Origin of the sequence: Pantoea pleuroti (genome assembly GCF_014156615.1) — a bacterium.
Classification (GTDB): Bacteria; Pseudomonadota; Gammaproteobacteria; order Enterobacterales; family Enterobacteriaceae; genus Pantoea; species Pantoea agglomerans.
Genome location: NZ_SBFD01000002.1, coordinates 631,305 through 720,078, shown reverse-complemented (window position 1 = coordinate 720,078; position 88,774 = coordinate 631,305). Strand labels below are relative to the sequence as shown.

87 protein-coding genes and 1 other RNA gene (1 of these 88 running past the window's edge) are annotated in these 88,774 nt (G+C 55.7%); 49 read left to right on the top strand and 39 right to left on the bottom strand.

What is annotated here, in order from left to right; all coding sequences use genetic code 11:
• Nucleotides 1-355 precede the first annotated feature (355 nt).
• Nucleotides 356-1,267, bottom strand: a complete 912-nt coding sequence (rdgC, locus tag EPG66_RS07425) for a recombination-associated protein RdgC (protein ID WP_060679557.1) — start codon at nucleotides 1,265-1,267, stop codon at nucleotides 356-358.
• Nucleotides 1,268-1,413: 146 nt separating this feature from the next.
• Here rdgC and mak point away from each other — a divergent pair, with 146 nt between their 5' ends.
• Nucleotides 1,414-2,325: a fructokinase gene (gene mak / locus EPG66_RS07420; RefSeq protein ID WP_031593982.1), complete on the top strand. Its 912-nt coding sequence runs from the start codon at nucleotides 1,414-1,416 to the stop codon at nucleotides 2,323-2,325.
• Nucleotides 2,326-2,411: 86 nt separating this feature from the next.
• On the opposite strand, the gene eat is transcribed toward mak, so the two are convergent.
• Entirely contained in the window at nucleotides 2,412-3,776 is a 1,365-nt protein-coding gene (gene eat, locus EPG66_RS07415; protein ID WP_182686359.1) for an ethanolamine permease, read from the bottom strand.
• Between the two features lie 249 nt (nucleotides 3,777-4,025).
• Between eat and EPG66_RS07410 the strand changes: the two genes are divergently transcribed.
• Both EPG66_RS07410 and qhpR read left to right on the top strand, forming a co-directional pair.
• Complete coding sequence (locus EPG66_RS07410; protein ID WP_039388258.1) at nucleotides 4,026-5,030, top strand: phosphotransferase enzyme family protein; 1,005 nt, start codon at nucleotides 4,026-4,028, stop codon at nucleotides 5,028-5,030.
• 162 nt (nucleotides 5,031-5,192) lie between these two features.
• Nucleotides 5,193-6,260 carry an AraC-like transcriptional regulator QhpR gene (gene qhpR / locus EPG66_RS07405; protein ID WP_182686357.1) on the top strand — a complete coding sequence of 356 codons (1,068 nt, stop codon included), beginning with the start codon at nucleotides 5,193-5,195 and terminating at the stop codon, nucleotides 6,258-6,260.
• On the opposite strand, the gene EPG66_RS22975 is transcribed toward qhpR, so the two are convergent.
• Nucleotides 6,257-6,487, bottom strand: a complete 231-nt coding sequence (locus tag EPG66_RS22975) for a cell envelope integrity TolA C-terminal domain-containing protein (protein ID WP_230873576.1) — start codon at nucleotides 6,485-6,487, stop codon at nucleotides 6,257-6,259. The two genes, qhpR and EPG66_RS22975, sit on opposite strands and share 4 nt — an antisense overlap.
• 315 nt (nucleotides 6,488-6,802) lie before the next feature.
• Between EPG66_RS22975 and EPG66_RS07395 the strand changes: the two genes are divergently transcribed.
• From EPG66_RS07395 to EPG66_RS07385, 3 genes are read left to right on the top strand one after another with little or no spacing between them, the layout of a single operon-like run.
• Entirely contained in the window at nucleotides 6,803-7,480 is a 678-nt protein-coding gene (locus tag EPG66_RS07395; RefSeq protein WP_033756751.1) for a CsgG/HfaB family protein, read from the top strand.
• A gap of 11 nt (nucleotides 7,481-7,491) precedes the next feature.
• Nucleotides 7,492-7,851 (top strand): DUF4810 domain-containing protein, encoded by a 360-nt coding sequence (locus EPG66_RS07390; RefSeq protein ID WP_031593976.1) that lies wholly within the window; start codon nucleotides 7,492-7,494, stop codon nucleotides 7,849-7,851.
• On the top strand, nucleotides 7,848-8,501 hold the full coding sequence (locus EPG66_RS07385) for a DUF799 domain-containing protein (protein WP_080760121.1): 654 nt from the start codon (nucleotides 7,848-7,850) through the stop codon (nucleotides 8,499-8,501). The genes EPG66_RS07390 and EPG66_RS07385 overlap by 4 nt, the downstream gene beginning before the upstream one ends.
• 29 nt (nucleotides 8,502-8,530) lie before the next feature.
• On the opposite strand, the gene EPG66_RS07380 is transcribed toward EPG66_RS07385, so the two are convergent.
• Both EPG66_RS07380 and sbcD read right to left on the bottom strand, forming a co-directional pair.
• Complete coding sequence (locus EPG66_RS07380) at nucleotides 8,531-12,205, bottom strand: AAA family ATPase (protein ID WP_182686355.1); 3,675 nt, start codon at nucleotides 12,203-12,205, stop codon at nucleotides 8,531-8,533.
• Nucleotides 12,202-13,401, bottom strand: coding sequence for an exonuclease subunit SbcD (gene sbcD, locus EPG66_RS07375; protein ID WP_182686353.1), 1,200 nt, complete (start codon nucleotides 13,399-13,401; stop codon nucleotides 12,202-12,204). Before sbcD ends, EPG66_RS07380 begins: the two co-directional genes overlap by 4 nt.
• Nucleotides 13,402-13,598: 197 nt before the next feature.
• Between sbcD and phoB the strand changes: the two genes are divergently transcribed.
• The 6 genes from phoB (at nucleotide 13,599) to proY (ending at nucleotide 20,962) form a co-directional block, all read left to right on the top strand.
• Entirely contained in the window at nucleotides 13,599-14,288 is a 690-nt protein-coding gene (gene phoB / locus EPG66_RS07370) for a phosphate response regulator transcription factor PhoB (RefSeq protein ID WP_003852491.1), read from the top strand.
• Nucleotides 14,289-14,302: 14 nt separating this feature from the next.
• Entirely contained in the window at nucleotides 14,303-15,616 is a 1,314-nt protein-coding gene (phoR, locus tag EPG66_RS07365; RefSeq protein ID WP_010255313.1) for a phosphate regulon sensor histidine kinase PhoR, read from the top strand.
• Nucleotides 15,617-15,635: 19 nt separating this feature from the next.
• Nucleotides 15,636-16,556, top strand: coding sequence for a PstS family phosphate ABC transporter substrate-binding protein (locus EPG66_RS07360; protein ID WP_115758949.1), 921 nt, complete (start codon nucleotides 15,636-15,638; stop codon nucleotides 16,554-16,556).
• A 165-nt stretch (nucleotides 16,557-16,721) separates the two neighbouring features.
• Nucleotides 16,722-17,828 carry a cobalamin-independent methionine synthase II family protein gene (locus tag EPG66_RS07355; RefSeq protein WP_182686351.1) on the top strand — a complete coding sequence of 369 codons (1,107 nt, stop codon included), beginning with the start codon at nucleotides 16,722-16,724 and terminating at the stop codon, nucleotides 17,826-17,828.
• 391 nt (nucleotides 17,829-18,219) lie between these two features.
• Entirely contained in the window at nucleotides 18,220-19,539 is a 1,320-nt protein-coding gene (brnQ, locus tag EPG66_RS07350; RefSeq protein WP_031593970.1) for a branched-chain amino acid transporter carrier protein BrnQ, read from the top strand.
• A gap of 70 nt (nucleotides 19,540-19,609) precedes the next feature.
• Nucleotides 19,610-20,962, top strand: a complete 1,353-nt coding sequence (gene proY, locus EPG66_RS07345; protein WP_115758944.1) for a proline-specific permease ProY — start codon at nucleotides 19,610-19,612, stop codon at nucleotides 20,960-20,962.
• A gap of 525 nt (nucleotides 20,963-21,487) precedes the next feature.
• Here proY and EPG66_RS07340 read toward each other — a convergent pair.
• From EPG66_RS07340 to EPG66_RS07330, 3 genes are all read right to left on the bottom strand, one after another.
• Nucleotides 21,488-22,744, bottom strand: a complete 1,257-nt coding sequence (locus EPG66_RS07340; RefSeq protein WP_182686349.1) for a histidine-type phosphatase — start codon at nucleotides 22,742-22,744, stop codon at nucleotides 21,488-21,490.
• Nucleotides 22,745-23,557 (bottom strand): inositol monophosphatase family protein, encoded by an 813-nt coding sequence (locus EPG66_RS07335; protein WP_022626128.1) that lies wholly within the window; start codon nucleotides 23,555-23,557, stop codon nucleotides 22,745-22,747.
• Between the two features lie 206 nt (nucleotides 23,558-23,763).
• Complete coding sequence (locus tag EPG66_RS07330; RefSeq protein ID WP_182686347.1) at nucleotides 23,764-24,345, bottom strand: ACP phosphodiesterase; 582 nt, start codon at nucleotides 24,343-24,345, stop codon at nucleotides 23,764-23,766.
• A 103-nt stretch (nucleotides 24,346-24,448) separates the two neighbouring features.
• On the opposite strand from EPG66_RS07330, the gene queA reads away from it, so the two are divergent.
• The 5 genes from queA (at nucleotide 24,449) to secF (ending at nucleotide 29,930) form a co-directional block, all read left to right on the top strand.
• Nucleotides 24,449-25,519: a tRNA preQ1(34) S-adenosylmethionine ribosyltransferase-isomerase QueA gene (gene queA / locus EPG66_RS07325; RefSeq protein ID WP_031592197.1), complete on the top strand. Its 1,071-nt coding sequence runs from the start codon at nucleotides 24,449-24,451 to the stop codon at nucleotides 25,517-25,519.
• 78 nt (nucleotides 25,520-25,597) lie between these two features.
• Nucleotides 25,598-26,746 (top strand): tRNA guanosine(34) transglycosylase Tgt, encoded by a 1,149-nt coding sequence (gene tgt, locus EPG66_RS07320; protein ID WP_010255351.1) that lies wholly within the window; start codon nucleotides 25,598-25,600, stop codon nucleotides 26,744-26,746.
• Nucleotides 26,746-27,078 carry a preprotein translocase subunit YajC gene (gene yajC / locus EPG66_RS07315; RefSeq protein WP_010255353.1) on the top strand — a complete coding sequence of 111 codons (333 nt, stop codon included), beginning with the start codon at nucleotides 26,746-26,748 and terminating at the stop codon, nucleotides 27,076-27,078. The genes tgt and yajC overlap by 1 nt, the downstream gene beginning before the upstream one ends.
• 25 nt (nucleotides 27,079-27,103) lie before the next feature.
• Nucleotides 27,104-28,951 (top strand): protein translocase subunit SecD, encoded by a 1,848-nt coding sequence (secD, locus tag EPG66_RS07310; protein WP_010671195.1) that lies wholly within the window; start codon nucleotides 27,104-27,106, stop codon nucleotides 28,949-28,951.
• 10 nt (nucleotides 28,952-28,961) lie between these two features.
• A complete protein-coding gene (secF, locus tag EPG66_RS07305; protein ID WP_010255357.1) occupies nucleotides 28,962-29,930 on the top strand; it encodes a protein translocase subunit SecF in 969 nt (322 codons plus the stop codon).
• A 60-nt stretch (nucleotides 29,931-29,990) separates the two neighbouring features.
• On the opposite strand, the gene EPG66_RS07300 is transcribed toward secF, so the two are convergent.
• Nucleotides 29,991-30,560, bottom strand: coding sequence for a SadB/YajI family lipoprotein (locus EPG66_RS07300; RefSeq protein ID WP_182686345.1), 570 nt, complete (start codon nucleotides 30,558-30,560; stop codon nucleotides 29,991-29,993).
• Nucleotides 30,561-30,576: 16 nt separating this feature from the next.
• Nucleotides 30,577-31,014, bottom strand: a complete 438-nt coding sequence (lysM, locus tag EPG66_RS07295; protein ID WP_010671197.1) for a peptidoglycan-binding protein LysM — start codon at nucleotides 31,012-31,014, stop codon at nucleotides 30,577-30,579.
• A 188-nt stretch (nucleotides 31,015-31,202) separates the two neighbouring features.
• Here lysM and nrdR point away from each other — a divergent pair, with 188 nt between their 5' ends.
• The 6 genes from nrdR (at nucleotide 31,203) to pgpA (ending at nucleotide 35,273) form a co-directional block, all read left to right on the top strand.
• Nucleotides 31,203-31,652 (top strand): transcriptional regulator NrdR, encoded by a 450-nt coding sequence (gene nrdR / locus EPG66_RS07290; RefSeq protein ID WP_009091750.1) that lies wholly within the window; start codon nucleotides 31,203-31,205, stop codon nucleotides 31,650-31,652.
• A 3-nt stretch (nucleotides 31,653-31,655) separates the two neighbouring features.
• Nucleotides 31,656-32,756 carry a bifunctional diaminohydroxyphosphoribosylaminopyrimidine deaminase/5-amino-6-(5-phosphoribosylamino)uracil reductase RibD gene (ribD, locus tag EPG66_RS07285; protein ID WP_031592195.1) on the top strand — a complete coding sequence of 367 codons (1,101 nt, stop codon included), beginning with the start codon at nucleotides 31,656-31,658 and terminating at the stop codon, nucleotides 32,754-32,756.
• Nucleotides 32,757-32,846: 90 nt separating this feature from the next.
• Nucleotides 32,847-33,317, top strand: coding sequence for a 6,7-dimethyl-8-ribityllumazine synthase (gene ribH, locus EPG66_RS07280; RefSeq protein ID WP_010255369.1), 471 nt, complete (start codon nucleotides 32,847-32,849; stop codon nucleotides 33,315-33,317).
• Nucleotides 33,318-33,336: 19 nt separating this feature from the next.
• Complete coding sequence (gene nusB / locus EPG66_RS07275) at nucleotides 33,337-33,756, top strand: transcription antitermination factor NusB (RefSeq protein WP_010255372.1); 420 nt, start codon at nucleotides 33,337-33,339, stop codon at nucleotides 33,754-33,756.
• Between the two features lie 55 nt (nucleotides 33,757-33,811).
• Nucleotides 33,812-34,789, top strand: a complete 978-nt coding sequence (gene thiL / locus EPG66_RS07270) for a thiamine-phosphate kinase (protein WP_010255374.1) — start codon at nucleotides 33,812-33,814, stop codon at nucleotides 34,787-34,789.
• On the top strand, nucleotides 34,779-35,273 hold the full coding sequence (gene pgpA, locus EPG66_RS07265) for a phosphatidylglycerophosphatase A (protein ID WP_031293112.1): 495 nt from the start codon (nucleotides 34,779-34,781) through the stop codon (nucleotides 35,271-35,273). Before thiL ends, pgpA begins: the two co-directional genes overlap by 11 nt.
• Nucleotides 35,274-35,338: 65 nt before the next feature.
• Here pgpA and EPG66_RS07260 read toward each other — a convergent pair whose 3' ends face one another.
• From EPG66_RS07260 to xseB, 4 genes are all read right to left on the bottom strand, one after another.
• Nucleotides 35,339-36,313: an aldo/keto reductase gene (locus tag EPG66_RS07260; protein ID WP_083070685.1), complete on the bottom strand. Its 975-nt coding sequence runs from the start codon at nucleotides 36,311-36,313 to the stop codon at nucleotides 35,339-35,341.
• A gap of 82 nt (nucleotides 36,314-36,395) precedes the next feature.
• Entirely contained in the window at nucleotides 36,396-38,261 is a 1,866-nt protein-coding gene (dxs, locus tag EPG66_RS07255; RefSeq protein ID WP_010671199.1) for a 1-deoxy-D-xylulose-5-phosphate synthase, read from the bottom strand.
• A gap of 19 nt (nucleotides 38,262-38,280) precedes the next feature.
• The gene (gene ispA, locus EPG66_RS07250) at nucleotides 38,281-39,180 is read right to left on the bottom strand and encodes a (2E,6E)-farnesyl diphosphate synthase (RefSeq protein WP_031592192.1); all 900 of its coding nucleotides are present in this window, start codon (nucleotides 39,178-39,180) and stop codon (nucleotides 38,281-38,283) included.
• Complete coding sequence (gene xseB, locus EPG66_RS07245; RefSeq protein ID WP_182686343.1) at nucleotides 39,180-39,422, bottom strand: exodeoxyribonuclease VII small subunit; 243 nt, start codon at nucleotides 39,420-39,422, stop codon at nucleotides 39,180-39,182. Before xseB ends, ispA begins: the two co-directional genes overlap by 1 nt.
• 235 nt (nucleotides 39,423-39,657) lie before the next feature.
• Here xseB and thiI point away from each other — a divergent pair, with 235 nt between their 5' ends.
• Nucleotides 39,658-41,106 carry a tRNA uracil 4-sulfurtransferase ThiI gene (gene thiI / locus EPG66_RS07240; protein WP_143990496.1) on the top strand — a complete coding sequence of 483 codons (1,449 nt, stop codon included), beginning with the start codon at nucleotides 39,658-39,660 and terminating at the stop codon, nucleotides 41,104-41,106.
• A gap of 80 nt (nucleotides 41,107-41,186) precedes the next feature.
• On the opposite strand, the gene yajL is transcribed toward thiI, so the two are convergent.
• Both yajL and panE read right to left on the bottom strand, forming a co-directional pair.
• A complete protein-coding gene (gene yajL, locus EPG66_RS07235) occupies nucleotides 41,187-41,783 on the bottom strand; it encodes a protein deglycase YajL (protein ID WP_031592188.1) in 597 nt (198 codons plus the stop codon).
• Nucleotides 41,737-42,657, bottom strand: a complete 921-nt coding sequence (panE, locus tag EPG66_RS07230) for a 2-dehydropantoate 2-reductase (RefSeq protein ID WP_033756769.1) — start codon at nucleotides 42,655-42,657, stop codon at nucleotides 41,737-41,739. The genes yajL and panE overlap by 47 nt, the downstream gene beginning before the upstream one ends.
• Before the next feature lie 135 nt (nucleotides 42,658-42,792).
• On the opposite strand from panE, the gene EPG66_RS07225 reads away from it, so the two are divergent.
• The gene (locus EPG66_RS07225; protein WP_003852530.1) at nucleotides 42,793-43,284 is read left to right on the top strand and encodes a YajQ family cyclic di-GMP-binding protein; all 492 of its coding nucleotides are present in this window, start codon (nucleotides 42,793-42,795) and stop codon (nucleotides 43,282-43,284) included.
• Between the two features lie 684 nt (nucleotides 43,285-43,968).
• Here the strand turns inward: EPG66_RS07225 and EPG66_RS07220 are convergent.
• The 8 genes from EPG66_RS07220 to EPG66_RS07185 form a co-directional block, all read right to left on the bottom strand.
• On the bottom strand, nucleotides 43,969-45,333 hold the full coding sequence (locus tag EPG66_RS07220; protein ID WP_010255391.1) for an MFS transporter: 1,365 nt from the start codon (nucleotides 45,331-45,333) through the stop codon (nucleotides 43,969-43,971).
• A gap of 132 nt (nucleotides 45,334-45,465) precedes the next feature.
• On the bottom strand, nucleotides 45,466-46,353 hold the full coding sequence (cyoE, locus tag EPG66_RS07215; protein ID WP_010255394.1) for a heme o synthase: 888 nt from the start codon (nucleotides 46,351-46,353) through the stop codon (nucleotides 45,466-45,468).
• Between the two features lie 13 nt (nucleotides 46,354-46,366).
• Nucleotides 46,367-46,696, bottom strand: coding sequence for a cytochrome o ubiquinol oxidase subunit IV (locus tag EPG66_RS07210; protein WP_008924889.1), 330 nt, complete (start codon nucleotides 46,694-46,696; stop codon nucleotides 46,367-46,369).
• Entirely contained in the window at nucleotides 46,696-47,313 is a 618-nt protein-coding gene (locus tag EPG66_RS07205) for a cytochrome o ubiquinol oxidase subunit III (protein WP_009091720.1), read from the bottom strand. Before EPG66_RS07205 ends, EPG66_RS07210 begins: the two co-directional genes overlap by 1 nt.
• Nucleotides 47,313-49,295 carry a cytochrome o ubiquinol oxidase subunit I gene (gene cyoB, locus EPG66_RS07200; RefSeq protein ID WP_010255400.1) on the bottom strand — a complete coding sequence of 661 codons (1,983 nt, stop codon included), beginning with the start codon at nucleotides 49,293-49,295 and terminating at the stop codon, nucleotides 47,313-47,315. The genes EPG66_RS07205 and cyoB overlap by 1 nt, the downstream gene beginning before the upstream one ends.
• A 4-nt stretch (nucleotides 49,296-49,299) precedes the next feature.
• On the bottom strand, nucleotides 49,300-50,226 hold the full coding sequence (gene cyoA, locus EPG66_RS07195; RefSeq protein ID WP_010255402.1) for a cytochrome o ubiquinol oxidase subunit II: 927 nt from the start codon (nucleotides 50,224-50,226) through the stop codon (nucleotides 49,300-49,302).
• Nucleotides 50,227-50,670: 444 nt separating this feature from the next.
• A complete protein-coding gene (ampG, locus tag EPG66_RS07190; RefSeq protein WP_083068806.1) occupies nucleotides 50,671-52,161 on the bottom strand; it encodes a muropeptide MFS transporter AmpG in 1,491 nt (496 codons plus the stop codon).
• Between the two features lie 57 nt (nucleotides 52,162-52,218).
• The gene (locus EPG66_RS07185; protein WP_010255406.1) at nucleotides 52,219-52,797 is read right to left on the bottom strand and encodes a lipoprotein; all 579 of its coding nucleotides are present in this window, start codon (nucleotides 52,795-52,797) and stop codon (nucleotides 52,219-52,221) included.
• Between the two features lie 286 nt (nucleotides 52,798-53,083).
• On the opposite strand from EPG66_RS07185, the gene bolA reads away from it, so the two are divergent.
• The 9 genes from bolA (at nucleotide 53,084) to EPG66_RS07140 (ending at nucleotide 63,499) form a co-directional block, all read left to right on the top strand.
• Nucleotides 53,084-53,398, top strand: coding sequence for a transcriptional regulator BolA (gene bolA / locus EPG66_RS07180; protein WP_008924895.1), 315 nt, complete (start codon nucleotides 53,084-53,086; stop codon nucleotides 53,396-53,398).
• A gap of 293 nt (nucleotides 53,399-53,691) precedes the next feature.
• Nucleotides 53,692-54,996 carry a trigger factor gene (gene tig / locus EPG66_RS07175; RefSeq protein WP_010255408.1) on the top strand — a complete coding sequence of 435 codons (1,305 nt, stop codon included), beginning with the start codon at nucleotides 53,692-53,694 and terminating at the stop codon, nucleotides 54,994-54,996.
• 336 nt (nucleotides 54,997-55,332) lie between these two features.
• Entirely contained in the window at nucleotides 55,333-55,956 is a 624-nt protein-coding gene (gene clpP, locus EPG66_RS07170; RefSeq protein ID WP_010255410.1) for an ATP-dependent Clp endopeptidase proteolytic subunit ClpP, read from the top strand.
• A 134-nt stretch (nucleotides 55,957-56,090) separates the two neighbouring features.
• On the top strand, nucleotides 56,091-57,362 hold the full coding sequence (clpX, locus tag EPG66_RS07165) for an ATP-dependent protease ATP-binding subunit ClpX (protein WP_010671205.1): 1,272 nt from the start codon (nucleotides 56,091-56,093) through the stop codon (nucleotides 57,360-57,362).
• Between the two features lie 186 nt (nucleotides 57,363-57,548).
• Nucleotides 57,549-59,903: an endopeptidase La gene (lon, locus tag EPG66_RS07160; protein ID WP_010255415.1), complete on the top strand. Its 2,355-nt coding sequence runs from the start codon at nucleotides 57,549-57,551 to the stop codon at nucleotides 59,901-59,903.
• A gap of 214 nt (nucleotides 59,904-60,117) precedes the next feature.
• Complete coding sequence (gene hupB, locus EPG66_RS07155) at nucleotides 60,118-60,390, top strand: nucleoid-associated protein HU-beta (protein WP_009091701.1); 273 nt, start codon at nucleotides 60,118-60,120, stop codon at nucleotides 60,388-60,390.
• Between the two features lie 247 nt (nucleotides 60,391-60,637).
• On the top strand, nucleotides 60,638-62,506 hold the full coding sequence (gene ppiD, locus EPG66_RS07150; protein WP_182686341.1) for a peptidylprolyl isomerase: 1,869 nt from the start codon (nucleotides 60,638-60,640) through the stop codon (nucleotides 62,504-62,506).
• A 140-nt stretch (nucleotides 62,507-62,646) separates the two neighbouring features.
• Nucleotides 62,647-63,000 carry a ComEA family DNA-binding protein gene (locus tag EPG66_RS07145; RefSeq protein WP_010255849.1) on the top strand — a complete coding sequence of 118 codons (354 nt, stop codon included), beginning with the start codon at nucleotides 62,647-62,649 and terminating at the stop codon, nucleotides 62,998-63,000.
• Nucleotides 63,001-63,100: 100 nt separating this feature from the next.
• Nucleotides 63,101-63,499 (top strand): YbgC/FadM family acyl-CoA thioesterase, encoded by a 399-nt coding sequence (locus EPG66_RS07140; protein WP_010671209.1) that lies wholly within the window; start codon nucleotides 63,101-63,103, stop codon nucleotides 63,497-63,499.
• A 50-nt stretch (nucleotides 63,500-63,549) separates the two neighbouring features.
• Here EPG66_RS07140 and queC read toward each other — a convergent pair whose 3' ends face one another.
• Nucleotides 63,550-64,245 (bottom strand): 7-cyano-7-deazaguanine synthase QueC, encoded by a 696-nt coding sequence (gene queC / locus EPG66_RS07135; RefSeq protein WP_031592184.1) that lies wholly within the window; start codon nucleotides 64,243-64,245, stop codon nucleotides 63,550-63,552.
• A gap of 41 nt (nucleotides 64,246-64,286) precedes the next feature.
• Nucleotides 64,287-66,005: an SgrR family transcriptional regulator gene (locus EPG66_RS07130; protein WP_182686339.1), complete on the bottom strand. Its 1,719-nt coding sequence runs from the start codon at nucleotides 66,003-66,005 to the stop codon at nucleotides 64,287-64,289.
• 91 nt (nucleotides 66,006-66,096) lie between these two features.
• Here EPG66_RS07130 and cof point away from each other — a divergent pair, with 91 nt between their 5' ends.
• Nucleotides 66,097-66,918, top strand: coding sequence for an HMP-PP phosphatase (gene cof / locus EPG66_RS07125; protein WP_182686336.1), 822 nt, complete (start codon nucleotides 66,097-66,099; stop codon nucleotides 66,916-66,918).
• 34 nt (nucleotides 66,919-66,952) lie between these two features.
• Here the strand turns inward: cof and EPG66_RS07120 are convergent, their stop codons facing one another.
• Nucleotides 66,953-67,987, bottom strand: coding sequence for a PLP-dependent cysteine synthase family protein (locus EPG66_RS07120; protein ID WP_039388323.1), 1,035 nt, complete (start codon nucleotides 67,985-67,987; stop codon nucleotides 66,953-66,955).
• 117 nt (nucleotides 67,988-68,104) lie between these two features.
• Here EPG66_RS07120 and EPG66_RS07115 point away from each other — a divergent pair, with 117 nt between their 5' ends.
• From EPG66_RS07115 to amtB, 5 genes are all read left to right on the top strand, one after another.
• Nucleotides 68,105-68,566: an Lrp/AsnC family transcriptional regulator gene (locus EPG66_RS07115; protein ID WP_031592177.1), complete on the top strand. Its 462-nt coding sequence runs from the start codon at nucleotides 68,105-68,107 to the stop codon at nucleotides 68,564-68,566.
• 24 nt (nucleotides 68,567-68,590) lie between these two features.
• Complete coding sequence (locus tag EPG66_RS07110; RefSeq protein ID WP_064704601.1) at nucleotides 68,591-70,360, top strand: SmdA family multidrug ABC transporter permease/ATP-binding protein; 1,770 nt, start codon at nucleotides 68,591-68,593, stop codon at nucleotides 70,358-70,360.
• Entirely contained in the window at nucleotides 70,353-72,128 is a 1,776-nt protein-coding gene (locus tag EPG66_RS07105; RefSeq protein WP_182686334.1) for a SmdB family multidrug efflux ABC transporter permease/ATP-binding protein, read from the top strand. The genes EPG66_RS07110 and EPG66_RS07105 overlap by 8 nt, the downstream gene beginning before the upstream one ends.
• Nucleotides 72,129-72,385: 257 nt before the next feature.
• Nucleotides 72,386-72,724 (top strand): P-II family nitrogen regulator, encoded by a 339-nt coding sequence (gene glnK / locus EPG66_RS07100; protein WP_003850469.1) that lies wholly within the window; start codon nucleotides 72,386-72,388, stop codon nucleotides 72,722-72,724.
• A gap of 34 nt (nucleotides 72,725-72,758) precedes the next feature.
• On the top strand, nucleotides 72,759-74,045 hold the full coding sequence (gene amtB, locus EPG66_RS07095; RefSeq protein WP_010255877.1) for an ammonium transporter AmtB: 1,287 nt from the start codon (nucleotides 72,759-72,761) through the stop codon (nucleotides 74,043-74,045).
• Between the two features lie 50 nt (nucleotides 74,046-74,095).
• On the opposite strand, the gene tesB is transcribed toward amtB, so the two are convergent.
• The gene (gene tesB, locus EPG66_RS07090) at nucleotides 74,096-74,959 is read right to left on the bottom strand and encodes an acyl-CoA thioesterase II (RefSeq protein WP_010255880.1); all 864 of its coding nucleotides are present in this window, start codon (nucleotides 74,957-74,959) and stop codon (nucleotides 74,096-74,098) included.
• 190 nt (nucleotides 74,960-75,149) lie between these two features.
• On the opposite strand from tesB, the gene EPG66_RS07085 reads away from it, so the two are divergent.
• On the top strand, nucleotides 75,150-75,707 hold the full coding sequence (locus EPG66_RS07085) for a YbaY family lipoprotein (RefSeq protein ID WP_010255881.1): 558 nt from the start codon (nucleotides 75,150-75,152) through the stop codon (nucleotides 75,705-75,707).
• Between the two features lie 39 nt (nucleotides 75,708-75,746).
• Here the strand turns inward: EPG66_RS07085 and EPG66_RS07080 are convergent, their stop codons facing one another.
• Entirely contained in the window at nucleotides 75,747-76,058 is a 312-nt protein-coding gene (locus tag EPG66_RS07080; protein WP_031592174.1) for an MGMT family protein, read from the bottom strand.
• Nucleotides 76,059-76,233: 175 nt separating this feature from the next.
• On the opposite strand from EPG66_RS07080, the gene ffs reads away from it, so the two are divergent.
• Nucleotides 76,234-76,330: signal recognition particle sRNA small type (gene ffs / locus EPG66_RS07075), an RNA gene on the top strand.
• Nucleotides 76,331-76,464: 134 nt separating this feature from the next.
• On the opposite strand, the gene EPG66_RS07070 is transcribed toward ffs, so the two are convergent.
• The 3 genes from EPG66_RS07070 to EPG66_RS07060 form a co-directional block, all read right to left on the bottom strand.
• Nucleotides 76,465-76,680, bottom strand: coding sequence for an HHA domain-containing protein (locus tag EPG66_RS07070; protein WP_003850458.1), 216 nt, complete (start codon nucleotides 76,678-76,680; stop codon nucleotides 76,465-76,467).
• Nucleotides 76,681-76,704: 24 nt separating this feature from the next.
• Complete coding sequence (gene tomB, locus EPG66_RS07065; protein ID WP_003850455.1) at nucleotides 76,705-77,082, bottom strand: Hha toxicity modulator TomB; 378 nt, start codon at nucleotides 77,080-77,082, stop codon at nucleotides 76,705-76,707.
• Between the two features lie 147 nt (nucleotides 77,083-77,229).
• Nucleotides 77,230-77,583 (bottom strand): hypothetical protein, encoded by a 354-nt coding sequence (locus EPG66_RS07060; RefSeq protein ID WP_031592173.1) that lies wholly within the window; start codon nucleotides 77,581-77,583, stop codon nucleotides 77,230-77,232.
• Nucleotides 77,584-77,924: 341 nt separating this feature from the next.
• Between EPG66_RS07060 and EPG66_RS07055 the strand changes: the two genes are divergently transcribed.
• From EPG66_RS07055 to EPG66_RS07045, 3 genes are read left to right on the top strand one after another with little or no spacing between them, the layout of a single operon-like run.
• Nucleotides 77,925-78,593 carry a metal ABC transporter ATP-binding protein gene (locus EPG66_RS07055; RefSeq protein ID WP_069026576.1) on the top strand — a complete coding sequence of 223 codons (669 nt, stop codon included), beginning with the start codon at nucleotides 77,925-77,927 and terminating at the stop codon, nucleotides 78,591-78,593.
• The gene (locus EPG66_RS07050) at nucleotides 78,590-79,429 is read left to right on the top strand and encodes a metal ABC transporter permease (RefSeq protein ID WP_010255890.1); all 840 of its coding nucleotides are present in this window, start codon (nucleotides 78,590-78,592) and stop codon (nucleotides 79,427-79,429) included. The genes EPG66_RS07055 and EPG66_RS07050 overlap by 4 nt, the downstream gene beginning before the upstream one ends.
• Nucleotides 79,430-79,444: 15 nt before the next feature.
• On the top strand, nucleotides 79,445-80,323 hold the full coding sequence (locus EPG66_RS07045; RefSeq protein WP_031592168.1) for a metal ABC transporter substrate-binding protein: 879 nt from the start codon (nucleotides 79,445-79,447) through the stop codon (nucleotides 80,321-80,323).
• Nucleotides 80,324-80,368: 45 nt separating this feature from the next.
• Here EPG66_RS07045 and ykgO read toward each other — a convergent pair whose 3' ends face one another.
• From ykgO to EPG66_RS07025, 4 genes are all read right to left on the bottom strand, one after another.
• A complete protein-coding gene (gene ykgO, locus EPG66_RS07040; RefSeq protein WP_010255896.1) occupies nucleotides 80,369-80,509 on the bottom strand; it encodes a type B 50S ribosomal protein L36 in 141 nt (46 codons plus the stop codon).
• Nucleotides 80,510-80,520: 11 nt separating this feature from the next.
• Nucleotides 80,521-80,775: a type B 50S ribosomal protein L31 gene (locus EPG66_RS07035; RefSeq protein WP_010671219.1), complete on the bottom strand. Its 255-nt coding sequence runs from the start codon at nucleotides 80,773-80,775 to the stop codon at nucleotides 80,521-80,523.
• A 162-nt stretch (nucleotides 80,776-80,937) separates the two neighbouring features.
• Nucleotides 80,938-84,093, bottom strand: coding sequence for a multidrug efflux RND transporter permease subunit AcrB (locus EPG66_RS07030; protein ID WP_031592166.1), 3,156 nt, complete (start codon nucleotides 84,091-84,093; stop codon nucleotides 80,938-80,940).
• Nucleotides 84,094-84,109: 16 nt separating this feature from the next.
• Nucleotides 84,110-85,303, bottom strand: coding sequence for an efflux RND transporter periplasmic adaptor subunit (locus EPG66_RS07025; protein WP_182686332.1), 1,194 nt, complete (start codon nucleotides 85,301-85,303; stop codon nucleotides 84,110-84,112).
• 142 nt (nucleotides 85,304-85,445) lie between these two features.
• Between EPG66_RS07025 and acrR the strand changes: the two genes are divergently transcribed.
• Complete coding sequence (gene acrR, locus EPG66_RS07020; RefSeq protein WP_069025897.1) at nucleotides 85,446-86,090, top strand: multidrug efflux transporter transcriptional repressor AcrR; 645 nt, start codon at nucleotides 85,446-85,448, stop codon at nucleotides 86,088-86,090.
• On the opposite strand, the gene rsmS is transcribed toward acrR, so the two are convergent.
• The 3 genes from rsmS to priC are packed head-to-tail and all read right to left on the bottom strand — an operon-like array spanning nucleotide 86,087 to nucleotide 87,072.
• Nucleotides 86,087-86,239, bottom strand: coding sequence for a pleiotropic regulatory protein RsmS (rsmS, locus tag EPG66_RS07015; RefSeq protein WP_010255907.1), 153 nt, complete (start codon nucleotides 86,237-86,239; stop codon nucleotides 86,087-86,089). The genes acrR and rsmS overlap by 4 nt on opposite strands.
• A gap of 8 nt (nucleotides 86,240-86,247) precedes the next feature.
• Nucleotides 86,248-86,493, bottom strand: coding sequence for a GlsB/YeaQ/YmgE family stress response membrane protein (locus EPG66_RS07010; protein ID WP_039388332.1), 246 nt, complete (start codon nucleotides 86,491-86,493; stop codon nucleotides 86,248-86,250).
• Between the two features lie 57 nt (nucleotides 86,494-86,550).
• A complete protein-coding gene (gene priC, locus EPG66_RS07005) occupies nucleotides 86,551-87,072 on the bottom strand; it encodes a primosomal replication protein PriC (RefSeq protein ID WP_182686330.1) in 522 nt (173 codons plus the stop codon).
• A 57-nt stretch (nucleotides 87,073-87,129) separates the two neighbouring features.
• Here priC and EPG66_RS07000 point away from each other — a divergent pair, with 57 nt between their 5' ends.
• From EPG66_RS07000 to dnaX, 3 genes are all read left to right on the top strand, one after another.
• Entirely contained in the window at nucleotides 87,130-87,519 is a 390-nt protein-coding gene (locus EPG66_RS07000) for a DUF454 family protein (protein ID WP_069025898.1), read from the top strand.
• 144 nt (nucleotides 87,520-87,663) lie between these two features.
• Nucleotides 87,664-88,215 (top strand): adenine phosphoribosyltransferase, encoded by a 552-nt coding sequence (gene apt / locus EPG66_RS06995; RefSeq protein WP_031592164.1) that lies wholly within the window; start codon nucleotides 87,664-87,666, stop codon nucleotides 88,213-88,215.
• Between the two features lie 158 nt (nucleotides 88,216-88,373).
• Nucleotides 88,374-88,774, top strand: the 5' portion of a protein-coding gene (gene dnaX / locus EPG66_RS06990) for a DNA polymerase III subunit gamma/tau (protein WP_182686328.1). Its footprint extends 1,684 nt past the window's final position; the window shows 401 of its 2,085 coding nt (coding positions 1-401); the start codon lies at nucleotides 88,374-88,376; the stop codon falls past the right edge of the window.

The window sequence follows — 88,774 nt, the reverse complement described above, 5'->3', positions numbered from 1 at the left end:
AGCAGCAGAGGCGCTCAGGCCTTCACTCTCGTGCCCTTTCTGACAATACACACTGAAGTTTCAAAGCAGGCTGGGGCCGGGCAGGGGCAGGCAATCCGCAGCGCTGAACAGAATGAGTCTGCCAGGAGAGCCCGCAGGACGCGGGCGAAAGGCGGGGCGGCACAGGATGTGCCATCCCCGACGGTCCGTCAGGCAGGCGAATGAAGTGAAGGAACCGCGCAGCGGCGCGAGGACCGCCAGCCCCTGCCCGTCACCAGACTGCGTTATCCCCTGTCGCTTAACTGACGGGCATTACCGCTAAGCGGCCATTTTTTTGACGAATATCGTTTGTCAGGATGATTCTGCCGGTGACTGATTAACGCTGGGCTTCGCCGCCCAACGCTTCTACCAGATTGCTGGTCAGTGCGGCCAGTTCGCTGGTCATCAGAATAAAGTCCGCATCAAAGCGCTGTGCAAAATCTTCGCGGTCGATATCGTCGTTCTGGTCGCGCAGCGTGTCGCTGAACTTCAGGCGTTTGATTGAACCGTCATCGGCCAGCATAAACTGAATGCGCTCCTGCCAGTCGAGCGCCAGTTTGGTTACCAGCTTGCCCGCTTCGATGTGGTTGGCGATCTCATCGCACACCAGATCCTGTTTCTTGCAGCGGATAACGCCGCCATCTTCCAGCAGCGCTTTCAGCTCCGCTTCATCCATCAGGGCGAAACCGGCTGGAACGTCACCCGAACGCACCCATTCGGTCAGGGTCAGTTCAATCGGGCTTTCCAGCGTCAGCGGCACCACCGGCAGTGAGCCCAGGCTTTTACGCAGTAGCGCCAGGGTATCTTCCGCTTTTTTTGCGCTGGCACAGTCAACCATAATGAGGTTGTTGACTGTGTCGATCCAGAGGTAGGTCTGGCTGAAACGGCTGAAGGCGCGCGGCAGCAGGCTGTGCAGCACTTCATCTTTCAGCGAATCTTTTTCGGTCTTCTTGAGCTTGCGGCTCTGCTCAGATTCCAGCTTGTCGATTTTCGCTTCCAGCGCCTGTTTCACCACCGGCGAAGGCAGGATTTTCTCCTCTTTGCGGGCGCAAATCACAATCTGGCCTTTGTTTTCATGGGTCAGCGCATCGCTGCGGTTGCCCATCGGCGAGACCCAGCCGGTCTTGCTCATATCCTGACTGCCACACGGTGAAAACGTGAAGGCGTCGAGCTGCTTTTCCATCTCATCTGCGGACAGCGGAATGTCACGATTCAGACGATAAACCATCATATTTTTAAACCACAACATCGGGATTCCTTACCGTGGCGCGATCGGGCGCACAAGTCTGCGAGAGTCAGCGCGCATGATAGCGAAACATCGGAGTGGTTTCATTGCCTTTCCGGCAGACGCCTTTTACTGTATCTCTCACCTGAACGAATAACGAGGACGTAATCTTGCGCATAGGCATAGATCTGGGTGGCACCAAGACAGAAGTGATCGCATTGTCGGATAAGGGAGAGGAGCTGTTCCGCCACCGGGTGAATACCCCGCGTGATGACTATCAGGCAACGGTACAGGCGATTGTCGATCTGGTCACGCTGGCGGAGCAGAAAACCGGCGAAACCGGCACGGTGGGTCTCGGTATTCCCGGCACGCTTTCGCCCTACAGTAAGCGGGTAAAAAATGCCAACTCCACCTGGCTCAACGGCCAGCCGCTGGATAAAGATCTGGCGCAGGCGCTGAACCGGGAAGTGCGTATCGCCAACGACGCCAACTGCCTGGCGGTGTCGGAAGCGATCGACGGTGCCGGTGCCGGAAAGTCGCTGGTGTTTGCCGTGATCATCGGCACCGGATCGGGCGCCGGTGTCGCGATCAACGGTGAGTCGCGTATCGGCGGCAACGGCAATGCCGGTGAGTGGGGCCACAATCCGCTGCCGTGGATGGATGAGGATGAGCTGCGCTACCGTCAGGAAGTGCCCTGTTATTGCGGTCAGCAGGGCTGCATAGAGACCTTTGTTTCAGGCACCGGTTTTGGTATCGACTATCAGCGGCTGAGCGGCGTGCATCGCAAAGGTGCGGAGATCGTCTCGCTGCTGGCGCAGCAGGATCCGATCGCCGAACTGGCGATGAGCCGCTATGAGCTGCGGCTGGCAAAATCGCTGGCGCAGGTGGTGAACCTGATCGATCCCGATGTCATTGTACTGGGTGGTGGGATGAGCAATGTGGATCGTCTCTATCAGACCGTGCCGGTGCTGATGAAGAAGTGGGTATTTGGCGGGGAGTGTGAAACGCCGGTGCTGAAGGCGCAGCATGGCGACTCCAGCGGCGTTCGCGGTGCAGCGTGGCTCTGGCCGCTTAACGGCTGATGCCGCAGGCACGCTCCCGCTGACGATTCAGCGCCGGGTATCGCTGGCGCTGAATCGTTAACCCACGGCACTCACCCGCGCCGGTGTTATTCGCCGACCAGCATACTGTCCTGCGGCGCCCGATCGCGCTGGGCTTTGGTGACGAGGAAGTAGAGATAGCCTGCCAGCATGATGGCGAAAAACAGCGCGCCAATCACCGGATTAAACCACAGCATCGCCAGCAGACAGACCACCGACAGCAGCAGGGCGATGCCCGGAACAATCGGATAGCCCGGCGCGCGGAAACTGCGGACCATCTCCGGCGCGCTACGGCGCAGTTTAAACAGGCTCAGCATACTCATGATGTACATCACTATCGCGCCAAACACCGCCATGGTGATCATCGCCGCCGTCAGCGTCATCCCCTGCAGATTAATCACGCCATCGCTGTAAATCGCCGCGATACCCAGCACGCCGCCGAGAATAATCGCCCGATGCGGGGTCTGGAAACGCGACAGCTTCGCCAGGGCAGGTGGCAGATAGCCCGCGCGTGCCAGGGCAAAAAACTGCCGTGAATAGCCGAGAATGATGCCGTGGAAACTGGCAATCAGGCCAAACAGTCCGATCCACACCAGCATATGCATCCAGTTAGAGTGTTCGCCGACAATCATTTTCATCGCCTGCGGCAGTGGATCGTTAATGTCGGCGAGTTTGCGCCAGTCGCCCGCGCCGCCCGCCATCAGCATCACGCCAATCGCCAGCACCACCAGCGTCAGAATCCCGCTGATGTAGGCGCGGGGAATAGTCCGGGTCGGATCTTTCGCCTCTTCGGCCGCCATCGCCGCGCCTTCAATGGCAAGGAAAAACCAGATGGCAAAAGGAATGGCGGCGAAAATGCCGGAGAAGGCGGGCAGTCCGAAGCTGTCACTGCCTGCCCAGCCGTGCGCGGCGAAGTTCGCCAGGCTGAAGCCGGGTGAAACCACACCCATAAACACCAGCAGTTCAATCACCGCCAGCACCGTCACAACCAGTTCAAACATCGCCGCCAGTTTTACGCCGAGAATATTCAGCGTCATAAACAGCAGGTAGGCACCAACCGCCGCAGTTTTCGGGTTCAGTTCGGGATACTGCACGTTGAGATAGGCCCCTATCGCCATGGCAATCGCCGGTGGCGCAAAGACAAACTCAATCAGCGTCGCCAGACCGGCAATCAGTCCGCCGGTTTCGCCAAAGGCGCGGCGACTATAGGCAAATGGCCCGCCTGCATGGGGGATCGCGGTGGTAAGTTCGGTGAAGCTAAAGATAAAACAGGTATAGAGTGTGGCGATCAACGCGGTGGTAACCAGAAATCCCAGCGTGCCCGCCACGGCCCAGCCGTAACTCCAGCCAAAATATTCGCCTGAAATAACCAGGCCAACCGCAATCCCCCACAGATGCAGGGTGCCCAGAGTGGGCTTGAGTCTGTTTGTCATTCTGTTATCCCCGTCGTTGTTGGTCTCACGCGGCGTTACACCGCCATTACGCTACAGTAAGGGGATAATGCCGTTGCATTACTCGCCACGACTTGACGCGGGCGCAGTGACTTCTGTCCTCCACGGTCAACTCACGGGCAACAACCGGGCCAGCTGCACGCTGCGGTCAACTTTGTCTCTTCCGGAGTCAAGCAGCTCACCTTCTGGCAACGCATGCTGAGATAACGCAAGTGACAAGGAGCCGGACTGATGAGCGCTAAACAATATGACAACCTGACTGATTCCCAACTCACCCTGATGGCGCAGCAGGCGCTGGCCTGTTATCCCGCCGCGCTGCAGGGCCAGCTCAGCCTGCTGTGCCGCTCAGAGAACGCCACGTTTCTGCTGCAGGCGGCAGGCCGGCGTTATGCGCTGCGACTGCATCGCGGCGATTATCATCAAAAAGCCGACATCGTCAGCGAACTGCTGTGGCTCGATGCACTGCGCGAAACCGGCATTATGGTGCCGGAAGCGGTGCCGGACAAAGAGGGCGAAACCGTGCTGACGCTGCGGCTGCCGGAGGGCGGTGAACGCTACGTGGTGCTGTTTCACTGGATCGACGGAGAGATGCCGACCACCGACGTCGATCCCCGCGCCTTTCAGCAGCTCGGCCAGATCACCGCGCGGCTGCATCAGCACAGTAAACAGTGGCAGCCGCCTGCGGGTTTCCAGCGCATCATCTGGGATCACCACACCATGACCAGCAGTGAGAGTCACTGGGGACGCTGGCAGGATGCGCCGAATCTGAATCCTGCCGATCATGGCGTGGTAGAGCAGGCGATAAGCCAGGTCGGCGCGGCGATGGCGCAGTTTGGTAAAGGATCGGATCGCTATGGCCTGATCCATGCCGATCTGCGGCTGACCAATTTGCTGCTGCACAAGGGCGAAACACGGGTGATCGACTTCGATGACTGCGGGCTCGGCTGGTATCTGCACGATCTGGCGGCGGCGATCAGTTTTGTTGAGCATCATCCGCGCGCGCCAGAGTGGATCGATCACTGGATCCGTGGCTATGAGCAGGTGGCGCATATCAGCGATGCGGAGATGGCCATGCTGCCCGCGCTGTTGATCCAGCGTCGTATCCAGCTCACCGCGTGGGTGGGATCGCATGCCGAGACCGAAATGGCGCACAGCCTGGGATCGGCGTGGGCCAGCCACTCGGTCCGCCTCTGCCGCCGCTATCTGGAAGGTGAGCAGCTGCCGGTCGGCGTCTGATGCACCAGCGGCGGGCGTCGCTGCGCCGCCGCAGTGCCCAGCGCGCAACCTGCACGCCGCCCGGACTGCCCGCAGGCGGCGCGTCGGGCATCAGGGACCTGGTATGGAAATTGCTCGGATAGAAGTGACGGGTGATCCACCTGAATTCTGACTGAGGCGACCATGAATCCGACACTGATAAAGCCCGATGCGTTTGCGGCCTGCTCGGCAGCGGCGGGGGCAGGCAATCACGGCGTGCTGGCAGCGGCGGCGACTGGCTTAAGCGACTTTATTCATACCCAGGGCGGTGATGTTGATCGCATCTTCGGCATCAGCGGCATCGATCCGGAGCGCCTGGCCAGCCCGACGCTCAGCCTGGGGCTGGTTAACTACTGTCGGGTGCTGGAAGAGGCAGCGCGTCACTCCGGTTTTGATAACTTCGGTTTGCACTACGGCAGGCAGTTTAAACCGCAGTCATTAGGCCTGATCGGCTACATCGGTCTGTGCTCCGCCACGCTGGAACAGGCGCTGCATAATGTGGTCAACGCGTTTCCCTGGCATCAGCATGACACCTTAACCCGGCTGGTGGATAAGGGAGAGTGCTGGCGACTCGACTATCAGGTGCGACATGGCGCGATCCTGTCGCGCCGTCAGGATGCGGAGCTGACGCTGGGGATGTTTATGAATCTGATCCGCCACGTGGCGGGCAGACACTGGGCACCGCGCGAAGTCCACTTTGAACATCCGCGTCCCGGCCAGTGGCACGATCACTGCAAAGTGTTTGATGCCCCGGTCTGGTTCGATCAGCCGTTTAATTCACTGGTGATCCCAAAACGCGATCTGCTGCGCGCCATGCCGGAGAGCGATCCGATCCTGTTAATGGTGATGCAGGATGCGATCCGACGGCTTAACCGTGTGACGTCACAGCAGAGCATGATTGAGCAGGCGCGTTCGCAGGTTAATTTATCGCTGATGCAGTGTGAGCCGGTACTGGAAGAGGTGGCGGATAAGCTCGGACTGTCGAGCTGGTCACTGCAGCGGCGACTGCGTGAAGAGGGCAGCAGCTTTACCGCGCTGGTGGATCAGGTGCGCTGCGAAATGGCGACATACTATCTGCAGCAGAAGCAGCTGCCGATCTCAGAGATGGCGCTGCTGCTGGGCTACTCGGAAGTCAGTGCGTTTTCACGCGCCTTTCGTCGCTGGTTTGGCATCAGTCCGCGCCAGTGGCGTCAGGAAGGTCTGGCCAGCTAACCGCGCGGCGCAAAGCCGAACCACGCCGGTTGTCCAGGCTCCGGCGGCGGCGGCAGATCACGGGTCTGCGCCACCAGCTGCCAGGCGCGCAGGCAGAGCGCTTCATCCCCCTGCGTCTGGGTCACCGCATAACGTCTGCTGTATTCCTGCCACTCCATTCGTACCAGACATTGCTGCCCGGCGTAACGCGCCGCATCGCTGAACTGCCGGTTCAGTACTGGCTGCATTTGATAAGTCCAGTGACAGGATTGACTGTCAGGATCTTTCGACGGCTGACAGAGGTTTGCCACGCTATCCCGTTGCTTTGTCACAGGTTGCTGACAGGCGCTGAGCGATATTGCAATAATCACCCCCGGCAATATTCTCATCGTTATATTAATTAAATTCATTTAACTGGCCAACTTTCCTTAAAGATCTTCCGGTCTGCTGCCGACAGTCTACAGACCGGCATCATGAATGCTATGGCATTACTCCGACTGTCGACAGAACCAGAATTTACCGCCCTTGCGCGGGTTACGTCTCTTTCACTTCATGGATTAGAAATGCAGAAAAAATATGCCTTTGCGGCACTCTCCCTGTTAACGGCCTCGCTCATCAGCGGCTGCGCCACCGAATCTTCCCGCGCTATTCAGGCCCCGCAGGTTCGCGCGGCCAGCCAGCCGGTTTATCAGGGCGTGCGCAGCCCGATTGCGGTGGGTCAGTTTGATAACCGCTCCTCCTATATGAACGGCATTTTCTCTGATGGTGTCGATCGGCTGGGCAATCAGTCAAAAACCATTCTTATTACCCATCTGCAGCAGACCAACCGGTTCAGCGTGCTGGATCGCAGCAACCTGAAAGAGCTGCAGCAGGAGTCGGACTTCAAACGCAGCCAGCAGAATATCAAAGGCGCGAACTTCATCATCACCGGTGATATCACCGAGTTTGGCCGCAAAGAAGTGGGCGATCAGCAGCTGTGGGGCATTCTGGGCCGCGGCAAAACGCAGATCGCCTATGCCAAAGTGAATCTGAACGTAGTGGATGTCACTACCTCAGAGGTGGTCTACAGCACCCAGGGCGCGGGCGAGTATCAGCTCTCCGCACGTGAGGTCATCGGCTTTGGTGGCACCAGCAGCTATGACTCTACGCTGAACGGCAAAGTGATGGATCTGGCGATTCGCGAAGCGGTCGATCATTTAGTGGATGGAATCAACAACGGCGCATGGCGTCCGGCTAAATAAGGAAGCAGTAAATGAAGATGATGACACTGAGCAGCCTGCTGATTGCAGCGGCGTTGCTGGCAGGCTGTGCGTCAAAAGCGCCGAAAACGATCTACTACTGGGGCGATTATCAGCAGCAGGTCTATAGCTACTATCAGCCGGGCAGCGATCCGCTGAAGCAGATTGATGCGCTGAATCTGGACATTGAAAAAGCCCGTGCCGTTAACCAGCCGGTTGCGCCTGGTCTGCATGCCCAGCTTGGCCTGCTCTATGCCAAAACCGGCGATACCAATAAAGCCTTTGGTCAGTTTGCCACCGAGAAGCAGCTGTTTCCCGAATCGGCACCTTACATGGATTTTCTGATGAGTAAAAAACAAGGAGTGGTACGGTGAAAAAACTGATTGCCCTCGGCGGCGTGCTGATGATGCTGCTGCTGACCGGTTGTGCGACGAAAAAACCGTATGACTACAGTGCGTTCCGTGCCAGCAAGCCCGCCTCGATTCTGGTGCTGCCGGCCGATAACACCTCGCCGGATATCAATGCCGCTCACAGTCTGACCTCGCTGGTGACGCGCCCGCTGGCCGAAGCCGGTTACTACGTCTTCCCGGTGGCAGTGGTTGAAGAGACCTTTCAGCAGAATGGCCTGACCAGCGCCAGTGACGTCCAGGCCGTCAGCGCGAAGCGTCTGAATGAGATTTTCCACGCCGACAGCGCGCTCTATATCTCGATCAGCGAATATGGCAGCAGCTATCGGGTCATTGACAGCGTGACGACCGTGACGGCCAAAGCACGGCTGGTGGATCTGCGCAGCGGCAAAGAGATCTGGCAGGGTAAGGCCAGTGCCAGCGACAGTGAAGATGGCAACAACAACAACGGTGGGCTGGTCGGTATGCTGGTCAGTGCGGCAATCAAACAGATTGCCAGCAATGTGACTGACAAAGCGCACACCGTGGCCGGACTGACCAGCAATCGTCTGCTGGCACAGAACGAGCAGGGCGGGTTACTCACCGGCCCTCGCTACAAGCTCGTCAGCGCCCGCTGATCAGACTCAGACGGGCGCTCTGGCGCCCGTTATCCCTGAGGCAGTTCCAGCTGGCTGTAACCCAGCCCATTCATCTTGCGTACTTTAATCTGAACCGGAATGCGCTCCTTCATCGCTTCAACATGGCTGATGACCCCAATGGTTTTGCCGCTGGCGTTGAGTGCATCGAGGGCATCCAGCGCGGTGTCGAGCGTCTGCGCATCCAGCGTGCCAAATCCCTCATCCAGAAACAGCGATTCGATGCGCGTTTTGTGGCTGACCAGATCCGATAACGCCAGCGCCAGCGCCAGACTCACCAGGAAGCTCTCACCACCGGAGAGCGTGCGGGTATCGCGCGCCGCATCGGCCTGCCAGGTATCGACCACATCCAGCTCCAGCAGATCCTGCGCCCGTCGCTGCAGCAGATAGCGGCCATGCAGCCGATCGAGCTGACGGTTAGCCAGGGCCACCAGGTGATCCAGCGTTAAGCCCTGGGCGAAGCGCCGGAATTTATCGCCGCTGGCGGAGCCAATCAGATCGTTGAGCAGGCTCCACTGCGCCAGCGTCACACTATCCTGTTCAATCTGTGTCATCAGGCTTTGCTGGCGCACACGAAGGCTGGCATCGCTCTGCAGCTGCTGCTGAATCTGACCCTGCTGGCTGGCGTTGTCGCGCAGTGCCAGCCGTAACTGCTCCAGCTGCTGCGCCAGCGCCTCGGCGGATTCCGGCATCGCAGCGGGTTTCGCCTGCTGATGGGCGCTGAGCCGCTGACGCAGATCTGCCAGTCGCGCCTGCTGCTGCTGGCATTGCTGATCAAGTTGCTGCAGCTGCTGACGCAGTTGCAGAGCGGTTTGCTCATCCAGCAGCGCCGCGCGCAGGCTGGCTTCATCCGCGAATCCGGCACTCTCCAGTGCCTGCTGCAGCGCGCTTTCCGCCTCTGCCAGTCTGCTGTTGAGAGTCTGTCGCTGATTTTCCAGCCCAGAAAGCTCACCCTGCAGGCGACTGACCTCGGCCTGCGCCTGTTGCAGGGCCGTGAGCTGCTGTGCCAGTTGTTCATCAGCCTGCTGAACGCGGGCCTGCATCTGCTGACGGGCGAGGGTGACCTCGCGATCACCAAACAGCGCCAGACGGGCACGGCGCATCTCGCTGAGCTGCGTCTGGCTCTGGTTTTGTTGCTGCTGACGGGTAGTGAGCTGCTGCTGCTCCAGTTCTGCCTGCTGTTGCAGGGCAGTGAGCTGGGTTTCCCCCTTTAACAGCTGCGGTTGCAGGTTAGCGAGCAACCGCTCACTTTCCTGCCAGCGCTCCCAGCGCCGCTGCTGCTCTGTCAGCCACGCATCGCGATGGGCAGCGTCGGGCAGGGCAAGGTTGTGCGCACTGAACTGCTGCTCCAGACGACTCTGCAATTGCGCCGTGGCCTGCTGTTCCTGCTGCTGACGCTGTTGCAGCGCATCCAGCGCCTGCTGCAGGCTGGACAGAGACTGCTGCGCCAGCTGTTCAGCCTGCAAATGCTGCTGCCAGGCCTGCGACTGCTGAAGATGGTAATCCTTTGCGGCCTGACGCGCCTGTTCGGCGGCTTCCTGCGCCTGTCGCTGCTGCTCAAGCTGGCTTTCACGTTCGCTTTGCTGCTGCTCCCACGCGGCTAAGGCATCCCGATCGGCGAGCGGGAAGGTAAGTGCCAGCTCACTGCTCAGCGCCTGCCATTGCTGCTCAAGCCGATCGAGCTGTTGCTGCATCTCCGCGATTTCATCGCGCAGGGTCTGCTGCTGCACGGCTGACTGTTTCAGCTGTTCGCTTTTTGCCGTGCCCGCTTCGCGCAATGCCTCGGTTTGTTGCTGCAGTGCAGCCCGGCGCTGCTGGTTAGCACTTACTTCCAGCGTGCTGTAGGCCTCAACGGCGGGATGCGTGCAGGAGCCGCACAGCGGACAGGGCTGATCGGCGGCGAGCCGGGCGCGGTAATCACTGAGATCGACAATCTGCTGCTCCAGCGCGCAGATTTTTTCGACATCATCCAGCTGCTGTTTTTCGCGTTTCCACGTCTCGCGCAGCGCCTGGAGTTCGGCTTCACTCTGCTGATGCGCTTTTGCAAGCGTAGCCAGCCGCTGCTGGCGCTGGCCCAGCTGCTGATGCAGCGGCTGCCACTGGGTTGAAAGCAGCAGCAGTTGCTGACGAGCCGGACGGCTGTTCTGCAACTGGCTTAATGCCTGACGCAGTGCGGCAGGCGGATGCTGTTCCTGTAGCGAAGTTAGTACTTGCTCCGCCTGCGACAGCGCCTGGCGGGCCTGTTGCTCCGCCTGCTGGCGCGGCAGCGCCTGTTCTGCCTGCTGCTGCTGTTCCGCCTGCTGGGTGGAGATCTGTCTCTGCTGCTGCTCGCGCTGTTGCGCCAGTCCGGCCAGGGTCGCTTCACGCTGCGCCAGCAGGGCAAAATTCTCCTGCCACACCGGCAGCGAAGCGCCCCATTGGGCGAGATCGGCAAGCTGCTGGCGTAACTGATGCTGTTCAGCAATCGCCTGCTGCCATGTATCAACCTGGCGCTTCTGCTCTGCCAGGCTGGCCTGTGTCTGGTCGGCATGCTGCTGCTGCCGGGCATTTTCCTGCTGCTGCTCCGCAAGCTGCTGCTGCAGTGTGCTGATCCGCTGATCCAGCGGCAGCACCTGTTCTGTCAGCAGGCTCTCCTGCTGCTGCTGTTCCTGCAGCGCCTGCTGGCGGGCACGCTGGGTGGCCGCGTAGTGCTGCTGATGCTGTTGCTGTTGGCTCTGCGCCTGCTGCTGTGCCGCCGTGAGTTGCTGACAGCGGCTCACGACCTGCTGCTGTTCGGTACGTAACGCGTCGCGCTGCTGCAGTTTTACCCGCAGCTTTTCAGCCGGTTCGCTGCGTGCCAGCCGCTGACGATCGGCTTCTGCCGCCTGGGATGCGGCCTGGGCCTGCTGCAGCGCGATGTCAGCCTGCGCATTTTCCTGCTGTAACTGCTGCGCCTGCTGTTGCCACTGCTGCTGTTGCTGCGCCTGCTGATAGTGCACGCTGAGCCGCTGTTCCGCATCGGTCAGCTCGGTGAGCTGCTGTTGCAGCGCGTCGCGTGCGTCGCTATCCAGCAGCGCCATCGCTCCCGCCTGGCTGCGCAGCAGATCCAGCTGGGTTTTTGCCTCTTTGTGGCGCTCGTAGATGGCGGCGGAAATCAGACCGTAAATTTCGGTGCCGGTCAGCTCCTCAAGCAGTTCCGCGCGCTCACTGGCTTTGGCGTTGAGAAAGGCGGCGAACTGGCCCTGTGACAGCATCATCGAGCGGGTAAACCTTTCGAAATCGAGCCCGGAGAGGGTTTCGATCAGCTTCAGCTTGTCACCGACTTTGTCGGCAACAATGATGTTGTCGGCGCAGCGTGCCAGCTCAACGCGCGGTGCCTGTAGCTTGCCGTCGGCAGTGCCGCGCGCGCGGTTCTGGCTCCAGAAGGCGCGCCAGGCTTCTCCTTTGATCTCAAACTCCACCTCGGCCAGACATTCGGCGCAGTCGCGAGTCATCAGCGCATTCTGGCTCTGGGAAATCGCGCCCAGGCGCGGCGTCTGGTGATAGAGCGCCAGGCAGATGGCATCCAGCAGGGTGGTTTTACCGGCGCCGGTGGCACCGGTAATGGCGAACAGGCCGTTGCTGGCAAAAGGTTCGGCGCGGAAGTCGATGAACCATTCACCGCGCAGGGCATTGAGGTTTTTGAACCGTAGCGTGAGGATTTTCATTGGGTCTCTTCCATGGCGGCCAGCGTCTGGCGGAACAGGGTGGTCATCTCGGCGATTTGCGCCGGTTGCAGCTCCTCATCCAGCGCCAGCCGGCGGGCAAAGACCTCCTCCACCTTCAGCTCACTCAGGGTTTCGTTGTCGAGCCGCGCCAGGCTCTGTTGCCGCTGTTCACGGCTGCGGCGGAGCAACAGGACTTCGACCGGCAGCGTGGCGGTCAGGGTTTCTACCTGACGCTGCAGATCGCTGAGGTACTCCTGGGTGGTGACTTCGATGTCGAGCCAGGTCGGCTTCTCCTGCTCTGCCGTGCTGAAGGCGTTTAACTGCTCTGCAATCTGCGCCAGCGATCCTTTCAGCACCTGCATCGGCTGCGCCTGTGGCACCACCAGCGGCGTGACTGATTGCAGGCCGCTGGTGGTGAGCTCCAGCAGGAAGACGCTTTTTTCTGTGCCCAGCTCATCAAAGCTCAGCGGAATTGGCGAGCCGCTGTAGCGGATATGTTCGCTGCCCGCGACGCGCTGGGCGCGATGAATATGCCCCAGTGCGATATAGTCAGCTGCGGGAAACGCGCTGGCCGGGAAGGAATCCAGCGTGCCGATATAGATGTCGCGCACCGAATCGCTCTGGCTGACGCCGACGGTGGTGAGATGGCCGGTGGCGATAATCGGCAGTGCATGGCCCAGCGCCTGGGCGGCAGTGAAACGCTGCTGATAGTGGTGGGCGATCGCTTCCAGCAGCGAGGTCTGCTTGTCGCGTCCCGACTGACCCGCCCGGCTGCGCAGAATATCGCGCGGCCGCAGATAGGGAATCGCACACAGCAGCGCGCCCGGCTCTCCCTGGCGGGTGTTGAGCAGCAGCACATCATCCTTCTCCTGCGGGGTGGCGATCACCCGGGTATTGAGGCAGGCGAGCAGCTCACGCGACTCATTCAGCGTAGCAACGGAATCGTGGTTGCCCGCCAGCACAATCAGCTGACAGCCGCTGGGCTGCAGCGCCACCACAAAGCGGTTGAACATCTCGCGGGCGTAGCTGGGCGGTGTACCGGTATCAAACAGATCGCCTGCGATGATCAACGCATCCACCTGATGCTGTTCAATCTGGATCAACAGCCAGTCGAGAAACGCCTGATGTTCGGCTGCCCGACTTTTGTTGTAGAAGAACTGCCCCAGATGCCAGTCCGCAGTATGAATGATGCGCATGATGAGTCCCTGCCGTTGTGATTCGCCCGGCGATTATACTGGCTCTGCGCCCAAAGCAAAAAATTGTCGCTGTGCTGTCATAAATGATTACCAGTGAGGTTACAGGCAGGTTATGTTTTTCATAAAAGTGTCACAAATCTGACGCATAATGGCGCCGCGAATCTCAGTGACATCCGTCATAATCAGCAGGAGTAATAATGGCTAAGCGCATTTTGGTTGTGGAGGATGAAGCCCCCATCCGTGAAATGTTGTGTTTTGTTCTGGAGCAGAACGACTATCAGCCAATCGAGGCGGAAGATTATGACAGCGCCGTTGGCAAGCTGATTGAACCCTGGCCCGATCTGATTTTGCTGGACTGGATGTTACCCGGTGGCAGCGGTATTCAGTTTATCAAGCACCTGAAACGCGAGGCGATGACCCGCGATATCCCGGTGATGATGCTCACCGCGCGCGGCGAAGAGGAGGATCGGGTGCGCGGCCTGGAAGTGGGTGCCGATGATTACATTACCAAGCCCTTTTCACCTAAAGAGCTGATGGCGAGAATCAAAGCGGTGATGCGCCGTATTTCGCCGATGGCCGTGGAAGAGGTGATTGAGATGCAGGGGCTGAGTCTGGATCCCTCCTCACATCGCGTGATGTCCGAAACCACGCCGCTGGAGATGGGTCCCACCGAATATAAGCTGCTGCACTTCTTTATGACCCACCCGGAACGCGTTTACAGCCGCGAACAGTTGCTGAACCACGTCTGGGGCACCAATGTGTATGTGGAAGATCGTACTGTCGATGTTCACATCCGCCGTTTACGTAAAGCGCTGGAAGTGTCCGGCCACGATCGCATGGTACAAACCGTTCGCGGAACAGGGTATCGTTTCTCTGCCCGCTACTAAACGGAGCCTTAACCGTGCTGGAACGCCTCTCCTGGAAGAGATTACTGACAGAACTGCTGCTGGTCTGTCTGCCCGCAGTGCTGCTGGGCCTGCTGTTCGGCGGGCTGCCCTGGTGGCTGCTACTGAGCGTGCTGACGGTACTGTTGTGGCATTTTCACAATCTGATGCGGCTGTCGCACTGGCTGTGGCTCGACCGCACCATGACGCCACCAGCCGGGCGTGCCAGCTGGGAACCGCTGTTTTATGGTCTTTACCAGATGCAGCTCCGCAACCGGCGGCGACGGCGTGAACTGGGCAATCTGATTAAGCGTTTCCGCAGCGGTGCCGAGTCGCTGCCGGATGCGGTGATCCTGACCACCGAAGAGGGCACCATTTTCTGGTGTAACGGCCTGGCGCAGCAGCACCTGGGTCTGCGCTGGCCGGAAGATAATGGTCAGAACATCCTCAATCTGCTCCGTTATCCGGAGTTCTCCCGCTATCTTCGCCAGCGCGATTTCGACAAGCCGCTGACGCTGGTGCTGAACAACAAACTTCACATGGAGTTCCGCGTCATGCCCTACAGTGAAGGGCAGTGGCTGCTGGTGGCGCGTGATGTCACGCAGATGCATCAGCTGGAAGGGGCGCGCCGCAACTTCTTTGCCAACGTCAGCCATGAATTGCGCACACCGCTCACGGTGCTGCAGGGCTACCTGGAGATGATGAACGACTCGGTGATGAGCGAGCCTTCGCGCAGCAAAGCGCTGCACACTATGTCGGAGCAGACGCGCCGCATGGACAGCCTGGTCAAACAGCTGCTGACGCTTTCGCGCATTGAAGCCGCGCCCGCAATCGATCTGAAAGAGAAGGTCGATGTGCCGGTGATGCTGAAACTGCTGCAGCATGAGGCGGCAACGCTGAGTGGCGGCCGTCACGACATCCATTTCCATACCGATCCCCATCTGAAAGTGTTCGGCAACGATGAACAGCTGCGCAGCGCCATCTCCAATCTGGTTTACAACGCGGTAAACCACACACCGGATGGCACGCGAATTGATATCAGCTGGCTGCGCGGCAAACAGGGGGCGATCTTCCGGGTGTGCGATAACGGGCCGGGCATCGCCTCAGAACATATTCCGCGTCTTACCGAGCGTTTCTACCGGGTCGATAAAGCCCGTTCGCGTGCGACCGGGGGCAGCGGGCTGGGGCTGGCGATAGTGAAACATGCTCTGAGCCACCATAACGCCCGGCTCGATATCACCAGCGTGCCGCACAAGGAGACCTGTTTTACCTTTACGCTGCCAGCGAGGTTGATTGTCAGCAGCGTGATGCAGGAGAATGCCGTTCATTAATTGCTGCCGGATCTCCCTGATGCGCATCCTTCTTTTGTTGATCATTACTCTGCTGCCGGGCCTGGCACTGGCCCAGCCCGGCGCGCTCTCCGGCAATCTCAGCAGCGTCGGATCGGATACGCTGGGCTATCTGATGACGCTGTGGGGCGAAGATTTCAGTCGCCAGGCGCCGGGCGTCAATGTCCAGGTTCAGGCCTCCGGCTCTTCTACTGCGCCGACCGCGCTGGCGGCAGGGGCAGCACAACTCGGTCCGATGAGCCGCCCGATGCAGGCAGATGAACGCCAGGCCTTTGAGGCGCGCTACGGCTATCCGCCGCTGGCGGTTCCGGTGGCTATGGATGCGCTGGTGGTAGTGGTGAATCAGCGCAATCCGCTGCAGCAGATTGAACCGCGTCAGCTCGACGCCATCTTCTCGATTACCCGTCTGTGTGGCGCACACAGCGTGCCGCTGCGCTGGGGCGATCTCGGCTTAACCGGCGCGCAGTGGAGCAAACGGCCGATTCAGCGCTATGGACGTAACTCCGCCTCCGGCACCTGGGGTTTCTTCAAGCAGCAGGCGCTGTGCAAAGGTGATTTTCGCAGCGACGTGGCGGAGTTTCCCGGTTCGGCCGCAGTAGTACAGGCGGTGGCCGGTAATTCACGCAGCATCGGCTACGCCAGTTTTGGCTTTCATCTCAGCGGCGTAAAAATGCTGGCGGTGATGAATGATCAGGGGCAGGCGATTACCCCGGATGCCGATGCCATCCGCAGTGGCCGCTATCCCTGGGCGCGCCCGCTCTATCTCTATGTGAATAAAGCGCCCGGCAAACCTTTGCCGCCGCTGGTGGCCGCGTTTCTGCAGCAGGTACTTTCAGCACAGGGACAGCGGCGGGTCAGCGAAGCGGGCTATCTGCCGCTCTCTGACAGTCAGATGACGCAGGCGCGCGCCGCGCTGCGTTAACCCCCCGAACGTGAATTTTTTTCAACATCACTGAATTTTCTTCAGTTGCAGAAGAAAGCCGCTCATGCCACTCTGTATTCAGACATGTAGCCATCCAGATGGCTATTTATATCAGGATGCAACTATTTCCTGCCGTCATTACCGGCAGGGGAGACAGGAGTGATCATGCAAAGAGAAACCGCCCCGTTCCGTGCCGATACCGTTGGCAGCTTTCTGCGTCCCGCCGCCATTAAGCAGGCGCGCGAACAGTTTGCAGCCGGAGAGATTGATGCGGCTGCCCTGCGCCAGATTGAAGATGAGGCGATTCGCGATGTGGTGGCGAAACAGCGGGAAAACGGCCTGAAAGTGGTCACTGATGGCGAGTTTCGTCGCGGCTGGTGGCACTTCGACTTCTTCTATGGCCTGAATGGCGTAGAGCGCTATGAAGCGGAGCAGGGCATTCAGTTTAATGGCGTGCAGACCAAAGCGCATGGCGTGAAAGTGGTAAGTAAACTCGGTTTCCCGGCGGATCATCCGATGCTGGCGCATTTCCGCTTCCTGCAGAGTATTGCCGGTGATGCGGTGCCGAAGATGACCATTCCCAGCCCCAGCGTGCTGCACTTCCGTGGTGGCCGCAAGGTGATCGACGCGGAAGTCTATCCCGATCTGGCAGACTACTTCGACGATCTGGCGCAGACCTACAAAGCAGCTATTCAGGCGTTTTATGACGCGGGCTGCCGCTATCTGCAACTGGATGATACCGTCTGGGCTTACCTCTGTTCTGAAGATCAGAAGCGCGATATCCGGGCGCGTGGCGACGATCCTGACCAGCTGGCACAGACTTATGCTCAGGTGTTGAATAAAGCGCTGGAAGGTAAACCTGCCGATCTGACCGTGGGTCTGCATGTCTGTCGCGGCAACTTCCGTTCAACCTGGATCTCTGAAGGCGGCTATGGGCCGGTCGCAGAAATCCTGTTCGGCAGCGTCAACGTGGATGCCTTCTTCCTGGAGTATGACAACGCCCGTTCCGGCGGCTTTGAGCCACTGCGTTATATCAGGCCGGGCCATCAGCAGGTAGTGCTGGGTCTGATTACGACCAAAATAGGAGAGCTGGAGGATCCGGTGCAGGTAAAAACCCGGCTTGAAGAGGCGGCGCAGTATGTCAGTCTGGATCAGATCTGCCTCAGTCCGCAGTGTGGTTTTGCCTCAACCGAAGAGGGCAACAGCCTGACCGAGGCGCAGCAGTGGCAGAAGATTCGCTTAGTGGTCGATATCGCGAATCAGGTCTGGTAGTGCTGTAACGTTGTGCAGACAGGCGCGTAAAACGCGCCTTTTGTGTATCTTCAGGCCCGTTTATGCGGGGATTTCTCACGCTCTGTCTATTATTTAGGCACATCATCTTGTGTGCCTGCTGCAAAAATTAACGCTATCCACTGCCTTTTGAAAAAATGGCGGCATAACCTTCTGGTTTTCCGATCCCGTATTGCCTTTCACCGCTATAAACGTTTTACTTAGCGCCGTTGTCGATCCATCCCTCTGTGAACAGAATAAAAGCAGCTCAAATCACCTGTGCTTTACCCTGCGACGAGCATAATGCGCTGACATTGTCAGCCTGGTCGCGGTTTACACGCAGCGAGGGGACAACACTAACCCAACTTCCACCGCAACATCAGTGACAGGCCGTATGACACATCGTTTAACTTCGAAGGACATTCTCGCGCTGGGCTTTATGACATTCGCCCTGTTTGTTGGCGCGGGCAACATCATTTTCCCGCCCATGGTCGGTATTCAGTCTGGCGAACACGTCTGGACTGCCGCGATTGGTTTTCTGATTACCGCAGTCGGTCTGCCCGTGATGACCGTGATCGCGCTGGCCCGCGTCGGCGGCGGCGTGGATGCGCTCAGCACCCCGATTGGCAAGGTCGCTGGCATCGTGCTGGCCACCGTTTGCTATCTGGCTGTCGGGCCGCTGTTTGCCACACCGCGTACGGCCACGGTCTCGTTTGAGATGGGTATTGCCCCGCTGACCGGTGATGGCGCGCTGCCGCTGTTTATCTATAGCCTGATTTACTTCACGCTGGTGATTGGCGTGTCGCTCTATCCCGGCAAGCTACTCGACACGGTAGGGCACTTCCTTGCGCCATTAAAAATTATTGCGCTGACCGTGCTGGGCGTTGCTGCCCTGGTGTGGCCCGCCGGCGGCACGGTTCCGGCTACCGCTGATTATCAGCGTGCGGCCTTCTCCAGCGGTTTCGTCAATGGCTATCTGACCATGGATACGCTGGGCGCGCTGGTATTTGGCATCGTAATTGTCAACGCCGCCCGTTCGCGTGGCGTCGATAATGCCGCGCTGCTGACCCGTTACACCGTGCTGGCAGGGTTAATCGCCGGTCTGGGCCTGACGCTGGTCTACCTCTGCCTGTTTAAGCTGGGCGCGGGCAGCGGTGCGCTGGTGGATCAAAACGCTAACGGCGCAGCGATTCTGCACGCGTATGTTCAGCATACCTTTGGCAACATGGGCAGCTTCTTCCTTGCCGCGCTGATCTTCGTCGCCTGTATGGTGACTGCCGTAGGCCTGACCTGTGCCTGTGCGGAATTTTTTGCGCAATACCTGCCGTTATCGTATAAAACGCTGGTGTTTATTCTGGGTCTGTTCTCCATGGTGGTGTCGAATCTCGGCCTGAGCCACCTGATTCAGATCTCCATCCCGGTACTGACGGCGATTTATCCGCCCTGTATCGTGCTGGTGGTGCTGAGTTTCACCCTCAACTGGTGGAATAAGAGCAGCCGGATTATCGCGCCTGCGATGCTGGTAAGCCTGCTGTTTGGTATTGTTGATGCGATTAAAACCACCGGGTTTAAAGATTTGCTGCCCGCTTTCAGTCAGCATCTGCCGCTGGCCGACCAGGGTCTCGCCTGGTTGCCGCCGTCGCTGGTGATGCTGCTGATTGCCGCTGTTGTTGATCGGGTGAAAGGGCCGGAACAGGTGACCGTTCACTCGTAGCAGAGAGCACTGATTTTTCTTTAACCACGGGCCTGCCCGTGGTTTTTTCATTTCACAGGTACAGGTTGTTATGCAAGAAACCAACAAGCTCAAACGCGGACTGAGCACGCGCCACATCCGCTTTATGGCGCTGGGATCGGCGATTGGCACCGGGCTGTTCTACGGTTCCGCTGACGCGATAAAAATGGCCGGACCGAGCGTGCTGCTCGCCTATATCATCGGCGGGGCAGTGGCTTACATCATCATGCGCGCGCTGGGTGAGATGTCCGTTAATAATCCTCAGGCCAGCTCCTTCTCACGCTATGCGCAGGACTATCTTGGGCCGATGGCCGGCTACATCACCGGCTGGACGTACTGTTTTGAAATCCTGATCGTGGCGATTGCGGATGTCACCGCGTTCGGCATCTATATGGGCGTCTGGTTCCCTGAGGTGCCGCACTGGATTTGGGTGCTGAGCGTGGTGCTGATCATCGGTGCCGTCAATCTGATGAGCGTGAAGGTGTTCGGCGAAGTGGAGTTCTGGTTCTCCTTCTTCAAAGTCGCCACCATTATCGTGATGATTCTGGCTGGTTTCGGCATGATCATCTGGGGGCTCGGCAACGGCGGCCAGCCGACCGGCATCCACAATCTGTGGACTAACGGCGGCTTCTTTGCGCACGGCGTGGTCGGTATGCTGCTGTCGCTGCAGATGGTGATGTTTGCCTATGGCGGTATCGAAATCATCGGTATTACCGCCGGTGAAGCGAAAGATCCGGAGAAGTCGATTCCGCGCGCCATCAACTCGGTGCCGTGGCGCATTCTGGTGTTCTACGTCGGCACGCTGTTTGTGATTATGTCGATCTACCCGTGGAATCAGGTAGGCACCTCGGGCAGCCCGTTTGTGCTGACCTTCCAGCATCTGGGCATTGCGGCGGCCGCCTCTATCCTCAATTTCGTGGTGCTGACCGCGTCACTCTCGGCGATTAACAGCGATGTGTTTGGCGTGGGCCGCATGCTGCACGGGATGGCGCAGCAGGGACATGCGCCGAAGGTCTTTATGAAGGTCTCTTCGCGCGGGATTCCGTGGGTGACGGTGGTGGTGATGATGTTCGCCATGCTGATTGCGGTTTATCTCAACTACCTGATGCCGGAAAAAGTCTTCCTGGTCATCGCCTCGCTGGCGACCTTTGCAACGGTGTGGGTCTGGATCATGATTTTGCTGTCGCAGATCGCGTTCCGTCGCAAAATTGGTAAAGAGGCCGCCAGTAAGCTGCAGTTTGCGCTGCCAGGCGGCAGCTGGACTGCTGGCCTCGGCGTAGCCTTCCTCTGCTTTATTATCGGTCTGATTGGTTATTTCCCCGATACCCGCATTTCCCTCTATGTCGGTATGGTGTGGATAGTGGTGCTGCTGCTGGGCTATAAGCTGGTTCGTAAAGTCCGCTAATCTCCTGTTCTGCTCTCTCATTCGTGGGGGAGCAGAACACGCTATTTCCCGCGTTTCTATATTCCTGCTCATCCGATTATTTATGTGACCCAATCCACAATATGGAATCCTGTTATCAGGAGCAAAACGCCTGCCTGAGAAATAAGATTATGCCCCGGTTTATTTCCCCTCATGCATCAGCAAATAATTATTTTAATTGGCAGTGAATGTGGCCGATAGTGATAACCGGACAGGGGCGATAAGGGAGCTTCAGAGGAGTGAGCGTGCAGTCACACAGGCGCTGGCGGGCAGCAGTAGCGGGGCGTGTAAGAAATAAAAAACGGCGAAACCAGTCGCCGAAATACTCAAGAATTACAGGAAAATAGTTAATAAAGGGATGATTGACGGGTCTATCGTAAAACAAAACGAGTAGCGCTGATAGTCAGGCGATTTAAATAAGAAAAGGTCGGAATGGCGTTAATTAACAGCGGTTAACATTATTCAGGCCGCATGGCTGCTGCGGCCTGAATTTCATTAGCCAGGGACTCAGGGCAATATAACCGAAACCGGCAGCACAGCGCTGTTATCCAGCTTTTTCCGTAGCTGAGTCAGCGTGGATTGATAAGGGCAGAGCACGCCGACATCGGTGATTCTGCAGTCAGGCTGATGCCACTCCTGACGTAATAATGGATGTTTATCATCAATCGGTTGTAACTGACGAATCCCATCCAGACTCTGCGCCTGGAAATAGAGCCGCAAAAAACGTTCGCCGCTGCGGGTGTCGCGCCAGCGCTCCAGCACCAGACTACTGCCCGGTGGAATGTTGCCGCGTGAATAGCCTGGCAACTGCCAGCTAAAGCCCATCAGGGTGCGCACCATCGCAATATTGGTGTCATGTGCCACCAGAATCAGCCAGCGGCCCGGCGCGCTATTGGAAGCGATCGCCTCCAGCAGGGCGTTGAGCAATATCGAGCCACGGCGCTGTGCCTGATAGAGCACGTCGTTGCTGAGATCGTAGTTTGCGGTCAGCAGCGGCAGCAGCGTGGTGATCTGCGCGGCCGACGTGATGTGCCCCCATGCGAGCTGTTCCCACGGCAGGTTTTCGCTGTAGCCCAGTCGCAGCGTCTCCACCATGCTCGCCATCACACTCAGCCCGTAAACGTATGTGTTGCCGTTGCGGGTTTGCCGGAACGACCAGGGCGCATCGAATAAGGGGCACTTTGTTGCTGCCGGGCAGACGGCGGCTTTCAGTTGCCGAATGGCAGGTTGCATCTGCTGTTGCAGCCGCGCCAGATCGCCCGCTTTCTGCTGTTTCGCGGCCAGCTCCTGAGCGGGATCGCTCTGGGTGACCGTCAGCTTTTCACTCTGGAACAGCGGATCGACATCGCCCGCTACGTGATGCACCGGCACGCCACAGCCGGGAAAGGCCCCGTCAGTCAGCGCCGCAGCCGTCGCGCGGGTGCGCTGCAGCGGACTGGCGCGCACGTAGACCTGAGCCGCATCAGGACAGCCCGCGCCCAGCAGGCCGAGCTGGCGATAGTGCTCGCCTTCCCAGCGTCCTTTATTGACCACCGCGCTGTAGCCATGACCGGTCAGCTCGCCATCGGCGGTGGTCCACTGCGTCCAGGGTTGCTGGCTGGCGGCTTCAATCTCTTTACGATTGCCGGGAGTGGGCGGACGCACACCGTGACGGCTCAGTTCGACCACCTTCTCCAGCTGGTAATCCGCCGCCTGTGACGCCGGACTTAACAGCCAGAGAGAACAGAGGATCAGCGCGCAGCGGTACAGGCCTGGCAGCCTCATTTACTCCTCCAGTGCGCGATTACCGGTCAGCGCTTTAATTTTTGGATAAAGGGTCGCATTGGCCAGCAACACCGGGTTGCCGTTTTTGAGTCCTTCGTTGCGCAGATAATCATTAGTAACGCCGCCCGCTTCGCGCATCAGGACGATGCCCGGCAGACTATCCCAGGGATGCATATGCGCTTCATAGTAGCCAATCAGTCGCCCGGCGGCCGCCCAGGCGCTGGTCAGCGCGCCAGAACCGATACGAATAAACATGCCGCCCTGTTCAGTTAAACCGCTAATCAGGCGCGAGACGCTTTCGGCAGGGGTGCGACTGGAGTTGCTGATGCCGAGCAAACCTTCGTTGAGATGCGTCGCGCCATGAACCTGGAGACGGCTCTCATTAACCCACGCACCCTGACCTGCTCGTGCGTGAAACAGCTCCTGATGATTGGGATCGCAGACCACGCCGATTACCGGTTCGCCGTCACAGACCACCGCCAGCGAGACGCACCAGTTAGGCAGGCCGTTGACGAAGCAGGCGGTGCCATCGATGGGATCGACCACCCAGATAAAGGGCGCGCCCTGAACTTCACCGCCGCTCTCTTCGCCATAGACAGCATCGTCAGGAAAGCGCTCAGCGATTAATGTCTTAATCAATGCCTCAACGTTACGATCAGCCTCGCTGACCACGTCCTGCAAATCCCTTTTGTGTTCCACCACCAGTGTCTGACGCTGCTGATACCACGAATAAGCCCGGCTGGCCGCCGCACGGGCGATGTCGCAGGCGTAACGGTAACGCGCGTCAATTTCAGAATGCGAAGCGGATGACATCTTTTCCTCTTATGTCTTTTGGTCAAAACGAACGGAAGGCACGCCTGAACAGGCGGTCTGGCTGTGATATTTACTTAACTATTGTTAAGAAAGGCTTCATTAAGCCGCAGATAGGCAGCAATGGCAAGATGGTGCAGGGCCGGGTGAGGCGCTTTCCCTGCGGACGAAAGCTGGCGTCCGCCAGCCCCGCAGCAGAGGATCGGGTTTTACAGGGTTCTGCTGGTCGCCAGCGCCATTAAACGCGGATAAAAAACAAAAAACAGCGCTTCCAGCTGATCATAGTGTTGCGTGAAATCGTGGAAAGAGTCGCGCAGGGCTGCCAGGCGTGGACGGCGGCTGGCCATGCCGTGCAGCACCCGCTCCAGCCGCGCGGGCTGGGCATAATGCTCAAACCAGCGCTCGCGCCACATCACCGCGTTGAGTTCCTGAAACTCGATGGGGGTATCTGCCAGTTGCGGCATGATTTCGCGCTCGGCGGCGGCAGAAAAGTGCACCAGCGTCTGGCCAGGCGTGAAGTGCTGCCAGTGCCGGGCCAGAAAATGGTCCCAGATGACGTCCAGCGTAATGGGTGCCACGCGATAGGTTTCAGCACGGAACAGCTGACGGGCGCTGCGCACTTCCGGCAACGCATCGGTCATCACATCCAGACGACGGTGCATCAGAATGCCGTCCGCGACGGGCGCAGACCAGTGCTGGTGCGGGTTGCCACGCACAAAATCGGCCATTAAATTGCCGAGTAAGGAGCTGTCGGCCAGCTTGGCCAGATGGAGATGAGCAAGAAAGTTCATGCCGCATTATAGGCTGAACTGCCTTTGCGCAGCCAGTTGTTCAGAATTGGTCGATTTTCCGCTAAACTGTGCCGCCTGTTTTTGCCTGAGAAAGAACTCTTTCATGCGTGTCGCCGATTTTGCTTTTGAACTGCCCGAATCCCTGATTGCTCACTATCCCCAGGCGCAGCGCAGCGGCTGTCGTCTGCTGTCGCTCGAGGGTCCCAGCGGGACGCTGTCGCACGGTGTGTTCACCGACGTGCTGGATAAGCTGAATCCGGGCGATCTGCTGGTGTTCAACAACACCCGTGTGATTCCGGCGCGCGTCTTTGGCCGCAAAGCCAGTGGCGGCAAAATCGAGATGCTGGTGGAGCGGATGCTTGACGACAAGCGTGTGCTGGCCCATGTGCGCGCCTCGAAAGCGCCGAAGCCGGGAGCAGAACTGCTGCTGGGCGAAGATGAGAGCGTGAAAGCGACGATGGTGGCGCGTCACGATGCGCTGTTTGAGATTGTGTTTGATGATGAGCGCGCGGTGCTCGACATCCTCAACAGCGTCGGCCATATGCCTCTGCCGCCTTATATCGACCGTCCGGATGAAGAGGCGGATCGCGAGTTGTATCAGACGGTTTACAGCGCCCGTCCGGGTGCCGTTGCGGCACCGACAGCCGGTCTGCATTTTGATGAACCGCTGCTGCAGGCGCTGAAAGAGAAGGGCATTGAGATGGCGTTTGTGACGCTGCATGTCGGTGCGGGAACCTTCCAGCCGGTGCGCGTCGACACCATCGAAGAGCATCACATGCATGCTGAATATGCCGAAGTGCCGCAGGAGGTTGTTGATGCGGTGCTGGCCTGTAAAGCACGCGGCAATAAAGTAGTCGCTGTCGGCACTACCTCTGTCCGTTCGCTGGAGAGCGCCGCTAAAGCGAGTCAGGATGCCCTGATTGCGCCGTTCTTCGACGATACCCAGATTTTTATCTATCCGGGCTATGAGTATCAGGTGATTGATGCGCTGATCACCAACTTCCATCTGCCCGAATCGACTCTGATTATGCTGGTCTCGGCGTTTGCCGGTTATCAGCACACCATGGCCGCGTACCGCGCAGCCGTGGCTGAGCAATATCGTTTCTTCAGTTATGGTGACGCGATGTTTATCAGCAAAAATCCGCAGGCGCCGCTGGAAAAAGTGGGCGACTGATTTATTAACCGATAGCCGGAATCGACTGAGAGCGACTGAAGGTTATCTGCATCGGACTGTTTCTCCGATGGAGGCTTTGTGAAATTTGAACTTGATACCACAGACGGGCGCGCACGCCGTGGCCGTCTGATTTTTGATCGCGGTGTGGTGGAAACCCCTGCATTTATGCCCGTTGGCACCTATGGCACCGTTAAAGGCATGACGCCGGAAGAAGTGCAGGAGACCGGCGCGCAGATCATTCTGGGCAATACCTTCCATCTCTGGCTGCGTCCGGGTCAGGAGATCATGAAACTGCATGGCGATCTGCATGACTTTATGCAGTGGAAAGGGCCGATCCTGACCGACTCCGGCGGCTTCCAGGTCTTCAGCCTGGGTGACATCCGTAAAATCACCGAAGCGGGCGTGCATTTCCGTAACCCGATCAACGGCGACCCGATCTTCCTCGATCCGGAAAAATCGATGGAGATTCAGTACGACCTCGGTTCCGACATCGTAATGATTTTCGATGAATGTACGCCCTATCCGGCGGACTGGGACTACGCCAAACGCTCGATGGAGATGTCGCTGCGCTGGGCGCAACGCAGTCGTGACCGTTTTGACAGCCTGGGCAATAAAAATGCGCTATTTGGCATTATTCAGGGCTCGGTTTACGAAGATTTACGAGATGTCTCGGTGAAAGGTCTGGTAGAGATTGGCTTTGATGGGTACGCTGTGGGCGGCCTGGCGGTGGGTGAGCCTAAGCAGGACATGCACCGTATTCTTGAGCACGTCTGTCCGCAGCTTCCGCAGGATAAACCGCGTTATCTGATGGGTGTCGGCAAGCCAGAAGATCTGGTTGAGGGCGTCCGTCGCGGCGTCGATATGTTTGACTGCGTGATGCCGACCCGTAATGCCCGAAATGGTCATCTGTTTGTGACTGAGGGTGTGGTGAAAATCCGCAACGCCAGATACAAAGATGACACTGCGCCACTGGATGCGGAGTGTGATTGTTACACCTGTCGCAATTATAGCCGCGCCTACTTGTATCATCTCGACCGTTGTAACGAAATACTGGGCGCGCGTCTGAACACTATCCACAATTTGCGCTATTACCAGCGCCTGATGGCAGGTTTACGCCAGGCCATCGAAGAGGGTAAATTAGAGCGCTTTGTAAACGAGTTCTACCAACGGACGGGCAAAGAAGTTCCGCCTTTAACGTCTGATAATTCATCAATGAGGGAAATTTAATGAGCTTTTTCATTTCTGACGCCGTGGCCGCAGCAGGCGCACCGTCTCAGGGAAGTCCGTATTCTCTGGTGATCATGCTGGTGGTGTTTGGTCTGATTTTCTATTTCATGATCCTGCGTCCGCAGCAGAAACGTGCGAAAGAGCACAAGAAGCTGATGGATTCTATCTCTAAGGGTGATGAAGTGCTGACCAGCGGTGGCCTTGTAGGCCGCGTAACAAAAGTCTCTGACACGGGCTACGTAGCTATCGCGCTGAATGACACCAATGAAGTCGTCATTAAACGTGATTTCGTCGCCGCCGTGCTGCCTAAAGGCACTATCAAGGCGCTGTAATTCTTTCTTCCCTAAGGGAACTGCCGTGTTAAATCGTTATCCTTTGTGGAAGTACGTGATGCTGGTCGTCGTGATTCTCGTCGGCCTGCTCTATGCGCTTCCCAACCTGTATGGTGAGGATCCGGCCGTTCAAATCACTGGTGCGCGCGGAAGCGCCGCCAGTGAGCAGACGTTGGATCAAATTCAGTCCGCATTAAAACAAGACAATATCCAGAGCAAATCTGTTGCGCTGGAAAATGGTGCGATTACCGCGCGCTTCAATAATACGGATGTGCAGTTACGCGCCCGTGAAGCGATCATGAAGGCGCTGGGTGAAAACTACGTTGTTGCGCTAAACCTCGCGCCAGCCACGCCTCGCTGGCTGTCGATGCTGTCAGCAGAACCGATGAAACTCGGTCTCGATCTGCGTGGTGGTGTGCACTTCCTGATGGAAGTGGACATGGACACCGCACTCGGCAAACTGCAGGAGCAGAATGCTGACTCGCTGCGTAGCGACCTGCGCACCAAAAGTATCCCTTACACCACCGTCAACAAAATCGCGAACTACGGCGTGGAAATTCGTTTCCGTGACGCAGCCAGCCGCGATGCGGCGATCTCCTGGCTGACCTCGCGTCATCAGGATCTGGTGATCAACAGCAGCGGCAGCGATGCCCTGCGTGCCACCATGAGCGATGCTCGTCTCAGCGAAGCGCGTGAATATGCGGTTCAGCAGAACATTACTATTCTGCGTAACCGTGTGAACCAGCTGGGCGTGGCCGAACCGCTGGTACAGCGTCAGGGTTCCGATCGCATCGTAGTTGAGTTGCCGGGTATTCAGGATACGGCACGCGCTAAAGAGATTCTGGGTGCAACGGCGACGCTGGAATTCCGTCTGGTAAACACCAGCGTGGATCCAACCGCAGCGGCCAGTGGTCGTGTACCGGGTGACTCTGAAGTTAAAGACATGCGTGATGGCCAGCCGGTGGTGCTCTACAAGCGGGTGATCCTGACCGGTGACCATATCACCGACTCGACTTCCAGCATGGATGAGTACAACCAGCCACAGGTGAACATTTCACTGGATGGCGCAGGCGGTAACATCATGTCGAACTTCACCAAGGACAACATCGGCAAGCCGATGGCGACCCTGTTTGTGGAGTACAAAGACAGCGGTAAAAAAGATGCCAATGGTCGTTCAATTCTGGTGAAACAGGAAGAGGTGATTAACGTCGCTAATATCCAGTCTCGTCTGGGGAACAGCTTCCGCATCACCGGTATCAACAACCCGAACGAAGCGCGTCAGCTCTCGCTGCTGCTACGTGCCGGTGCGTTGATTGCGCCTATCCAGATTGTGGAAGAGCGTACTATCGGGCCGACCATGGGTCAGCAGAATATTACTCAGGGTCTGGAAGCCTGCCTGTGGGGTCTGCTTGCGTCGATCCTGTTTATGGTGGTGTTTTACAAGAAGTTTGGTCTGATAGCGACCAGCGCGCTGCTGGTTAACCTGGTGCTGATTGTCGGCATTATGTCGCTGTTGCCGGGTGCGACCCTGACCATGCCGGGTATTGCCGGTATCGTGTTAACGCTGGCGGTGGCGGTGGATGCCAACGTGCTGATTAACGAACGTATTAAAGAAGAGCTGCGTAACGGGCGCTCGGTTCAGCAGGCAATTCATGAGGGCTATAAAGGCGCCTTCTCCAGTATTGTCGATGCGAACGTGACCACCCTGATCAAAGTTATCATTCTTTATGCAGTCGGCACCGGTTCGATCAAAGGCTTTGCTATTACCACCGCAATTGGTATCGCAACCTCAATGTTCACCGCGATTGTCGGTACCCGTGCCATTGTTAACCTGGTTTACGGTGGCAAACGCATCAACAAGCTGTCTATCTGAGGAGTGCGTTGTGGCACAGGAATATAACATTGAGCAGTTGAACCACGGGCGTAAAGTCGTCGACTTTATGCGCTGGGATAAGCTGGCCTTCATCATTTCGGGACTGCTGATTCTCGCCGCGATTGCTATCGTGGGTGTGCGTGGTTTTAACTGGGGCCTCGATTTCACCGGTGGTACGGTGATTGAGATCGCGCTGGAAAAACCGGCCGATCTTGAAGTCCTGCGTGGCGATCTGGTGAAAGCGGGCTTTGACGAGCCGCTGGTGCAGAACTTTGGCAGCAGCCGTGACGTCATGGTGCGTATGGCACCGGTTACCGGCCCGGCGGGCACCGAGTTAGGCAATAAAGTGGTGTCGGTGATTAACCAGACCACCCAGCAGAATGCTACCGTTAAGCGTATTGAGTTCGTGGGGCCGAGTGTGGGCAGCGACCTGGCGCAGGCGGGTGCGATGGCGCTGTTGTCCGCGCTGATTGCGATTCTGATCTACATCGGTTTTCGCTTTGAGTGGCGTCTGGCGCTGGGTACCGTGCTGGCGCTGGCGCATGACGTGATCATCACCTGCGGCCTGCTGGCGCTGTTCCGCATTGAAATCGACCTGACGATTGTTGCCTCACTGATGTCGGTGATTGGCTACTCGCTTAACGATAAAATCGTGGTATCGGACCGTATTCGTGAAAACTTCCGCAAGATCCGTCGCGGCAGCTCTTACGATATTACTAACGTGTCACTGACCCAGACGTTAAGCCGTACGCTGATTACCTCGCTGACCACGCTGGCGATGATCCTCATCCTCTTCGTGTTTGGTGGTGCGCTGCTGAAAGGCTTCTCACTGACCATGCTGATTGGTGTGACGATTGGTACGATTTCATCGATTTATGTCTCTTCGGCGCTGGCGCTGAAGCTGGGCATGAAGCGTGAACATATGCTGGTGCAGAAAGTCGAGAAAGAGGGCGCCGATCAGCCTTCTATCCTGCCTTAATCGCCGCAGAGAAATAAAAACGGGCAGCCATGTGGCTGCCCGTTTTTATTGCACCTGTGATCAGGGTGCAGCAGGGGAGGTCTGGGCAGGTGCGTCGCCGGTGACGTTATGCACGCGGACATAACCTGATTGATCCGGTGCAAGACCGCTGAGTCGCAGCGGTATGCTCACCGAATGCTGGGGCAACAGCGAGGCAGGCACCGCTATCGTCTGACTCAGACTGCCGTTACTCAGTGGTTTACCGGTTGCCGGATCGAGTTCGCCCCAGTTCACCGTAGCGTGCAGGGCGGGCAAGGGGCGATCGTCCATTGACCGTACCGTCAGGGTTGTCCGCGAGCCGCTGGCTTCAGCGGTGACAGGTGAGAGCGTCAGTCGCAGCGTGCCGAGCTGGGTTTGCAGCGCCACCGGCGTGTTCGCCTGCGGGATCAGCCAGGCGCCTTGCTGCGAATGGCTGTTTAGCTGCCCCTGAATCTCCAGCGCGCTCGCCTGCGTGGTCAGGTGCTGCATCTGCTGAGTAAGCTGACTCACTTCCTGATGCAACTCTCTGACCTGCGGGTTGCTGGCGCTACTGCTGCAACCGCTCAGCGTCACCAGAGAGAGCGCCATCGGAACCCAAACCATCCTGCTCATAAGTTATCCTTGTCCGTTATTTTGGAATACGTAAAACCTGGCCAGGATAGATCTTATCAGGATGAGAGAGCATTGGCTTATTCGCTTCGAAAATCTTGTTGTATTCGTTGGCATTTCCATAAACCTGTTTGGAAATTGCGCTCAGCGTGTCGCCTTTTTTCACGGTGTAAAGTTCTGACTCGGCCGCGCTGTCTGTCACGGTCACCTTATCTTCCACTTTGGTGATGCCTGCAACGTTACCGGCTGCGATCAGAATCTTCTCTTTCAGCTCCTGGGAAAGGCCATCGCCCGTCACGGTCACGGTATCGCCATTGACCTTCACATCCACTTTGTCGCTGTCGGGTAAACCGAGCTTGTTGATGTGATCCTGCAGCTTTTTATTCTGGTCATCGCCGCCATTTACGGCATCCCATAATTTTTCACCGGCTTCTTTCACAAAATTAAACAGACCCATACAACCTCCAGTGTGTTAGTGGAACTACGCCGTCTTTCGGCTCTATAAGCGTAGACCCTTTTGCCGTCGCTGATATTTAACATCATTTATGCTGTGCGTGGTGGCACAGGAAAGGCACGGAAGAGATTTTGTTGATTCGCAGTTCGCGCTACACTGTCTGGCCCATCTCTCTCGCGTCAGGAAACGTCATGCATTGCCCATTCTGCTCCGCTGTGGACACCAAAGTGATTGATTCTCGTCTGGTTAGTGAAGGCTCTTCGGTGCGCCGCCGCCGCCAGTGTCTGATGTGTCATGAGCGTTTTACCACCTTCGAGGTGGCGGAACTGGTGATGCCACGCGTGGTGAAAAGCAATGACGTGCGCGAACCCTTTAATGAAGACAAAATGGCCAGCGGGATGATGAAAGCGCTTGAGAAGCGCCCGGTCAGTGCCGATGCGGTTGAAAGCGCCGTAAACCATATTAAAACCCAGCTGCGTGCCACCGGTGAACGTGAGATCCCCAGTAAGCTGATTGGCAATCTGGTGATGGATGAGCTGAAGAAGCTCGATAAAGTCGCCTACATCCGCTTTGCCTCGGTTTACCGCAGCTTTGAAGACATTCGTGATTTTGGCGAAGAGATCGCCCGGTTACAGGATTAAACCATGGATGAACTTTACATGGCGCGTGCGCTGGAACTGGCGCGACGCGGCCGCTTTACGACGATGCCGAACCCCAATGTGGGCTGCGTGATTGTGCGCGATGGCGAGGTGGTCGGTGAGGGCTGGCATCAGCGCGCCGGTGAGCCGCATGCTGAAGTCCACGCGCTGCGCATGGCGGGCGAGAAAGCGCGTGGCGCAACCGCCTATGTCACGCTGGAGCCCTGCAGCCATCATGGCCGTACGCCACCCTGCTGTGATGCGCTGATCGCCGCTGGCGTTACCCGTGTCGTGGCCGCCATGCAGGATCCGAATCCGCAGGTGGCGGGTCGCGGACTGCACCGTCTGCATCAGGCGGGCATTGAAGTCAGCCACGGTCTGATGATGCCGGAAGCGGAGGCGCTGAATCGCGGTTTCCTCAAACGCATGCGCACTGGCTTCCCCTGGATCCAGCTCAAGCTGGGTGCGTCACTGGATGGCAGAACGGCAATGGCCAGCGGCGAAAGTCAGTGGATAACCTCGCCGGCAGCCCGTCGTGATGTGCAGCGCCTGCGTGCGCAGAGCGCCGCCATTCTCAGCAGCAGCGCCACGGTGCTGGCGGACGATCCTTCCCTGACGGTACGCTGGTCTGAACTCAATGCGGAGAGCCAGGCACTGCTTGATGAACAGCAACTGCGTCAGCCGGTGCGGGTGATTATCGACAGCCAGAATCGCGTGACGCCGCAGCATCGGCTCATTGAGCAGCCAGGCGAAACCTGGCTGATGCGTCATCAGCCCGATCAGCAGAGCTGGCCCGCTGACGTAACGCAAATCGCAGTTCCGCTGCGCGAACAGCAGCTGGACCTGGTGGCGATGATGATGCTGCTGGGACAGCGACAGATTAACAGCGTCTGGGTTGAAGCGGGCGCCACGCTGGCCGGTGCCCTGTTGCAGGCCGGACTGGTCGATGAACTGATTGTTTATCTGGCGCCTAAGCTATTAGGTCATGAAGGACGCGGGCTGTGTCAGCTGCCGGGGCTGAGCCAGCTGGCTGACGCACCTGCCTTTCGTTTCAGTGATGTCCGCCAGGTCGGTGACGATTTACGCCTGACCCTGACACCACAATAACACGGTCGGAAAAGCGAGAGCACGCCGCCCAAGAGTATGATAGAATCCGCCCCCCTGCGCGGGGCCAACCAAACCCCTGAAAGGATAAGTATGAAAGTTATCGAAGCTGCTGTTGCAACGCCTGAGGCCAATGTTGCCATCGTTATCGCGCGTTTTAACAACTTCATTAATGACAGCCTGCTGGATGGCGCAGTTGATGCCCTGAAACGTATCGGCCAGGTCAAAGATGACAATATCACCGTAGTCTGGGTGCCTGGTGCATACGAACTGCCTCTGGCAGCACGTGCGCTGGCCAACACCGGCAAATATGATGCGATTATCGCACTCGGTACGGTTATTCGGGGTGGCACTGCGCACTTCGAATATGTGGCGGGTGAAGCCAGCTCCGGTATCGCCAGCGTTGCCATGAACAGCGAGATTCCTGTCGCGTTTGGCGTGCTGACCACTGAAAGCATCGAGCAGGCCATTGAGCGTGCCGGCACCAAAGCGGGTAACAAAGGTGCTGAAGCGGCTCTGACTGCGCTCGAAATGATCAACGTATTGAAAGCCATTAAAGCCTGATTTTTGTAAGGGGAATTTTGTGAAACCTGCTGCTCGTCGTCGCGCCCGTGAGTGCGCTGTTCAGGCGCTTTACTCCTGGCAGTTGTCGAATAACGACATTGCCGATGTGGAATACCAGTTTCTGGCGGAACAGGACGTCAAAGACGTCGACATTACCTACTTCCGCGAACTGCTGTCCGGTGTGGCGACCAACAGTGCGTATCTGGATGGACTGATGAAGCCCTATCTGTCGCGTCAGCTCGAAGAGCTGGGCCAGGTGGAAAAAGCTATCCTGCGCATCTCGCTGTATGAGCTGAGCAAACGTAATGATGTGCCTTATAAAGTGGCCATCAACGAAGGGATTGAGCTGGCGAAAGTCTTCGGTGCCGAAGACAGTCATAAATTTGTTAACGGCGTGCTCGATAAAGCCGGTCCACAAATTCGACCCAATCGCAAATAAACAAAAAGGCCGGCTTGCCGGCCTTTTTTCATGAAGGGTTAAGCGGAACGCAATTATGTCTTGTGGTGAATTTGAACTCATCGCACGCTACTTCAACCGCAGAACACGCAGCCGCCGTGATGTCGAACTCGGCATCGGTGACGATTGTGCGTTACTTAGCGTGCCGGAAAAACAGACGCTGGCGATCAGCACCGATACCCTGGTCGCGGGTGTGCACTTCTTACGGGATATCCATCCTGCCGATCTGGGTTACAAAGCCCTGGCTGTGAATCTCAGCGACCTTGCTGCCATGGGCGCCGATCCCGCATGGCTGACGCTGGCCTTAACGCTGCCGCAGGTCGATGAGAGCTGGCTCTCTGCCTTCAGCGAAAGCCTGTTTGAACTGCTGGAATATTACGACATGCAGCTGGTGGGCGGCGATACCACCCGTGGCCCGCTGAGCCTGACGCTGGCGATTCACGGTCTGGTGCCGCAGGGCCGCGCCCTGAAACGTTCAGGCGCGAAGCCGGGTGACTGGATTTACGTGACCGGTACGCTGGGTGACAGCGCGGCGGGCCTGGCGCTGCTGCAGCATCACTGCCGCATCAGCGATCCGGCGGTGCATGAAGCGCTGATTAAACGTCATCTGCGTCCTATGCCGCGCATTCTGCAGGGCCAGGCGCTGCGTTCGCTGGCCTCCTCAGCGGTGGATCTTTCCGACGGCCTGATTTCCGATCTCGGCCACGTGCTGAAAGCCAGCGGCTGTGGCGCACGGCTTAATCTGGATGCGTTGCCCCTTTCGGCTGCGCTGCGCGATCATTTCGACCCTGAGCAGGTCCTGCGCTGGGCGCTGAGTGGCGGAGAAGATTACGAACTCTGCTTCACGGTGCCCGAGGTCAATCGCGGTGCGCTGGATGTGGCGCTGGGTCACCTGGGCGTGCCCTATACCTGCATCGGACAGATGGCACCGGAGTCGGAAGGCTTAACGCTGCTGGATAATGGCAAGCCCGCCACATTCCGTCATAAAGGGTTTGATCACTTTGATGCTAAATAACGACGTGGCGAAGAGTCGCCTGCGGATGAGCAATCCCTGGCATCTGCTGGCGACCGGTTTCGGCAGCGGATTAAGCCCGGTCGTGCCTGGCACCATGGGATCGCTGGCGGCGATTCCGTTCTGGTGGCTGATGACCTATCTGCCGCAGGATCTCTATTCGCTGGTGGTGCTGGTCGGTATCTGCGTTGGCGTCTATCTCTGCCATCGCACTGCCAAAGATATGGGCGTACACGATCACGGCAGCATTGTCTGGGATGAGTTTATCGGCATGTGGATTACGCTGATGGCGATTCCGGTTAACAGCTGGCAGTGGGTTCTGGGTGGCTTTGTGCTGTTCCGTATTCTTGATATGTGGAAGCCGTGGCCGATTCGCTGGTTTGATCGCAATGTGCATGGCGGCATGGGCATTATGGTGGATGACATTATTGCTGGCGTGATTTCCGCTGCCATGCTGTATGGCTTTGGGGTCTGGCTGGCGGGTTAACTGCCGGGGCTCCTCATACAGCGACAGAAGGAGACGCCCGGGCAGGGCGTCTCCTTTCTCTGATTTTATTCGAATCCTACCGGCTGATGCGGCTGATAGACCTCTTCCAGCAGCGCAACTTCCTCGTCACTCAGCGTGACATCCACTGCCTTCACCAGATCCTCAAACTGCTCAGCACGCGACGCACCAATAATCGGTGCTGTGACGGCAGGCTTGCTCAGCAGCCAGGCCAGAGCCACCTGTGCCCGCGTTACACCTTTATCTTCCGCCACCTGCGCCAGCCGCTCTGCAATCACCGCATCATTCTCTTCAGTATTATCATAGAGCGACGCCATGACTTTGTCAGAGGCGGAACGCGCGGTATTTTCACCCCACGGGCGGGTCAGCTTACCGCGTGCCAGCGGACTCCACGGCAGCACGGCAATCTGCTCTTTCAGGCAGAGCGGATGCATTTCACGCTCCTCTTCGCGCTGAATCAGGTTGTACTGATCCTGCATGCTGACAAAGCGATGCCAGCCCTGTTCCGACTGCATCTGCAACGCCTGGGCAAACTGACTGGCGTGCATCGACGAGGCACCGATATAACGTGCTTTGCCAGACTGCACGACTTCATGCAGCGTTTCCAGCGTCTCTTCCAGCGGCGTCTCATAATCCCAGCGGTGAATCTGCAGCAGGTCGACATACTCCATGCCGAGGCGCTGCAGGCTGTCATCAATGGATTGCAGAATATTCTTGCGCGACAATCCCTGTGACAGATTGGTCAGCGGGAAATAGACTTTGGTGGCAACCACGATCTCTTCACGGCGGGCAAAGTCTTTCAGCGCCCGGCCCAGGATCTCTTCGCTGCTGCCATCTGAATAGCTGTTGGCGGTATCGAAAAAGTTGATCCCCGCGTTCAGCGCCTGCTGGATCAGCGGACGGCTGCTCGCTTCCGGCAGCGTCCAGGCATGGTTGCCGCGCGTCGGCTCGCCATAAGTCATGCAGCCAAGACAGAGACGCGACACCTGCAGATCGGTGGTACCCAGTTGAATCGTTTTCATGGTGGAGGCTCCTGCGAAAGTGCAAAGGTCTTAGCATAGCAGGATGTTGCGCTCCCCGAGGGGGGAGCGCAGCGAGGAGAGGTTACTGCGCCAGCCAGCGGGCGATCTGCTGCTGAATGCCCTCCGCATCCAGCAGATAGTCATGACGCACTTCATCCTGCGTACCCTGCGGGATGAACTCATCAGGCAGACCGATGTTCAGCACCGGAACAGCCAGACGTTTCGCCATAACAAATTCATTAACGCCACTGCCGGCACCGCCTTTGATGGCACCTTCTTCCAGCGTAATCAGCGAGTCGTGCGTGGCGGCGAGCTCAGCGATCAGCGCCTCATCCAGCGGCTTCACAAAGCGCATATCGACCAGGGTCGCATTCAGCGCTTCCGCCGTGGCGGCCGCTTCCGGCAACAGGGTGCCGAAATTCAGAATCGCCAGCTTTTCACCCTGACGTTTCACCACGGCTTTACCCAGCGGCAGGCTCTGCAGCGGTGCCAGTGGCGTACCCACACCGGTACCGCGCGGATAGCGCACTGCACTTGGACCATCCTGATAGTGATAGCCGGTGTAGAGCATCTGCCGACACTCATTTTCATCGCTGGGGGTCATGATCACCATATCCGGCACGCAGCGCAGATAGGCGAGATCAAACGCGCCCTGGTGAGTCTGACCATCCGCGCCAACAATACCACCGCGATCGATAGCAAACAGGACCGGCAGTTTCTGGATGGCGACGTCATGGATCAGCTGATCGTAGGCGCGCTGCAGGAAGGTGGAGTAGATAGCAACAATCGGTTTATAGCCGCCAATCGCCATACCGGCAGCGAAGGTCACGGCGTGCTGCTCGGCGATTGCCACATCAAAATATTGTTTCGGGAATTCGCGTGAGAAGGCCACCATGCCGGAGCCTTCGCGCATTGCTGGCGTAATCGCCATCAGTTTCGGATCGTCGGCGGCCATTTCGCACAGCCAGTTACCGAAGATTTTAGAGTAGCTTGGCAGACCTTCCGCGCTTTTTGGCAGTTCGCCAATCGCAGGATCGAATTTAGGCACGGCGTGCCAGGCAATCGGATCTTCCTCTGCAGGGGCGTAGCCTTTGCCTTTCTTCGTCATGATATGCAGGAACTGCGGCCCTTTCAGGCTGCGCATGTTGCTCAGCGTATTGACCAGCGTCAGCACATCGTGACCATCTACCGGGCCGATATAATTAAAGCCCAGCTCTTCGAAGAGCGTGCCCGGCACGACCATGCCTTTGAGATGCTCTTCGGTGCGTCTTACCAGCTCTTTAATCGGTGGCAGGCTGGTCAGCACTCGCTTGCTGCCTTCGCGCAGTCGCGCATAGGTTTTACCCGACAGGATTTGCGCCAGACGGTTATTCAGCGCACCGACGTTTTCGGAGATCGACATCTCGTTGTCGTTGAGGATCACCAGCATGTCCGGTTTAATATCACCGGCATGGTTCATCGCCTCAAACGCCATGCCAGCGGTAATTGCGCCATCGCCAATAATACAGGCGGTGCGACGACCCTGACCTTCACGTTCTGCCGCCGCGGCCATGCCGAGACCGGCACTGATGGAGGTTGACGAGTGACCGACGCTCAATACGTCATATTCACTTTCGCCGCGCCATGGAAACGGGTGTACGCCATTTTTCTGACGAATCGTACCGATGCGATCGCGGCGACCGGTCAGAATTTTATGCGGATAAGCCTGATGACCCACATCCCATACCAGATGGTCAAAGGGGGTGTTATAGACATAATGCAGCGCGACCGTCAGTTCGACCACGCCCAGACCCGACGCAAAATGGCCGCTGGAGCGGCTTACACTGTCTAACAGATACTGACGCAGTTCATCACAGAGCGCAGGCAGCTTCTCTTTCGGCAGGGCGCGCAGCTCCTGAACCGTGTTTGCCAGCGCCAGTGTCGGGTATTTAGCAATATCAAAACTCATCAGAGACTCATTATGGAAGTTATTTGTCGCGTTCAATTATGAAGCTCGCCAGCGCCTGCAGTGCTGTAGTGTTATAAGAGTGCGCAGCGAGCAATTCTAACGTATCAAGTGCTTCCTGATACAAATCCCGCGCTTTAGCTTGGGCATTTTCAAGGCCTAACAGTGAAGGATAGGTGCTTTTTCCCAGATGCTGATCGGCACCCTGGCGTTTTCCGATCACCGCTGTGTCACCGATCACATCCAGAATGTCGTCCTGCACCTGAAACGCGAGACCAATGGCCTCTGCATAACGGTCGAGCAGCGGCAGGGCTTCACGGCCAGCATCGCCCGCCGTTAAGGCGCCTAACCGCACCGCTGAACGGATCAGCGCGCCGGTTTTATGACGATGGATCTGCTCCAGCTGGTCGAGATCCACAGATTGACCTTCCGCCGCTAAATCAAGCGCCTGTCCGCCACACATGCCGGCCACGCCGCTGGCTTTCGCCAGTTCAGAGAGCATCATCAGACGATATTCAGCGCTGACACCGGGCATCGCTTCGTCGGCCAGAATTGAAAAGGCCAGCGTCTGCAGGGCGTCGCCCGCCAGAATCGCGGTATCTTCGCCATATTTAATGTGACAGGTTGGCTGCCCGCGACGCAGTGCATCATCGTCCATTGCGGGGAGATCGTCATGAATCAGAGAGTACGCATGAATGCATTCAACCGCGGCGGCGGGGGCATCCAGACTCGCCGGGTCGGCGTGGAGCATTTCGCCGGTAGCGTAGACCAGAAAAGGACGCAGGCGTTTACCGCCTAATAATGCCCCATAATGCATGGCATTCACCAGAGGAGAACTCTGAAAAGGAAGTGGCTCTATAAAACGCGTCAGCGCGCCATTAACCTGCTGCTGATACGCGTCGAGTAATCGGGCGAAATCCATTAGCTGTTTTCCGGCGTGAAAGCAGTGAGGTCGGCATCTTTATCATCGTTCAGCAGAATACGGACCCGCTGTTCAGCCTGCTGAAGCGTCTGCTGGCCAGTCCGCGCCAGCTGCACGCCGCGCTCAAATTCGTTCAGGGCTTCTTCCAGCGGCAGTTCACCACTTTCCAGACGGCTGATAATCTGCTCCAGCTGCTGCAATGACGTTTCAAAGCTGGCTGGCTGTTCGGCTTTTTTCGGCATATTTCGTGTCGACTCACGGTTGGGACATTATCTCGCAATCGGTCATGGTAGCTGAGACCCTATGATTAGCAAAATAATCAATGCGGCGGCTGATGAAGAAGCAGTCACCTGACAAAGGTGATATACTCCCGCGCCTCGGATGCGGTTGCGCCTTGCAGCCCGCAATTTTGTGATTTTACCAGCTAAGTGCTGCCTGTTTTAGCACTTATTTGCCCAACGAAGCTGTGTCGCCGCCATGAAGTTTATCATCAAGTTATTTCCTGAAATCACCATCAAGAGTCCGTCGGTGCGTTTGCGCTTTATCAAGATTCTTGCCAGCAATATCCGCAACGTCCTGAAAACCGTTAGCGATGAAATCGCCGTTGTGCGTCACTGGGATCACATTGAAGTGCGTTCGAAAAATCCGGCGCTGCGCGACATTATTCCCGATGAGCTGACGCGCATTCCGGGAATTCATCACGTTTTAGCGGTTGAAGATCGTGAGTACACCGATATTCATCACATCTTTGAACAGACTTTAGCGCAGTATCGCGACAGCCTTGAAGGGAAGAGCTTCTGCGTGCGTGTTAAACGTCGTGGTAAGCATAGCTTCAGTTCACAGGATGTGGAGCGCTATGTTGGCGGTGGTCTGAATCAGCATATTGAAAGCGCCCGCGTGCAGCTTAAAAACCCTGACGTTACAGTGAATCTTGAAGTTGAAGAGAATCGTCTGACGCTGGTGACTGCGCGCTACGAAGGTCTGGGCGGTTTCCCGATCGGCACGCAGGAAGATGTGCTGTCGCTGATTTCCGGTGGCTTTGACTCCGGCGTCTCCAGCTATATGCTGCTGCGTCGCGGCAGCCGTGTACATTACTGCTTCTTTAATCTTGGCGGTGCTGCTCATGAGATTGGCGTCCGTCAGGTTGCGCACTATCTGTGGAATCGTTTTGGTCGTTCACACCGCGTGCGGTTCGTGGCGATCAATTTTGAGCCGGTAGTGGGTGAGATCCTCGAAAAAGTGGATGACGGTCAGATGGGCGTAGTGCTGAAGCGCATGATGGTGCGTGCCGCCTCGACGATTGCTGAGCGCTACGGCGTGCAGGCGCTGGTTACCGGTGAAGCGGTGGGTCAGGTGTCGAGCCAGACGCTGACCAACCTGCGCCTGATTGATAACGCCTCTGATACGCTGATTCTGCGTCCGCTGATCTCTCATGACAAAGAGCACATCATCAGGATTGCCCGTGAGATTGGCACCGAAGATTTCGCCAGCACCATGCCGGAATATTGCGGTGTCATCTCAAAAAGCCCGACCGTGAAAGCGGTGAAAGAGAAGATCGAGGCTGAAGAGCAGAATTTCGACTTCACGATTCTGGATCGGGTCATTGAAGAGGCGACCAACGTCGATATCCGTACCATCGCTGAGCAGACAGAAGAAGAGGTGGTTGAAGTTGAGACCGTCGCCCTGCTGAGCGAGAACGACGTGGTGCTGGATATCCGCTCTATTGATGAGCAGGAAGAGAAGCCTCTGGCACTGAAAGCCACGGAAGTGAAATCGCTGCCGTTCTACAAACTCAGTACGCAGTTTGGCGATCTCGATCAGAACCGGACCTGGTTGCTCTACTGCGATCGTGGTGTGATGAGCCGTCTGCAGGCACTCTATCTGCATGAGCAGGGCTTTAAAAACGTGAAAGTCTACCGCCCGTAGTGACGCCTCAGAGCCAGTCAGCGCCTGTTCAGGTCTGACTGGCTGCATTGCTTAACACAGATCGTTTTAACTCAGCGTGTTTACGCCTGATAGTCATAAATGCCGGGAGCCAGCACCAGCTGTGCGGCAACCTCGCGCGCCATCTCTTTTCCTGCCAGCAGATCGATCAGCTTCAGCGCAAAATCCATTGCCGTGCCAGGCCCCTGGCTGGTCAGCAGATTGACGCGTGGATCCCAGACCACACGCCGCTCCATCCACTTGTCTGACGGAATGGTCTCTTTTAAGCCGGGAAAGCCGGTCATATTGCCGACCGGGAAGAGATCGTGGGGGATGAGTACCGTGCCTGCCGCGGCGCAGATAGCGGCGACGATCCTTTCATTGAGGTGAAACTGGCGTACCGTTTCGACTAACAGCGGACTGTCACGGAAGGTTTCGGCGCCTTTCAGGCCGCCGGGCAGGACGATGGCGGCGAAATCATTGTCGGCGACTTCGACCAGCGTTACGTCAGCCAGCAGACGAACTCCGCGTGAGCAGACGATCTCCCGGTTGCCGTCGCTTTCGACGCTGGCGGTGACAACGTTCAGCCCGGCCCGTACCAGCAGGTCGATGGTGGTGACAGCTTCGGTTTCTTCACTGCCATGTGCCAGGCAAACCAGCACTGATGCGTTCGCGGTCATAATGGGACTCCTTGCGTTTTACAATGTCATACAGACGGGTATTCTCCGTCAGCACCAGGCCGTGCGTCCGGGCGCGGCGCAGCAGAAAGCCGCTGATATAGTCGATTTCGGTGAGGCGCTGGGCGCGTATGTCCTGCAGCATCGAAGAGGTGTTGGCTGCGGTGCTTTCAATCACGTCGAAGATGATGTCCTGCAGGCTTTCGCTGGCAACGTTCTGACCTTCGCGCTCCATGACCCAGCTGATCTCTTCGCACAGTTGTGCGATCTGCTCCGGATAAGCACGCAGGGCACCGTTCTGGCACTCATACTCCACGCTAAGCGGATTGATGATGCAGTTCACTGCCAGCTTGCGCCAGCAGGCCGCCCGGATGTTGTCATGCCAGGCGACATCAGGCAGGGCATGATGCAGGATATCGGCGAGATCGCTGTAAGCGGCGCTTTTGCGGTTACCGGGGCCGATGTGGGTGATGCCACTGGCTATGTGTTTGATAACGGTGCCGTCGCGCATCGCCGCATGGGTTGTTACCCCACGCAGCAGCGGCTGAGTCAGCCCTTTCAGCTCTTCCAGCGTCCCCATGCCGTTGTGCAGCAGGAGCACCGGGCAGTTTTCTGGCAGCACGCTTTCCAGGTTTTTCACCGCGGGCGAGACCTGCGGGGCTTTGAGCGTAACCAGCAGCAGCTGGCTTTCTGCCAGAAACAGCGGATCGTTGGCGATAAACGTGCGGTTCGAAATGTTACCCTGTGGATCAATCACATTGGCTGAACAGTAGGGCTGCGGCACCCGCAACCATCCCTGCACCTCATGTCCCTGGCGGGCAAGGGTTGTCATCCAGATCTGACCCAGAGCACCGCAACCTAACACGGTAATTTTCATGCTGCCTCCCGCTGGCGGGCTATCCATCTATTATTTACTGTCACACTTTCATTATAGCGTTGTGTGCAGCCTGATTTTATTTAGCACCTTAAGACGCGTATTATGCATGTCACTTTAGCGTCAGGAGAAGAAGAGATGCCATCTTTCGATATCGTTTCAGAAGTCGATCTGCAGGAAATTCGCAATGCGGTGGAAAATGCCAACCGTGAAGTGTCTACCCGCTTCGATTTCCGCAACGTGAGCGCCGAGTTTGAGCTCAACGAAAAGAATGAAACCATCAAAATTACCAGCGAGTCCGATTTTCAGGTTAAGCAGCTGGTTGATATTTTGCGTGAGAAGTTACTGAAGCGCGGGATTGAAGGCGGTGCTTTAGAGGTGCCGGAAGAGATTGAGCACAGCGGCAAAAGCTGGGCGGTCGATGCCAAACTGAAAAAAGGCATTGAAAGCGACGTGGCGAAGAAGCTGGTGAAGCTGATCAAAGACAGCAAGCTGAAAGTGCAGACCCAGATTCAGGGTGAAGCATTGCGTGTAACCGGCAAAGCGCGTGATGATTTGCAGGGTGCGATGGCAATCGTGCGCGGCAGCAATCTGGGGCAGCCATTCCAGTTTAAAAACTTCCGCGATTAAGCGGGGGCCGGCTGAATTTCAGCATGAATGCAGTGATAAAAACCCGGCTAAGGCCGGGTTTTTTGTTATCTGGCAGGAGCAGCCCTGCTTCGATTCAAATTTGTGAGCCGTCTGAATTAAGGCGTGGTTTGGGACTTCTGTGGGAACGTGCACTGGCTTGCATCTCTTTGAACAAGTCAAACGTCTGGAGCGGGTTGTGAGCTGTAGGGCGTCTGTAAGATCGCGGCCTGGCTCAGGGAGTCTGTGCCTTTCGCAAAGACGCAAAAGCGCCATCCATGGCGGCTCAGCGCGGGCGATTGCGCACCTCATCCCTGAGGTGCGCCCGTAGCCGGGCCAACGCGTTGCGTTGTTCAAAAACGCTCCCGGCGTTTTTGTCCCTGTCCCGCGATGCTTTGCTACAGGCACAGGCTCCCATCGCTTTGAATTTCTGAGTTGTCTGTAAGAAGACTTGTGCCGGGTTTAAGATTAAGCACAAAATCAAATTCGGGGGGAACTTAGCAGCAACTCAAAAGCTCAGGGGCTCAGGGAACACGGTCAGAGGAGGAAAGCGTCCCGCGCCAGGGACGGCGCGGGCCGAGCGTGCCATGGATGGCGGCTTTTGCGACTTTCCGATCTGACCGTGTTCCCTGAGCCAGCTCGATCCTGAAGCGAAACGAGCTGACGTTATCACTAAAATTTTTTAAGCTAACAACTACCCAGCAGAGCTTCCAGCTCAGGGCGGCTGGTAACCTTGCTATCAATTTTGATGTAGGCGCTTTTCTCTTCGGGCACGATAAACACGGAGTTAACGCCCGGCTGCGCTTTCAGGCGCTGCTCCAGATTCGGCACGGCCAGTGCGGCATCACTCAGCACGATGCGCAGGCTGCTGACATAAGGCGGTTCCTGCATTGTCATGCTGACAAACAGCCAGGCTGCGGCCACCATCGCGCCAACCAGGAAAACGGTCTGCGCATCGAAATGACCAAATACCCAGCCACCCATGCTGCCGCCAACGGCCACGCCCAGGAACTGGCTGGTGGAGTAGATCCCCATCGCCGTGCCTTTGTAGCCTGCGGGCGACTCTTTACTGATCAGCGAAGGCAGAATAGCTTCCATCAGGTTGAAGGCGAAGAAGAAGAGCTGAACACCCACTACCAGCGTCCAGAAATGTCCTTCCGCGCCCCACAATACGATCTCGGCAATGACAATCATCCCGACGCAGCCGACAAAGACACGCTTCATGCGGCGCTTCACTTCGGCATAAATGATGAAGGGTACTACGCCAGCAAAAGCGATCAGCATGGTGGAGAGATAGACTTTCCAGTGTTCGGGAGCCGGGAAGCCTGCCTGTTCAAACTGCCCCGGCAACGCGACAAAGCTCGACATCAGCAGGACGTGCAGGCAGAAAATACCGATATTGAGCTTCACCAGACGTGGGTTAGCCAGCACTTTGCGGAAGCTGCCTTTAACCATCCCTGATTCACGGTTCAGGACATGATGGGAGGCCGATGGCACCACCAGCAGGGTGATCACGATACCCAGCGACGCCAGAATCGCAATCATCCAGAACAGCGCATGCAGGCCCAGAGCGTGAGTAACAATCGGGCCGACCACCATGGCGATCGCGAAGGTAACGCCAAAACTGATGCCGATAAACGCCATCGCTTTGGTGCGGTTCTGCTCACGGGTTAAATCGGATAACAGCGCCATCACGGCAGCGGCAATCGCGCCTGAGCCCTGAAGGGCACGGCCCAGAATAATGCCCCAGATGGAGTCGGTGCAGGCAGCAATAATACTGCCCAGGACAAAAAGCAACAGTCCGCCAACGATCAGCGGCTTACGCCCGATGCGATCAGAGAGCAGACCAAAAGGAATCTGAAATATCGCCTGGGCAAGGCCATAAATGCCGATTGCCAGGCCAATTAAGGTTTCACTCGCGCCCTGTAATGCCATGCCATAAGTGGTCAGTACCGGCAGGACCATAAACATTCCCAGCATGCGCAGGGAAAAGACCGTACCGAGGCCCCATGTGGCGCGCAGCTCCACCGGAGTCATTTTATTATCGTTCATTCCAACCTCTGTTAATGTGCTGCATTCATTCTAGGGGGCGGGGCAGGGCGGGTAAAACAATAGTTTTTAAGCAGTGGTAACAAAAAGAAAGGGCGCGAAAATCGCGCCCTTTTCATGCTGTATCGGTGCCGGTTACCAGACGTAAGTCAGCAGGTCCTTCGAGGCCGGAGCCATCGAATCCACCGACATCATCACGCTCAGTGCGGTGATGGTCACGATAGAGAAGACAAACAGTTTACGTGCCCAGACACGGTCATCAGCGGTTTTATAACCCGATAACGCCATGCCCAGCCACCAGACGCTGACCGCAGCAGCCACCACCAGATATTTGTAGCCCGCGTAGCCTCCCAGCGTCAGCATCAGCGTGGCAATCATAAACGCCAGGATATAGAGCGTAATATGATTTTTAGCCACGGAAATGCCTTTCACCACCGGCAGAACCGGGATGTTCGCTGCCTGGTAATCTTTAAAGCGGAAGATGGCAATCGCGTACGAATGCGGCATCTGCCACAGGCTAAAGATCGCCAGCAGGATTAATGCGCCAGCATCAAACTGGTTAGAGACCGCGCAGTAGCCGATAACCGGCGGCGCAGCACCCGACAGACTGCCAATCAGCGTACCGTAAACGGAATTACGCTTCATATAGAGACTGTAGATGCCCACATACACCACGAAGCCCATCACCGCCAGCCACATGGCCAGCGGATTAGCACCGAAGTAGAGCAACGCAAAGCCAGCAATACCCAGCACAGTGGCATAAACCAGGCTTACTTTCGCGGAGATGAGGCCTTTTACCAGCACCCGATTCCTGGTTCTCTCCATCTTGATGTCAATGTCGCGGTCGATCACGTTGTTAAACACACAACCCGATGCAACCACCAGTGACACGCCCACCAGGGTGATGAGAAACAGGGCGTAATCCGTGTTGCCTTTGGAAGCCAACAGAAATCCGCCGATCACAGAAATTAAATTCCCGAAAATAATTCCTGGTTTTGTAACTTGCAGGTATTGCTTAAACATTACGCGTGACTCTTTAGTGAGGCATCATGTTGTAGTTGAGGTTCCACATGATCCACAGTGAGCCTACTACGACAATCAGGATGATGATGGCCGAGAAGACAATGGCTACCATGTTCCAGCCACCCTCAGATTTGCTGTCTAAGTGCAGGAAGTAGACCAGGTGAACCAGCACCTGAATCACCGCACATACCAGAACAACACCAAGGATAGTACCGTGAGATGCACTGCCATCCATGACCATCCAGAACGGGATCGCCGTCAGGATGATAGAGAGGATGAAGCCGATCATGTAGGACTTCACGCTACCGTGTGAAGCGCCATGTTCGTTAACAGAATGACTCATTACATGGCTCCCATCAGGTAAACAACGGTGAAGACGCAAATCCAGACCACGTCCAGGAAGTGCCAGAAAAGGCTCAGACACATGATACGAGTGCGGTTAGTCGCGTTCAGGCCACGTTTGGAAATCTGGAACATCAGAACCAGCATCCAGATCAGACCTGAGGTCACGTGCAGACCGTGGGTACCGACCAGCGTAAAGAAGCCAGACAGGAAGCCACTGCGATCCGGACCAAAGCCTTCAGCAATCAGGTGATGGAATTCATAGATTTCCATCCCGATGAAGCCCAGACCGAACAGGAAGGTCAGCGCCAGCCAGCCGATAACGGCACCTTTTTGCTCCTTGTTCATGGAGATAACAGCCATGCCGTAAGTGATCGAACTCAACAGCAGCAGGGCGGTTTCTACCAGAACAAACGGCAGCTCAAAGATATCTTTACCTGCCGGGCCACCGGCAGTGTTGTTGACCATGACAGCATAGGTCGCAAACAGGGTTGCGAAGATAATGCAGTCACTCATCAGGTAGATCCAGAAGCCAAAGACTTTATTGGCTCCTGCATCGTGATGCCCATGCTCCGCATGGGCGTCGTGGTGATGTTTAATCAGAGTTTCAGTTGACATTATTTCAGACCTGCTTTGCTGATTTCGTCAAAGTGCTGGTTCTCAATCTTCTGAACTTCGGCAACCGGAACGTAGTAATCCACGTCTTCGTCGAAGCTCTTCACGATCCAGGAAACGATCATGCCGAGGAATGAAACACCCGCCAGCCACCAGATATGCCAGATCAGCGCGAAACCCATTACCGTTGCAAATGCGCAGATGATAATTGCGGCACCGCTGTTTTTCGGCATATGAATCTCTTCATAAGATTCCGGCTGTTTGTACGCTTCGCCTTTCTCTTTCATTTCCCAGAAAGCGTCACGCTCATGCACATGCGGGATGACAGCAAAGTTATAGAACGGTGGTGGTGAAGAGGTTGCCCACTCCAGCGTACGACCGCCCCATGGGTCACCCGTCACATCACGGTTCTGATCGCGGTCACGTACCGAGACGTAGAACATGGTCAGCTGACACAGAATACCCAGCGCAATCAGACCGGCACCGCCCGCAGCTACCACCAGTAAGGTGTGGAACTGTGGATCGATATCCTGGCTCAGACGACGTGTCATACCCATGAAGCCCAGTGCGTACAGCGGCATAAAGGCAACGAAGAAGCCAATGATCCAGAACCAGAATGCGCGCTTGCCCCAGGTTTCGTTCAGGGTGAAGCCAAATGCTTTCGGGAACCAGTAGGTCACGCCCGCCATACAACCGAACACCACACCACCGATGATAACGTTATGGAAGTGTGCAATCAGGAACAGGCTGTTGTGCAGAATAAAGTCAGCACCCGGAACGGCCAGCAGTACGCCGGTCATACCCCCTACAGAGAAGGTTACCAGGAAGCCAACGGTCCACAGCATGGCAGAGTGCATCTGAATGCGGCCCTGATACATGGTGAACAGCCAGTTAAAGATTTTAACCCCGGTCGGAATCGCGATGATCATCGTCATGATACCGAAGAAGGCGTTAACGTTGGCACCTGCACCCATGGTGAAGAAGTGGTGCAACCAGACGATAAACGACAGCACGGTAATGGCGATGGTCGCCCAAACCAGTGAGGTATAACCAAACAGACGTTTTTTGGAGAAGGTCGCGGTAATTTCTGCGAACACACCAAACACCGGCAGTACCAGGATATACACTTCCGGATGGCCCCAGACCCAGATCAGGTTGACGTACATCATCATGTTCCCGCCCATTTCATTGGTGAAGAAATGGAAGCCGAGATAACGATCAAGGGTCAACAGCGCCAGGGTCACGGTCAGAACCGGGAACGCAGCGATGATCAGGACGTTGGTGCACAGCGCGGTCCAGGTAAATACCGGCATTTTGAACAGGCTCATGCCCGGTGCACGCATCTTCAGGATGGTCACGAAGAAGTTAATACCGGTTAAGGTCGTACCAATACCTGAAAGCTGAAGGCTCCAGATCCAGTAATCGACCCCGACCCCGGGACTGTACTCCGCGCCGGAAAGCGGCGGATAAGCCAGCCAGCCGGTCTGTGCGAACTCGCCCACACCCAGCGACAGGTTAACCAGGATCACACCGACCGCAGTAAACCAGAAGCTCAGGTTGTTCAGGAACGGGAACGCAACGTCACGTGCACCAATCTGCAACGGAACCGCGATGTTCATCAGGCCAACCACGAACGGCATCGCCACGAAGAAGATCATAATCACGCCATGCGCGGTAAAGATCTGGTCGTAGTGGTGCGGTGGCAGAATGCCCGCTTCACCGGCCGAAGCCATAACCTGCTGGGTACGCATCATAATGGCATCAGCGAAACCACGAATCAGCATGACGAACGCCATGATGATGTACATGATACCCAGGCGTTTGTGGTCGACTGACGTCAGCCATTCAGACCACAGATATTTCCACTTACCAAAATAGGTGAGCGCAGCAACCAGCGCTGCACCACCTATCAGGATAGCGGCAACCGTAACCATGATAATCGGCTCATGGTACGGCACTGCATCAAGTGTTAATTTTCCGAACATCGTATTATTCCTCGGCTCCCGCGGAAGCGGCGTGACTCATGTCCATACCTTCATGTTTTGGCATGTCCATTTTCCCGTGGCTCATCTTGAACTTGTCGATGACTTGCATGAACAGTTTCGGATCAGCTGAAGAGAAATATTCCACCGGGTGATTTTCGCTTGGCACAGCCACTTTCTCGAAATCATCCATAGTGTTCAGCGTGTTAGGGGCTGCTTTGACTTTAGCCACCCACTGCTGGAATTCCGCATCGTCTTTGGTTGCAATGGCTTTAAACTTCATGCCAGAGAAACCACGACCACTGAAGTTCGCAGAGATACCGTCGAAAATTCCCGGCTCATTTGCAATCAGATGCAGCTTGGTCTGCATACCAGCCATCGCATAAATCTGGCTGCCGAGCGTTGGGATGAAGAAAGAGTTCATGACGGAGTTAGACGTGATTTTGAAGTTCACCGGAGTATTTGCCGGGAAGGCAATCTGGTTCACGGTCGCAATACCCTGTTCCGGGTAAATGAACAACCATTTCCAGTCCAGTGCAACCACATCGATCTCAACCGGTTTCACATCAGATTGCAGCGGTTTGCTGGGCTCCAGTGCGTGGGTTGATTTCCAGGTCAGCACGCTGAGGAAGAGAATGATCAGGATCGGAATGGTCCAGACCACGGCTTCCACTTTGTTAGAGTGTGACCAGTTAGGGCTGTACTTCGCATTCGTGTTGGACGCCCGATATTTCCAGGCAAACACCACGGCCATCAGGACTGCGGGGATGACGACGATCAACATCAGGCCAAAGGCAGTCAGTATCAGCGAACGTTGCTCCAGTGCAATCTGTCCTTTGGGATTTAACAATGCACTATCGCAGCCACTCATTAATAAAGTGCCTGCAATTAATGACAAAATCCCCAAACTTTTATTGTATTTACTGAGTCTCATTTAACGACCTCAATGACAAAGGGCTCTATTGTCGTTTAAGTGTGCGCGCATTTTACGGGAAGGTTTATGCAGTGTAAACCAGCTTAAGGATGTGTCAGATACGTGTTGACACCTTTTGCTAAGGGTGTCACAGATGTTGCGCCAGGTGACAAATAATTAACGCAGACAAGCAGTTGGCATCAATATAACAAAAACCAATGGAAGTAACCGTAAAAAAATCAGGGAAAGGAATAACCCTTACTTTTAACTCCCAAATATTTAACAAGTCTGCATCATTTGCGCGATGAAATTTAACTAAAGTAATTGCTCACCGGTTTTTAGTATTTCCGCTACGCCTCCTCAGGTCATATTGTTATTTTTAAAAAATAACACGCGATGATAAATGGCGGTGACTTATCGGGGTGTCATAAAATAAGCCGCAGCCCGTAAACCTATCGATTTCACTTAAGCATCTGATGCAGGCAACGCAGGGGTTCTCTTCAGCGCCCGATAGTCCAGCAACACCCCCGAAAGCACCGCCAGCAGGGAGAGTGTCATACCCAGCTCAAACAGGCGGGTAAGCAGCGGTGTCAGCGCCGTCACGCCCAACGCATTCAGTGCCAGAGCCACCAGCCAGAGCGCCAGCACGCCGCATCCGGCTGCAAACAGACGATTAGTCCAGCGATAGCCTTGAGGATAGTAGCTACGTGTCAGAAAATTGCCACTTTGCTCGACCTGATTCAATGTTTGTCGGCAGAAAGCCAGCAGCACCAGGCCTGGCAGACCCGCCATCACCGTGAAAGCATAAAAGGTCGGCCAGCCCCAGAGTTCCACCAGCCAGCCCGCCGCCGGGCCCACATAGACCCGACCAACCGCTGAGAGCGCCGACAACAGGGCGAACTGGGTAGCGGAAAACGATTTATTGCACAGCGTCATTAACAGCGCCACAAAGGCCGCGGTGCCCATGCCGCCACAGAGATTTTCAACAAAGACCGCGCTGGCCATGCTCCACAACTGTTTGTCGGTCACCGCCAGCAGCCAGTAACCAAAGTTTGAGACAGCCTGCAGCAGACCGAAAATCATTAGCGCCCGGAACAGGCTCAGACGCTGCATCAGTACGCCGCCATAGAGCGCGCCGATAATGGTCGCCAGCAGACCCAGCGTCTTGTTGACCAGACCAACGTCACCGGCGTTGAAGCCCACGCCGCGAATCAAAAAGGTGGTGGTCAGCGAGGCGGCGAATGCATCGCCCAGCTTGTAAAGAATAATCAGGGTAATCAGCAGCCAGGCGTTGTTGCGCTGAAAGAAATCTTTTAGCGGATCGACCACCGCCTGACGCAGTGAATGGGGTGTGGAGATACGGGTATCTGGCTCGCTCGCCACCAGCGTGGCGATAATGCCCGGCACCATCATCAGCGCCATCAGCCAGTAGGTTGCCTGCCAGCCGAGATAGCGGTCAGCCAGCCACAACGCCAGCCCGCCGGAAATCAGCATCGCCAGTCGATAACCCAGCACGGTAATCGCCGCGCCGCTGCCACGCTCTTCAGGCGGCAGGATGTCCGTTTTCCATGCGTCAAAAACGATGTCCTGTGAGGCGGAGCAGAAGGCAATCAGCACGGCCAGCGCGGCCATCAGGGTAAGATCGCGTCCCGGTTGCAGAAATCCCATCGCGATTATCCCGCCAACCAGCGCCAGCTGACTGACCAGTAACCAGCCGCGACGCCGGCCCAGAAACGGCGGCGTATAGCGGTCCATCATCGGTGACCAGAGAAACTTAAAGACATAGGCCTGGCCGACCAGCGAAAAGAAGCCGATGGTTTTCAGGTCGACATTTTCCACCGTCATCCACGCCTGCAACGTGCCCGATGTCAGGGCCAGCGGCAGTCCGGAAGCAAAACCTAGAAGCAGCAATACGGCGGCGTTTTTCTGGCTGAAGAGGCGAAGATAGTGGTTCATGCGGATCCTGCAGATAACAAAAAGCCCTGCGCAAGGCAGGGCAGAGGAGAGACTGAATTAACGGGCGTTCTGCTTGATGAAGTCGTTGACGCTGGTGTCCTGAGCCATATCCGCGATCACATCGCTCATAGTGGCGTTCACCGCGTTGGTAATCTTCTGGTTATTGGCGTTGAACGCGCCTTCTACGCTGTAAGTCTGACGGTAGTTTTTAACCTGTTTGTTGCCGTTTTTCGCTGTTGCGATAATAGAGATGTCCGCTTTGGTGGTGATGCTGTAGCGCACATTGCCCTGAGTGACGTCGGCATAAAGGTTGTTCACCACAATCTGCAGATCGACCGCGCCATTAGGACCAATCATATAGCCGCGTGCCGTCATCTGCTTCTCCAGCACTTCCTGCAGCAGGAAACGCAGGTCGCGCGATGACGTTAAGGTCACTAACTGACCATCGCGGTTTACTTTTGCCAGCGCCTGATCTTTACGCTGATCGGCACCGTTGATGCTGACAGTCACGCCCATCAGGCCTGGGTCCTGCTGCGGTAACTGAATTTTAGGCTGGATAGTCAGGGTATTATTGCTGGTTGCACAGCCGGCTAAAATGAACGCAGCCAACAGTGGGAATAACAGTTTTTTCAACATACTTTTTCTCGTTGGTGTCAGGGGGTTGGTTTGCAAAAACTGCGGTCATCATAGCATTGCCCGGCAGTGAAAAAAGCCCTGTTGCCGGGGAAATTGTGTCTGAAACCGTTTTAAGCCCCTTCTCTGACAGGTCGGTTTGCTGTTCGTTTCAGCTGCGTTATTATGCGTGCCGGAAGCGGTCTGACATAAAATGCAATATTTAGCGTACGCTTGCGGGTAAGCGCACTAAAAGCGACTAAGATTGAATGAGATGGGGCACTGCGCTCGCCATTGAGGAGTAATAGCCATGATCCGGGAACAAATAGAAGAAAAGCTGCGTGTGGCGTTTCAGCCAGCTCATCTGGAAGTGCATGACGAAAGTTACCGGCACAACGTTCCTGCCGGATCGGAAAGTCACTTCAAAGTGGTTATTGTCAGCGACTGCTTTGCAGGCCAGCGCTTTCTGGCGCGTCATCGCCTGATTTATGGCGAACTGGCCGCTGAGTTAGCGGGCAGCGTACATGCCCTTGCCCTGCATACTTATACCCTGAAAGAGTGGGAAGGATTGCAGGATACCGTACTGGCTTCGCCTAACTGTCGTGGTGCCGGAACACTCGCCTGATCTCCTTTCTCTGAAACGGCCTGCGGGCCGTTTTTTCTGTTATTTAGCGAAAAACGCGATCCCTGGCTCAAAAAAGCAGCAAACCTGCTGAAAAGTGGTGAGTTAGCATCCTCGACTCATTCCAGCGATGCCGCTATAATGCTGCGTCTATTTTTCCGGAATGTCTTCGGGACGCTTCTGGTAACAGGGATCAGGTTCTCTTCACGGAAGCCGTCCCGGTTGTTGGATACGGCGCATTTCACTATGTGTGGTGTCTGAAGTTGACCGAGCACGTGATTTTTTGAGGTAACAAGATGCAAGTTTCTGTAGAAACCACTCAGGGCCTGGGCCGTCGCATTACGATTACTGTCGCTGCTGACAGCATCGAAAGCGCTGTAAAAAAAGAACTGGTTGACGTTGCCAGGAAAGTTCGCATCGATGGTTTCCGTAAAGGCAAAGTGCCGATGAACATCGTGGCACAGCGTTACGGCGCTTCTGTCCGTCAGGACGTGCTGGGCGAGCTGATGACGCGCAACTTTGTTGACGCCATCATCAAAGAAAAAATTAATCCGGCTGGCGCACCTAATTACGTGCCAGGCGAATACAAAGAAGGTCAGGATTTCACCTACGCGGTTGAATTCGAAGTCTATCCGGAAGTTGAGCTGAAAGGCCTGGAAAACATCGAAGTCGAAAAACCTGTCGTTGAAGTAACTGATGCTGACGTTGATACCATGCTGGACACCCTGCGCAAGCAGCAGGCCAACTGGATCGAAAGCGACGCTGCTGCAGGTCCGGAAGATCGTGCCACTATCGATTTCAACGGTTCTGTGGACGGTGAAGAGTTCGAAGGCGGCAAAGCCTCTGATTTCGTTCTGGCCATGGGCCAGGGCCGCATGATCCCAGGCTTTGAAGAAGGCGTTGTGGGTCACAAAGCGGGCGAAACTTTCACTATCGACGTGAAATTCCCGGACGACTACCACGCAGAAAACCTGAAAGGGAAAGATGCGAAGTTCGAGATCGTGCTGAAGAAAGTTGAAACGCGCGAACTGCCAGAGCTGACTGAAGAGTTCATCAAACGTTTCGGCGTTGAAGATGGTTCAGTTGCCGGTCTGCGTACTGAAGTGCGTAAGAACATGGATCGCGAACTGAAAGGCGCGATCCGTAATCGCATCAAAACTCAGGCAATCGACGGTCTGGTTGAAGCGAACGAAATCGACGTGCCAGCTGCGCTGGTTGACAGCGAAATCGACGTTCTGCGTCGTCAGGCTGCACAGCGTTTCGGTGGCAACGAACAGCAGGCGCTGGAACTGCCACGCGAACTGTTCGAAGAGCAGGCTAAACGCCGTGTTGTTGTCGGTCTGCTGCTGGGCGAAGTGATTCGTACCCACGAGCTGAAAGCTGACGAAGCACGCGTAAGCACCATGATCGAAGAGATGGCTTCTGCGTATGAAGATCCGCAGGAAGTCATCGAGTTCTACAGCAAGAATAATGAGCTGATGAACAATATGCGCAACGTTGCGCTGGAAGAGCAAGCGGTTGAAGCGGTCCTGGCGAAAGCTAAAGTGACCGAGAAAGAGACCAACTTCCAGGATCTGATGAATCAGACCGCTCAGGCCTGATCACGCATTTAACCGTCTGTGCTAAGCCCGTGACTGAAAAGTCGCGGGCTTTTTTGTGTTTTGCGTCCGGATAGCCACACTTCGCCGCTATTTGTTTAATAAACAGGCGAATTATTCACGCATCGCTTTTTCCGGGTTAGCGAACAGGGAAAAGATTGTTATGCTTGAAACATGCGTGCAGCATCCCCAGATACAGGGAGTATGCAGAAATGAGAGTGAGGCTGGCTGATTAACCGTCCTGAAGGTGTCGGAAAAAGGCGCGGCGTGGAGTTTCCCGCGCGTCTTACGTAGAATCGGTACAGAATGTTGCCAATGAAATTTATCCAGGAGACGGTAATGTCATACAGTGGCGATCGTGAATATACAGCACCGCACAATGCGCTGGTGCCAATGGTGGTTGAACAAACTTCGCGTGGTGAGCGTTCTTACGACATTTACTCCCGTCTGCTTAAAGAGCGCGTCATTTTCCTGACCGGCCAGGTCGAAGACCACATGGCTAATCTGATTGTGGCGCAGATGCTGTTTCTGGAAGCTGAAAACCCGGAAAAAGATATCTATCTCTACATTAACTCGCCAGGCGGTGTGATCACGGCCGGTATGTCGATCTACGACACCATGAAATTTATCAAACCGGATGTCAGCACTATCTGTATGGGACAGGCCTGTTCTATGGGCGCTTTCCTGCTGACGGCGGGGACCAAAGGCAAACGTTTCTGTCTGCCAAACTCACGTGTGATGATCCACCAGCCGCTGGGCGGTTATCAGGGTCAGGCGTCAGACATTGAGATCCATGCGCGCGAAATCCTTAAAGTTAAGCAGCGTATGAATGAGCTGATGGCTGAGCACACCGGTAAAACGCTGGAAGAAATTGAGCGTGACACCGAGCGTGACCGTTTCCTCTCTGCAAATGAAGCGGTAGAGTATGGATTAGTCGATTCAATTCTGACGCATCGCCAATAAGACCCGACTTACCGTTGTCCCTGGTCTATAGTTAACAGGACAACGGTACTATTATGGGTTGAATGAATTTCGGCCGTCTCTGCACGGCCTGAGCCGTACGCGGGTATGGCATGAGAACAAGAAGAGGTTAACTGATGACAGATAAGCGCAAAGACGGTTCAGGAAAGTTGCTGTACTGCTCTTTTTGCGGCAAAAGCCAGCATGAAGTGCGAAAGCTGATTGCCGGGCCGTCAGTGTATATCTGCGATGAGTGTGTTGACCTGTGCAACGACATCATTCGCGAAGAGATTAAAGAAGTTGCCCCGCATCGTGAACGTAGTGCGTTGCCAACCCCACATGAAATTCGCCATCACCTCGATGATTATGTCATCGGTCAGGAAAGAGCGAAGAAAGTGCTGGCGGTTGCGGTTTACAACCACTACAAGCGTCTGCGCAACGGTGATACCAGCAATGGTATCGAGCTGGGCAAAAGCAACATTCTGCTGATTGGCCCGACCGGTAGTGGTAAAACGCTGCTGGCAGAAACGCTGGCACGCCTGCTGGATGTGCCGTTCACCATGGCTGATGCCACCACACTGACTGAAGCCGGTTACGTGGGTGAAGATGTTGAAAACATCATCCAGAAACTGCTGCAGAAATGCGACTACGACGTACAGAAAGCACAGCGCGGCATCGTTTACATCGATGAAATCGATAAGATCTCACGTAAGTCTGATAACCCGTCGATTACCCGTGACGTGTCAGGCGAAGGCGTACAGCAGGCACTGCTTAAACTGATTGAAGGCACCGTGGCTGCCGTTCCTCCGCAGGGTGGACGTAAGCATCCGCAGCAGGAATTTTTGCAGGTTGATACCTCTAAAATTCTGTTTATCTGCGGCGGCGCATTTGCCGGTCTGGATAAAGTGATCGCCCAGCGTGTGGAAACCGGATCCGGTATCGGCTTCGGCGCGACCGTGAAAGGTAAATCGCAGAAAGCCAGCGAAGGCGAACTGCTTGCGCAGTGTGAACCAGAAGATTTGATCAAATTTGGTCTGATCCCTGAGTTTATCGGTCGTCTGCCTGTTGTTGCGACCCTGAGCGAGCTGAGCGAAGAAGCGCTGATTCAGATTCTGCGTGAGCCGAAGAACGCCCTGACCAAACAGTACCAGGCGCTGTTTAACCTGGAAGGCGTTGAGCTGGAGTTCCGTGACGAGGCGTTAACCGCCATTGCTAAGAAAGCGATGTCACGTAAAACCGGTGCACGTGGTCTGCGTTCAATTGTAGAAGGCGCGTTGCTGGAAACGATGTATGACCTGCCTTCCATGGATGACGTGGAAAAAGTAGTGATTGATGAATCAGTTATTGAAGGTCAGTCTGAGCCCATGTTGATCTACGGTAAGCATGAAGCCCAGGCATCTGGCGAATAATTAAACAGATCGTCCATCCTGTAGTAATAAAAAAGGGGAAAATGTTTCCCCTTTTGCTTTTCTCGCCTCTGTGACGTTGAATGTCGGACAATCATCCCCATATACTCAGATACCTGTGGGTTTAACTGCATACCTGCCTGATGCGGTTCCCATCACCTGGCGGACATTAAACAAAGAGAGAGCTCTATGAATCCTGAGCGTTCTGAACGCATTGAAATCCCCGTGTTGCCGCTGCGCGACGTGGTGGTTTATCCGCACATGGTAATTCCGTTGTTTGTTGGCCGGGAAAAATCAATTCGGTGCCTTGAAGCCGCAATGGATCATGATAAAAAAATCATGCTGGTCGCACAGAAAGAGGCTTCAACGGATGAACCTGGCATTAACGATCTCTTCTCAGTAGGGACCGTTGCATCAGTATTACAAATGCTGAAACTGCCGGATGGCACCGTCAAAGTCCTGGTCGAAGGTTTACAGCGCGCCCACATTACGACGCTGGCCGATAACGGTGACCATTTTGTGGCACAAGCTGAATATCTGGTTTCGCCAGAGATCGAAGAGCGCGAGCAGGAAGTGCTGGTGCGTACGGCGATCAATCAGTTTGAAGGCTACATCAAACTCAACAAAAAGATCCCACCCGAGGTTTTAACCTCGCTGAACAACATTGACGATGCGGCCCGCCTTGCCGACACCGTCGCAGCACATATGCCACTGAAGCTGGCAGACAAACAGTCTGTGCTGGAGATGTCCGACGTCAACGAACGTCTGGAATATCTGATGGCGATGATGGAATCTGAAATCGATCTGCTGCAGGTTGAGAAGCGTATTCGCAACCGTGTTAAGAAGCAGATGGAGAAGAGCCAGCGCGAGTACTATCTGAATGAGCAGATGAAGGCGATTCAGAAAGAGCTGGGCGAGATGGACGACGCGCCCGACGAGTACGAAGCGTTAAAACGCAAAATCGATGCGGCAAAAATGCCGGAAGAAGCGCGCGAGAAAGCGGAAGCTGAGCTGCAGAAGCTGAAAATGATGTCCCCGATGTCCGCTGAAGCGACTGTGGTTCGCGGCTATATCGACTGGATGGTTCAGGTTCCGTGGAACGCGCGCAGCAAAGTGAAGAAAGATCTGCGTAAAGCGCAGGAGACGCTGGATACCGACCATTACGGGCTGGAGCGCGTGAAGGATCGTATTCTTGAGTATCTTGCGGTTCAGAGTCGCGTCAGCAAAATCAAAGGGCCGATTCTGTGCCTGGTCGGACCGCCAGGGGTAGGTAAAACCTCTCTCGGTCAGTCGATCGCCAAAGCGACCGGACGCAAATATGTGCGTATGGCGCTGGGTGGCGTGCGTGATGAAGCTGAAATCCGCGGTCACCGTCGTACTTACATCGGCTCTATGCCGGGTAAATTAATCCAGAAAATGGCGAAAGTCGGGGTTAAAAACCCACTGTTCCTGCTGGATGAAATCGACAAAATGTCATCTGACATGCGCGGCGATCCGGCTTCAGCGCTGCTGGAAGTGCTTGATCCTGAGCAGAACATTGCGTTCAACGACCACTATCTGGAAGTCGACTATGACCTTTCTGATGTGATGTTCGTTGCTACATCGAACTCAATGAACATCCCGGCACCGCTGCTGGACCGTATGGAAGTGATTCGTCTGTCGGGTTACACCGAAGATGAAAAACTGAACATCGCTAAGCAGCATCTGCTGACCAAACAGATTGAGCGCAACGCCCTGAAAGCCAATGAAATTACGGTTGAAGACAGCGCGATTGTGGGCATTATCCGTTACTACACCCGTGAAGCCGGTGTGCGTAGCCTTGAGCGTGAGCTGTCGAAATTGTGCCGTAAAGCGGTGAAATCACTGCTGATGGACAAGACGAAAAAGCACATCACCATCAATGGCGAAAACCTCAAGGATTTCCTGGGGGTTCAGCGCTTCGACTACGGTCGTGCGGACAGCGAAAACCGTGTGGGTCAGGTAACGGGTCTGGCGTGGACCGAAGTGGGTGGCGATCTGCTGACCATCGAAACCGCCTGCGTACCAGGTAAAGGCAAGCTGACTTACACCGGTTCTCTGGGTGAAGTGATGCAGGAGTCGATTCAGGCTGCGCTTACCGTGGTGCGTGCCCGTGCCGAGAAGCTTGGCATCAATGGTGACTTCTACGAAAAACGTGATATTCACGTTCACGTACCTGAAGGCGCTACGCCGAAAGATGGTCCAAGTGCCGGTATCGCCATGTGTACTGCGCTGGTCTCCTGTCTGACCGGTAACCCGGTGCGGGCGGATGTGGCGATGACCGGTGAGATCACCCTGCGTGGTCAGGTGCTGCCGATTGGCGGGCTGAAAGAGAAACTGCTGGCAGCGCACCGTGGTGGCATTAAAACCGTGCTGATCCCTGACGACAACAAGCGCGACCTGGAAGAGATTCCACAGAACGTGATTGCCGATCTGGAGATCCATCCGGTGAAACGCATTGAAGAGGTGCTGAATCTGGCACTGGAAAATGCGCCATACGGTATGCAGGTCGTAACAGCAAAATAGTGATTAACGGCAAAAACCGTTAAAAAGCGGAGCTGGCAAGGCAATTGGCGCTTGCCAGCTTTTTTTTGTGCCGTTAATTTAGGTGGCTGCCGACGCGACGTTCTCAGAGAAATTCCGTTGTTTCGGCTCCACAGGCTTGATATAACTTGCTGCGCGTTCGCACCCTGCCGGATGCAGGGTACGATGTGAAATAATAAAAGAGGGGATGAAGAGAGTGAATAAGTCACAATTGATCGACAAAATTGCTGCCGATGCTGATATTTCTAAAGCTGCAGCGGGACGTGTTTTAGATGCATTTATGGGCTCAGTTTCAGATGCGCTGAAAGACGGTGATGAAGTGGCTCTGGTAGGTTTCGGCACATTCTCTGTGCGTGACCGCGCTGCACGTACCGGCCGCAACCCGCAAACCGGTAAAGAGATCACCATCCCGGCCGGTAAAGTGCCAGGCTTCCGTGCTGGTAAAGCATTGAAAGACGCTGTCAATTAATAACAACGAATAGATTCATTGACGCATTTTCTTCAGTGGATTAGAGGACGATTAACCCGTTCTCATGTAACATACGGGCACATCAATCAGATGTGCCTTTTTTGTTTTAACCGGTGAGAATCGGGCCGTAAGATGGACCTGGACCGGATTGAGACTGCCAGCTAAGCCAGCAGTTGCGTGAGTCGCCAGCCAATGGCGAATTGCGACCGAGCTTTACATTCACACTACAGCGGAGTGTTGCCATACCATGATGGACAATTTACGCGCGGCGTCGAACCATGTCGTGCTCAAGATTATTTTGGGGCTGATTATCCTCTCCTTTGTGCTGACGGGCGTTGGCAACTATCTGATTGGCGGCAATAACGACTATGCGGCCAAAGTTAACGGCCAGGAGATTAGTCGGGGACAGCTGGAGCAGGCGTTCAACAGCGAGCGCAGTCGTCAGCAGCAGATGCTGGGCGATCAGTTCTCTCAGCTGGCCAGCAACGATGGCTACATGCAGCAGATTCGCCAGCAGGCGCTGTCGCAGTTAATCGATCAGGCGCTGCTTGATAGCTACATCAAAGATCTCCACCTCAGCATCAGCGACGATCAGGTGAAGCAGGCTATCTTCAATCAGCAGGCTTTTCAGACCAACGGTAAATTCGACAATGCCAAATATCTGAGTCTGATCAGCAATATGGGCTTCAGCGCCGACCAGTATGCCGAAGCGCTGCGTAAGCAGCTCTCTAGTCAACAGCTGATCAATGCCGTGGCTAACACCGACTTCACGCTGAAAGGCGAAGCCAGCAAACTGGTGGACCTGGTTTCACAGCAGCGTGAGATTCGACAGGCGACGCTGGACGTCAATGCACTGGCGGCGAAACAGGCCGTTACTGACGACGAAATCAGCCAGTATTATCAGCAACATAAAACCAGTTTTATGGCACCAGAGCAGTTCCGTGTCAGCTACCTCCTGATGGATGCGGCCAGCATGCAGCAGGATGCCAGCGAGGCCGATATTCAGGCCTGGTACGACCAGCATAAAGCGGACTATTCACAGCCACAGCGTACGCGCTACAGCGTCATTCAGACCAAAACTGAAGCCGATGCCAATGCGGTTCTGGCGCAGCTGAAAGCAGGTGCCAGCTTCGCTGACGTGGCAAAAGCCAAATCCATTGACCCGATCTCTGCGCGTAAGGGCGGCGATATGGGCTGGCTTGAGCCCTCTACGACTCCGGATGAACTGAAAAATGCCGGTCTGACTGAGAAAGGCCAGATGTCAGGCGTCATCAAATCTTCAGTGGGCTTCCTGGTGGTTCGTCTTGACGATATTCAGCCAGAGCAGGTTAAGCCACTGGATGAAGTGCGCAGCGCCATTGCAGCGAAAGTGAAGCAGGAGAAGGGCGTTGATGCCTTCTACAAAGTGCAACAGAAAGTCAGCGAAGCGGCCAGCAATGACAATGAGTCACTGGCGGGTGCAGAGCAGGCTTCTGGTCTGAAAGCGAAAGAGACTGGCTGGTTCAGTCAGGATTCGCTGCCAGATGAGCTTAACTTCGATGCGGTGAAGCAGGCGATCTTTAACGGGGGTCTGGTCGGGCAAAACGGCGCGCCGGGCAACAACTCCGATATCATCACTGTCGATGGCGATCGTGCCTTTGTGCTGCGTATCAGTGAGCATAAACCGGAAGCGGTAAAACCGCTTGAGCAGGTTAAGGCGCAGATCACTGACACGCTTAAGCATGATAAAGCGACGCAGCAGGCGAAAGCTCAGGCCGATAAACTGCTGGCCGATCTCAAAGCCGGTAAGCAGGATGCGCTGACTGCCGCAGGTCTGACGCTGAGCGCCAGCAAGACCGTTGATCGCAATGCGCAGGATCCGGTGGCACAGACTGCCTTTAACCTGCCTCAGCCTGCGGAAAATAAACCTTCCTGGGGTGTCAGCGAAGATATGCAGGGCAATGTGGTACTGGTGGCGGTTGATAAAGTTAAAACCGGCAGCATGCCGCAGGCGCAGATTGACGAAATGGTCAAAGGCGTCACGCAGAATAATGCGCAACTGGCGTTTGAAGCGTTACTGCAAAACCTGCGTAAAGAGGCCAAAATTAAGTACGGCGCTGCCGCACAAATGCAGTAAGCCTCGCAGAAACTGCGCAACGACTGTAACAATCAAAGGCCGCATTCGCGGCCTTTTCCATTTCTGAAATCCCGCTTTTGAGCCTTGCGTGCAGTAGTGCCACTCTGTCGCTGCTGTTTACACACAAGGAGAAACACAGCATGGCTAAACCTAAACTCGTTGCCTTCTATCTTTCACTCGCGCTGGGCGGCGCACTCTGTCACAGCAGCGTCTCTGCGGCACCTGAACCTGTCAGCGCAGCCGTCACGCAGAGCTCACACCCTGCGTCGAAGCCGGAAGCCGCCGCGCAGCCACAGCAGGAGCAGGTCAGCATCAATGAAGCAACAGCCGAACAGCTCTCTGCCGTTATGAATGGGGTGGGGCTGAAAAAGGCGCAGGCGATTGTGAGCTATCGCGAACAGTACGGACCATTTAGCGCGATTCAGCAACTCAGTGAAGTGCCGGGAATCGGCAATGCGCTGATAGAGCGAAATGCGGCCCGGCTGAAATTGTGAAGCAGTACACATCTGTGATGCTTAACCCACGATAGACAGGCGACTCTGCTAAAGTGAACAGGTCCAACCAGTTAATTCACAGCAGCAGGAGAGCATGACCATGCAGACCACCATAAAAGTGCGCGGCTATCATCTGGATGTCTATCAGCACGTCAATAATGCGCGCTATCTTGAGTTTCTGGAGGAGGCGCGCTGGGAGTGGCTGGAAGAGGTGGAAGCATTCCACTGGTTGCAGGAGCAGAAACTGGCTTTTGTGGTGGTAAACATCAACATCAACTACCGTCGCCCGGCCGTGCTGGGCGACGTACTGACTATCGACAGTGAGATCACGCAGTTGAATGGCAAAAGCGGCATTATTGCGCAGCGGGTTTTACTGGCAGGTCAGGAGACCGTGGTGGCGGATGCCGCACTCACTTTTGTCTGTATTGATTTGCGGACTCAGAAGGCGGTTGCGCTGGAAGGGGAGTTACGCGAGCGACTGATGCGTCTGATGGCATGAGCCGATAAAAAGGCGGCAAACCAGATTCTCTGCCGCCACGTCAGACAGTCTTAGTTAAGACCGCTTTTTGCTTTCATTGCTGCCATTACGCCAGCACGATCGTTGAGATAACCCTGCAGGCCATTGGCCCGTAAATGACAGGCTGCACACTCACCACATCCGTCACCTTTTACGCCGTTATAGCAGGTCAGCGTCTGCTCGCGTACCAGCGCAAGCTGCTGCCAGTAATCCGCCAGCGCCCAGGTTTCCGCTTTATTGAGCCACATCAGCGGCGTCTCAAAACGAACATCGCGCGCCATGCCAAGCGACACCGCATGGTTCAGCGCTTTGACAAACTCATCGCGACAATCGGGATAGCCGGAGAAATCGGTCTCACAGACGCCAGTGATCACCGCTTCCGCTTCGACCTGATAAGCGTAGACCGAGGCCAGCGTCAGAAAGAGAATATTGCGTCCCGGCACAAACGTACTGGGTAATCCACTGGCCTCGGGATTATAAGCCGGCACCGGAATGTTATCCCGCGTCAGGCTGCTGACGGCGAGTTCGTTCAGCATGGTGACATCCAGCACTTTGTGCGCACGTGCGCCCAGTTTAATCGCCAGGTCGCGGGCCACATCGATCTCTTCCCGATGGCGTTGTCCATAGTCGAAAGTGACGCAATGAACATCATCATATTGCTCTAAGGCCTGAATCAGGCAGGTAGTGGAGTCTTGTCCACCGCTGAAAACTACAACAGCGCGTTTCATGGTGTTTTCCTGATAATTAATTTTGCGCTTATGGTAATGCCTCAGTCCGCCGCTGAACAGCTGCATGGCGGATCAATGGGCGGCGGAATCCATGCGCGGCTGAAATCGAACCAGCCCAGCGTATTCAGTTCAATCCCTTCAACGCCCGGCGGCGCGTAGATTTGATAGCGATAATTGAACAGTGGCAGCAGGATGCCGCCCGTCATCAGCTGATGATAAAGCTGATGCAGCGAGCGGGCACGGGTTTCGTCGTCAGCAATTTGCTGGATAGCCAGCAGTTGCGCCTGAATCTCTTCGCCCTGCAGTGTGGGCCACAGCGGCCGCCATAGCGGGTCAGTCTGCAACCAGCTGGCCAGCGTAAAGACCGGCGCATCACCAATCAGTCTGTCGCCCATCACGATATCCGCCTCATCAAGCGGGTCGATGCCGTGCCAGTTTTTTACCGGATGAAAAACCACTTTCAGGGTGCAGCCGTGCTGTTTTAACAGTGCAACCAGCGCCTGTGACATCTGATGCAGCTCAACCGGCAACTGATAATGCAGCGTCAGGGTCGCCGGTAAGGGAACCGTGACAGCATCAATCAGCGGCACGCTCCAGCCAGGTAACAGCTCTTTGCTGGGAGTGATGAGTCCCTCATCCAGTGGCAACCGGCTGACAATGCCGCTTTGCTGGATCAGCTGGAAAAGCGTGCGCGCCTGATCAGGGGTAAATCCGGCTCGTGGTCGGCAGACCAGATAACAGAAGCCGAGGCTGATACTGCTGCTGACCGGTTGCAGCGTCCTGAGCTCTGCGGCATCCCCTATCGCAATCTGCACCGGATGACGACAGCTGCTGCCGAGAGCGGGATCAAACAGCTGAGGAGTAATCCAGTACTCCACCGCCTGCAGCAGAGGACGCTGCAGATGCCAGCGCGCGTGACTTTCAATCCTGACCAGCTCGGCGCTGAAGTGCCTGAGTTTCCATGGCCCGCTGCCCGTGGCGGGATCGATGGGATGGGGCAGCAGGCACAACAGGTGGGCGAGCCGATGGGGCAGCCAGAAATCAGGGCGTCGCAGTACGAAACGCACCGCAAGCGGATGGGGCGCATCCACGCTGAGCACATCGGCCAGTAACATACTGACGCGCGTATCCCGCAACAGCTGGCGGAACTGCGCCACCAGTTGTGCGGCCTGCAGAGGCTCGTCGTTGTGCCACATCAGCTGAGGCCGTAACCAGAATAACCAGCCAGATGACGCCTCGTCGTGTTGCCAGTGATGCGCCAGATCGCCGACCGGCTCATCCTGCTCAAAACGGGTCAGACCGGAATAGATCTGGCGGGCCAGGTGCTGTTCGGCCCGACCGGTAATCTGGCGCGGCTCGGTGCTCTCCATCGGGCGATAGTAGGGGATGCGCAGAACCGGCGTATCGTTCTGCCATTGTCCACCCATTAATGGCCGCAGCATATTGATCAATCTTTCCGGCGGCAGATCCAGCAGCTGCAAGGCCTCAGCTGCGTCTCCGGCGTCGAGCTGTTGTTGCAGCAACTGCTGCCGTAATTGTTCAGGTGAGCGCAGAAACACTATCTGTCCCTGTTTGCCACGGCCTGGCTCGCCGCGCCAGCTGAGCCAGCCTGCATGCTGCCACTGTGACAGCAACGTGCGCAGATGCCGCTCGCTGCAGATACAGTGGCGGGCCATCTCCGCCACGCAGGTTTGCTGTGGGGCACCCTGGCTCTGCTGCCACAGACGCTGAAAATGATTAAGACGGTTAAGCTGGCGCATGTTAAACCCGGAACAGTTTTTTAAAAGTATTCACTATTAGTTCCGCAATTAACAGGCAATAGTGGAGTTCATCTTTCAGCAGGAGGAAATCATGGTGCGTTTAGCCGCGTTCGATATGGATGGCACATTATTGCTGCCGGATCATCAGATGGGTCAGCAGACGCTGGATAGCCTGCAGGCGTTGCATCTGCGTGGCATTAATCTGGCGCTGGCGACGGGCCGCCATCTGCTGGAGATGCAAATCTTACGGGAAAAAATGACACTGCCCGCGTGGCTGATTACCGGTAATGGCACTCGTGTACACGACAGGCAGGGCAATCTGATCTTTGCGCGTGATCTGCCCTCTGCAGTCGCCGAAGAGGTGATCCACCGCCGCTGGGATACGCCCGCCACCCTGCATGTTTTCAACGATCAGGGGTGGTTTACCGATCACCCACAGCCTGAACTGCTGGTGGCCCATCAGATCAGCGGATTTGGCTATCAGCTGTGCGATCTTAAAAGGTTGCCCGCGCATCAGGTGACAAAAATCTGCTTTATCGATCAGCATCAGCGCCTCTGTCAGCTAAAAACAGAGCTGGATGCCGCACTGGGCGAGCAGGCTAATATCTGCTTCTCTGCCGTGGATTGTCTGGAGGTATTGCCCGCCAGCTGCAATAAAGGCAGCGCGCTGGCATTGTTATGTGACCATCTGTCGCTGACCATGGCGGAGTGTATGGCGTTTGGTGATGCGATGAACGATCGCGAGATGCTGGCGCAGGCCGGACAGGGTTTCATTATGGGCAATGCGATGGCGCAGCTGAAAGCCGCACTACCGCATCTGCCGGTATTAGGGCATTGCGAGACACAGGCGGTGTCTCACTATTTAAATCACTGGCTGGCAACACCCGACCTCGCGTATTCCCCCGAATGCTGAGGATTGCCGTGAACCGGACAGGATGTCCGGTTTTTTATTCCAGCTCGCGCTGCCACGGCGTGATATCGCCAATATGCTTTGCCACCCATTCAGGCTGATAGTAGCTATCAGGATAACGTTCCCCGCTGTCACACAGCAGTGTCACCAGTGCTCCCTGGTGATTCGCTGCCCGTAAGCGTTTTGCCACCTGCATCATGCCCCAGAAATTGGTGCCGGTAGAGGCGCCAGGCTTGCGTCCCAGAATCTTTTCCAGTTTCAGCATGGCGGCCAGCGTTGCACCATCCGGCACTTTGATCATTTCGTCGATCACGTCAGGCATAAACGACGGCTCCACTCGCGGACGGCCAATTCCTTCGATCATGCTGCCGCGCGCGCTGGTCAGGGTGGCATCACGCTGCTGCCAGTAATCAAAAAACACCGAATGCTGCGGATCAACCACCAGCAGTTTGGTTTCCAGTCCCTGATAACGGATATAGCGGCCCAGCGTGGCTGAGGTGCCGCCCGTGCCCGCACTCATGATTATCGTATGGGGAATCGGATAAGGCTCATGCTCCATCTGACGGAAAATGCTCTCTGCAATATTGTTATTGCCGCGCCAGTCGGTGGCACGTTCAGCATAGGTAAACTGATCCATAAAATGGCCATTGAGCTCCCGCGCCAGCCGTTCAGATTCAGCATAGAGCTGGCAGGGATCTTCAACAAAATGGCACTGTCCGCCATAAAAAGTGATCTGCTCAATTTTACGCTTCGCCGTGCTCGCCGGCATCACCGCAATAAAGGGCAGACCCAGCAGCCTTGCGAAGTACGCCTCAGAAACGGCAGTGCTGCCTGACGAGGCTTCGATAATCGGCGTATCCTGTTTAATCCAGCCGTTGGAGAGGCCGTAGAGGAACAGGGAGCGTGCCAGCCGGTGTTTAAGACTGCCACTGGGATGGGTACTTTCATCTTTCAGATAGAACCAGATGCCGGGAAAGTCCGCCAGATCGAAACGGATCAAATGGGTCTCAGCCGATCGTTGAAAATCAGCGTTAATTTCGTTGATAGCGTGGCGAATCCAGCAGGTGTGCATCTCAGGCGTCCGGTAAAAAAGTGATGCGGCTATTTTATGGCACGTGCAGGAAAAAGAGATTGCACAATTACCGCTAAAATGGCGGTAATGGAGAAAATGATTCTCCTGGAGCCGCGAATGTTAGATAAAACTGACCTTAAATTGCTCTCACTGCTGCAGCATGACTGCACGCTGTCGCTGCAGGCGCTGGCGGATGCCGTCAACCTCACCACCACACCCTGCTGGAAGCGCCTGAAAAAGCTTGAAGATGATGGCATTATTCGCGCACGGGTGGCGCTGCTGGATGGAGATAAAATCGGACTGTCACTGACGGCGTTTATGTTTGTTAAAACGCAGCAGCACAGCCGCGACTGGTATCAGGCATTTGTCTCGGTGGTGAGCAGCATGCCGGAGGTAATGGCCTTTTATCGTATGGCAGGCGAGTATGATTACCTGCTGCGCATTCAGGTGGCCGACATGAAAAGCTATGATGCTTTCTACAAGCGAGTAGTGAATGGGGTGCCCGGCCTGATTGATGTGACATCCAGCTTCGCCATGGAAGAGATTAAATACACCACGGCTTTACCTGTCGCCCCCTGAGGGCCTGAGATTGAGAGCAGCGTTGTGCGATTATTCAGTCAATTAAGTTGGTATTTTCTGCGGGAGTGGCGGCGCTATCTGGGCGCGGTCCTCCTGCTGATTGTTATTGCTATTCTGCAGCTGCTGCCACCGCATGTGGTCGGGGTGATTGTCGATGGCGTGACGCGTGACAACATGAGCACCAGCCGCATCATGATGTGGATTGGGATCATGCTGGCAACGGCGGTGGTGGTCTATCTGCTGCGCTATGTCTGGCGTGTGCTGCTGTTTGGTGCCTCCTACCAGCTGGCGGTTGAACTGCGCGAAGATTTCTATCGCCAGCTGAGTCGTCAGCAACCGGCATTTTATCTGCGTCACCGCACCGGCGACCTGATTGCGCGCGCCACCAACGACGTGGATCGGGTAGTGTTTGCTGCCGGGGAAGGGGTTCTGACGCTGGTCGACTCGCTGGTCATGGGCTGCGTGGTGCTGCTGGTAATGAGCACGCAGATCAGCTGGCAGTTGACGCTGCTTGCGCTGGTGCCGATGCCCATTATGGCCATCGTGATCCATCGCTACGGTAATCAACTGCACCATCGCTTTAAGCTGGCACAGGCCGCCTTCTCCAGCCTCAACGATCAGACGCAGGAGAGCCTGACCAGCATCCGGATGATTAAATCTTTTGGCCTTGAACAGCATCAGTCGCAGCAATTTTCCGATATCGCCCGCGATACCGGTGAAAAAAACCTGCGCGTGGCGCGGGTCGATGCTCGTTTCGACCCCACTATCTATATCGCTATCGGCTTCTCAAACCTGCTGGCGATTGGTGGCGGCAGCTGGCTGGTCTGGCATGGAGAGATGACGCTGGGGCAGCTCACCAGCTTTGTGATGTATCTCGGCCTGATGATCTGGCCGATGCTGGCGCTGGCGTGGATGTTTAATATTGTTGAACGCGGCAGCGCCGCCTGGAGCCGCATCGGCGCGCTGCTGGCGGAAGCACCAGCGGTGGAAGATGGCGATAAGTCACTGCCATCTGAACCGGGCACGCTGCAGGTCGCGATTCGCGCCTTCCACTATCCGGCCAGCGTGGGTCCGGTCTTAAGCGATGTCAGCTTCCAGCTGAAACCCGGTGAGATGCTGGGGCTGTGCGGGCCAACCGGCAGTGGCAAAAGTACGCTGCTTAGCCTGATACAGCGCCACTTTGATATTCAGCAGGGCGACATCCGTTATCACCAGATCCCGCTGCCGCAGTTGCGGCTGGACAGCTGGCGCAGCCGTCTGGCCGTGGTCAGCCAGACACCGTTCCTGTTCTCAGACAGCGTGGCGAACAATATTGCGCTGGGGAAACCGGGCGCAACTCAGCAGGAGATTGAGCATGCCGCCACGCTGGCCTGCGTTCATGACGATATCCTGCGTCTGCCGCAGGGCTATGAAACGGAAGTCGGGGAGCGTGGTGTGATGCTGTCGGGTGGGCAGAAGCAGCGTCTTTCGATTGCCCGGGCGCTGCTGCTGAATGCGGAAATCCTGATTCTGGACGACGCGCTTTCTGCGGTGGATGGTCGTACCGAACACGAAATCCTGCATAACCTGCGCATCTGGGGGCAGGGACGCACGCTGATTATCAGCGCGCACCGCTTATCGGCACTGACGGAAGCCAGTGAAATCCTGGTCCTGCAGCAGGGCAGAGTAGCGCAGCGGGGTGACCACGACGCGCTGACCGGCAGTGCTGGCTGGTATCGGGACATGTACCGTTACCAGCAACTGGAAGCGGCGCTGGATGATGATGAAAATGAGAAAGGAGTGCCGCATGGCTAAGTCTGCACGCTTGTGGCCTACCCTGAAGCGTCTGCTGAGCTACGGTAAGCCGTGGCGTAAATCCCTGTCACTGGCGGTAGGGATGCTGTGGATCGCTGCCGCGGCGGAAGTGACCGGACCGGTTCTGGTCAGCTATTTTATCGACAACCTGGTGGCGAAACATCAGATGCCCTGGGGAGTGGTCGCCGGACTGGTGGTCAGTTTTATCCTGCTTCAGCTGCTGGCCGCCGGGCTGCACTACTGGCAGGCGCTGTTGTTTAACCGAGCCGCTATCGGCGTGGTACAGCGGTTACGCAGTGACGTGATGAATGCCGCACTCTGTCAGCCGCTGAGTGCCTTTGATACCCAGCCGGTCGGGCAGATTATTTCACGCGTGACTAACGACACCGAAGTGATCCGCGATCTCTACGTCACGGTGGTTTCAACCGTGTTGCGCAGTGCCGCACTGGTCGGCGCCATGATGGTGGCGATGTTCAGCCTTGACTGGCGCATGGCGCTGGTGGCGATGATGATCTTCCCGCTGGTACTGGTGGTGATGTTCATCTATCAGCGTTACAGCACGCCCATTGCCCGTCGGGTTCGCAGCTATCTGGCAGACATCAATAATGGCTTTAACGAAGTGATCAGCGGCATGAGCGTCATCCAGCAATTTCGTCAGCAGGCGCGATTTGGTGAGCGAATGGGCGAAGCGAGTCGCTCTCACTATCTGGCGCGAATGGAAACGCTGCGTCTGGATGGCTTTCTGCTGCGTCCGCTGTTGAGCCTGTTTTCAGCGATGGTGTTGTGCGGGCTGCTAATCCTGTTTAGTTTCTCGATGCCTGGCGTGTTTGAAGTGGGGGTACTCTATGCCTTTATTACCTATCTGGGGCGTCTGAATGAGCCGCTGATTGAGCTGACCACTCAGCAATCGATGCTGCAGCAGGCAGTGGTTTCAGGTGAGCGTATTTTCGAACTGATGGATGCCGCACAGCAGCAGTATGGTGCCGATCAGCAACCGCTGGCTTCAGGTCGTATCACCCTGAACAATCTGAGTTTTGCCTACCGTGAAAACCGCGATGTGCTCAGTGATATCAATCTTGAGGTTGCCCCACGCGAGTTTGTGGCGCTGGTGGGACATACCGGCAGCGGTAAAAGCACGCTGGCGAACCTGTTAATGGGTTACTACCTGGTGACGCGCGGCGAGATCCGCATTGATGATCGACCCATCAGCGACCTGAGCCATGCCGTGCTGCGGCGCGGTATTGCGATGGTGCAACAGGATCCGGTGGTGCTGGCCGATACGCTGCTGGCGAATGTGCGGCTGGGACGCGACATCAGCGAAGAGGCCGTCTGGACGGTGCTGGAACAGGTGCAGCTGGCTCCGCTGGCGCATGCGTTGCCGGAGGGGATTCATACCCGGCTGGGCGAGCAGGGCAACAATCTGTCGGTCGGGCAGAAGCAGCTGCTGGCACTGGCCCGGGTGCTGGTTGATCTGCCGCAGATACTGATCCTCGACGAAGCGACGGCCAATATCGACTCCGGCACCGAGCAGGCCATTCAGCAGACGCTAGAGACGCTGCGCCAGCACAGCACGCTGGTGGTGATTGCTCACCGCCTCTCAACGATTATTGAAGCAGACAAGATTCTGGTGCTGCATCGTGGTCGTGTGGTTGAGCAGGGTACGCATCAGCAACTGCTGGCGATGCAGGGACGTTACTGGCAGATGTATCAGCTGCAGCAGGCAGGTGAAGATCTGGTATCGGGCGTCGCTGTAACAACTGAAGGCTGAGTTGCACCTTTTTTGCGCAGCTTTATCAGATTAATCTGTATAAATGCACTCCTTTGACGCCTGAAGCACCAAAGGAGTGCAGTCCTCCGCTGCAATCTCCCCTGTACGGCCTCTCTGTTTCCCATCCTCTTTAAAGCATCCCTTGCCGCGTCTCGCCTGAACAATGGATTACCGTCATTTTCACACTCTGGCACAGGCTTTGCTTATATCCCTGCGTGTCCGTAAACGTTACCTATTTACTCGCTGGAGGGGATCCAATGAAGCTGGTTACCGTCGTAATTAAGCCATTCAAGCTGGAGGATGTACGTGAAGCTTTATCCTCTATCGGCATTCAGGGACTGACCGTCTCCGAAGTGAAAGGTTTTGGCCGTCAGAAGGGCCATGCAGAGCTTTATCGTGGCGCAGAGTACAGCGTGAACTTCCTGCCTAAGGTCAAAATTGATATCGCTATTGCCGACGATCAGTTAGACGAAGTGGTGGATGTCATCAGTAAAGCGGCTTACACCGGCAAAATTGGCGACGGTAAAATTTTCGTAGCTGAACTGCAGCGCGTCATCCGTATTCGTACCGGCGAGACCGACGAAGCCGCTCTGTAATAAAGACTCAGTACTGTGATGGGATGGAATAAAAATGAATAAAATTTTCGCTAAGTTGGGCCTCACCAGCCTGGCACTGTTACCCTCACTCGCGATGGCTGCGCCTGCCGTTGCGGACAAGGCTGATAACGCATTTATGATGATTTGCACCGCGCTGGTGCTGTTTATGTCAATTCCAGGTATCGCGCTGTTTTACGGTGGTTTGATTCGCGGTAAAAACGTGCTGTCGATGCTGACCCAGGTTGCCGTCACCTTCTCACTGGTCTGCGTATTGTGGATGGTTTACGGCTATTCACTGGCGTTCAGTGAAGGCAACGCTTTCTTTGGCAGCTTCAACTGGGTGATGCTGAAAAACATTCAGCTGACCGCCGTCATGGGCAGCTTCTATCAATATATTCACGTCGCGTTCCAGGCCTCGTTTGCCTGTATCACGGTGGGCCTGATTGTCGGTGCTATCGCAGAACGCATCCGTTTCTCTGCCGTACTGATTTTTGTCGGCGTCTGGCTGACCCTGGCTTACCTGCCTATCGCGCACATGGTGTGGGCTGGCGGTTTCCTGGCACAGGATGGCGCGCTGGACTTTGCTGGCGGCACCGTGGTGCATATTAACGCCGCTGTCGCCGGTCTGGTGGGCGCTTATCTGGTGGGCAAACGTGCCGGCTTTGGTAAAGAGGCCTTCAAACCACACAACCTGCCCATGGTATTCACCGGTACCGCCATTCTGTATGTCGGCTGGTTCGGCTTCAACGCCGGTTCTGCTTCTGCAGCAAACGAAATCGCGGCGCTGGCCTTCCTCAACACCGTTGTCGCCACAGCGGGCGCCGTGTTGTCATGGACCTTTGGCGAGTGGGCGGTACGTGGTAAGCCTTCGCTGCTGGGTGCCTGTTCAGGCTTTATTGCCGGATTGGTAGCGATTACGCCTGCCTGTGGTTATGTCGGCGTCGGCGGTGCATTAATCATCGGCCTGGTTGGCGGACTGGCGGGACTGTGGGGCGTGACCACCCTGAAAAAATGGCTGCGCGTGGATGATCCCTGCGATGTGTTCGGCGTGCATGGCGTGTGCGGCATTGTCGGCTGTATCCTGACTGGCGTGTTTGCCTCCTCTTCACTGGGCGGCGTAGGCTACGCAGAGGGTGTCACCATGGGCCATCAGGTCTGGGTACAGCTCTTCAGCGTGGGCCTGACTATCGTCTGGTCGGGCGTTGTCGCCTTCATCGGCTTCAAGCTGGCTGATTTGATTGTCGGTCTGCGCGTTCCGGAAGAGCATGAGCGTGAAGGTCTGGATGTAAACAGCCACGGCGAGAATGCTTACAACCAGTAATGGATGGGCAGTGAAAAGATCAACCGGGGGCGAGCAATCGCCCCCTTTTTTTATTCGCTGCGCTGACGCATCACTCCTTCCTGAACCGTTGAGGCCACCAGCACACCCTGCTGATTGTAGAACTCGCCCCGGACAAAACCCCGTGCGCCTGACGCCGAAGTACTGACCACGCTGTAGAGCAGCCATTCACTGAAGTCGAACGGGCGGTGGAACCACATTGAGTGGTCGATAGTGGCAACCTGCATGTCCGGCTCTAAAAAGCCTTTACCGTGCGGCTGGAGCGCGACCGGCAGGAAATTGAGATCGGAAGCATAGCCGAGCAGATATTGATGGATACGTAAATCGTCGGGCAGTGGGCCGGTGGCACGGATCCAGACCTGGCGCTCCGGCTTATCCACATGGCCCCGGAGAGGATTGTGAATCTGTACCGGGCGGATCTCCAGCGGACGTTCAGCAATAAATTTTTCACGTAGCTTTTCTGGCAGCAGATGCGCCATTTTCTGCGCCATCGCCTGTTCAGTTAACAGATTCTCTGGCCCCGCCACCTGCGGCATCGGATTCTGATGTTCAAAGCCGCTTTCCGGTGACTGGAACGAGGCGGTCATATAAAAAATCGGCTGCCCATTCTGAATGGCACTGACCCTACGTGCGCTGAAACTTTTGCCATCACGCAGCGTTTCAACATCGTAAATAATCGCTTTCTGACTATCGCCGGGCCGCAAAAAATAGCTGTGAAAAGAGTGAATAATGCGATCTTCCGCCACGGTTTGCTTTGCGGCATACAGCGCCTGACCCACCACCTGACCGCCAAACACCTGACGAAGGCCAATATCCTCGCTCTGGCCGCGATATAAACCCTCTTCCAGTTTTTCCAGATTTAATAAATTCAGCAGATTTTGCAGTGCCTGACTCATGGCGCGTTCCTCAATATAGTGACCTGCTCAGTGTGAAAGATCGGACCAGTTGACGTCAATCAGACTTTCTGGATTGTCGGTGCCAGGCAAAATTTCATTTTTGTGCCAACATTAAGGACATACGGCGAGTGAAGCGCTGTAAGCAGGATTCGCTGCCGACAATCATTTTGATCAAATGGAGACGACATCAATGAAACTCAGGCATGTGTTCAGTGGAGTAGTTATGGCGGTTGCTGTTGTAGGATGCGCCGACAAGAGTAAACCCGTGCCAACGCCAACTCTGGGTTCTGCGGTTGCAGGACAGACGGCGGCGATTGCGCAGCCTAACGTAAGTGGTTCAGTCTTTATCCGCCAGCGCATTGCGCTGCCGCCGGATGCGGTATTAACCGTGACGCTCTCTGATGCGTCCGTCGCCGATGCACCCTCAAAAGTGCTGTCGCAGCGCGTGGTGCGTACCGAAGGCAAACAGGCACCGTTCCAGTTCGTGCTGCCGTTTAACCCAGCCGACATCAAGCCTGATGCACGCATTCTGTTAAGCGCAGCTATCTCAATCGACGGTAAGCTGGCCTTTATCACTGAAGGCGTGAAGCCGGTGATTAACCAGGGTGGCACCAAAGCAGAGCTGCTGCTGGTACCGGTTCCGTCTATGGCGATGCCAACCCAGCCGGGCGCAGCGACCACCGTTCCTTCGACCTCACCGACTCAGGTGACGCCGTCTGCTGCGGTTCCTGCTCCAACCCGTCTGTAATCTCTTTTCGGGGCGACATTGTCGCCCTTTTTTCCCTGTCTAAAATCGCCAGCGATAAGCCTCGAGATCGAGCTGTCCGTCATCACTCACCTCTATACCTTCCGCTTCCAGTGCATCCCGCTGCCGCAACAGACGGTCACCCTGAAGAGAAATTGTGCCGTGTCGGTTTACGACGCGATGCCAGGGAAGGGTAGTGCCCTCGGGTAAGCGACTCAGCACGCCACCAACCTGACGCGCCGCGCGCGGAGAACCGGCCAGTAGCGCCACATCGCCATAGGTGGTGACGCGGCCAGCCGGAATAGCGGCAACAATTTGCCAGATGCGTTGCTGGAAAGTGTCTGGCTGATTCATGTACTTATTTCATCAGGAAAAAGGGTTTTAACTTTAGCACGGGGAAAAGGCGGAGAAAGCGTAAAAGCAGTGGTTGTTCAAGAAAACAACGGTTGTCCCGACTACGCTTGCAATTGCCACCTCCTTCCCAGATAATGCCCCCGCTCTCGTAAAGAGGGCTTGTCAATGGGGGCCCTGTTGGTTCTCCCGCAATGCTAGCTTGTGAACTCGGTCAGATCCGGAAGGAAGCAGCCGTAGCAGGTGACGCGTGTGCCGGGATGTAGCTGGCAGGGCCCCCACCACTTTCTCCCTTCGATATTCTCCCCCTAAGCTGCAGACAGGCAAAACCCGCCTGGGCCGATCCTTTGCCGGCAGGCAGGATTATCTGGTACTTTGTTGGGGTAAAACTTAGCAGTAAGCGATCAGATTAACGGACAAATTTCCATACTGAACCCGGGACTTTATCGTAGAGCTTGTTCATCGTCAGTTCCGCCAGGCGATGGTCAGCCGCTGAGTAAAATACCGCTAATTCATCTTCCGGTAATTCATACTTATTTTTTTCAATCACCCTTTCCAGGGTATCAAGAGAGCGGCAGCGCCGCAGTCGCATCAAATAATCGGTTTTAGTCAGGGTTTTGTTCATAAATAAACCGTTCTCATGTCTTTACTATAATGAATGGCTCGGTTGCTGGAGAAAAGCGCACTCTTCAGTGAACAGATTAAATAAGCGTTTTGCTGAACGTTGCCACCGCTGAAGATCCGGACTATTGACACCATAATTGCTGAATAGCATAAAAGTATCATCAAGATATTCATCGATTTGCGAAATCAGCGCTTCATCTTCAACGTGCTTAATTTTGTAATTCATGGTGAAAGAGGCGATATGCTCAATCAAATCGTTAAGCTGTAGATTGCTTTCAGAAGTGGGATCATTAACCCAGCCATGATGGCTGTCGGTTAATGTTGCCATGCTGTCGTCAAACAGACTCTCACAAAGGTATTTAAGCTGGGCAATATCATGCCGTTTCGGTGAGTATTCGTCCATCTTTTTCCCCTCCATAGCTAGCACAGTTGCCGCAGGGCGGCGAGAGAAGATCACGCGGCCAGGAAGCGATTATTCGGGCAGTTATTAAACGGGATACCTTAAAGATAGTGTAAAACCATTAGTTCTGCTCACCTCCATTACTAAATATTACAATTCATCGCCAGGGGAGGGTTGCTCATTGTCGATCACATCAAACTCAAGTGCACCGGGCTTAATGTGAAAGTTTACCTGTTCTGACTGCGTCACGGTTTCATTTAGATCCAGGCAGGGACTAAATAAATTCCAGTCAAAATCGTAAAGTAATTTAAAACTATTCAGATCCTGGTATTCAACCGAAATGATTTTTAAACTGCCTGGAACTAATCGGGCATTGTGTGAGTACCAGCGTAAATCCCCTACCAGCAAATCGGTTATTTTGAGAATATTCCGCTGAACAATCTCTGCTATTTTTGCGCAGTCCGATTCACCCGCAGCAATATCACATTCAATACGTGACAGCATATCTGTTCCACTTATAACCGTTAATAAACCTATCATTGGTTTTCTGCAACTGGTTTGCAAGCCAGTTGAGCACAAAACTCTCAGTTTCTGAGTTTAGCCAGACGCGGTCGCGGCCCTTACCGCCAGCGCGGGTCTGCCAGTGCGTACAGGTGTTATTTATCTTTTGATACACAATCCCACATTCAACAGAGAGCAACATCAGGTATCTTTACTGTTATGTTATAACATTATGGTGAAGTGATGCGGCAGAGTGGACTACTTATGTCACTGGGCGGGCGGCTGGGAGTAGCACTGCTATTTATCACGCTGCTTGCCGTGGCAATAAAATGGGGGATCAGCGCATGATCCTGTTTAACGCGCTTCGCGCGGGCTACCAGGGACAGATTGTGACGCCGGCCATTACCGGCCAGCTCGCAGCAGGCTCAATGACCGCGCTGGTCGGCGCGAACGGTAGCGGCAAATCAACCCTGTTGAAAACCATTGCTGGCTTACTGCCACCGATAGCCGGGCGCTATGAGCTGCAGGTTGCACGTCGGGATATCGGCTGGTTGCCGCAGCGCACCGAACTTGAGACCCGCTTTCCCCTGACGGTATTTGAACTGGTCTCTATTGGCTGCTGGCCACGCTGCGGCTGGTTCGGCGGCATTAACCGGATACTGCGTCGGGAGATCTGGCAGGCGCTGGAAGCGGTTCAGATGAGTGATTATGCGGATGCGCAGCCCGCAACGTTATCCGGTGGACAACTGCAGCGGGTATTGTTTGCGCGGCTGATGCTGCAGCGCAGCCAGCTCTGGCTTCTGGATGAGCCTTTTAACGGTATTGACAGCCAGACGGTGACGCTACTGATGTCGATCCTTGAGCAGCAACAGCAGGCCGGAACAACCCTGCTAGTGGTGCTGCACGATCGTCCGCTGGTGGCGCGCTACTTCAGTAACGTGATGTCGATGGATGAACGTGAGGTTAACTGCACCTGCCTGCCTGCTTCCTCTCTGCGGAGTCGTGCGCCGTGACTCTTATTCAACCCTTTATTGAGTTTGGTTTTATGCGACGCGCGCTGGTGGCCTGCCTGGCGCTGGCTGTCAGCGCCACGCCGCTCGGGGTCTTTCTCTCCCTGCGACGTATGAGCCTGATTGGCGATGCCTTATCACACGCGGTGCTGCCCGGTGCCGCCATTGGCTATCTGATCTCCGGATTGTCACTGGTCGCGATGGGTGTCGGCGGCCTGATCGCCGGTTTAGCCGTGGCGCTGCTCTCTGGCGCGGTCAGTCGCTACACGCCGCTGAAAGAGGATGCCAGTTTCGCCGGGTTCTATCTGGGTTCACTGGCGCTGGGCGTCACGCTGGTTTCATTACGCGGCTCAAGCGTGGATCTGCTGCACGTTCTGTTTGGCTCGCTGCTGGCGGTAGACAACGCAGCGCTGTTGCTGGTAGGCGGCATCGCTGCCTTTACGTTGATTCTGCTGGCGGTGATCTATCGTCCGCTGGTCATTGATGCGTTTGACGGCGACTTTCTGCGTGCGCAGGGAAAATGGAGCGCACCGCTGGTGCATGGTCTGTTTTTAATGCTGGTGGTGCTGAATCTGGTGGCGGGTTTTCAGGTGCTGGGCACCCTGATGTCGGTGGGTTTAATGATGTTGCCCGCCGCCAGCGCCCGCTTCTGGAGTCGCCATCTCGCCGCGATGCTGGTTATCGCCATTTTCATGGCAATGATTTCGGCGCTGGCCGGGCTGATGCTCTCCTGGCACTTCTCATTGCCTGCAGGTCCCGCTGTGGTGCTGAGCGCCGCTATGCTGTTTTTTTTCTCCATTCTTACAGGGCCGTGCGGCGGAATTTTACGCCGCCATTAATCTTAAGGGGTATCTATGAAAAAATTACCGGTTAGCGTGGCACTCGCTGCGCTGTTTGCCACGCCTCTGGCGATGGCCAAAACGGTGGATGTCGTGGCCAGCTTTACCGTGCTGGCTGACATCGTTAAACAGGTCGGCGGCGATCATGTAAAGGTTAAAAGCCTGGTGGGGCCCAATGGCGATCCTCATACATTTGAACCGACACCGCAGGACAGTCAGGCGCTGGCGAAGGCCGATCTGGTGTTTGTCAGCGGACTGGGGCTGGAAGGGTGGATGGATCGGCTGGTCAGCGCCTCAGGGTATCGCGGTCAGCCGATTGTCGCCTCAACTGGTGTCACCACCCGCAGCATGGAGGAAGAGGGTAAAACCGTTACCGATCCTCACGCCTGGAACAGCATGCAGAACGGCGTTATCTACGCGACCAACGTGATGAATGCGCTGGTCAAAGCCGATCCTGAAGACGCTCCGGCTATCCGCCAGCGTGGACAGAATTACATTCAGCAGCTGCAGGCGCTGGATCGCTGGGCAAAAACTGCCTTTGACGCTGTGCCAGCCGATAAGCGTAAAGTGCTGACCAGTCACGATGCCTTTGGTTACTTTGGACAGCGATATGGCGTGACTTTTCTGGCGCCGGTAGGGTTCTCTACTGAGGCGGAAGCGAGTGCCAGCAACGTGGGTAACTTAATCACCCAGTTGAAGCAGCAGCACATCAACCGCTATTTCATTGAGAACCAGACCGACCCGCGGCTGGTAAAACAGATTGCCAGCGCCACCGGGGCTGAGCCGGGTGGTGAGCTCTATCCGGAAGCGTTATCCACGGCCTCTGGCCCGGCAGCCAGCTATCAGGCGGCTTTTAAACACAACGTGAATGCGATGCTGAAGAGCATGCACTAAGCATAAAAAAGGCCGGGCAAGCCCGGCCAGTCATCACGACACAAACTAGCGTTTTTTCTTTCTTCCCTGTACTGCTTTAAACCGCGGGTTCGATTTACAGATAACGTAAATACGGCCTTTGCGGCGGACCACTTTACAATCCCGATGGCGATTTTTTGCTGAACGCAGCGAGCTTAATACCTGCATGATCCTCTCCTCTATTTCTTTCCAAGAAAACGCCCGAAACGCTGGTTAAAGCGTGCGGTGCTGCCCTCTTTGGCAAAATCTTTCTGTTTGCCGGTGTAGAACACATGTGAGGCAGACGACACATCCAGGGTGACGTAAGGTAGCGTTTCGCCTTCGAACTCCACGGTGCGATCGGTTTTGATGGTTGATCCGATTTTGAACCAGACATCAGCCGATGTGTCATGGAAGACCACGTGACGATAGTGAGGATGAATATTCGCTTTCATAATGCACACCTATGTAATGTTATAACATAACATTATTATGCGATGCATAGACCAGGATTGCAACTGCCCATGAGACAGGAAAAGCAAGGGAACAGGAAATGAGAAGGGCAGAATCGCAGGCATAAAAAAAGGCCGCTTGCGCGGCCTCAGATGATTTACAGCTTAGTGAGTCTGGTTATGCTCAACCGGATGACTGTTCGCTGATTCTTCTTTTTTCTTGCCAAAGCGGCGGCGTACCACCACAAAGAACACAGGAACGAAGAAGATCGCCAGTATGGTCGCGGTGACCATACCACCGATAACACCGGTACCTACGGCGTTTTGCGAACCGGAACCGGCCCCGGTACTGATCGCCAGCGGCAGTACCCCGAGAATAAACGCCAGAGACGTCATCAGGATAGGACGCAGACGCATACGGCACGCTTCCAGCGCAGCTTCAATCAGCCCTTTACCCTCTTTATCCATCAAATCTTTAGCAAATTCGACGATAAGGATGGCGTTCTTGGTGGAGAGGCCGATGGTTGTCAGTAACCCCACTACGAAGTAGACGTCATTACTCAGGCCACGCAGGGTGGTAAAGATCAGTGCACCAATGACCCCGAGCGGGACAACCAGCATAACCGAGAATGGAATCGACCAGCTCTCGTACAGTGCGGCGAGACACAGGAAGACCACAATCAGTGAGATGGCATAGAGCGCAGGGGCCTGGTTGCCTGACAGGCGTTCCTGATAGGACATGCCGGTCCAGTCATAGCCGATACCGGCAGGCAGTTTCGCCGCCAGCTCTTCCATCAGGTCCATTGCCGCACCTGAGCTTTTGCCTGGCGCAGCCTGTCCCAGGATTTCCATCGCAGGCAGACCGTTGTAACGCTCAAGACGCGGTGAACCATATTGCCATTTCGCTGATGAGAAGGCAGAGAAGGGCACCATGGTTCCGCTGCTGTTGCGCACGTACCATTTACCAATGTCGTCCGGCAGCATGCGGGCGTCCGCTTTACCCATGACGTAAACTTTCTTCACGCGACCGCGGTCAATGAAGTCATTGACGTAGGAACCGCCCCAGGAAGCCGCCAGCGTGGTGTTGATATCACTCAGTGATACGCCCAGCGCCTGTGCTTTCTCCTGATCGATGGTCAGCTTGTACTGTGGCGTATCTTCCATCCCGTTAGGACGGACGCCAACCAGCGTATCAGGATGTTGCGCAATCATGCCGAACAGCTGATTACGCGCTTCCGTCAGCTTATCGTGGCCAAGGTTATTCTGGTCGATCAGCTCAAAGTCGAAGCCGGTCGCGTTACCCAGTTCAATAATGGCTGGCAGGTTGAAAGGAATGACCATTGCATCTTTGATCGCGCCCAGCGCCTGCATGGCACGGCCAGCAATCGCCGGTACTTTCATGTCGCTGCCGGTACGCTCATCCCACGGCTTGAGACTGACGAAGGCGATACCGGTGTTCTGTCCACGACCGGCAAAGCCGAAGCCGTTAACGGTAAACACCGATTTAACCGTGTCTTTCTCCTGGGTCAGGAAGTAATCCGTCACCTGATCCAGCACTTTCTGCGTACGCTCCTGGGTTGCACCAGCAGGCAGCTGCGCCTGAGCCAGCAGCAGACCCTGATCCTCTTCCGGTAAGAATGAAGAGGGCAGGCGCACAAACAGAAACGCCATACCGACCACGATCACCAGATAGATCAACATATAGCGACCCGTACTGCGAACCATGTGACCCACACCATCCACATAGTGGTTGGTGCTTTTGTCGAACATGCGGTTGAACCAGCCGAAGAAACCGGTGGTTTTACCGTGCTCGCCTTTTTTAATCGGTTTCAGCATGGTGGCACAGAGTGCCGGCGTCAGAATAAAGGCGACCAGCACCGACAGCGCCATTGCCGAAACGATAGTGATGGAGAACTGACGGTAGATAACACCGGTCGAACCACCAAAGAACGCCATTGGAATAAATACGGCAGCCAGCACCAGTGCGATACCGACCAGTGCGCCCTGGATCTGCTCCATTGAACGCTTAGTCGCTTCTTTTGGCGGTAATCCCTCTTCCGCCATCACGCGCTCAACGTTCTCGACCACCACGATGGCGTCATCCACCAGCAAGCCGATGGCCAGCACCATCCCGAACATCGTCAGGGTGTTTATCGAATAGCCAAAAGCGCTGATAACGGCAAACGTACCCAGCAATACCACGGGGACCGCGATGGTAGGAATGAGCGTGGCGCGGAAGTTCTGCAGAAACAGATACATAACCAGGAACACCAGCACGATCGCTTCGATCAGCGTTTTCACCACTTCGAAAATCGAGATCTTGACGAAAGGCGTGGTGTCATACGGATAGACCACTTTCAAACCGGCCGGGAACGTCGGCTGCAATTTGGCCAGTTCTTCTTTCACCGCATTGGCGGTATCCAGCGCATTCGCACCGGTGGCCAGCTTGATACCGATACCGGACGCAGGCTTGCCGTTATAACGGGCAACGATCTCGTAGTTTTCCGCGCCAAGTTCAATCCTTGCCACATCACGCAGACGAACCTGAGAACCATCTTCATTCACTTTCAGCAGGATTTTGCCGAATTCATCGGTAGAGGTGAGACGGGTTTGCGCAATGATAGAGGCGTTAAGCTGCTGTCCCGGAACCGGAGGCGTACCGCCCAACTGACCGGCAGCAACCTGGGTGTTCTGAGTATTCAGCGCGCTGATAACATCAACCGGCGTCAGGTTGTAGTTGTTCAGCTTGTGCGGATCCATCCAGATACGCATCGCGTACTGCGCACCAAATACCTGGGTATCACCCACGCCTTTGGTACGGCTGATCGGATCTTTGATGGACGATGAAATAAAGTCAGAAATATCATTCTGCGTCATATTGTCATCGTCGCTGATGAAGCCCGCTACCATCAGGAAGCTACTGGAAGATTTCTTAACCTGAATCCCCTGTTGCTGTACTTCCTGCGGTAACAGCGGCGTCGCCAGCTGCAGTTTGTTCTGCACCTGAACCTGCGCGATATCGGCATCTGTCCCTGACTCAAAGGAGATCGTCAGGGTCAGCGTACCGGATGAATCGCTGCTTGAGGACATATACATCAGTCCATCAATACCGTTCATATTTTGTTCGATGACCTGGGTCACCGAGTCCTGCAGCGTTTTAGCATCTGCACCAGGGTAGGTGGCCTGAATCTCAATCGCCGGTGGTGCAACATTGGGATATTGCTCAATCGGAAGTTTGAGAATCGATAGCGCACCGACCAGCATAATGATGATGGCGAGCACCCACGCAAAGATGGGCCGATCGATAAAGAACTTAGCCATGAATCAACGGCTCCTGTTATGACGATGACTTGTCAGACTGCGGCTTTGAACCGGGTGCCGCTTTCGCATCGTCTGAGACTTCTTGTGGGGTAACCTGTGCGCCCGGCTTGGCTCGCTGCAGACCCGTGCTGATCACACGTTCACCCGCTTTAACACCGTCGGTGACTAACCATTTGTCGCCAATCGCCTGAGAGGTGGTGACCTGACGAGCTTCCACTTTGTTATCTGCACCCACCACCATGACCGTTGCCTGACCCGTTGGGGTACGGGCTACCGCCTGTTGCGGAACCAGCAGCGCATTAGGATTGGTGCCTTCATCCAGACGTGCGCGAACAAACATGCCCGGTAACAGCGCATGGTTCGGGTTCGGGACAATGGCGCGCAGGGTGATAGAACCGGTGGTTTCATCAACGGTAACGTCAGAGAACTCCAGCGTACCGGTCTGTGGATAGCTGTTGCCGTTCTGCATCAGCAAGGTCACGTTGGCTTTGCCATCGTTCTGCTTCAGCTGACCCGACTCCAGTTCTGAACGTAAGCGCATGAAATCTTCGCTCGACTGGGTGACGTCCACATACATCGGATCAAGTTGCTGCACAGTGGCCAGGGCGGTGGTTTGTGCGTTTTGTACCAGCGCACCTTCCGTTACCGACGATTTGCCGATGCGGCCACTGATAGGCGAGGTGACTTTGGTATAAGCCAGGTTAATGCGGGCCGTTTCTACATTGGCTTTTGCTACCTGAACCGCAGCATCGTTTTGCGCGGCCGTGGCAACGGCGGTGTCGTAATCCTGCTGACTGATATATTTGGTGCCGAGTAAAGGCTTATAACGTTTGACGGTCAACTGAGCGATGCGAGCATTGGCCTGCGCCTGAGTCAAATCACCTTTGGCGCTGTCATAGGCGGCCTGATAGGTAGCAGGATCGATCTGATAAAGAGACTGACCCGCTTTGACATCGCTGCCTTCAACAAAGTTACGCTTCAGAATGATACCGGAAACCTGCGGACGGACTTCGGCGACACGATATGCCGAGGTGCGGCCAGGTAATTCAGTCGAGATTTTCAGGGGTTCAGTTTTCAATGTTACAACCCCCACTGCTGGCGGTTGCTGGGCGGCTTGTTCGGATTTATTGTTGTCACATCCTGTTAACAAAAAGCTGCCTGATAGCATCAGGACGGCCGCCAGAGGCGATAATCCTCTGATTTTATTCATAAATAAACCTCTAGTGTCCGATATCAATTGGTCAATGGATCACAAACTGAAAAACCCATTGCTGTGTCAAGTCGCAGGTCATGCTATGGTACATACATTCGCAAATGTATGTAAACTTACCTGTTTGTAAAAAAAGCCCCTTATGGCACGAAAAACCAAAGCGCAAGCACTTGAAACGCGACATCAAATTCTTGATGCCGCCATTGTTCTGTTTTCGCAGCAGGGCGTTTCAGCCACTTCTCTGGCGGATATTGCAACCGCTGCCAGCGTCACGCGAGGTGCCATCTACTGGCACTTCAAAAATAAAGCCGATGTATTACATGAAATATGGCTTCGTTGTGATGCTGGTCTGGACGATGTGGAACTTGAGTATCAGACAAAATACCCTGGCGATCCACTCTCTGTGTTGCGAGCGATGCTGGTCTATATCTTTGACGCGACAGCAAAGGATCCGCAGCGCCGCGCCTTGATGGAGATCATTTTCCACAAGTGCGAATTTGTGGGCGAAATGTCGGCGCTGAAGAATATGCAGCAGAGCTTACTGCTGGAATGCTACGACAAAATTGAAGATGTCCTGCGCCAGTGTATCGAAGCCGGACAGCTTCCGGGCAGTCTCAGCACGCGTCAGGCCGCTCTTATCCTGCGCGGTTACGTCAACGGTATGATGGAAAGCTGGCTGTTTGCGCCGGACAGTTTTGATTTAGCCGGAGACGCGCCGACGCTGGTTAATGCCTTTATCGATATGCTGCGCCTCAGTCCGACGCTGACTGCGACAGCCCACCACTAAGCCGATGGGCGATCGCGCTTGTTTTCGAAATCGCGCTGCACCATGGCCAGCGCTGAAAGCACGGTTTCCACTGGCAGTTGATGCTCTTCCAGTAGCTGAATCAAATCAACTGCCAGTTTGACGTCGTCAGGGGCATTTTCCAGTGACATCTCTTCTCCTAAATACGTAGTCGGGCTGCGACCAGCAGCATCACTAATGCACCGATAATCGCCACGCCCAGTGCGCCGATATGCAGCGTTGCCAGGGTGCCCAGCTCAAAATAGGTGGCGATATAGCCGCCAATCAGAGCCCCGATCATCGACAGAGTCAGGGTAGCAACCAGGCCGCCCGGTGGTCCCGGCATCAGCAGGCGCTTCAGCAACCCCAGCAGTAAACCGCTTAACAGCCACACAAGTAAAGCCATGGTTCTTCTCCGCGCCGAATCACACCCAGTATAGGAGCGCTTTTGTCACGCTGCGCTTTATTCGCTGCCGCGCAACGACGAGGCCCATTCAACCGAGCGAATCGCCTGCCGACAGCGTGCCAGTCGCTGCTCTAACGTTTCCAGATCCTGTTTCAGCTGATGCTGTACCGCCAGCGTTTCGGCCAGCGACAGGCGCTGCTCACGCTGATCGATCATTGCCAGCAAACGCCGTTCAAATTCACGGTACTCCTGATATTTTGCGGCGCGTGGGTTCCTGACGGGCTGTTCGCGTCGGGTACGCAGCTGTTGCGTACTCGCCTCACGTTGCAGGGCGGCAATCTGATCGACCAGGCGCTCAGCCAGCCAGGCACTGCGGGCCAGATCGTGGCTGCTGTCGCACAGCCGGGCAAAATTCTGTTCCACTTCCAGCAGGTAATCAGCCAGCCGCGTGCCTTTGGTGCGAAACAGCTGAGTATCAAAACGTGGCAGACGGCAAACCCCATCTGAATGGCAGGCAAGCTCCTGCCGCAGGGCGATAAGGAGTTGTTGCAGGCGCTGTTGTATGGCGATCGCACTCATCGCGTGACGCTCAATTGTGCTAACGTACGCTGATGAGGAAAGAGTTGGGCGGCATTCATGCAACGCATTCTGTTATTAACCCTCGGCTGGCTGGCGATTGTGCTGGGGACGCTGGGCATTGTATTACCTTTATTACCTACCACGCCATTCATGCTGCTGGCTGCCTGGTGTTTTGCCCGTTCATCGCCGCGTTTTCATCACTGGCTACTGTGGAAATCGCCATTTGGTCGCTATCTGCGCCACTGGCAGCAGCATCGCGCGATGCCGCCAGGGGCTAAAGTACGCGCTATCTGTCTGATAGTCGCAACCTTTAGTCTCTCACTCTTCCTGGTGCATCAGCTCTGGGTACGCATCATGCTGCTGATCATGCTGGTGGCGCTGCTGCTGTTTATGTGGCGTATTCCGGTGGTGGCAGAAGCAGCGGACGCGCCGCCGCCACCGCGATAAAGTTGCATTTAGCCGGTCATTTGCTTAGATTTGGGCGTCTTCGTGCGTGGCTTCCCTTTGTGAATTGACTTCCGCTGAGCCTTTTATCAGGTATAAGCGCTTTTGAAGCTGCGCGAAACAGAATTTTTTACCAGGCGTATCATTATGACCGACACTGCGCAGCAGCTTGAATTCATTAAAAACAGCATTAAAAGCATTCCCGATTATCCTAAGCCAGGCATCCTGTTCCGCGATGTCACCAGCCTGCTGGAAGATCCCAAAGCCTATGCCGCGTCGATTGCGCTGCTGGTTGAGCGTTACCGTAATAAAGGCATTACTAAGGTGGTGGGGACGGAAGCGCGCGGTTTCCTGTTTGGTGCACCGGTAGCGTTAGGCCTTGGCGTCGGTTTTGTTCCGGTGCGTAAGCCCGGCAAACTGCCCCGTGAGGTCTACAGCGAATCCTATGAGCTGGAGTACGGCACCGATAAGCTGGAATTGCACAAAGATGCCATCCAGCCAGGCGATCTGGTGCTGGTGGTTGACGACCTGCTGGCGACCGGCGGGACGATTGAAGCGACCGTTAAACTGATTCGTCGTGCAGGCGGTGAAGTCAAAGACGCGGCTTTCATTATTAACCTGTTCGATCTGACCGGAGAAACGCGTCTTAATGCCCTGGGCGTTGAGAGCTACAGCCTGGTTAAATTCCCCGGCCACTAAGCCACTCTTTCGGCCTTGCCATCCGGCGAGGCCGTCACGCCTTCGGCGTCAAGATAACGAGTGCCAGCCAAAAGCGTAGCTGATAGACTACTGCAATCTTATACAGGGGTTGCAGAGCGTCTGCGCTCATCTTTCCATCCAACTTCGTCGAACTCCACATGAGCTATCAGGTACTTGCGCGAAAATGGCGTCCCCAGGCTTTTGCTGATGTTATCGGTCAGGAACATGTTCTGACGGCGCTGGCGAATGGATTGTCTCTGGGACGCATCCATCATGCTTATCTCTTCTCCGGCACCCGCGGAGTAGGGAAAACCACCATTGCGCGTCTGCTGGCCAAAGGCCTTAACTGCGAAACCGGTATCACTGCCACCCCCTGTGGTCAGTGTGATAACTGCCGTGAAATTGAGCAGGGCCGCTTTGTCGATCTGATTGAGATCGACGCCGCTTCGCGTACCAAAGTTGAAGATACCCGCGATCTGCTCGACAACGTGCAGTACGCCCCGGCGCGTGGCCGCTTCAAAGTCTATCTGATCGATGAAGTGCATATGCTGTCGCGTCA

Bases quoted from the DNA above. Each gene is read 5' to 3' on its own strand.
- EPG66_RS07070 (WP_003850458.1), bottom strand. From the start codon at position 76,680: ATGAACAAAACCCTGACTAAAACCGATTATTTGATGCGACTGCGGCGC.
- ykgO (WP_010255896.1), bottom strand. From the start codon at position 80,509: ATGCAGGTATTAAGCTCGCTGCGTTCAGCAAAAAATCGCCATCGGGAT.
- EPG66_RS07145 (WP_010255849.1), top strand. From the start codon at position 62,647: ATGGCTAAACCTAAACTCGTTGCCTTCTATCTTTCACTCGCGCTGGGC.
- dxs (WP_010671199.1), bottom strand. From the start codon at position 38,261: ATGAGTTTTGATATTGCTAAATACCCGACACTGGCGCTGGCAAACACG.
- clpP (WP_010255410.1), top strand. From the start codon at position 55,333: ATGTCATACAGTGGCGATCGTGAATATACAGCACCGCACAATGCGCTG.
- ispA (WP_031592192.1), bottom strand. From the start codon at position 39,180: ATGGATTTCGCCCGATTACTCGACGCGTATCAGCAGCAGGTTAATGGC.
- sbcD (WP_182686353.1), bottom strand. From the start codon at position 13,401: ATGCGCATCATTCATACTGCGGACTGGCATCTGGGGCAGTTCTTCTAC.
- EPG66_RS07340 (WP_182686349.1), bottom strand. From the start codon at position 22,744: ATGAGGCTGCCAGGCCTGTACCGCTGCGCGCTGATCCTCTGTTCTCTC.
- apt (WP_031592164.1), top strand. From the start codon at position 87,664: ATGACCGACACTGCGCAGCAGCTTGAATTCATTAAAAACAGCATTAAA.
- EPG66_RS07300 (WP_182686345.1), bottom strand. From the start codon at position 30,560: ATGAGCAGGATGGTTTGGGTTCCGATGGCGCTCTCTCTGGTGACGCTG.
- proY (WP_115758944.1), top strand. From the start codon at position 19,610: ATGCAAGAAACCAACAAGCTCAAACGCGGACTGAGCACGCGCCACATC.
- queA (WP_031592197.1), top strand. From the start codon at position 24,449: ATGCGTGTCGCCGATTTTGCTTTTGAACTGCCCGAATCCCTGATTGCT.
- ribH (WP_010255369.1), top strand. From the start codon at position 32,847: ATGAAAGTTATCGAAGCTGCTGTTGCAACGCCTGAGGCCAATGTTGCC.
- glnK (WP_003850469.1), top strand. From the start codon at position 72,386: ATGAAGCTGGTTACCGTCGTAATTAAGCCATTCAAGCTGGAGGATGTA.
- EPG66_RS07115 (WP_031592177.1), top strand. From the start codon at position 68,105: ATGTTAGATAAAACTGACCTTAAATTGCTCTCACTGCTGCAGCATGAC.
- tig (WP_010255408.1), top strand. From the start codon at position 53,692: ATGCAAGTTTCTGTAGAAACCACTCAGGGCCTGGGCCGTCGCATTACG.
- EPG66_RS07060 (WP_031592173.1), bottom strand. From the start codon at position 77,583: ATGCTGTCACGTATTGAATGTGATATTGCTGCGGGTGAATCGGACTGC.
- EPG66_RS22975 (WP_230873576.1), bottom strand. From the start codon at position 6,487: ATGCAGCCAGTACTGAACCGGCAGTTCAGCGATGCGGCGCGTTACGCC.
- EPG66_RS07395 (WP_033756751.1), top strand. From the start codon at position 6,803: ATGCAGAAAAAATATGCCTTTGCGGCACTCTCCCTGTTAACGGCCTCG.
- yajL (WP_031592188.1), bottom strand. From the start codon at position 41,783: ATGACCGCGAACGCATCAGTGCTGGTTTGCCTGGCACATGGCAGTGAA.
- lon (WP_010255415.1), top strand. From the start codon at position 57,549: ATGAATCCTGAGCGTTCTGAACGCATTGAAATCCCCGTGTTGCCGCTG.
- tesB (WP_010255880.1), bottom strand. From the start codon at position 74,959: ATGAGTCAGGCACTGCAAAATCTGCTGAATTTATTAAATCTGGAAAAA.
- pgpA (WP_031293112.1), top strand. From the start codon at position 34,779: ATGCTAAATAACGACGTGGCGAAGAGTCGCCTGCGGATGAGCAATCCC.
- rsmS (WP_010255907.1), bottom strand. From the start codon at position 86,239: ATGTCACTGGAAAATGCCCCTGACGACGTCAAACTGGCAGTTGATTTG.
- EPG66_RS07330 (WP_182686347.1), bottom strand. From the start codon at position 24,345: ATGAACTTTCTTGCTCATCTCCATCTGGCCAAGCTGGCCGACAGCTCC.
- EPG66_RS07410 (WP_039388258.1), top strand. From the start codon at position 4,026: ATGAGCGCTAAACAATATGACAACCTGACTGATTCCCAACTCACCCTG.
- cyoE (WP_010255394.1), bottom strand. From the start codon at position 46,353: ATGTTTAAGCAATACCTGCAAGTTACAAAACCAGGAATTATTTTCGGG.
- nrdR (WP_009091750.1), top strand. From the start codon at position 31,203: ATGCATTGCCCATTCTGCTCCGCTGTGGACACCAAAGTGATTGATTCT.
- EPG66_RS07085 (WP_010255881.1), top strand. From the start codon at position 75,150: ATGAAACTCAGGCATGTGTTCAGTGGAGTAGTTATGGCGGTTGCTGTT.
- queC (WP_031592184.1), bottom strand. From the start codon at position 64,245: ATGAAACGCGCTGTTGTAGTTTTCAGCGGTGGACAAGACTCCACTACC.
- EPG66_RS07000 (WP_069025898.1), top strand. From the start codon at position 87,130: ATGCAACGCATTCTGTTATTAACCCTCGGCTGGCTGGCGATTGTGCTG.
- cyoA (WP_010255402.1), bottom strand. From the start codon at position 50,226: ATGAGACTCAGTAAATACAATAAAAGTTTGGGGATTTTGTCATTAATT.
- EPG66_RS07390 (WP_031593976.1), top strand. From the start codon at position 7,492: ATGAAGATGATGACACTGAGCAGCCTGCTGATTGCAGCGGCGTTGCTG.
- lysM (WP_010671197.1), bottom strand. From the start codon at position 31,014: ATGGGTCTGTTTAATTTTGTGAAAGAAGCCGGTGAAAAATTATGGGAT.
- cyoB (WP_010255400.1), bottom strand. From the start codon at position 49,295: ATGTTCGGAAAATTAACACTTGATGCAGTGCCGTACCATGAGCCGATT.
- ppiD (WP_182686341.1), top strand. From the start codon at position 60,638: ATGATGGACAATTTACGCGCGGCGTCGAACCATGTCGTGCTCAAGATT.
- EPG66_RS07055 (WP_069026576.1), top strand. From the start codon at position 77,925: ATGATCCTGTTTAACGCGCTTCGCGCGGGCTACCAGGGACAGATTGTG.
- thiL (WP_010255374.1), top strand. From the start codon at position 33,812: ATGTCTTGTGGTGAATTTGAACTCATCGCACGCTACTTCAACCGCAGA.
- EPG66_RS07380 (WP_182686355.1), bottom strand. From the start codon at position 12,205: ATGAAAATCCTCACGCTACGGTTCAAAAACCTCAATGCCCTGCGCGGT.
- cof (WP_182686336.1), top strand. From the start codon at position 66,097: ATGGTGCGTTTAGCCGCGTTCGATATGGATGGCACATTATTGCTGCCG.
- yajC (WP_010255353.1), top strand. From the start codon at position 26,746: ATGAGCTTTTTCATTTCTGACGCCGTGGCCGCAGCAGGCGCACCGTCT.
- EPG66_RS07120 (WP_039388323.1), bottom strand. From the start codon at position 67,987: ATGCACACCTGCTGGATTCGCCACGCTATCAACGAAATTAACGCTGAT.
- EPG66_RS07185 (WP_010255406.1), bottom strand. From the start codon at position 52,797: ATGTTGAAAAAACTGTTATTCCCACTGTTGGCTGCGTTCATTTTAGCC.
- EPG66_RS07225 (WP_003852530.1), top strand. From the start codon at position 42,793: ATGCCATCTTTCGATATCGTTTCAGAAGTCGATCTGCAGGAAATTCGC.
- EPG66_RS07130 (WP_182686339.1), bottom strand. From the start codon at position 66,005: ATGCGCCAGCTTAACCGTCTTAATCATTTTCAGCGTCTGTGGCAGCAG.
- EPG66_RS07360 (WP_115758949.1), top strand. From the start codon at position 15,636: ATGCGCATCCTTCTTTTGTTGATCATTACTCTGCTGCCGGGCCTGGCA.
- bolA (WP_008924895.1), top strand. From the start codon at position 53,084: ATGATCCGGGAACAAATAGAAGAAAAGCTGCGTGTGGCGTTTCAGCCA.
- EPG66_RS07210 (WP_008924889.1), bottom strand. From the start codon at position 46,696: ATGAGTCATTCTGTTAACGAACATGGCGCTTCACACGGTAGCGTGAAG.
- ampG (WP_083068806.1), bottom strand. From the start codon at position 52,161: ATGAACCACTATCTTCGCCTCTTCAGCCAGAAAAACGCCGCCGTATTG.
- qhpR (WP_182686357.1), top strand. From the start codon at position 5,193: ATGAATCCGACACTGATAAAGCCCGATGCGTTTGCGGCCTGCTCGGCA.
- EPG66_RS07205 (WP_009091720.1), bottom strand. From the start codon at position 47,313: ATGTCAACTGAAACTCTGATTAAACATCACCACGACGCCCATGCGGAG.
- clpX (WP_010671205.1), top strand. From the start codon at position 56,091: ATGACAGATAAGCGCAAAGACGGTTCAGGAAAGTTGCTGTACTGCTCT.
- xseB (WP_182686343.1), bottom strand. From the start codon at position 39,422: ATGCCGAAAAAAGCCGAACAGCCAGCCAGCTTTGAAACGTCATTGCAG.
- EPG66_RS07010 (WP_039388332.1), bottom strand. From the start codon at position 86,493: ATGGCTTTACTTGTGTGGCTGTTAAGCGGTTTACTGCTGGGGTTGCTG.
- brnQ (WP_031593970.1), top strand. From the start codon at position 18,220: ATGACACATCGTTTAACTTCGAAGGACATTCTCGCGCTGGGCTTTATG.
- EPG66_RS07260 (WP_083070685.1), bottom strand. From the start codon at position 36,313: ATGAAAACGATTCAACTGGGTACCACCGATCTGCAGGTGTCGCGTCTC.
- EPG66_RS07220 (WP_010255391.1), bottom strand. From the start codon at position 45,333: ATGAACGATAATAAAATGACTCCGGTGGAGCTGCGCGCCACATGGGGC.
- amtB (WP_010255877.1), top strand. From the start codon at position 72,759: ATGAATAAAATTTTCGCTAAGTTGGGCCTCACCAGCCTGGCACTGTTA.
- EPG66_RS07045 (WP_031592168.1), top strand. From the start codon at position 79,445: ATGAAAAAATTACCGGTTAGCGTGGCACTCGCTGCGCTGTTTGCCACG.
- eat (WP_182686359.1), bottom strand. From the start codon at position 3,776: ATGACAAACAGACTCAAGCCCACTCTGGGCACCCTGCATCTGTGGGGG.
- EPG66_RS07140 (WP_010671209.1), top strand. From the start codon at position 63,101: ATGCAGACCACCATAAAAGTGCGCGGCTATCATCTGGATGTCTATCAG.
- thiI (WP_143990496.1), top strand. From the start codon at position 39,658: ATGAAGTTTATCATCAAGTTATTTCCTGAAATCACCATCAAGAGTCCG.
- ribD (WP_031592195.1), top strand. From the start codon at position 31,656: ATGGATGAACTTTACATGGCGCGTGCGCTGGAACTGGCGCGACGCGGC.
- EPG66_RS07035 (WP_010671219.1), bottom strand. From the start codon at position 80,775: ATGAAAGCGAATATTCATCCTCACTATCGTCACGTGGTCTTCCATGAC.
- rdgC (WP_060679557.1), bottom strand. From the start codon at position 1,267: ATGTTGTGGTTTAAAAATATGATGGTTTATCGTCTGAATCGTGACATT.
- EPG66_RS07355 (WP_182686351.1), top strand. From the start codon at position 16,722: ATGCAAAGAGAAACCGCCCCGTTCCGTGCCGATACCGTTGGCAGCTTT.
- panE (WP_033756769.1), bottom strand. From the start codon at position 42,657: ATGAAAATTACCGTGTTAGGTTGCGGTGCTCTGGGTCAGATCTGGATG.
- priC (WP_182686330.1), bottom strand. From the start codon at position 87,072: ATGAGTGCGATCGCCATACAACAGCGCCTGCAACAACTCCTTATCGCC.
- EPG66_RS07335 (WP_022626128.1), bottom strand. From the start codon at position 23,557: ATGTCATCCGCTTCGCATTCTGAAATTGACGCGCGTTACCGTTACGCC.
- EPG66_RS07030 (WP_031592166.1), bottom strand. From the start codon at position 84,093: ATGGCTAAGTTCTTTATCGATCGGCCCATCTTTGCGTGGGTGCTCGCC.
- acrR (WP_069025897.1), top strand. From the start codon at position 85,446: ATGGCACGAAAAACCAAAGCGCAAGCACTTGAAACGCGACATCAAATT.
- tomB (WP_003850455.1), bottom strand. From the start codon at position 77,082: ATGGACGAATACTCACCGAAACGGCATGATATTGCCCAGCTTAAATAC.
- phoB (WP_003852491.1), top strand. From the start codon at position 13,599: ATGGCTAAGCGCATTTTGGTTGTGGAGGATGAAGCCCCCATCCGTGAA.
- EPG66_RS07105 (WP_182686334.1), top strand. From the start codon at position 70,353: ATGGCTAAGTCTGCACGCTTGTGGCCTACCCTGAAGCGTCTGCTGAGC.
- EPG66_RS07080 (WP_031592174.1), bottom strand. From the start codon at position 76,058: ATGAATCAGCCAGACACTTTCCAGCAACGCATCTGGCAAATTGTTGCC.
- EPG66_RS07025 (WP_182686332.1), bottom strand. From the start codon at position 85,303: ATGAATAAAATCAGAGGATTATCGCCTCTGGCGGCCGTCCTGATGCTA.